This is a genomic window from Mycobacterium palustre (assembly GCF_002101785.1).
In the GTDB taxonomy this organism is placed as follows: domain Bacteria; phylum Actinomycetota; class Actinomycetes; order Mycobacteriales; family Mycobacteriaceae; genus Mycobacterium; species Mycobacterium palustre.
This window is the reverse complement of sequence record NZ_LQPJ01000021.1, coordinates 54987-140531: the sequence shown is the minus strand read 5'-3', so window position 1 is coordinate 140531 and position 85545 is coordinate 54987. Positions and strand designations below refer to the sequence as shown.

Genomic DNA, 85545 nt, shown 5'->3' with positions numbered 1-85545 from the left:
TGATCCGCTCACCGGCATCGGCGGTGCGCAGTGCGTCGAGCACCTCCAGCAAGGCAGACTGGTCCAGGGCCATCGCGATGTTCCTCTCGGTAGTGATTCTTGGTCGTTTCACCACAGAGACTCACGCGATGGCCCTCTTACGTCAGGGACCGACACGCCGCCATCACTTACACCACTCCCCGGGACGCTCCCAATGAGAACAAGACGAACCGCGCCCCTTCCCACCGCCCTGCGCCAGCGCAGGAACACATGCCAGACCTCATGACGGTGTTCCCCAACGTTGACAAGGACGTCCGCGCACTCGTGTACACGCTGGCGTCAGTGCTCGCCTCCCACTTCGACGAGGCGCGCCGGCTCGGGTGCACGGACCTGCTGCTGGTGACCACGAACGTCGTCACCCGCCGCGTGGGCAGGTAGCGCCGTCACACCCGCGACGACCAGTTTGGCGAGAACGGGAGCAGCTTCCGGGTGGACGTGCTGATGATCCGCTTGTCCTGCTGCCGTACCGGCAGAGCGATCTGGCGTGGCTGGGGGCCATCATCGTCGGCTCCAGAGCTCCATTCGCTTTCGTCTGGCAGGCCCGGTCCCGATAAGTGCATGTCGACACCGTTGAATCGGCCGTCGACGTCCTTCTTAACCAACTCGTGCGTCAGGGTCCGGACGTGGGCTCCCTTCGCTGCTATGGGGCCGTCGATGGCGTTGCGCACCGCCTGAGCCGGCACGAGCGAGACTTCGCCCGCCTGACCGGTGTAGCGCCGCCGGGCAACGTTCCAGAGCGACGACACAGCTTGCTGGATCAGAAACGCGGTCTCGATGTCCTGGTCTGGCAAGGTGTGCGTCAGCGACACCCACCACTCGGTCCCGCCCTTAACGTCGGGTTTCTGAGGTCTATGCAGGTACGCGAATTGCGAACCCGCCACAAGCAGCACTGGGTCGCCGCCCGGCGGCGTGAACGCCATCTGCGTGCTCTCGTCGGTGTGCACCACGGTGAGACCATGCTTGGCGGAGTTGTACAGAAATGACTCGGACAGGACCGTGTCGGCAGCGGTCTCCAGGAGCAGCTGCCACGCAGCGGTCGTGTCTTCGAACTCATCGGCCTCCACGTTGAGGCCCGCGTCGGCCGGGTTCGTGCCCCCGAGGAACACCTGGGCCACGTCATCGCGGTCGAACCCGGATCGCAGAGCTGTGCTGACCTTCGTCTTGAACTCGGCGAAGCTGACCGACGCCGCCATTCCCAGCCACGGGCAGTCCTGCTTGTCGACGTGCGCGAAGAACAGCCGCAGCAGCATCTCGCAGGCGTGGTGCAGGACCAGGACGCACTCGGTACGCATGTAGCGGTCGCGGGCCTCCTTCGATGGGACCGGCGCACCGGCGCGTCGAGAAACGCCGATAATCCGCTCCGACTCGTACGCGGGCGCCAGGGCATCGGCCGGCGCCAGCATCAAGGTGACGGCCTCGATCTTGGTCAGCAGGTATTCGCTCGGGTCGTCCTCGTAAAAGGTCGCGTTGAGTTCGGAGAATAGCTCGGGCGCCAGCCGCGGCCGGGCCGGCTTCGCCGGCTTCGGCTTGCGGGATGGGTTACGCCGGGTCATCGACAAAGCGTACGGCGGGCTACCGACAGAGCGACCTACTCGTCCACAAGCACTGGTTCCGGTTGTTCCTCGAACCGGCGGCGCCAGAGGTCGCCAACCTCGTCTGCGAACTGGATGTCTGCCCGTACCTCGCCGGGCTCGGCGAGGTATAGCACGCCCGCGAACTGGCCGGCGGGAATTACACGCGGAAACCGATCGATCATCTGCTGCTGCACATGTCGAAGAAGCGCCGACATCTGCGGTGAATCCACCAGGTAGTTGGACATCATGGGACCGTAGGAACCGAGTCGCCCAAGCTGTGGGATCTGGCCGCCGAACCCCATCCCCTGCGGGAGTCCCGAGTACATCCCCTGGGCGCGTTGCCCGATGGCGTCGAGTCCGCCGCTCAGGCTCTCGGTCAGAATCTCTCGGGCGAGTTCGCGGACAGAGATGCTGTCTTTCGCCGGCCCGCACCTGCCGGCGGAGCGCGCTCCGGTTTCGTCGACGAGGTACACGTCAGCCTCGAGATCAGTGATGGGTCCCGAGGTGCCGTTATGCACCGTGACCTTCCAGAGGTTCATCTTGACCGGCACCCTCTCGGCCGACACGGTGACCGCGCGGATCCGGCCGCCGCTGTTACCGGCCGCGGTTGTTGCCCCGATCGTGACGTTGGTGATGTTGTCGCGGCCGACGTTGACGTTTCGCTGGGTCGAGGTAAAGGTTTGCGCGGAAGCAAGCTCGCTTGCTACTGCTCCCGCGCCACCGGAGGGTGGGGCGGCTCCTGAGGGCTGCGCGCCGACACACCGCTGATTCGCAACGAGCCGTCCGCGACAATGTCCTCGGCGTCGACGCCGCTGCCGCCCTCGACTGCGACGTCCGTGACTTCGATGTCACCACCGATTGAGGCGCGGCGGAGACGCACGCCCACGGTGGCGGGAACGCCGGGTTCCTGCTCCTCGATCAAGGTCAGCAGGGTCTGAGCCAGCTGGCGCAGCTCCGAGTCATCGTTGGCGCCGGCCGCGGCGAGCTTCTTGGCCAGCAGGGCCCGCCGCAGTTCTTCCTCCGGTTCCTGTTCGAGGCAACTGACCTCGGCGGCCACGGAGCCGTACTTGCTCGTGAGCCAGTTCCGTAGTGCTGTGTATGCGTCGCCGATTGCCTTCTTGGTCGTCGCGCGGGCGCCTTCAGACGCTCCTATCGCGACCGCTGCAGCGATCAATGTGACGGGGTCCATCTGCAACCTCCGAACTTCATAGGCCCGCACTCTGCTGTGGACCCTGAGCTTGAATCTAGCCGGAGACACCGACAGGACTCGGCCAAGATTCCGGTCGCTCAGCAGTGGTCGCCCGAACGTCAGTGCTCCGGCCGATGATGCGCAACACGCTGCAAATGTCCGAGCTCCCGTCGCTCCGTTTCCTCCTGTGCGTTCAACGCCAGTTCCCGGGCCTGCTCCGCTGGTTAGCCCGGTCGCGCATCTCCCACCAGCAGCGGCAGCAGGATCTCGGCGACCTCGGCCATCTTGTGCCGTGTCACCAGCAGGTCGAGGATCTGTTCCACGGTCTGTGGCGGGTTGGTACGACGATTCGACATCTCTCGCAAGGCACGCACTCCTGCGTGCGGGTGCGCTGAGACGGTGTTGGCGGCGAACTGATGTGGATACACGGTCTCGATGCCGGCTTCCACGAGAACGCTCGCTGTCCTGAACCCTGCGCGTTGATCGTCGGTGACGATGGCGTCGGCCTTGCCGATGATCGCCGCGTGGGCGACGTGGCCGTCATCGGCGTCGTTGAGGCCGTAGCTGTACTCGCGGTCTTTGGGGGCCTGAACCTCTGAGCCCGGAAACGCCTGCTTCAGCTGGTCGAAAAGGTGCAGTCGGCGCGTGACGCTGTCAGCGATTCCGCGCTTGTCGTGCAGGCCGGCGAGTACGTAGTCCAGCTCGAAGAGAATCCCCGACCCCCACACGGGCGCGTACGCCTCCTCGGTGGCCAGCTGTAGCAGGAAGTCACGCTGAAGACTCGGCACGAGGGCGCAGGTGTCGAGGACAGCGCGATACACAGGGGCGAGTCTTTCAGACCCCGTCGGTAGGTCAACGCTTGCGTTTCGCCTCGGCGAGCAACTCGGCGACCTCGTCGGCGTCGGCATCCGCGAACTCCGCTGAGCTCTCGGTGATGAACCGGTTGCGCCGGGCGCGAAGCTCCTCGCGGTAGGCAAGGACATCGGCAAGCCGGAGCTTGCGCCGGACCGCGCCGGGCACATGCGCGTGCAACTCGCCGTCCTCGATGAGGCGAATCACCGTCGGGCGGCTCAGGCCGAGGAGCTCGGCGGCCTGCTGGGTGGAGATTTCCTGGTCGCGAGTCAGGATACTGATCGACTGGCCACGGCTGAGGGCGTGGACGACACGCTTGAGGATCTCGTGAAGCTGCTCGGTCAGTTCGACACGGTCGTGTTCGCCCGCGCCGGACAGGAAGAAGACACGCTCAGGAGAGGTCCCGTGACGAGCCTCGTGCGCCTCGATGAAGCTGAGAACATTGGCAAGCTCCTCGGCATCGGCCGGAATCGGGCTGACGACCTCCGCGGCAGCGCTGCCCATGGATCTCACTTCCTTTCATCCCACCTTCGTAGCTCGACCTAGCGTAGCATAGTTACGAAAGTTACGAAAGACTCGTGAGGCGTCGGCCTATGCGCCGTCGGCCAGCAACGCCGCGGCAACCTGAGATGCGAACGCTGGGCCGTCATTAACAAGGGCGTAGCCACCGGCGAATCCACCTTGGTCGCACAGCGATCTTCGGCGTCGGACATTTCGGTGGCGGACCTTGCCGGTCGTGCTGTCGAAGCGGACGGCGACGCGCTGGGCCGTCCGCGGCAGTACTGCGGTGGGAAATCGACCTGTGACGTCGCCATAGACGGCTTGCGACCGCGACCACCGCCGGATGACCCGGCGCGCTTTCAGGTACGCATCCTGGGCGATTTCCACGACAGCGGTAGCCCGTTGTAGTCCGTGGACACCCCAGAAGCGGCCGGGTCCGTGGCCCGGCTTGCGCCAGGCATCGGGAACGATGTGCTGATATTCCTTGTCGCCCTGCGTGTTTGGCGACGAGTGCTTAGTGAAGTAGATCGCCAGCCGTTTGGGATCACAGGCTCGTAATCCGTTGAGGACGTCGACTGCGGTGCCGGCCAGCAGGTGGCGAGCCCGCTGCACGGGATCTGGATGGGCAACGATGTCCGCCCATTCCTGTGACAGCCACTCCCAGAATCGGCGCCCCGATCGCCCGGATACTTGTGGCGGAGCCATCCATAGGTGGATATGCGGCGCACCGCGGCGTTGAAATTCTAGCTTCCAGATGTAGCGGGCGGGTTCGCCCCATTCGCGTTGGAATCGTTTGCGCCACAGCACCATGTGCCGTTTCACGCTCGCACCGTCGGGGGCGACGGATTCCCAGTCGCCCGGGTAGGTCAGGGTCACCATTGCTGGCACACGACCGCTCTCCACCAGTGGTGTGTAGTCGAGCTCGGCGAAGGTGCGGCACATCGCGGCACGCGACTTCCGGGACCATTCGGTAATCACCCGGCGGGGCGGCTCAACGTGATCAGGGTCCGATTTGATCCGGTCCTTCTCGATCGCCACGTCGAGCCGGTGCCGATCAACTGCCCGCTCGGCGCACTTTTCCGCGCGGACCGGATTCGTCCACGACAGCCGAACGACACCAGGTCCAATCGTGATCCGGAATCGGCCTGATTCCGGTTCCTCGCCAAGGCGCCCACGCCCGTGCGCCCACGGCGGGGCCTGCTCGAACAGTGATGCCGCCGAGGCGACCAGCTCCGGGCGCGGGAACCGCAGCCCGAGCGCATCACAGGCCCACCGCCACTCTTCGCCGTCAACGCCACCGGCGACCGGGCCGCGGACACTTTTGGCACATATAACAAGCCCGTTGATCCCAGCCGGAACACGGTCTACGCCGCTCCCGCCATCCGACCGACCGCTGCCGCTCTCGCGCCCTGCGGCCTTGGCGGCCTCGGGCGCTCGCGGTCTCCCGGCGTCCGCGGCTCCGGCCGTGTCCCGGCTGGCCGTTCGGGTTGAGTTGCGCCAAGGAGTGGGTCGCTCCGCGGTCGTGCTTTTCCGGTGCGAGGTCGAGCGTGCGATGCTGGGCATCGGGTACCTGCTCCCCGAGAGCCCACGGCGCGCATCACTGAGTGAACGGGCTGCCGTGGGTCCCCTGTCAGGAGTGCAAGTACCGTGTCCGGTTCATGTCCGATCGTCGGCGCAGCCGAATACGTCGGCCCTGCTCTATGCGTTGCATACAGCGCATAGAAGTACATAAACCGCAGGTCAGTGCCTATTCTGTCCGCCTGAAAAGCGGAAGGTCGGCGGTTCGATCCCGCCCCTGGCCACTGCGAGAACGATCAGAAACTCCCGTACGGCGTGCCCGTCAGGATCGAATAACCCGCCTCCCCGAGGACGGCGATCTCCAAACCGCCCACCAGCGGGAGCAACCCCGCGTCGGCGGCGACCGGGTACCCGAACGCGTCGACAAGCCCGGCCAAAGGCTGGCCGTTGACCATTTGGGTCACCCCGTTCAAGAACAGGTTGACGTCATACGACGGCAACGAGACGAGGACGGCCGTCGTGATATCTGCCGTGGGAAGCAGCGTCGAGTAGGCCGTCGAGAACGCCGTCGTCGCGGCGCCGACGATCTGGGTGTTGGCCGCCTGTAGGCCCGAAATCAGGTCGGTGATGGTGGGCGGCCCCGCCGGCAGCGCCGGTGTGCCGGGACCCGAGGACAGTGACGCAAGCGCCTGCCCGATGCCCTGCAGCGACGGCAGCTGCGGGGCTCCCTCGGCGGCGAAGTCGCCGATCGCCGCGCCGATTCCGTGCTGGACCCCGCTGACCAGGGCGGGCCCCAGGGCAATGGTGTCGCTCAGCGGCGGCAAGAACCCGAACGGGGTCGTCACGTTGGCCGGGCCGGTGGACCAGCCGAAGTCCGGGTTGCCGTAGCCCCAATTGACGAGCGGCGTCAAAACCGGCTGCACCAGGTCCGCGATCGGGTTGCCGACGTAGGGGACGAGGCGCAGCGGGTCCAACAACGGCAGGTTCGGGTTGGGAATCATGTAAAAGGTGGTCTGGGTGTGGTCCTGCGGCAAGACGATCGCCGAATTGATCTGCGTGGCGGTCAGAGTGTCGTAGCCCGTGTGCACGGTGACCATGCCCGCCAGGGCATTCAGGTCGGAAAAGATGTCGATCGGGTATTGCGGAAAGTCGGCCCACCCGTCGTACTCCAGGGTGTACACCTTGGTCAGGAAGTCATTGGTCGGCATCGGGCCGAGGGTCGAAAAGCCCAGCGTCGGCAGGTTCAGGCCCGGGAAGCGCGCGTCCCAGCCCCCGTTGGGGTTCATCGAATTGCCAAGCAGCACAAAGTTTATCGGGAGATTGCTGGGCGTGCCGCCGGGGTCCAGCAACTTCATTTCCAGGGCGGCGATGTTGGCGCCCTGGGAGTAGCCCAGCACGTTGACGGCGTTCCCGGCGGCAAGTTGCTGCTGTATCGCGTTGTTCAGGGCGGTGACGCCCCGCGATATCGATATGTTCTGCATCAAGTCTTTGATCCCGCTGTCCGGGTATTCGCCGGCCGGCATCGCGAGGGCTTGGACCAGGCCGACGGGGAAATTGGGCGCGACGTATTTGGTGACGACGTTGCTCACGAAATCCGGCGGGGGTATCGGCATCCCGCTGCCGCCCAGCACGAACGTGACGGGCGAATTCGCCGCGCCGGTCGAGAGGCTGCCGGTCGCGGCCAGTGCGGCCCGGCCAGCGGCCTCGGTGTCGGCGTAGGCGCTGCCGGCCGCCGCCAGCGCCTGGGCGAACTCATTGTGAAGGGCCGTCGCTCGCCCGATCAGCGCACGCCAATGTTGGCCGAAAGCGCTGAACAGTCTCGCCACCGCGGCGGACACCTCGTCGGCGGCGGCCGCCGCCATACCGGTCGTCCTGCCCGCCGCGGCCGCGCCGGCCTCGTCGATCATCGAGCCGATCGCCGCCACATCCGCGGCCGTCGTCACCATCGCCTGCGGCTGCGCCTGCACGTCCACCATCGGTCCCTCCCTCGCACGCCAGCATAGGGCGGTCTTCGGCCACAAGGCTTTTCGCCCGCCGATACCGGATGACCTGGCCGCCGGCCCCAACGTGCGGCGCTCCACGGCGACATCGCCCGAATTGAGCGGGATCCGACGCGGCGAACCGCGACAATTGGCCCATGTTTGAGGCCCGGCGGTTGCTTGTGGTCGTGGTGGCCACCGAACTGATCACGCTCGGCGGTGGTGCCACCAGCGCGCAGGCCGGTCCCGACGTGCCGCCGGTCAGCGACGCGGCGCGCGCGGCCGGATTCGTCGACGTGCGCGCCGTCGTCCCCGACGCGATCATCGACCTGCGCTACGCGACGACCAACAACTTCACCCGCACCCAGCTCTATCCCTCCGACGCCCGATGCCTGGTGCACCAATCGATGGCCCCGGGCCTGGCCACGGCGGCCACGGCCCTCCGCCCGCAGGGCCACGTTCTGGTGTTCTGGGACTGCTACCGCCCGCACGACGTCCAGGTCAAGCTGTTCCGCGTCACGCCGAACCCGGCGTGGGTGGCGCGACCCGGTCCGTACGCGCACAGCTACGAGTCGGGCCGGTCGGTTGACGTCACCTTCACCAGCGTGCAGGAGCAGTGCCCGAGCGAGAGGCAAGTCGCCGGGCTGTGTCTGGCCGACATGGGCACCGACTTCGACGACTTCTCTTCGCGCGCAACGGCATACGCGACCCAGGGCGTCAGCGCCGACGAGCAGGCCAACCGCGCCAGGCTGCGCGACGCGATGACCTACGGCGGGCTGACGCCGTACTCGGGGGAGTGGTGGCATTTCGACGGCCCGGGCGCCGGCGCGGACCGGCCGATCCTCGACGTTCCCGTGGACTGATGATTCATATGCTGAGATATCAGTCTCGGATTATGAGTTGACCGGCTAGGCTCCCGGCATGGCCAAATACACCCACGGGCACCACGAGTCGGTGCTGCGCGGCCACGCGCGGCGCACCGCCGAGGACTCCGCGGCATACCTGCTGCCCCACCTCGAGCCCGGGGCCTCGATCCTCGACATCGGCTGCGGCCCGGGCACCATCACCGCCGACCTCGCCGAGCGGGTGGCACCCGGACCGGTGCTGGCCGTCGACCAATCCGCCGACGTCCTGGGCGTGGCACGCGCCGAGGGCCAGCGGCGCGGCCTGTCGAACGTGTCCTTCGCGACCGCCGACGTGCACAGCCTCGACTTCCCCGACCACTCCTTCGACGTCGTCCACGCCCACCAGGTGCTGCAGCACGTGGCCGATCCGGTGCGGGCCCTGCGGGAGATGCGGCGGGTGTGCCGGCCCGGCGGGCTCGTCGCCGCCCGCGACGCGGACTACGCGGGCTTCATCTGGTTTCCGCGCCTGCCGGCCCTCGACCTGTGGCTGGACCTCTACCAGAGGGCGGCCCGGGCCAACCACGGCGAACCCGACGCCGGCCGGCGGCTGCTGTCGTGGGCGCTGGAGGCCGGCTTCGACGACGTCGCGCCGACGGGCAGCCTGTGGTGCTACGCGACGCCCGAGACCCGCGACTGGTGGGGCGGCATGTGGGCCGACCGGATCCTGCACTCCAGTGTCGCGCGCCAACTGCTGGAGTCGGGCCTGGCCTCCGCTGCGCAGCTCGAAGAAATCTCCGCGGCATGGCGGGCCTGGGCCGCCGCGCCGGACGGCTGGCTGTCGGTGCCGCACGGTGAGATCCTGTGCCGGGCGTAGGGTCGCCACGTTAACGCCGCTGGTCAACACCGGCGGTATTGGCATTCTCTTTTTTTGCAAGTACGTTATTCACCGATGGATAACGCTGCTCAGACACCGTCGGGCATCCCGCTGCAGCCCGTCTATGGACCGGCGGACAGAACCGCCGAACCGCCGCCGCCGGGGGAGTTTCCCTTCACCCGGGGCAACTTCGCGTCCGGTTACCGCGGCAAGCTGTGGACGTTTCGCCAATACTCCGGCTTCGGCACCGCCGAGGAATCCAACCGCCGCTACCGCTACCTCTTGGAGCAAGGAGGAACGGGGCTCTCGGTCGCGCTCGACCTCCCCACCCAGTGCGGCTACGACTCCGACGATCCCGAGTTCGGTGAGGAGGTGGGCCGGGTCGGCGTCGCGGTCGACACCCTGGCCGACTTCGAGATCCTGTTCGACGGGATCCCGTTGGACAAGCTCAGCACGTCCATGACGATCAACGGGACGGCGGCCATCCTGCTGGCGTTCTACGTCGCGGCCGCCGAACGCAAAGGGATCCCGCGCGCCAAGCTGACCGGCACCATCCAAAACGACATCCTCAAGGAGTACGCCTCCCGGGGCACCTGGATCTGGCCGCCGGAGCCGTCGCTGCGCCTGATCGCCGACACCATCGAGTTCTGCGCCGCCGAGGTGCCCCGGTTCAACGCGATCTCGGTGGCGGGGGCGCACTTCCGCGACGCCGGGGCGAACGCGGTGCAGGAGATGGCCTTCACCCTCGCCGACGGCGTCACCTATTGCGACACCGTGGTGGAACGCGGCCGGATGACCATCGACCAGTTCGCGCCGCAGATCTCGTTTTTCTTCTACACCCACGGCGACTTCTTCGAAGAGATCGCCAAATACCGTGCGGGCCGGCGCCGTTGGGCGACGATCGTGCGGGAACGCTACGGCGCGACGACGGCCAAGGCGTCGATGTTCCGCTTTGGCTGCGTGTGCGGTGGAGCGTCGCTGTACGCCCCGCAGGCGCAAAACAACCTGGTGCGGGTGGCCTACGAGGCGATGGCGGCGGTGTTGGGCGGGGTCCAGTCGATGTTCACCGCGGCCTGGGACGAGCCGTTCGCGCTGCCGACCGAGGAATCCACCACGCTGGCGCTGCGCACCCAGCAGATCCTGGCCTACGAGACCGGCGTGGCCAGCGTGGCCGACCCGCTCGGCGGCTCCTACTTCATCGAGGCCCTCACCGACGCCACCGAGGCCCGCATCGTCGAGATCATGGACGACCTCGAGCGGCACGGCGGCATGGTCAGCGCCATCGAGGACGGCTACCTGCAGGGCTTGATCGCCGACGAGGCGTTCCGCACGCACCAGGACATCGAGGCGGGCACCCGGCCCGTCGTCGGCGTCAACCGATTCGTGTCTGAGGAACCCGAGCCCGAGGTGGTCACCTACGAGCTGGACGCCGAAGGACGCGATTTGCAGCTCAAGCGGCTCTCCAAGGTGAAGGCCGAAAGGGACTCGGCCGCAGTGAAATCTACGCTCGCCGCCCTGTCGCGCGGCGCCGAGGGCACCGACAATCTGATGCACCGCCTCATCGACTGCGCCAACGCCTACTGCACGGTGGGCGAAATGGTGTCCGCGCTGAAATCGGTGTGGGGCGAATTCCAGCAGCCGGTGGTCTTCTGATGGCCGCGCGGATTCTGGTCGCCAAGCCCGGCCTCGACGGACACGACCGGGGCGCCAAGATCGTCGCCCGCACCCTGCGCGACGCCGGCTTCGAAGTGATCTACACGGGCATCCGGCAGCGCATCGAAGACATCGCGTCGATCGCCGTGCAAGAGGACGTGGCGGTCGTCGGGCTGAGCATCCTGTCCGGTGCGCACCTGGCGCTCACCACGCGCACCATCGAGGCGCTGCGCGCGGCCGACGCCGCCGACATCGCCGTCGTGGTCGGCGGCACCATCCCGCACGCCGACGTGCCCAAGCTGCTTTCCGCCGGCGCCGCCGCGGTGTTTCCCACCGGAACCCCGCTCGACGTTTTGGTGCGTGACATCCGCGCGCTGACCGGCAGTCGTGAACCCGTCCCACACGAAACCGAGGAACCGTGCGCATCGGAGTGATGATCGGACCCGAGCGCGGCGACTCCGCGCGCAAGGTCACCCGGATGCTGGCCGACATCGACTGGGCCGAGACCGCCGGCCTGGACAGCGCTTGGATCCCCCAGATTCCCAACGAATTCGACGCGCTGGTGGCCGTCGCCCTGATGGCCGCCCGCACCAGCCGGATCGAACTGGGCACGGCCGTCGTGCCCCTGCAGGCCCAGCACCCGATCGCGCTGGCGCGCCAGGCCTTGAGCGTGCAGGCCGCCACCGGCGGGCGCCTGGTGCTCGGTGTCGGGCCGTCACACCACTGGATCGTCGACGACATGCTGGGCATCCCCTACGAACGGCCCGCGGCCTACACCCGCGACTACCTTAAGGTGCTCGAGGCGGCGTTCGCCAACCCCGGCCCCGTCGACGTGGAGAACGACACGTTCCGGGTGCACAACCCGCTCGACCTGGCGCCGGTCGCGCCGTTGCCGGTGCTGGTGGCCGCCCTCGGGCCGGTGATGCTGACGATCGCCGGCGAGCGGGCCGACGGCACCGTGCTGTGGATGGCCGACGAGCGCGCCGTCGCCGAGCACGTCGTCCCGCGGATTACCAAGGCCGCCGACAACGCCGGTCGCCCGGCGCCGCGGATCGTCGCAGGCATCCCGGTATGCCTCTGCGCGCCAAGGGAAGTCGACGTCGCGCGGGAGCGGGCGAACCGGATCCTGGGTGAGGCCGAGGTCTCCCCCAACTATCAGCGACTGCTCGGATACGGTGACGCCAAGGATGTCGGCGACATCTGCGCGGCCGGCGACGAGGACGCGATCCTGGCCCGATTCCGCCGATTCGCCGACGCCGGGGTGACCGACCTGTCGGTGCGGCTGCTGCCTATCGGCGACAACCGAGACGAACTCGTCGCCTCCAAGCGCCGGACGCGCGAGGTGATCGCCGCGCTCGCGACGGAGTTGCGTTGACGACCGAAAACCCCGGACCGCTGGCGGGGATACGCATCCTCGAGGTCGGCACCATGCTGGCCGGCCCCTATGCCACCATGCTGCTGGCCGACCTGGGCGCCGAGGTGACCAAGATCGAACCCGCGGGCGGGGAGATCTCCCGCGGGGTCGGCCCCAGCTACTTCGCCAGCCTCAACCGCAACAAGTCCAGCGTCTGCCTGGACCTGAATTCCGAAGCGGGACAACGCCGTTTGGGTGAGCTGGTCGCGGACTCCCACGCGCTGCTGGTCAACCTCAAACCGTCGGCCATCCGCCGGCTCGGGCTCACCTACGACCGGCTGCGGCGGCACAACGAAAAGATCGTCTGCGTCGCGATCACCGGCTTCGGGCTGAACGGCGGCGACGATCCGGCGTTCGACTACGTGGTCCAGGCGTCGACCGGGATCGCCGCGATGACCGGCGATCCGGACGGGCCGCCGACGCTGCCCGGCTACTCCTCGGCCGACAATTCCACCGGGATGTGCGCCGCACTGGGGCTTTTGGCCAAGATCGTCTCCGGCACCGGCGGGCAGGTGGACGTGTCGCTGCGCGACGTCATGCTCTCGCAGCTCAACTATCACGCGTCGGCCTACCTCAACAGCGGGGTGGAGCCGCAGCGCCGGCCGAACGGCGCGCACTCGTACTACGTTCCGGCCCAACTATTTCCGACCGCGGACGGCTACCTCGCCCTCTTCATCACGCACGACGGATTCTGGAAATCGTTTGCCGCCGAGGCGGGTATCGGCGGGTTCGAGACGATGGCCGAACGGGTGGCCCGCCGCGATGACGTGCTCGCCGTCGTCACCGCGATGCTGGCAACGGACAGCGCGGTGGGGTGGGAACGGCGACTGCGTCCGCTCGGCGTGCCCGCGGCGGCCGTGCGGACGCTGCCCGAGGCGCTCAAGGCGACGCCCGAAGTGGTTGTCACGGCAGGCGATTTCCGCCTCGTCGGCAATCCCATCCACGTCTCCGGCTACCGGCCGCAGTACCGCCCCCCGCCGGAACTGCCCGAGCGCCAAAGCGTTTAGGGCCCGCCGGGACCCGTCAAATGGGCCTCGGCGAGCTTGCGGAAGGCCGCGACCAGCCTGCTGCGGTCCCCGGCGCGCGTCGCCAGCACGACGTGGCTGGGCTCGACGCCGTCCAGCGGGACCGTGGTGATGTCGGGCCGAAGGCTGCTGACGTTGAAGCCGGCGATGATGGCCACCGCCTGCCCGGAGGCGATGAGCTCGAACTTGTCCTCGAGCGCGTCGATGAACGGGCCGTCGGGGGCCCGGCGCCCGTCGGGGCGAGGATCGATGCGCCAGAAGGCGCTCCAGGCCGGATCGGAGTGCCGCACCCGCGGCATCGGCTCGTCGGCGATGTCGTCGAGCGTGACCGATTCCCGGCCGGCCAGGCGATGATCGACGGGGACCGCCAGCACCCGGGGCTCGTCGTAGAGGACCGTCACGTGTAGCTGGTCGGTGGGGAACGGCAGCCGGGTCACGACCGCATCCACCCGATGGTCCACCAGCGCCGTGCGCGCCTGGTCGAAATCCAGATGCATGACTTGGACGTCGGCGTCCGGGTGCTCGCGGCGCAACTCCCGCACCGCCGGCGTGACGATCATGCCCGACGTGTAGCCGATCACGACGCGGCTGGGCTGGGCTGCGGCCCGGGCCTGTGCCACGGCTTGGACGGCCGAGCGCAGCAGCGCCTTGGCTCGCGGCAAAAACACCTCCCCGGCCTCGGTCAGCCGGGTGCCCTGCGGGGTGCGATCGAGGAGCCGGACGCCCAGCTGCTGTTCCAGCCGGCGGATCTGCCGGCTCAGCGACGGCTGCGCGACATGCAAGGCGCTGGCCGCCCGGCCGAAGTGCCGGTGCTCGGCCACCACGACGAAGTACCCGACCAGCCGCAGATCGAGGTCCACCTCGCGAGAACCCGCCATGCACGCATGCTAACCCCCGCCGTTGCGACCGCGACGGCTCAGCGCGGCACAGCCTGCGGTGATGCGCGATTCGCATCGCGCCATCCGAAATAGGACTTGGACGCCGGGCCCGCCGCGGTCATTGACTGGTGGCATCGACACGAAGGGAGATCCACCTCATGCACGTCTTTGTCACCGGCGCGACCGGACACATCGGGTCCGCCGTCGTCGATGAACTCCTCGAAGCCGGCCACCAGGTCACCGGCTTGGCCCGGTCGGACGAGGGCGCGGCCGCGCTGACGGCCAAGGGTGCCACCGCGCACCGCGGCGACCTCGATGACCTCGACAACCTGCGCGCCGCCGCCGCCGACTCCGATGGCGTCATCCACCTCGCGTTCAAGCACGACTTCGACGACTTCGCGGGCGCCGCGCAGACCGATCTGCGGGCCGTCGAGGCGATCGGGGAGACGCTCGCCGGTTCCGAGCGGCCGTTTGTCATCACCTCGGGAACGCTCATCTTCCCGATGGTCGGGCTCGGCCGGATGGGAACCGAAAACGACGCCCTGCCCGGCGGGCCGCGGATCGACTCGGAGAACGCGGCGATCGCGCTGGCCGAGCGCGGGGTGCGGTCGTCGGTCATCCGGCTCGCGCCACTGGTGCACAGCCACCTCGATCACCATGGCTTTGCCCACCATCTGATCAACGTTGCGCGCGAGACCGGCAAGTCGGCGTACATCGGCGACGGCTCCAACCGCTGGCCCGCTGTCCACACCCTCGACGCGGTTCGCCTGTACCGGCTGGCCCTCGAAAAGGCGCCCGCCGGAACACGATTGCACGGGGTCGCCGACGAAGGAGTGCCGTTCCGCGAGATCGCGGGCGTCATCGGCCGGCACCTCGATGTGCCCGCGGTCGGCATCCCCGTCGAGCAGGCGGGCCACTTCGGCTTCCTGTCGTTTTTCGCGTCCCTGGACAACCCGACCTCTAGCGCCCTGACCCAAAAGACGCTGGACTGGCACCCCGAGGGGCCGGGGCTGATCGAGGACCTCGACGCGGGTCACTACTTCGGCGAGTGACGGGAAAAGTCATGGCCAGCAACGTGATCGACGCGGCGCGGCGGGCGCTGGGGCCGGTGGGGTGTGCCTGCCGGTCTCCTTCACCAGCACCCCGCACGCCGATCTGCAACGAAAGGCGGTGGGGCGGCTAGAAAGCGCCGGACTACCCGCACCGGATGGACGCCCCCACCTGGCCGCCGCCCCCCGACGCGCCCTATCCGCGGATCGTCGCGGCCAACGGCCCGAAAATGCTTGCGCTGTCGGCTGATATCGCCGACGGGGCACTGCCGGCCATGCGGCCGCCGGAGTTCACCGGGCAGGCGCGCCGGGTGCTCGGGCCGGACAAGCTCTTGGTTGTCGCGGTGTCCTTCGACGCCGATAGCTCGAAGGCGACCGTGCGGCAAGCGGTGCGAGAGCACCTAGCCGCCGGCGCCGATCACGTGACGCTTCTAGGACCCATCGGTATCGAGTTCGCCACTGGCGTAGGCAAACTCGAGGAGCTCGCCTCGAGTTTCGCCGGCTAGCGGCCGCGCTCGGCCGTCGTCTCGAACAGCCGAGGGACGGGCGGGGGATCCATCAGCAGCGCGTCGGACATGTGCAGCTGACCGGCGTTGGCGATCATGTTGTCGAGGATGGCCTGCAGGTCGTCGCCCTCGAGTTCGTAGATGGCGACATACGGGCCCTGCCCGTCGAGCGGCCGCAGGCGGCGGGCCGCGACGATCCCGTCCAGCGCCAGCAGTTCGGGTATGTGCACCTCGTCGTACCAGGTGTTGTACTCCTGTTCGCGATCGGGCGAGCTGGGCCGACTCTCGACATACATGATTCCCTTGGCCATCGTCGCAACCTCTCTGTCGCTACTCGTAGCGCACTACGACCGAATCGGTGTCCGGCACGCCCTGGCACGTCAGAATGTAACCCTCGGCCACCTCGTCGTCTTCGAGAGCATCGTTGACCCGCATCGTCGCGTGGCCTTCGAGCAGCCTGGCCATGCAGGTGCCGCAGTTGCCGGCCTCGCAGTTGAACGGCGGATCCAGGCCGGCCCGTCGCGCGCTCTCCAGAAGGGTCTCGCCGGGAACCAACGACACCGACACCGTCTTGCGGTCGAGGTGGATCGTCACCGTGCCCGCCTGGGCGCCGTTTGATGCGGGATCTGTCACCCGTTGGCTCTCCTCGATGGTCCGGGTGACCGTCGCCATGACCGCCCCCTCCCGTACTTGCGTTCTTCAGTATAGAGAATACTATTCTCGCTAGGCGATAGGATCTTCTCAAACACCCGGACTGCTGGGAGGGACCGACGTGGCCGAGCCGCCGGCGCTCGTCTTCGAGGACCGGCGATTCGGCGCGCCCGAGCTCGACGCGCTGGCCGACGGCCTGGCGGCCGCGCTGACCAAGCGAGGTGTCGGCGCGGGGCAGCGGGTCGCGGTCATGGCGTCCAATCGGCCGGAGTTCGTGGCCGTGGTGCTGGCGATCTGGCGGCTGGGCGCCACCGCGGTGCTCGTCAGCCCCGCGTGGAAGCGCGACGAGGTCGAGCAGGCGCTCGCAATCACGAACCCCGCGCACGCCGTCGGCGACCACCCCGTGCTGGCCGGGCTGATGCCGATGCTGCACCTCGACGAGCCGATCGGACCCGGCGAGCCGGTGGTTTCGGGGCGCCCGCCGTGCACGTGCGACGCCGTGCTGGTCTTCAGTTCCGGCACCACCGGCCTGCCCAAGGCGGTCCGGCATACCCACGCGTCGTTGGCAGAGGCCGTGGGGCACTGGCGCGATGCGCTGGGACTGACGCGGCGCGACCGCATCCAAATCGCCACGCCCCCGTCCCACATCCTCGGCCTGCTCAACACCCTCACCGCGCTACGGACCGGCGCCTGGCTGCGGCTGCATCCTCGTTTCGACATCGACCGGATGCTGCATCACATCGAAAACGACCGCATCACAGTCGAAATGGCGGTTGCGCCCATCGCGCTGGCCATGGCCTCGCACCCCGCGCTCGAGTCCTACGACCTGTCGTCGCTGCGGTTCATCATGTGGGGGGCCACGCCGGTCAGTCCCGGCGTCGCCGAGACGGTCACCCGGCGGACCGGCGTCGGATGGCTCCCCGCTTACGGCACAACGGAATTGCCCGTCATCGCGTGCAACCCGCTCGATAAGGCCCGGCTGGACTCCGTGGGGCGCCCGGTGCCGGGCGTGGATTTGCGGGTGGTCTCGCTGGACACCGGCGAGCCGGTCGGCCCGGGGGAGGTCGGCGAGATCCAGGCGCGGTCGTTGTCGCTTATGGCCGGCTACCTTCCGTCCGAGACGACCGCCGAGGCGCTGCGCGACGGCTGGTATCGCACCGGTGACATCGGTTGGCTGGACCGGGACGGGTGGCTGCGAATCACCGACCGCCTCAAGGAGATGATCAAGGTGCGCGGCTTCCAGGTCGCGCCGGCCGAAATCGAGGCGGTGTTGCAGGCGCACCCGGCGGTCAATGACTGCGCGGTGTTCGGTGTTCCCGACGCCGTCAACGGCGAGGCGATCGTCGCCGCCGTCGCCGCGCGCGTGCCGGTGGACGCCGCCGAGCTCACCGCCCTGGTGCAGGCGCGGCTCGCGTCCTACAAGCGCCTGAGCCGCGTCGTGTTCGTGGACGATATACCGCGCCTGCCCTCGGGCAAGGTGCTGCGCCGAGCGCTCAAGGAGAGGTATGGATGTACGTCTGACGTCTGAACAGCAGCAACTGCGGGACGCCGCGGCCAAGCTGGCCGACGACCTCGGACCGGGGGCGGTGCAGGACCTCGACGACGCGAGCCGAACCGCGCGGCTGGACAGGCAGATCGAGACGACGGGCTGGCGTTCGCTGCGTTCCGACGGGGCTTCCGGCGTCGAAGTGGCCATCGTCGCCGAGGAGTTCGGGCGGCGGCTGGTCGACGCGCCGTTTCTCGGGCCGGTGCTGGCCGACGACCTGGCGCGTCACGTCGCTACCGACGCCCGGACGGCGACCATCGCGGTCGACGGCCGGGTGATCGACGCCCGGGGCGCCAACAGGGCGTTATCGCTTTGCGACGCCACGGTTTTGGCGACGGGAGTGGGGCCGGGCAACGGCGGCGCGGACCTGACCCGGACCGAGGCGCAGCCGGCGGGCTCGCCGCAACCGCTCGGTCAGGTGGGCCCCGACGCGTCGGCGCGATGGCTGGCCCTCGCGCTTGTCACCACCTCCGCGGACCTGGTCGGTATCGCCCGCGGCGCGCACGCCGTCGCCTGCGACTACGCGAAAATCCGCGAGCAATACGGCAAGACGATCGGCTCCTATCAGGCCGTCGCCCACCTGTTGGCGGAAAGCCTTGCCCTGATTGAGGGTTCGGTCAGCGTGCTGCGCCACGCCGCCTGGGCCGTCGACGAGCTGGCGCCCGCCGAGGCCATTCGGGCCGCTCAGGTCGCCAAGGTCTACTGCGCGCGCGCCACCCGCACCGTCTGCGAGACCGCCGTGCAGGTGCACGGCGGCATCGGCAACACCTGGGACTGCCTGATCCACGTCTACCTGCGGCGCGCGCTCACATCGACCGAGTTGTGGCCGGTCACATGTAAGGAGATCGACTTTGGACTTTCGTGATTCGCCCGACGAGGCCGCCTTCAGGGAGCGGCTGCGCCGTTGGCTTTCAAAGAACGCCAAGCGATACTCCGGGTCGGGAGACGAATACTGGCAGCGCATGGCCGACTGGCATCGCGCCTTGTACGACAACGGCTTCTTCGGCCTGTCCTGGCCTCGCGACTACGGCGGCCAAGACCTGCCGCCCGTCTACGACGTCATCGTCGACGAAGAACTGGTGCGCGCCGGCGCCCCGCCGCGCCCCAGCGTCGGCTACCTCGTCTACGGCATCGGTCGCCATGCCGGCGAGGAATTGCGCAAGCGGTTCCTGCCCGGCATCATCAACGGCACCGAGCGATGGTGCCAGGGCTTCAGCGAACCCGGCGCCGGCTCGGATCTGGCGTCGCTGACCACCACCGCCACCCTCGAGGGCGACACGTATGTAGTCCACGGGCACAAGATTTGGACCAGCTACTCCGACGTCGCCGACTGGTGCCTGCTGTTGGCCCGCACCGACCCCGAGGCCAAGCGTCACCGCGGGCTGTCGGCGTTCGTCCTCGAGATGAAACAGCCCGGGGTGCAACAGCGCCCGCTGCGCATGATGAACGGGGTCACCAACGAGTTCGGTCAGGTGTTTTTAGACGGCGCCAGAGTGCCGGCGGATCGGATGGTCGGCGCGCCCGGCGAAGGGTGGGCCGTCGCCATGACCGTCGTCGGACACGAGCGCGAACCCGCCACCCTCGGTTACGCGGCCCGGTACGGCAAGCTGGTCCGAGACCTGTTCGCGCGCTGGGATGATCGCGACGGCCCGGTGCCCGAGGAGCTGGCCTGGGCCGCGGTGGAGTCCGAGATGCTGACCCACCACGTCCGGCGGCGCCTTTCCGAACAGCTGGACGGCGTGTCGCACGGGCCCGAGGGATCGCTCGACAAGCTGCTGATGACCTGGGTCGAACAATCCGTCGGGCACGCCGCGCTGGCGGTCGCGGGCACCCGCGACCCGGACCTGTTGAGCGCCTACCTGTACAGCCGCGCGCAGAGCGTGATGGGTGGAACCTCGCAGATACAGAAGAACATCATCGCGTCGCGAATCTTGGGACTGTTGGAGTGATCGCGAACGCGGGCGAAGCTCGGGTGAAGCGGGTCACGACCATAGAAGGAGTCTGACATGTACGACATGCCAACCGAAATCGACGTCCGCGCCGACGGGCCGCTGCGGATCATCACCCTGAACCGCCCGGATTCGCTCAACTCGGTCAACGACGACCTGCACGTCGGGCTCGCGCGCTTGTGGCAGCGTTTGACCGACGACCCCACGGCCCGCGCCGCGGTGATCACCGGGGCCGGCAGGGCGTTTTCGGCCGGCGGCGACTTCGCGTACCTGCAGGAGCTGGCGAACGACGCGGACCTGCGCGCCAAGACCATCCGCGACGGGCGGGAGATCGTGCTGGGCATGGCGCGCTGCCGAATCCCGGTGGTGGCCGCGGTGAACGGGCCGGCCGTCGGGCTGGGCTGCAGCCTGGTGGCGCTGAGCGACATTGTCTACATCGCCGAGGACGCGTACCTCGCCGATCCGCACGTGCAGGTGGGGCTCGTCGCCGCCGACGGCGGGCCGTTGACCTGGCCGCTGCACATCAGCCTGCTGCTCGCCAAGGAGTACGCGCTGACCGGCGCGCGGATCAGCGCCCAACGCGCCGTCGAAGTGGGGTTGGCCAATCATGTCGTCGCCGACCCGCTGGCCGAGGCCATCGCCTGCGCCAAGAAGATTCTGGAGCTGCCCCAGCAGGCGGTCGAGAGCACCAAGCGGGTGCTCAACATTCATCTCGAGCGCGCGGTGCTGGCCAGCCTGGACTATGCGCTTTCGGCCGAGCACCAGTCCTTCACGACCGAAGACTTCCGCTCGATCATTGCCAAGCTCAACGCCGGCAAGAACTGACGCGCTGGTGGCCTGCCCGTCGCGGGCGCGACGCCACTGCGATTTTCCGCGTGACTTTTCGCAGCACCGTTACGCCCGCGCCGCGTCGTGCGCGGCCAAAAAGTCCCGCATCACGCGATCGAACTTCTCCGGCTCCTCGATGAACGGCATGTGGGCGGTGGACTCGAACAGCTCGAATCGCGAATCCGGTATGCGCGTGTGCATTTCCCACATGTGCTCGGGAACGCATTCGTCATACCGGGCCGCCAGGATCAGCGTCGGCACGGCGATTTTGACCAGCCGGTCGAGCACGTCCCAGCCGCGGATGGTGCCCACGATGCGAAAGTTGCTCGGCCCGAACATGGTCCGGTAGAGCTCGTTGTTCATGGTCCGGAACGCGCCCTCGAGCTCGGGCGGCCACGGACGAACGCGGCACAGATGAGTTTCGTTCCAGGTGCGGATCGCGGCCCGGTATTCCGGCGCGTAGAGGGTGCCCGCCGCTTCATGGCGGTCAATGGCTGATTGAGTCGCCGGGTCGAGCTCGGACTTCAAGCGGGCCACCGTCTTCGAGAACTCGGGAATCGATGCAAAGCTGTTGGAGATGGTCAGGCTGGCCGCGCCCGAGGGCACATCCAAGGCGTACTGCTGGGCCAGCATCCCGCCCCACGAATTGCCGAAGATGTGGAACCGGTTCAGGCCCAGGGCCTTCACCACGGCGTCCATTTCGGCGACCGCGCGTTCCATCGTCCACAGTTGGGTAGCAGACGGCCGTTCGGACCTCCCGCACCCCAGCTGATCCCAGAAGATGACCTCCCGCTCGTCGGCCAAGCGCCGCAGGGAAATCATGTAGTCGTGTGGTAATCCGGGGCCGCCGTGTACCGCCAGCAGGGGAAGGCCGGTTCCGCCCCCGACCCGCGCGAACCAGACGTTTCCGCCCGGGACCGCGATCATCCCCTGAGTCATCCACCCACCATCGCAAACCCGTGACGCCGCCGCGCGCCGGCGCGCCCGGGAGCCGGTCTCCTTGCAACTCGTACTCTCGAAATGAGAGAATAATGTTCTCGCAATGCCCCGCAATATGCTCGCCGAACTGGAGAAACCCGTGCCCGAAGCCCTCATCGTGTCCGCCCTGCGCACCCCCATCGGCACCGCCAAGAAGGGGACGCTGCGCGATACCAGCGCGTTCGACCTAGCCAACCATGTGGTCAGCGAGGCGGCGAAGGAGCTGGACCCGACCCAGGTCGACGACGTGGTCCTGGGCGAGGGCCTCTACGGGGGCGGCGTGGTCGCCCGCCACGCGGCCATCACGGCGGGCCTGCCGCAGGTGCCGGGGCTGGCCAACAACCGGCATTGCGCGGCCGGCCAGGCCGCCGTGCAAAGCGCGGCCGCCAGTGTCCGCGCCGGCATGGACCAACTGGTGATCGCCGGCGGGGTGAACTCGGCGTCGACGTCGCCACGGTCGCGGATGCAGGTCGACGGCGAGTGGGTGGACTGGTTCCCCCCGACGCACCCCGACCGGCCGGACGCGCCGAACCTCGACATGTCGATCACCGTGGGCTGGAACGCCGCGGTCAAGGCGGGGGTGAGCCGCGAGGAGATGGACGCGTGGGCGCTGCGGTCGCACCGCAACGCGATCGCGGCCATCGACGAGGGCCGCTTCAAGGAAGAGATCGTTCCCATCGAGACGCCGCACGGGTTGTTCGCGGTCGACGAGCATCCGCGCCGTGACACCAGCATGGAGAAGCTGGCCGCGCTCAAGCCGCTGCATCCGGAGATCGAGGGCTTCTCGATCACCGCGGGCAACGCCTGTGGCGCCAACGACGGCGCCGCGGTGCTCACCATCGCCAGTGACGCGCTGGGGCTGCCCGCGCTGGCCACGGTGCGGTCCTGGGCGTCGGTCGGGGTCGACCCCGCGATCACCGGCCTGGCGCCCGTGGAGGCCATCCCGAAAGCCCTTGCCCGAGGCGGCCTTTCGATCGCCGACGTGGACCTGTTCGAAATCAACGAGGCGTTCGCGGCGATGTGCGTGGCCACCATCAAGCTGCTCGACTTGGACCCCGACAAGGTCAACGTCAGCGGCAGCGGCTGCTCGCTGGGACATCCCGTGGCGGCGACCGGCGCGCGGATGTTGGTTACGCTGGTGCACGAATTGCGCCGCCGCGGAGGCGGAATCGGTGTCGCCGCCATGTGCGCGGGCGGCGGAATGGGTTCGGCCACCGTCATCGAGGTTCCGGCCCCGTAGCGCATGACCATCGCCGACCTGATCGCCAGCGCGCGCAACGGATCCCAGCGCGCGGCGGGTCGGCTACTCAGCCTCGTCGAGAGCGAGCGGCGCGACGAGGTGCTCGCCGTTGTCGAGCCCGCACCGATCGACGTGATAGGCCTCACCGGACCGCCGGGCGCGGGCAAGTCGACGACGATCGCCGCCCTGGTGGGCGCGTACCGGGCGCGCGGGTCCCGCGTGGCCGTGCTCGCGGTGGACCCGTCGTCGCCGTTCAGCGGTGGCGCGCTGCTCGGTGATCGCATCCGAATGACCGCGCACATCAACGACTCTGACGTCCTGATCCGCTCGGTGGCGACCCGCGGCCACCTCGGGGGCCTGGCCGCCGCGGTCCCGGCGGCGATCCGGCTGCTCGGCGCGATCGGTTACGGCGTCGTCTTGCTGGAGACCGTCGGCGTGGGCCAGTCGGAGGTCGAAATCGCCGCGGTCGCCGACCCGACCATCGTCATCCTCAATCCCGGCGCGGGCGACGCCGTGCAAGCCGCCAAGGCCGGCGTCCTGGAAGTGGCCGACATCGTCGCGGTCAACAAGGCCGACCGGGAGGGCGCCGAACAGACGGTCCGGGATTTGCGCGCCGAAACCAAGGCCCCGATCGTCAGCCTGGTCGCCGCGCGCGGCGAGGGCGTCGCCGAGCTGATGGCCGCCATCGACGATCATCGACGAACCGACAGCCGGGAACGGCGGTTGGCGCGCGCCCGAGCGCAGATCCTGTCGCTGGCGCAAACCCGCCTGCGCACCGAGCCGGATTTGGATCGGCTGGCCGAGGCGGTGGTCGACGGCCACGACGATCCCTACACCGCCGCCGAAAAGCTGTTGGCGCCAAGGCAGCCGGAATGACGGCTAGACGCCGAGGCCGCCCACCTTTTCGATGCGAATCCTGGTCAGCAGCCCTGGCGGCGAATTGCGCGGGGGAAAGTGCTCGCTGGAACCGAGCATCACCTCCGCCAGTTCGGTCAGCAGTTCGGGGGCCCCGCCCTCGACGATCCGTGCCGACCCGGTGATCGAGAGATATGGGGTCTGCTGCCCCGGGTGGTCCTTGGACAGGATGGTGACGGCCACGCGCGGGTCCCGGCGGATGTTGCGCGTCTTCTGATATTCGCTTAGGTGCGCACTGACCAATTCGTCGCCTTCGGGAGTCGACTGCAGGGCAACCCACACGACCGACACCTGCGGGCTGCCGTCCGGGTTGATCGTGACCAGTGTGGCGTCGGCTCCGCGGCCGATGAAACTGCGCGCGTTGTCGTCGAGCTTCATTGCGTTCCCTTCACTTGGGCGGCGTTGGATCGTGATCGGCGGGTTACTGGCGCGTGCGTGGCGCGTCGGCGCTCCGGCAGATCGATCCACTTCAGCGCCCATCGATTGACGTCGAGCAGGATGTCACCGAGCTCGACGCCCTTTTCTGTCAACCGGTACTCGACCCGCGGCGGCCGACCGCTGCCGAGGGACCGCTCGACCAAGCCCTGCTCTTCAAAATCCTTGAGCCGCTGAGACAGCAGCTTGTCGGTCATATCCGGTATCGCCGCGGCGATCTCGCCGAACCGCTTGGGGCCGGTGACCAAGGCGCGCAGCACCGCGGGCGCCCAGCGGCGGGACAGCATCTCGCCGGCCACCGCGTAGTAGGGGCAGTACGGTAACCAGGTCCCGGGGTCACGGTCCATGCCGAAACGATTTATCAAATAGATAGTAAACTATCGTCAAGATAGTATCACACCCGAGCTTGTCTTCCGGCACGCCGGCGGGTTTCATGTCAGCATGACGCGTTCTGCTGACGAGCTGGTGACGGAATTCTGCCGACGCTGGGCCGCGCCCGACCCGGACGAGCTGGCGGGCTATTTCACCGAAGATGCCGTCTACCACAACATCCCGATGGATCCGGTGCAGGGCCGGGATGCGATCAGGGAGTTCATCGCAGGGTTTGTCGCCGCGTTTGACGGTATCGACTTCAACGTGCATCGGCAGGTCGGCGATGGGCGGGTGGTGATGAACGAACGCACCGACGTAATGCGGCGCAAGGGCGGCGGCGAGATCCCGTTGCCGGTGATGGGCGTGTTCGAGGTGCGGGACGGCAAGATCGCGGCGTGGCGCGACTACTTCGACATGGCGGCCATCACCGGCGCTTTCAGCTAACCGTTCCGGTCGAGCTCCAGGCCTGCTGGGCCACCCGACGGAAATTCCCGCCCAGCACCGCTTCGATCTCGGTGTCGCTCCACCCGCGCCGACACAGATGCTCCTCGAGCCCCAGGAAGGTCTCTGGCGGCATCCACTGGATCGGCCCCCAACGGGTGTAGCTCTCGTCGAACAAGTGCGGATTGCGCGCCGCCTCGTCGACGAAGTCGGCGGAGTCGAACGAGAAGTCGGTGCTGACGCCCACGTGCTCAATGCCAACGACATCGACGGCGTGCTCGAGGTGTCGGGTCATCGCCCCGAGGGTGGGGGTGTTGGGCCCGAGGAAGATGCCGACACCGGTGATTCCGACGACGCCGCCGGTGGCCGCACACGCCCGGGCCTGCTCGTCGGTGATGTTGCGTGGATGATCCCAGACGCTGCGCATGCAGGAGTGGCTGTAAATGACTGGGCCGCTGGATATCTCGCACATGTCCAGGCCGGTGCGGGCGCTGCAATGAGACCCGTCCGGCACGATGCCCACCGCGTTCATCGCGGCGACCAGCGCGCGTCCCCAGCCGGTCAGGCCGCCGTCGGTGGCGTCCAGGCAGCCGCTGCCGGCGCGGTTCGCGTGGTTGTAGGTGGGAAGCAGCGTGCGAACGCCGAGGGCCCGCAACGGCCCCAGGTTGTCGAGATCACCGTCGAGCGGGGCGGAATCTTCCAAATCGAAAACCACCGCGATCCGATCCGCGCGGGTGATCGCATCGACGTCGTCGAGGCTGGCCGCCAGCTCCAGCTGCGGGTGGTCATCGACCGCGGCGCGGTAGTGCCGTAGCAGCGTTACAGCGTCGCCGAAGGCGTGGGGCGCATACCCGGCGTTGATTGACACCAACGCGCCGCCGTCGCGCCGGTAGCGGGTCAACGGCTCGACGGCGGCGCCGGCCTGCAACGGCAGACACGTGTGTTGATCCCACAGGAGCAACGCCATACGGCCCATTCTCCCACGCGGCGAGGTGAAAATGGGAAGGTCTCGGGCCGCTTCGGCAAATTACAGTGCCGGCGCTACTGAAGGTCGATCGACTTCCCGGTGGCGGCGGCGTGGCCCGCGCGGTATCCGAAAACCATTGCGGGCCCGATGGTTCCACCGGCGCCGCCGTAGGCCCGTCCGGTGACGCCGCCCATGGCGTTGCCCGCCGCGAACAAACCCGGTATCGGCTCGCCGCTGACGTGCAGGACGCGGCCGTCGTCGTCGGTGCGCGGCCCGCCCTTGGTGCCCATCGCACCGATGCGCACCGGCACCGCGTAAAAGGGCGCGGTGTCGATCGGCCCCAGAGTCTTTCCCGCGAGCGTCGGCGCGCTCTGATCGCCCCAATACCCGTCGTAGGCACTGGAACCGCGGCCGAAGTCGGGATCGGCGCCCGAGGCCACATGCCGATTCCATTCCTCGATGGTTCGGCTGAGGCCGTCGGCGTCGATGCCGGTCTTGGCCGCCAACTCCGCGAGATCCGCCGACTCGCAATACCAGTCAGGAGCCGGCTGTCCGGGTTCGACACCGAGAAATCCGTAGCGCTGCAAGTGAACCGAGTCGAACACCATCCAGGCGCGGTCGTTGACATAGCCGCCGCGCGGATCGAGATACTGGAACGCGCCGGCCATCGAGTTGTAGTCGCAGGCCTCGTTGACGAACCGCCGCCCCGCCGAATTGACGATGATGCTCCTTGGCCGGGTGCGTTCCAACCGGACGCTGCGGCTGCGCGGCTTGCCGTCGATGGTGTCGCCCGGGATCTGCACGATCGGCACCCACCAGGCCTCGCCCATGTTGGCCAGGTCCGCCCCGTGGGCCATCGCCATCCGCAGCCCGTCGCCGGTGTTGTTCGGCGGGGACACCGCTCCGTGCATCGGGCCGCGCAAAAACGCCTGCGCCAGAACAGGATCCCACTCGAAGCCACCGGTGGCCAGGATAACCCCGCGGCGCGCGCGCACGTCCACGCCGCGGCCTTTCAGCGCGACGCGGACCCCGGTGATCTCGCCGCCTTCGGCGATGAGCTGTTCGGCCCTGGCATTCACCCGCACCGTCACGCCGGCATCCAACACGCCCCGGAGCAGCCCCGCGACCAGGGCGGTGCCGGCGACGCACAGGTCGCTGGTTTTCTCGTCGATCGCCGCGTGCAGCCGCGCGCGGGTTTCGGCGTCGAATCCGACGTTGGACCAATCGGCGGGAAACGACGTGATGCGCGCGCCCCACTCGCCGAGCTCGTTCAGATCGAAAGCGGCGGGGCTGTGCGACCGCCCCCCGGTCGGCCGCCCGCCCGGCAGCTCCGGCCGGTAGTCGGGGAAGCCCTCGGCGATCTCGAAGCGCACGCCGCTGTGGGCCTCGACGAAGTCGAGCATCGCCGCGCCGCTTCGCACGAACGTCTCGACCAGCGCGTCGTCCATCGAGCCCAACGACTGCGCGCGCAGGTAGCGCAGGGCGTCTGACACCGTCAATTCCCCGTCGGGAGAACGGTTGTGGGCGGGAATCCACGCAATGCCGCCCGACACCGCGGTGGTGCCGCCGACGGTGGGCGCCTTTTCGAAAACATCCACCGAGGCGCCGGCGACCGCCGCCGCCAGGGCGGCCGTGAGCCCGGCGCCGCCGCTCCCGAGCACGACTACATCGACTTCGTGGTCCCAAGGCATTTACTGCTATCCCTCCAGCGCTGTGGTTAGTTCAGTAGCTCGGACAACTGCTTGGCGGCGGTGACGACCGCGTCCTTGCCGCGCATCACCACGTCTTCGCGGTGGGAGATGAGGTTGATGCACGTCGGCGGGGAGGGTGCCTGACGGTGGACGGGCACGGCCAGACCGTAGGTGTTCGGTTCGATCTCCCCGTACGTCGTCACCCAGCCGCGCTCGCGGGCCTCGGTGACCAGATCCCGTTCTCCCGGGCGCGGCGGCATGCTCGCCAACAGGGCGATGCCCGCGGCGCCGCGGTCGAGCGGATAGCGGCTGCCCTCGTGGAAGGAGAGTTGGTAGGCGACGTGGCTGGGCACGATGACCGCGATCGCCACCTGCTGGTCGCCCTCGGCGACCAGCAGCGACACGGTGGTGCCGAGATCGTCGGCCAGCGCGCGCAGCGTCGGCAGGCTGAGTTGGCGCACGTTGCGGTCGAAGGACGCGCCGAGCACGGCCAGGCCGGCCCCGGGCCGGTAGCGCCCGTCCATTCCCTTTGTCACCAAACGGAATTCGGCCAACGTCGCTAGCAGCCGGTGGGCGATGGTGCGATGCACCCCGAGTTGGTCGGCGAGCTGCTGCACCGTGAGCCCGGCCGGTGACTCGGACACCATCTGCAGCGCGGAAAGACCCCGCGCCAGCGTCTGCGAACCGGTCCCGGAGCCCGTCATGGCCTTGACATACCACCGGGCGAGAGCCAAGCTCTATATATATCGCACATCAGTGAGCGATATTAGCACACATAGTGGGTCGAATACGAGAACCAGATTTCCCACGCCAGAGAGGAACCGTGGCGGAGTTCGAGAGCATATGGAGCGATCTCCAGGGCGTCGCATTCGAGCAGGGCTACCTCGAAGCGGGCGGAGTGCGCACGCGGTACCTGCGCTCCGGTGATCCCGGCAAGCCGGTGCTGATCCTGTTGCACGGGTCCGGAGGTCACGCCGAGGCCTACGTCCGCAACCTGGCCGCGCACGGCGAGCACTTCTGGACCTGGTCGATCGACATGCTGGGCCACGGCTACACCGACAAGCCGGGCCACCCGCTAGAGGTCCGCCACTACGTCGAGCACCTGATGGCCGTGCTGCGCGCCATCGGCGTCAACCGGGCCTGCCTGAGCGGCGAATCGCTCGGCGGCTGGGTGGCCGCCCGCGCCGCCGTCGACCATCCGGACGTGGTGGACCGGCTGGTCCTCAACACCGCCGGCGGCTCCCAGGCCGATCCGGTGGTGATGCAGCGGATCATCACGCTGTCCATGGCGGCCGCCGAGGACCCGACCTGGGAGACGGTGCAGGCGCGGATCAAGTGGCTGATGGCCGACAAGTCCAAGGACTACGACGACCTGGTCGCCAGCCGCCAAAGGGTATATCGCCAACCGGGATTCGTCGCCGCCATGCGCGACATCATGGCGTTGCAGGACCCCGAGATTCGGGCGCGTAACCTGCTCGGGCCGGACGAGTACGGCGCGATCGTCGCCCCGACGCTGGTGCTGTGGACGAGCGACGACCCGACCGCGGACGTGACGGAGGGCCGGCGGATCGCGTCGATGATCCCCGGGGCGCGCTTCGAGGTGATGCCCGGCTGCGGCCATTGGCCGCAGTACGAGGACGCCAAGACGTTCAATCGCCTGCATCTCGAGTTCCTGCTGGGCCGGTGATGGAGCCCCCCGAGCAAGACACCTCGGTCGACGTCCTGGTGGTCGGCGCGGGGCCGGTCGGGCTGACGCTGGCCAATATCCTTGGCCGGCAAGGGGTCCGGACGCTGGTGGTCGACGAGCGCGACTCGCTCATCGACTATCCGCGCGGGGTCGGGCTCGACGACGAGGCGCTGCGCACCTTCCAGTCGATCGGCCTGGTCGACCGCATCCTTCCCCACACCGTGCCCAACCAGATCCTGCGCTTCGTCGACGCCAAGCGCCGCGTCCTGGCCGAAATGGCGCCGCCCGACGCGCGTTTCGGCTGGCCCAAGCGCAACGGCTTCGTTCAGCCGCTCGTCGACGCCGAGTTGCTGCGAGGGCTGGACAGATTCGATCACGTCGACGTGTGGTGGAACCGCCCCATGACCTCGTGCGTGCAGGCCGCCGACGCCGTGACCGTCGAGTGCGGCACCGATGACGGCGTCGCCGTCGTCCGGGCGCGCTACGTCGTCGGCTGCGACGGCGGGCGCAGCGCCACCCGCCGCATGATGGGGGTGTCCTTCGACGGGACGACGTCTTCGACGCGGTGGCTGGTCGTCGACGTCGCCAACGATCCGCTGGGCCACCCCAACAGCGAGGTAGGCGCCGACCCGGAACGCCCGTACGCGTCCATCTCGATCGCGCACGGAATCCGCCGGTTCGAGTTCATGATTCGCGCCGACGAGACCGACGAGCAGGCCGAGGACCCGGCGTTTTTGACGCAGATGCTGGGGCGGATGGTGCCGCACCCCGACCGCGTCGACGTGATCCGCCGGCGGGTCTACACCCATCATTCCCGCATCGCCGGCGCGTTCCGCAGTGGCCGGCTGCTGCTGGCCGGGGACGCGGCGCACCTGATGCCGGTATGGCAGGGGCAGGGCTACAACAGCGGCATCCGCGACGCCGCCAACCTTGGCTGGAAGCTCGCCGCGGTGGTGACGGGCCGCGCCGACGACCGGCTGTTGGACACCTACGACGTCGAACGGCGCAAGCACGCCCGGGCGATGATCGACCTGTCGACCATGGTGGGCCGGGTCATCTCGCCGACCGACCGCCGGATCGCGGCGGCGCGAGACCTGCTGGTGCGGTCGGCGTCGATCGTGCCCTCGCTCAAGCGATACGTGCTCGAGATGCGCTTCAAGCCGATGCCGCGCTACGAGCAGGGCGCGGTCGTGCACTCGTCTCCGCGCCGCGCCGATTCGCCGGTCGGCACCCTGTTCATCCAGCCCCGGGTCGACACCCGCAACCAGCAAGATGTGCTGTTGGACGACGTGCTCGGCGATTGGCTCGCCGTGCTGTGCTGGAACAACAACCCGCGCCAGATCCTCGGCGAGGAGGCGTTCGCCAGCTGGAAAGCCTTGGGCGCCCGCTTCTTTGCGCTGCGGCCCTCGACTCAGCTGCACTGGGCCGGCCACGACGACCCCGACGTCGCGGTCGTGGGCGACCGCGACGGCGGTCTCAAGTCCTGGTTCGACACCCACTCCGAATCGGTGTTGTTCTTGCGGCCCGACCGGTGCATCGCGGGCGCTTGCATCGCCCAGCTCGCCCCCGAGCTGAGCGCGTCGCTGCTCGACGCCCTCGCACTCACGCCGGGAGGGGGTGATCCGACCGATGACACTGGCTCTGTGCTGTATGTCGCACAGCCCGCTCCTCAATCTCCCCGGGCCGTCGCGGGGCCTGCTTGACGAGATCGAGGGCGCCATCGCCGACGCGCGAAAGTTCGTCGAAGGTTACGACCCCGAGCTCGTCGTCATCTTCTCGCCGGACCACTACAACGGGTTCTTCTACAGGGCGATGCCGCCGTTCTGTATCGGCACGCGCGCCACCGGGGTCGGCGACTACGGCACCCACGCGGGCCCGCTGAACGTGCCCGAAGACCTGGCGACCGACTGCGCGACCGCGGTTCTCGCCGCCGGAGTCGATGTCGCGGTATCGGCGAGCATGGACGTCGACCACGGCACGGTCCAGCCGCTGGAAAAACTCTTCGGGAACGCCACCGCGCACCCGGTGATACCGATCTTCGTCAACGCCATCGCCGTGCCGCTGGGGCCATTGCATCGGTGCCGGGCGCTGGGCGCCGCGGTCGGCGCCTTTCTCGCCGGCCTCGACAAGCGGGTGCTCGTGGTGGGATCCGGCGGGCTTTCCCACAGCCCGCCGGTGCCGACGCTGGCGACCGCGGCGCCGGCGGTGCGGGAACGCATCGTGGACGGTCGGCCGATGACCGCCGAGCAACGGCAGGCCCGGCAGGCGGCCGTGATCGAGGCGGCCAAAAGCTTCGCCGAAGGTGAGAGCGAACTGCAACCCCTCAACCCGGTGTGGGACCACCGCTTTCTCGAAATCGTCGACGAGGGCCGCCTTTCCGAGGTCGACCAGTGGTCGAACTCGTTCGTCGTCTACGAGGGGGGCAGCTCGGCGCAGGAGATCCGAACCTGGGTCGCGGCGTTCGCGGCGCTGGAAACCGCGGGGCCCTACCAGACCACGGTGCGCTTCTACAAGCCGGCCGCGGAGCTGATCGCCGGCTTCGCCATCCGGACGGCCGTGTCGAAATGACCTCTTCATCCGCTACGGCACCGGACGGCTTCGACCACGTCGTCGACGTGCTGATCGTCGGGTCCGGCGGCGGCGGAATGGCCGCCGCGCTGACGGCCCACTCCTCCGGGCTGGACGCGTTGGTGGTGGAAAAGTCTTCCTATTTCGGCGGTTCGACCGCGCTTTCCGGTGGCGGGATCTGGGTTCCCGGGGCGCCCGCGCAGCGCAGGGAGGGCTACGCCCCCGACCCCGAGGGCGTCGTCGAGTACCTGCTGAAGATCACCGAGGGTTTGGTCAGCGAGGCGCGCATCCGGCAATACGTCGAGTCGGCGCCGCGGCTGCTCGAATTTCTCGAGCAGCAGTCGGGATGGCTCGAGTTCGTCTGGAAGCCGGGCTATGCCGACTACTACCCCGAACTCCCCGGCGGCTCCGAGCTCGGCAGCACCATCAATGTGCCGCCCATCGACCTGCGGCGGCTGGGGCCCGACGAGCAGAAGCTGCTGAAACCGCTGGCGCTTGCCCCCAGGGGAATCTGGTTGGGACCCAAAGAGCTTCGCACGTTCTACCGGATCAGGCAGTCGTGGGCCGGCAAAGGCGTGCTGCTGAAGCTGGTGGCGCGCATGGTGCGGGCCAGGGTGTTCGGCGAGCGGATGGCGGCGATCGGGCAGTCGCTGGCCGCCCGGCTGCGCCTGGCGATGCGCGAACGCGGCATCCCGCTGTGGCTGGACGCGCCGATGACCGAACTGCTCACCGACCCCGACAGAGCCGTGACCGGCGCGCTGGTGCAACGGGACGGTGGGACGCTGCGGATCGGCGCGCGCCGGGGCGTGATCCTGGCGTCTGGAGGCTTCGACCACGACCTCGCCTGGCGCAAAGAGCACCTGCCGGTGCTGGACCAGGACTGGAGCTTCGGCAACCCCGCGGCGATGGGAGACGGCATCCGCGCGGGCCAAAGCCTGGGCGCCGCATCGGACTTGCTCGACGAGGCCTGGTGGTTCCCGGCCATCCAATGGCCGGACGGCCGGCTGCAGTTCATGCTCAACGAACGGATGATGCCGGCGCAGTTCATCGTCAACGGGGACGGCAAGAGGTTCATCAACGAGGCCGCGCCCTACATGGACTTCGGCCACGCCATGATCGAGGGCCAGAAATCCGGGGTCACCCACATCCCGTGCTGGCTCATCACCGACCACCGCTCCTGGAATCGCTACGTCATCGCCGGCCACCTGCCGATCCCGAAGATCCCCGGAGCGCCGGTGCCCACCGGGCGCAAAATGCCGCGGGCGTGGCTCGAGTCGGGCGTGGTCAAGTCGGCGACGAGCTGGGACGACATGGCCGCCAAGATCGGCGTGCCGGCGCGCCAGCTTGCCGAAACCGCAGCCCGCTTCAACGAACTGGCCCGCAAGGGCCACGACGACGACTTCAACCGCGGCGACAGCGTCTACGACAACTACTACGGCGACCCCACGTTGCCCAACCCCAACCTGTACCCGCTGGGCAACCCGCCGTACTACGCCTTCCGGGTCATCCTCGGCGACCTCGGCACATCGGGAGGGCTGCGGACCGACGAATACGCACGGGTGCTGCGCCCGGACGACACCGTCATTCACGGGCTGTACGCCGTCGGCAACACCGCGGCGCCCGTGATGGGGCGCAGCTACGCCGGCGCCGGGGCGACCATCGGCCCGGCCATGACGTTTGGCTTCGTCGCCGCGAAACACCTTGCGGGCCGGACCCTTAATTCTCCTAGGAGGTAGCACATGAAGATCTCGCTGTTCTACGAATTCGCCCTGCCGCGCCCGTGGGCCCCCGACGACGAGCGGGTTCTGCTGCAGGAGTGCCTGGACGAGGTCGAGGCGGCGGACAAGGCGGGGTTCTCCACCGTGTGGCTCACCGAGCACCACTTCCTCGAGGAGTACTGCCATTCCACGGCGCCGGAAATCTTCCTGGCGGCCGCCAGCCAGCGGACCAAGAATATCCGGCTCGGATTCGGCATCATGCATTTGCCGCCCGCGGTCAATCATCCCGCCCGGGTCGCCGAGCGCATCGCCACCCTCGACCTGCTCTCCAACGGACGCGTCGAGTTCGGCACCGGCGAGTCCTCGTCCGTGGGCGAACTCGGCGGGTTCAACATCGATCCGGCCGACAAGCGCGCGCAGTGGGAGGAGGCGCTCGAGGTCGCGATCCGCTGCATGATCGAAGAGCCCTTCGCCGGATTCGAGGGCGAGCACATCCAGATGCCGGCCCGCAACGTCATCCCCAAGCCGATGCAAAAGCCGCACCCGCCGGTCTGGGTCGCCTGCACGCGGCCGGCCAGCGTGCAGATGGCGGCCCAAAAGGCCATCGGCGCTTTGAGTTTCGCCTACACCGGTCCCGGGCCGCTGGCCGAGCGGGTCAACGGCTACTACAAGGAGTTCGAGGAGAACGGCGTCCCGGTCGCGCCGCGTATCAACCCCAACATCCTGGCCATCGGAGGCGACCTGTCGATGATGGTGGCCAAGACCGACGAGCAGGCGTTGCAGCGGCTCGGACAGGGCGGCGGTTTCTTCTCGTTCGGGATCATGCACTACTACATGACCGGCGTGCACACCCCCGGGCGCACGGGAGTGTGGAAGCGCTACCTCGAAGAGGTGGACAAGGACCCGACGCTGGCCTACGGTCCCGGGCGCGGCGCGATCGGATCGCCTGCCACCGTGCGCGAATTCCTGCGCGGCTACGAGGAAAGCGGCGTCGACGAGATCATCCTGCTGCTCAATCCGCGCAGCCACGAGGGCACCATGGAGTCCATCGAGCTGATGGGCAAAGAGGTGCTGCCTGAGTTCATCGAGCGCGACGAAAAGGCCGTCGCCGACAAGGCCGCCCGGCTGGCTCCCGTCATCGAGAAGGTCGAGGCTCGCCGGCCGGAGTCGACCGCGCCGCAATTCGACGAGAACTATTCCTTCGGCGGCCTTCCCACCGGCCGCGGCGGTAAGTTCACCGCCAGCGAGATCCCCGAGGCCATGGCGGAGATCAACGAGGGGCGCGTGCAGGCGGCCCAGCGCGCCAAGGAGCAGGAGCAGCAACGCAAGTGATACCGGAAGCTGGGTGAGTCTTGGGGCGCATCGACGAGCTGTGGCGCTACGACGGCCGCCGCGCGGTGGTGACCGGCTGTGCGTCGGGCATCGGAGCACACGTGGTGCGGCAGCTCAGCGAGCTCGGGGCGCACGTCGTCGGGCTGGATAAGCGCCGAGCGGACCTGGCTATCAACGAGTTTCACGAGGTCGACCTCGCCGATCCGGCGTCGATCGACCGGGTGGTGGCCGCCGTCGGCGGGCCGGTGGATGCCCTGTTCAACGTCGCCGGGGTCTCCTCCGGCATCGGCGACCCCGCGCTGGTCGTCACCGTCAACTTCCTGGGCCTGCGCCAGGTGACCGAGGCGCTGCTTTCAAAGATGGGCCCGGGGGCTTCGATCGTCAGCGTCTCGTCTCTTGCGGCGGCCGCCTACCGCGAGCACCTGCGGTCGGTGGCGCCGCTGCTGAATACCGCGACGATGCAAGAGGGTATCGACTGGTGCCGTCGTCATCCGGACGTGCTCGGCAACGGCTACCAGCTGTCCAAGGAAGCCATCATCCTGTACACCATGCGCAGCGCGACGCCCCTTGGCACGCGGGGCATCCGCATCAACTGCACCGGCCCGGGGGTGACCGAGACCCCGATCCTCGACCAGCTGCGGACCGCCTACGGGCAGGGCTACCTCGACGCCATACCCAAGCCGCTGGGCCGCGCTGCCGTGCCCGCCGAGCAGGCGTCGGTCCTGCTCTTCCTGAATAGCCCTGCGGCCAGCTACATTACGGGCCAGGTGTTGTGGGTCGACGGCGGGAACGTGGGTGCCGCGATCGCCCGTGAGCTCGAGGAGGAAGCACCGTGGCCGGCGTAACCGACTTCCGTCGCGTCGCTCGCGACGTGTCCAACTGGGGACGCTGGGGAGCCGACGACGAGCTGGGCACGCTGAACTTCATCACCCCCGAAAAGGTCGCCCAGGCGGCGGGCCTGGTCCGGCACGGCAAGGTGTTTCCGCTCGGCGTGGACTTTGGTGCGGCGGGGCCGCAGGGCGCCTTCGAGTTTCGGCACAACCCGGTGCATCTGATGACCGTGGACGGTGGCGACGCGAACACGCTGACCAAGTACGGCCCCGAGTGGGCCCGAAACCCGTTGGCCAAGCAGCTAAGCGGCTACATGACCGCCGACGACCCGTTTCGCTTTAACGACGACATGATCATCATGCCGTTGCAGGCGGCCAGCCAATGGGATGCGCTCTCGCACGTCTATTACGACGATCAGCTCTACAACGGCTTCCCGGCGGATTCGGTCACCAGCATGGGGGCCTACCACTGCGGCATCGACAAGGTCGACGTCAAGGGCGTCACGTCGCGCGGGGTGCTGCTCGACCTGGTTCGGCATCGCGGCGCGGAGGTCTTCCTCGAGGCCGGAAACCCGATCACGCCCGAGGAACTGGATGACGTCGTTCGCGCCCAAAAGGTGAGCGTCGGGCGCGGTGACATCGTGTTGATCCGGACCGGCTGGTGGGCAAGGTTTTTGCTGACCGGCAACAAGACCGAAGGCTATTCCGGGCTGGACTGGCGATGCGCCTCGTGGCTGCACGATCACGAGATCGCGGCGGTCGCTGCCGACAACCTACAGGTCGAGGACCTGGTGTCCGGCGTCGAGGGGATCACCTTTCCCCTGCATCTGCTTTGCCTGCGTGACATGGGGATGATCTTCGGCGAGTACTGGGACCTCACCGCGCTGGCCGACGACTGCGCCGCCGACGGCGTCTACGAGTTCCAGCTCGTCGCCCCGCCCCTGAGTGTCGTTGGCGCCGTGGGCTCTCCGGTGAACCCGATCGCGATCAAATGATTCACCGCAAGACCATCGTGGTCGACGGCCTGGTCACCAGCTACCTGGAGGCCGGCGACGGCGACCCGGTGGTGCTTTTGCACGGCGGCGAGTTCGGTGCCAGCGCCGAACTCGGCTGGGAACGCAACATCGCGGCCCTCGCCGCGCGCCACCGAGTGCTGGCGCCGGACCAGCTGGGGTTCGGGCAGTCGGCGAAGGTGATCGACTTCGTCGACGGGCGGGGCATGCGGATCCGGCACGTGGCCCGCTTCTGCGCGGCGCTCGGTGTCGATTCGGCGCACTTCGTCGGCAACTCGATGGGCGCCATCAACCTGCTCACCGACGCCACGTCGGAGAGGCCGCTGCTGCCGATGCGCTCGTTGGTGGCGATCTGCGGGGGCGGGGAGATCCGGAAGGGACCGCGCTTCGACGCGCTGCAGCAATACGACGCGACCCTGCCGGCGATGCGGCGCATCGTCGAGGCGCTCTTTTTCGACCCCGCCTACCCCGCGAACGAGGACTACGTGCGGCGCCGCTATGAGTCCAGCGTGGCGCCCGGCGCCTGGGAAGCCGTGGCGGCGGCGCGATTTCGGCGCCCGGATGCCGCGCCGGCCGCCACGCCGTCCAGCGCGCGCGCCTACGAGCGCATCGCCGTGCCCGCGCTGATCGTGGAGGGCGGCGACGACAAGCTCCTGCCGTCCGGATGGGCGGCCCAGATCGCGAAACAGATCGACGGCGCTCGCTCGGCCGTGGTCGAGCGAGCCGGCCACTGCCCGCAGATCGAGCAGCCCGCGGCCGTCAACGAGTTGCTGCTGGACTTCTTCGCAACCGCCTCGCGTCAGAAGGTGTAGTCCGGCCGGGTCTGCATCCCGGCCTCTTGGTGACAGCTGTTGTGGCAGTGCAGCATCCACAGACCGGGGTTGTCGGCGACCAGCACGGCGGCGATCTTCCGCTTGGGCAGCACGATGACCGTGTCCTTAGCCCTCCTGATCGGCGACATAGGCGATCAATTCTTCGTGAATGCCGCGCGTTCGGACCCGCTCCGGCGTGAGCTGCTCGGTCACCATGGTCCCGCCGACGGTCGCCGGCGCGACGAGGTTGGCGGTGACCCCGTGCGGCGCCAGCTCCAGCGCGACGTACCGGACGAACTGGCCCAGAGCGGCCCCTGCCGTGCCGAGCGCGATCATCCCGTCGCGAAGACGGCGCGACAGTCCGGTGCTGAGATAGACCACCCGGCCGTACCCGCGCGAAACCCTCCCCGGCACAACGGCCTTCGTCACCAGGTACGCGGCATGCCGCTCCGCGTTCACCTTGCCGCCCAGCTGCTCCCAACTGAGGTCGGCGAACGAGGTGACGACGAACGGGATCAATGCGTTGCGCACCAGCGCGTCGACACCGCCCCAGCGCCGCGCGATGGCGTCGGCCATCGCGGAGATGTCCTCGGGCACGGTGACATCGGCCCGAATCGCGACGGCCTCGCCGCCGGCCGCGGTGACGCCGGCGACCACCTCCTCCGCCTGCTGGGCGCTGAAGCGATGGTTGACCACCACCCGAAATCCGCGTCCAGCGAGTACCCGTGCCGTGGCCGCGCCGATTCCGCGGCTGCCGCCGGTGATCAGTGCGACCCGAGGCATCGGTGGTTGCCCCTCGGGCCCGCCGACGCCTACTGCGTCCGGGTGCCTGCCTGCGAGGCCAGCCAGTCGCTGAAGCGGGTGGGGTAGATCGTCGGGTTCTCGCTGTCGAGGGGAACGATGGTGTGCTCGTCGAGGGTCGTGCCGAAATAGCGGGCCGTATTGTCGCCCACCACCTGACGTGGATCGCCGGCCTCGGCCAGCGCGGTCCGGACGAAGTCGGCCATGCCGCGCTTCTCGGGGCCGGCGATGTTGGTGATGCCGTTGGTCGGATCGCTGATCGTTGCGCCGCTGACGGCGGTGGCGACGTCCTTGGCGGCGATGGGCTGGAACGCCCCGACGGGCAGCCGCACCGTGTCGCCGTCGGTCGCGGAATCGGCGATGGCGCCGACGAATTCGAAGAACTGGGTGGCCCGCACGATGGAGTACCGGTTTCCCGACTCCTCGATCAGCTTCTCCTGCGCGACCTTGGCCCGCATGTAGCCACTGTCCAGGGCGCGGTCGGCTCCCACGATCGAGAGCGCGACATGGTGCTGGACGCCGGCCTCGCGTTCGGCGGCGAGAAGGTTTCTGGTCGAGGCGGTGAAGAACTGCATGACGGGGTCGTCGTCGAAGGACGGCGAGTTCGACACATCGACTACCGTATGCGCGCCCGCCACGGCCTCGGCGAGACCTTCACCGGTGACACTGTTGACGCCCGAGCGCGGCGAGGCCGAGATCGCCTCGTGCCCCAGCTGGGTCAGATTGGCGATGACCTGTGAGCCGATGAGGCCGGTGCCCCCGATAACCAGAATCTTCACGATCGAGCCTTCCCGAAGTAGCCGATGAAGCGGTGACCACAGCATTCCATCAATGCTCCGAGAGAGCGATCGGGTGTGAGGCAGCGCCGGAGCTCGCACACTCGGCCCGCACTCGGCCAAACAAGCGCGGCGGCGGCGCTAAATCAACTGCTTGACTTAACACGCGCGGCGCCGATTAACTCGTCGTGTGGCCGACGAACTCGCGGGCAAGGTAGCCGTCGTCACCGGCGGTGCGTCCGGTCTGGGCCGCGGCATGGTCGAAAGATTCGTAGCCGAGGGCGCGCGCGTCGTCATCGCGGATGTCGAGACCGACAACGGCGAGCAGCTGGCGGCGGCGCTGGGACCCGACGCTTTCTTCCAGCGGACGGACGTCTCAAATACCGACGAGGTCGGCGCGCTGGTGTCGGCGGCCGTCGAGAAGTTCGGCGGTTTGCACGTGATGGTCAACAACGCCGGGATCTCGAGCAAGATGCATCGCCGGTTCTTCGACGACGACCTGGCCGATTTTCACCGCGTCATGGCGGTCAACGTCCTGGGCGTGATGGCGGGCACCCGAGAGGCCGGTAGGTACATGGCCGAACGCGGCGGGGGATCGATCATCAACGTGACCTCGATCGGCGGGATCCAGGCCGGCGCCGGTGTGATGACCTACCGCGCGTCCAAAGCCGCCGTTATCCAGTTCACCAAGTGTGCGGCAATCGAGTTCGCGCACTACGAAATTCGGGTCAACGCGATCGCACCGGGCAACATCCCCACGCCGATCGTGTCCAAGTCGGCAGTGAATCTGGACGCCGAGCAGCTCGTGCGGTTCGAGGCGTCCATTCGCCAGACGATGCGCGAAGACCGCCCGCTGAAGCGCGAAGGCACGCCCGACGACATCGCCGAGGCGGCGCTGTACTTCGCCACCGACCGGTCGCGCTACGTCACCGGGACGGTGCTGCCGGTGGACGGCGGGACGGTCGCCGGCAAGCCGATCCGGTCGAGGAAGCGCGAGGGTTGACGTCCGGCGGTCGCGTCGCCCTGCGCTTCAGACGTTGCGTCGGTCCACCCGCAGCTGATGCGGCCGGTGCGCTGATCGTCGATGCCGAAGCTGACGATGCGCCGAGGGTGGCCCCGGCCGATTAAATCAAGCGCTTGACTTAAAGCGCGGGCACCGGTTGACTGGTCCCCATGACCACTGCGGGCAGGGCGGTGCGCACCGAGCGGGCCAGCTCCACCCAGGAGGCGATCCTGGCGGCGGCCGAACGGCTGTACGCCGAGCACGGGATGTTCGCCGTGTCTAACCGGCAGGTCAGCGAGGCCGCCGGGCAGGGCAACAACGCCGCGGTCGGTTACCACTTCGGCACCAAGGCCGACCTGGTGCGTGCCATCGAGCAGAAGCACCGCGGACCCGTCGAGAAGCTTCGCGAACACATGGTCGCCGAACTGCTGGCCGCGCCGGGCTCCGCCCACATGCGTGACTGGGTGGCCTGCCTGGTGCGGCCCCTCACCGACCACCTGGCCGAGCTCGGCCGTGATGGGGCGCCCACCTGGTACGCGCGGTTTGCGGCCCAGGCGATGACCGATCCGGCCTACTACAACATCATCGTCAAGGGGGCGCTCAGCTCCCCGTCGCTGGTTCAAGTCGTCGACGGCATCAACAGCTGCTTGCCCGACCTGCCGGCCGAGGTGCGTTTCGAACGCAACATCATGGCCCGCAACCTGCTGATGCACACCTGTGCGGACCGGGAACGCGCGCTGGCGGCCGGTTCCACAATGCACCAAACCTCTTGGCGCGCAGCGGCATCGGGACTCATCGACGCCATCGTCGGCCTGTGGCTGGCGCCCGTGACGCCGTACGAGTAAGGACCACATAAATGAAAGTAACTGTAGACCAAAACATTTGCGCATCTTCGGGGAACTGCGTGATGAACGCGCCCGAAATCTTCGACCAGCGCGACGACGACGGCGTGGTCGTCCTGCTCGATCCCCACCCCTCGGGCGAGCAAACCGAGGGTGCCCGCCGCGCGGCCGCCGCCTGCCCCGCACTGGCCATCCACATCGAGGAATGAAATGTCGGACACTTTGACGGGCTCCGCCACCGAGGCCGAGATTCCCGAGTATCCGATGCCCAGGCAACCGAGCTGTCCGTTCGCCCCACCCCCGGACGTCATGGCGCTCGCCGAGGCCAAGCCGCTCACCCGCGTCCGAATCTGGGACGGCAGTACCCCATGGCTAATCACCGGCTACGAGCAAGTGCGGGAACTGTTTTCGGACTCCCGAGTCAGCGTCGACGACCGGGCGCCGGGGTTCCCGCACTGGAACGCCGGCATGTTGTCCACCGTGCACAAGCGTCCCCGATCCGTCTTCACCGCCGACGGCGAAGAACACACCCGGTTCCGGCGGATGCTGTCGAAACCCTTCACCTTCAAACGGGTCGAGGGGCTGCGCCCGACGATCCAGCAGATCACCGACGACCACATCGACGCGATGCTGGCCGGTCCGAAGCCCGCCGACATCGTCACCGCCCTGGCCCTGCCGGTCCCCTCGCTGGTGATCAGCCAGCTGCTCGGGGTGCCCTACGAAGACGCCGACATGTTCCAGCACCACGCCAACGTCGGGCTAGCCCGGTACGCGACCGGTGAGGACACCGCCAAGGGCGCGATGAGCCTGAACAAATACCTCGCCCAACTGGTCGAGGCGAAGATGGAAAACCCGAGCGAGGACGCGGTTTCCGACCTGGCCGAGCGGGTCAAGGCCGGCGAGCTCAGCGTCAAAGAGGCCGCGCAATTGGGCACCGGGCTGTTGATCGCCGGGCACGAAACCACCTCGAACATGATCGGTCTCGGTGTGCTGGCGCTCCTGGAAAACCCTGACCAGCTGGCGGTCATCCGCGACGCCGAGGACCCCAAGGTCGTGGCGAACGCGGTCGAGGAGCTGCTGCGCTACCTCAGCATCATCCAAAACGGCCAGCGGCGGGTGGCCCTCGAGGACATCGCCGTCGCGGGCGAGGTCATCCGCGCCGGCGAAGGCATCATCATCGACCTCGCGCCGGCCAACTGGGACCGGCAAGTGTTCACCGAGCCGGACCGGTTGTATTTGCACCGGTCGGGGGCGGACCGCAACGTCGCCTTCGGTTATGGCCGGCACCAGTGCGTCGGCCAGCAGCTCGCCCGCGCCGAGCTGCAGATCGTCTACCGGACGTTGTTCCGCCGCATCCCCACGCTCGCGCTGGCCGTCGGAATCGACGACATCCCGTTCAAACACGACCGGCTCGCCTACGGCGTCTACGAACTTCCCGTGACCTGGTAATCCCAGCTGGCTACGCTCAAGAAATCGATCCGAATGGAGGGTCAACGATGACGACTCAAACCAGCACCGTTTCGCTCTACCCGCCGGGAGGCTTCGGCGCACCGAAGGATCGCCGGGGGCACGCCGGCGGGGCCGACGTGGGGCTGCCGGAGGGGACGGTGGTCTTCTCCGCCGACAACCACATCTCCCTGGCCGCCGACATCTTCTACGAGCGCTTCCCGGAAGACCTGAAGGAAAAGGCGCCCCGGATCTGGTACGAGGACGGCGCCTACCAGGTCGGGCGCAAAGGACAGTCCTTCCTGCCCGGCGACTTCAGCGCGGTGCTGATGCAATACGACGACCTGCCCGGCGCCGCGAGCACCAACATCGAGGCCCGCATCCAGGAGCTGCACGACGATGGCGTTGACAAGGAACTGGCGTTCCCCAACGCGGTGCTGGCCCTGTTCCACTACCCGGACAAGAGGCTTCGCGAACTGGCGTTCCGCATCTACAACGAGTACATCGCCGAGCTGCAGGAGCGCTCCGGCGGCCACTTCTACGGCGCCGGGCTGATCAACTGGTGGGACCCGCAGGGCACCCGGCGAACGCTGGACGAGCTGAAATCGTTGGGGCTCAAGACGTTCCTGATGCCGCTGAACCCCGGCAAGGACGACGACGGCAACCCGATCGACTACGCCAGCACCTCGATGAGCGCCGTCTGGGACGAGATCGAGGCCTCCGGCCTGCCGGTCACCCACCACATCGGAGAAACCCCGCCCAAGAGCCCAACCGAGTTCAACAGCGTCGTCGTCGGGATGATGATCAACATCGACGGATTCCGGGAGACGTTCTCCAAGTACATCTTTGGCGGCATCCTCGACGAGCACCCGCGCCTGCGGATCGGTTGGTTCGAGGGCGGCATCGCATGGGTCCCGTGGGCGCTGCAAGACGCCGAGCACCTGGTGGCCTCGTACCAGCACATGTTCAACCGGCCGCTACAGCACGACGTGCGCCACTACTGGGACACCCACATGAGCGCGTCGTTCATGGTCGACCCCCTGGGCCTGCAGCTGATCGACAGAATCGGGGTGGACAAGGTGATGTGGTCCAGCGACTACCCGCACAACGAAAGCACCTACGGCTATTCGGAGAAGTCGCTGGCCGCCGTGGTCGAGGCCGTCGGGCCGGAGAACGCGGCGCGCATCGTCAGCGGCAACGTGACGAAGTTCTTGGGCCTGCAGTGACGACGTTCGCGCAAGCGGGCGCCGGCACCGGTCACGGGCTGGTTATTCCCGAAACGCCCGACCTGCCGCGCATGCGTCGCGAAACCGGCGCCCGGCTGCGCTCGGCGATGGCCGAACGCGGTGTCGACGCGCTGATCCTGCTGGGCAACAACGCGGTGGTCTACGCCACCGGCACCAGCTGGCCGCTGGGCGACGCCGGGCTGTCCTACGTCGAGCGACCGGTCGCCGTGGTGCTCGCCGACGACGAGTGGCCACACCTGTTCCTGCCGTTCCGCGAAGGCGCCGCCCACGAATCGGACCTGCCCGCCGACCACCTGCACGGCCCGGTGTACCTCGAATTCGACGAGGGTGTCCAGCATTTCGCGCGCGTGCTAAACGATTTGATCCCGGCCGGCGCCGTGATCGGCGTCGACGAATGCACCGGCGCGATGTCGCGCGCGGCAAAGACGCTGTTCCCGGCCGGGGCTCCCGCCGACGCCGCCGCCATCGTGAGCGCCGCCAAGGCGGTCAAGACGCCGGACGAGCTGTCGTGCATGCGCACCGCCATCCGCATCACCGACGAGGCGATGGTCGACGTGCACAAGGCCCTCGCCCCCGGCGTCCGCCAGATCGACCTGTCCGCAAGCTTTTTGCGGCGCGCGTTCGAGCTCGGTGCCACCGCCAGCATGCTGGAGCCGATCTGGCAGGTGATGCCGCCGAGTAAGGCCGAGGGGGTGTGGACCACGCACGGCGACCTGGCGCTGCCCCTGCTGTCGACCGAACGTGAACTGGCCGAGGGCGATGTGCTGTGGACCGACGTCAGCATCACCTACCACGGCTATTGCTCGGACTTCGGGCGCACCTGGATCGTCGGGCGCGAGCCGTCGCCGCGCCAGCGGGCGCAGTTCGACAAGTGGTTCGAGATCATGACGGCCGTCCTGGACGTGGCCCGCGCCGGCGTCACCGCCGCCGACCTCGGACGGGCCGCGACCAAGGCCAACGGCGGACGCCGGCCCTGGCTGCCGCACTTCTACCTCGGCCACGGCATCGGCGTCAACGCCGCCGAGATGCCCATGATCGGAACGGATCTCGGTGACGAGTTCGACGAGAACTTCGTGCTGCAACAGGGCATGGTCCTGGTCTTGGAGCCGGTGGTCTGGGAGGACGGCACCGGCGGCTACCGCAGCGAAGAGGTGCTGGTGATCACCGACGACGGCTGGATCAAATTGACCGACTACCCCTATTACCCCTATGGCAACTGAAGTCTTGCCCGACGCTGCGGCGCTGCGGCTGGGGCGCCGGCAGCGGGCGCTGGAGCAGATGGCCGCGCACGACCTCGACGTCTTGGTGCTGGGCCGCCAGGCCAACGTCCGCTACGTGTCCGGTGCGCCGCAGCTGTGGGTCGCCGGCACCCGCCCGTTCGGGCCCACCTGCGTCCTGATGCGCGAGACCGGCGCCGTTCATCTGCTCAGCACCTGGGACGAGGGCGTACCCGACGACATCCCCCACGAAAACCTTTACGGCATTTCGTGGAATCCGATGAACACCATCGCGGCGTTGCAGCGCATCGACGGCGCGGCCACCGCGCGCCGCGTCGGAACGGACGCGCTGTCACCGGCCTTCGCGAAGCTGCTGCCCGTCGCGTTTCCCAACGCGACGCTGGTCGACGGGGAGCTCGCGATGCGCGCCGCCCGGCGAATCAAGACGGCAGAGGAGGTCGATTCTCTGCGGCGGGCGATCGCGGTGGCCGAATCCGGCCTGGCCGCAGCGGTTTCCGAGCTGCGCCCCGGGGTCAGCGAACACCTGCTGGCCGCCGTGCTGGTGGAGGCGCTGGCCGCCGGCGGGGTAAGCACGCCGTCGAATCAGGATGTCGCGTGGGTGACCTCACGCGATCACCCATGGCGGCGCGTCGACGGCGACCGTCGTGTTCGCGACGGTGACCTGGTGGCGTTTTCCGCCGGGGTGCTGGCCGGCGGCTACATCGGCGAGGTGGGACGGACCTGGCCCGCGGGCGGGCCCAACGGCGCGGCCGGCCCCTTCCGACGTTGGGACAACCTGTGGGCCAAGCTGTTAGCCGCGTGCCAACCGGGCGCCGCGGCCGACGGGCTGCTGACCGCCTACCAAGACGCGGGGGAGCCCGCACCACCGATGCCGGTGGCGCGGGGACTGGGCATGGGCTTCGACCCGCCCGTCGTCTCCCAACACCTGCCGCGCAGCGCCGCCGCCGAAAGGCTCGAGCCCGGGATGGTGCTGGCCGTCACCGGCTACGTCTGGGAGCCGGGAGTCGGAGCCGTGTTCGGGCGGGAGGCGGTGCTGATCACCGCCGACGGTCCCGAGGTGCTGACCTCGAGCCCGTCATGGCGGGGATGAGTGCGGAACCTCAGGCCGAAGCGCCGCTGACCGGCTACACGGTCGTCGACCTGTCGACCGGAATAGCGGGCGCCTACTGCACGAAGCTGCTCGCTGACGGCGGGGCCACCGTCGTCAAAGTCGAACCGCCAGAAGGTGATCCGCTGCGGCGATGGTCGGCCTCCGGCGCGGCCATCCCGCCCGGCAGCGACGGCGCGCTGTTCGGCTATCTGGCCGGCTCCAAACACAGCGTCGTGGCCGACCCGGAATCCGGCGAAGACGCGGCGATGGTCCACCGGCTGCTGGCCGGCGCCGACGCGGTGGTCTGGTCGGGCGGCTCACCGGTCGCCGAACACCCAGCCTTCACGCCCGCGGCCATCCGCGCGGCACACCCCCACCTGGTCGTCACCGCCATCACGCCCTTCGGGCTCGACGGCCCCTGGAAACACCGCCCCGCAACCGAATTCACGCTGCAGGCCTGGTCGGGCGGCATCGTCGGGCTGGGGCGCGGGCTGCCGGAACGCGCGCCGGTGTTCGTCGGCGGCCGGGTCGGTGAATACATGGCCGGCGCCTACGCCAGCGCCGCCACCATGACGTCGTGGTTGGGCCGCGCCGGCGGCGGTGCCGGCCAATCCGGTGAACTCGTCGACCTGTCCATGCTGGAAACCCAGATTCAGTGCCTGACCTATTACCCGGTCACCTACTTCGAGATGCTCGGGCGGCCGTGGCGAGACGCCCGCCGGCTCACGGTGCCGGGCGTGGCCCAGGCGAAGGACGGCCTGGTGGACCTCGGGTGCGGCACCGCCCAGCAGTGGTTCGACCTGTGCGCGATGGTCGGCCACCCCGAATGGATCGACGAAGAATCCCCTTTGACCATCACCGAGCAGGCCAACGTTCACGCCGACGACATCTACGCCTGGGTCGAGGTCAACGTGGTCGACGAGATCCGCGAACTGGCGACGGCCTTCCGGATCCCCAACGCGCCGGTCGCCAACGGCGCCAACATCACAGCGCTGGACCACTTCCGAAAGCGGGGCTCGTTCGTTCGCAACCCGCGCGATGGCTTTCGACAGCCGGGCCACCCCTACCGGATGCGGCCCGCACGGCTTCGGCGGCCCGGCCCCGCGCCGCGGCTGGGCGAGCACACCGCGCGCTACCGGTCCGCCGCCGCGGCGCCAACCCCCACGCCGACGATCCCCAGGGCGGCAAACCGCCTGCCGTTCAACGGCCTCCGCGTCCTCGACATGACCAGCTTTTGGGCGGGCCCGTGCTGCACCCACTTCCTGGCCATGCTCGGCGCGGACGTCATCCACGTCGAATCGGCCCGCCGCCCGGACGGCACCAGGATGATCGCCGGCATCCCGGTCACCGAGGACCGCTGGTGGGAGAAATCACCGATCTTCGCGGCGCTGAACACCAACAAGAAGGGCCTCGCGCTTGATCTGCAGAGCCCGCGCGGGCGGGACATCCTGCGCCGGCTCATCGCGACCTGCGACGTGCTGGTGGAAAACTTCACGCCCCGGGTGCTGGACCAGATCGGCCTCGATTTCGCGGCGGTGCAAGAGGTTCGGCCCGACGCGGTGATGCTGCGGATGCCCGGGTTCGGCCTCGACGGGCCGTGGCGGGACAACCCCGCGTTCGCGTACGCCATCGAGTCGGCGTCGGGCCTGAGCTGGCTGACCGGCTATCCCGACATCCCGCCCTACGAGCCGTATTCGATCGGCGATCCCAACGCGGGCGTGCACGCGCTGAACGCCCTGCTGCTGGCGCTGGAGCACCGCCGGCGCACCGGGCAGGGCGTGCTGGTCGAGGCGGCGATGGTGGACGCGGCGCTGGCCATCTCCGCCGAGCAGGTCATCGAGTACTCCGCTTACGGCGCGCTGCTGCAGCGCGCCGGCAACCGCGGACCGACCGCGGCACCGCAAAACCTGTACCGCACCGCCGACATCGACGAATTCGGCCGGCTCGACAGTTGGGTCGCCATCGCGGTCGAGACCGACGACCAGTGGGAGCGCTTGCGCGGCGCCCTCGGATCCCCCTCGTGGGCAACCGATCCCGCGCTGGCGACCGCGGCCGGCCGGCGCGCGCACCACGACGTGATCGACCGGCGCCTGGCCGAGTGGTGCGAGCGCCGCGGCAGCGACGACGTCGTGTCAACGCTGTGGGACGCCGGCGTCCCGGTGGCCAAGGTCATGCAGCCCCACCGTCAAACCGAGCTGCAGCAGCTGGCGTTTCGCGGCTTCTTCGAAGAAGTCGAACACCCCGTGAACGGGCGGGCTAAGCTCAGCACCGTGCCGATGCGGTTCTCCACTGCTCCCGGGCCGTTGCACAGGACCCCCGCGCCCACGCTCGGGCAGCACAACCACCAGCTGTTGGCCGAGTTGGGCCTGACCGACGCCGAGATCGCGCAGTTGCACGCCGACGGGGTCATCGGTCAGACGCTCGCGACGCGCGTGTCGACCTGACCGCAGATGGCGATCGACCCCTCGAACATCTTGCTCACCGATCGCGTCGCGGTGGTGACCGGAGCCGGCGCCGGCATCGGCCGCGGCATCGCGGCCGGCATGGCCGCCTTCGGCGCCCGGGTCGCGGTCTGGGAGCGTGACCCGGAAACCTGCGCGGAGGCCGCGAAATCGATCGGCGCACTGGGCATCGTCACCGACGTCCGCGACAGCGGCCAGGTGGACGCGGCGCTGCAGCGCACCACCGCGGAACTCGGGCCGGCGACCATCCTGGTCAACAACGCCGGCGGCGTGTTCCCCTCGTCGCTGCTCGAGACCAGCGAAAACGGTTGGGACGTTTTGTACAAAGCCAACCTCCGCCACGTGCTGCTGTGCACCCAGCGGGTCGCCCGGCAATTGGTGACGGCGGGCCTTGGTGGCAGCGTCATTTCCGTGACATCGATCGAAGGCGTGCGCGCGGCACCCGGCTACGCCGCCTATGCGGCGGCCAAGGCCGGTGTCATCAACTACACCAAGACCGCGGCGCTCGAGCTGGCTCCGCACGGCATTCGCGTCAACGCCATCGCGCCCGACATCACGCTCACCGAAGGGCTGGCGCGGCTCGGCGGCGAGGCGGCGACGACCGCCACGGGCCACATCGTGCCGCTGGGCCGGCCCGGCCACGTCGACGAGATCGCCAGTGCCGCAGTATTTCTCGCGTCCGATATGTCGGCTTACCTGACCGGGCAGACGCTGCACGTCGACGGCGGCACACACGCCGCCGGCGGCTGGTACCACGACCCGCAGACGGGCGACTACCGGCTCGGACCCAGCTGACACTCGACGGTGGGGCCGAACACCTCGAACGCCTCCCTGGCGGTTCGCGCCGCGATGGGGTGCAGAACTTCGCCGGCGGTCGCTTCAGAACTCATCGGTACCGAGCCTTCCGGGGCGTTCGCGCGACGCACCCGGTATTCGATAACGAGACCGCATAGCGAATAGTTGGGGGCGAACGGGCGGCTCAGTGCGCCCAGCCGGCGGCCGCCTGTTCGTCGAAGGTGCGGTCGATGCGCTCGAACCTGCGGCGGATCGAGTGCCGGGCGGCCTCGTGCGGCAAGACGTAGAGGCGGTTGGCCAGAATCGCATCGGCGGTCAGCCGGGCGACGTCGTCCACTCCCAGCGTGTCGTCCTGGGCCGGCAGCCCACCCATCGATCCCGTCACGTCCGGCGTCGCCGCGAGCCCGTAATCGGCGCCGCGGATGCGTTCCGAGTTGGACACGAGCTTGGTTTCCACGACCATCGGGCACAGCACCGACACGCCGATGCCGTTGTCCCTGACCTCGCGGGCCAGCGTCTCCGCCAGCCCCACGACGCCGTATTTGGCGACGCCGTAGGTCCCCAGACCGGCGTTGGGCACCAGCCCGGCGAAGGAGGCGGTGAAGGCGATGTGCCCGCCCTTGCCCTGCTCGAGCAACCGCGGCAGGAACGCTTCGACGGCGTGGATCGATCCCCACAGGTCGATGTCGATCACCCAGCGCCAGTCGTCGTGGGTCATCTGTGCGATCGGCCCGGCGATGACGATGCCCGCGTTGCTGAAGACGACGTCGACCTGGCCGAGGAGGCGGAAGGCCTCGTCCGCGAGGTGCACCATCTCGTCGAGGTGCCGGACATCGCACGTCACGCCGTGCGCTTTGAACCCGTCGTGGCGCAGCCCGGCAACGGCCTGCTCCAGCGCGGGCTGATCGACGTCGGCGAGCACGACCCGCGCTCCGCGACGGGCGAACTCGGCGGCGGTGGCCAAGCCGATGCCGCTGGCTCCGCCGGTGATCACGGCCCCGCGCCCCTCGAATCCGTCCATGGGACGGAACCCTATTTCAGGCAGCTACCCGCGTCGACGGGCAGGGTCACGCCCGTGATGTACCGGGCCTCGTCCGAGGCCAAAAACAGCACCGCGTTGCTGATGTCGATGGGATCCACCCACGGAATCGGCAGCGTGTGGAACATCTGGCAGATCGGCGCCATGTCATCGGGCCCAGGGCTTTTTAGGTCGGGGCGGAACATCTTGAACGTTCCCTCGTTGTGCAGCATCGGCGTGCTGACATGCGTGGGGTGCACGGAGTTGACGCGAATCATGTGCTGTCCCAACTCGACTGCGAAGGAACGCATGATGCCCACCACACCGTGCTTGGCGGCGACGTAGCTGCCGCAGTGCGGGTAGGCCTTCAGCCCGCCCACCGAGCTCGTCAAGACGATGGACCCGCCGTTACCACCCGCGATCAGGTGCGGCACACCGGCTTTCACCGACTTCCAGACGCTCGACAGGTTGACGTCAATCATTTCCTGCCAGTCGTATTCGCTGGTCTTGTCCAGGGTGTCGCCGCCGTTGCCGATGCCGGCGTTGGCCACGATGATGTCCAACCGGCCGAGTTGTTCCACACCGCTGTCGACCGCGGCCTTCAGCGCGTCGTAGTCGCGCACGTCGACCTCGGCCGTGACGATCCTGCGGTTGTGGCCCTTGACCAGGTCGGCCGTCTCCGCCAAGTCCTCGGGCGTCGACGCCGGAATGGTGGTGTTCCGCACGATCGGCTTGCAGACGTCGACGGCGATGATGTCGGCGCCCTCCTGCGCCAACCGCACCGCGTGGCTGCGGCCCTGACCGCGCGCGGCCCCGGTGATGAAAGCGACCTTGCCTTCAACGCGTCCGGTCATAATAACCTCATTTCTCAACTGGCTCAGCCGATTACGGCTGGCATAATCTCCCATCCCCGCACCGTCGACGTCGGAGATAGCGGGGCTTGGCAAAGGTCGACGTCCCACTCGGGGAAGCGTTGGACAGCACGCCGGGTGGGATGTCGCCGAACCGGCTCAGGGCGTAAAAACCGTGCTGCCCGTTGTAGTGGAGCGTGCAGCCCGACGTCGTACGGATCGAAGTAGATCTCGCTGGCCGCGCTGAGTGTCACGGGTATCAAATCGCCTCTCGCCGGAACCGCGTCCCCCGGATCGCGGATTCGTGCCGCTTTTGAACTCTGTCATCAGCGACCGACGGGTGTCAACGGCGAATCCGTTTCTGCTATCTCTAGTTCTGAAAATTAGAGAACCATGTTCTCGCCAGCCCGGCGGGCGCGTTGTTTGCTTACTTCCCGGGTGGGGGTGCGGCGAGGGTCAGCGGACGAATCCGCGTGAGCAGAAATCCCATACCTCGTCGGCGGTGATGGGGTGGACGGTGGCGTCGTCGGAGCCGCCGCTGGATTGCGCGATGAACATCACCGTCTGCATCGTCATGGCGGCCACCCGCTTCGGATTGATCCCGGCGCGCAGCTTGCCGGCGTCGCAGGCGGCTTCCATGAGCTCGGTCAGCAACGCCAATAGCGGGGCGTGGGCGACCTTGACTTCGGCCGGATGGGTCACCAGCAACCGCGGCGCGAAGTCGGTGAACAGCGGCCGCTTGGCCGTCGGGTCCGGGCGCGATGCCTCGTAGAGCAGTTCGACGGCGACCTTCAGCCGCTCCAGCGGATCGGTGTGGCTTTCGGTGGCGGCGCGGATCTGGTCGGCGGACCGGCTCAACGCGTCTTCGAACAGCGCCAGCAGCAGCTCGTGCTTGCCGTCGAACTGCAGGTAGAAGCTCCGCAGCGACTGGCGGGACCGGTCCACGACCTCTTGGACGGTAAAGTCGGTGCTGCCCTTTTCGATGATGATCGCCTGTGCGGCGTCGAGGAAGCGCTGAACGCGCTGGGCGGCCCGCAGTTTCGCGGTCTTGATGGACCGCTCGACGGCGCGCTGCTTCCAGGCCGGCTCTTCGCTCGGGTTCGTCACGGGCGGCTCAGGTGATTGCCGTGTGGGGAGAACATGATTGGACTCTACCGGAGAACGCCGTGCCATCGCTGCGCTCGACCCCCTCACGGAAGCTGTTTTTGAGATTGTAACTTTCTCACGACGAGAATACTATTCTCTTAGACATGTGTTTGGAAGTTTAATCGCAAGAGCGAATCGCGCCGCAACCGAGAATCCGCAAACCACCCGGCAGGGAGTGCTGTGCAGCTGACCTTTGACCGCGACGTCGAGGCGTTCCGCGCCGAATTCGTAGCGTTTCTCGACGAGCATTTGCCGCCCGACGCGGCGGCGGGGGAGCGGCCGCGGTCCAGCTCGCACGTCCCGGAATGGGCGCGTCGCTGGCAGCGGCTGCTGTTCGACCACGGCTGGCTGCTGCCCGGCAACCCGCCCGAGTTCGGTGGGCGCAACGCCACGCTGCTGCAGCAATACGTGTATCTGGAGGAGTTGGGGCGCCGGCGGATCTGCCAAAGCTTCAACCCGCAGGGGGTGGGCATCGTCGCGGCGTCGCTGCTGGCGTTCGGAACCCCCGAGCAAAAACGGCGGTGGGCGGTGCCGATCCTGCGCGCCGAGATCACCGCGTCACTAGGGATGAGCGAGCCCGGCGCGGGCTCGGACTTGGCTTCGCTGAAAACGCGGGCGGTGCTCGACGGCGACCACTTCGTCGTCAACGGGCAGAAGGTGTGGACCTCGGGCGCCCACGACGCCGACGTGTTGTTGGCGTTCGTGCGCACCGACCCCGAGAAGCCAAAACACAAGGGCATCAGCGCATTACTGATCCCGACCGACACACCCGGCGTGGTGTGCCGCCCGTTCGCGTCGATGTGCGGCAGCGACGACGTCGACTTCAACGAGGTGTTCTTCACCGACGCCCGGGTGCCCGCCGAGAATCTGGTCGGTCAGCTCAACGGGGGCTGGCGGGTGGCGACCGGTTCGCTCGGGCACGAGCGCATCATGTTGTGGACGGGGTACGTCGACCTGTTGCACGCGCTGACCGCCGATTTCGAGCCGTCGGGAACGCTCGAGCGGGATCGCTACGCCACTTTGGTGATGGACGCCCAAGCGCTGCGGCTGCTGGGGTCGGCCGCCCTGGCGCGCGCGGCTCGCGGCGAGGAGGACGTCCCCGCCCAATCGGTGCTCAAGCTCCTAGGTTCGGAGGCCCTGCAGCGCGCTTCCGAGGACGCGCTGAACGCCGCGGGCGCCGACGGTTTGGTGGCCCGCGCGGTCAGCGCCCCGGTCGCGCCGTTCGATCTGGACAGCCACTACCGGAGCTGGTTCGACCGATACGCGCGGACCTTCGCCGCGACGATCGCCGGCGGCACGTCCGAAATCCAGCGAAACATCATCGCCGAGCGGGTGTTGGGCCTGCCGCGCAACTAGCGGGCGTCCAACCAGGCGTAGTAGGCGATCGCCGCCAGGCCCGCGGCGATCGACGTCGCGCCTAACGCCATGCCCGCCAGCGCGATTCGGGGATTGTCCGCCTCGCCCCGCTGCACTCTCCGGCGGCCGACGTCGCCGGTGATCACCGCCGCGATCCCGAACGGGACCCCGATCAATAGCCAACACGTGCCGAGGGCGACCAGTCCCACCAACAGCGAGGCGACGCCGACCTCGTTGCGGGGTGCGTCGGGGTGGCTCATCGGGTCCTATCCTTCGAAGACCAGACGAGTCTACGCGGGGCCCGCGGCGGAGTCCCCGCGCGCGGCGCCCGGCCACCGCGGCGTCGTCAGAGCTGGGCCAGCCGCGGTGCGAATCCCTTGGCGCGCAACACCGCTCCGGCCTCGCGGGTCAGTTCCCGGGCGCTGCCGAGCAGGCCGTCGAGGACCAACGACCGCTTGACGAGGTGATGCAGGCGGTGCTCGGCGGTAAAGCCGATGCCGCCCAGCACCTGCTGGCAGTGCCGCGCGGCGGTCAGCGCCGCCTGTCCCGCCGCGGCCTTGGCCAGCAGGGCGGCCAGGCCGTCGGGGTCGTCGGATTGCGCGCCGGCGGCGTCCAGCGCCGCTTCGGCTCCCTCGATAGCGACGAGCGTCTCGGCCAGCCGGTGCCGGATCGCCTGGAACGAGCTGACGTGGCGGCCGAATTGGACCCGGTCGACCGCGTGCTGACGCGCCAGCGACAGCATGGCCCGCCCGGTGCCGACCAGCCACCAGGACACTGCCACCCGCCCGGCGGCCAGCGCGGCCGGCGAGAGCGAACCGCCTTGCGCCCAGCGGGCCAAGGGCAGCTCGTCGAGGGCGGAGCCCGGGGTGTCGCCGCGCTCCCACACCACCCACGCGCCACCCGCGAACGGCAGCGGCAGGGTGCCGCCGGGCGCGGCGCCGGCGGCGCGCAGCATGACGTCGTTGAGCGCCGGCGCGTGCGCCCCGGTCTCGCCCAGCAGGCCGAACACCAAAGGGATTGCGGCGTCTGGTATTTCGTCGAGCATGTCGAGCCAGCCCAGGTCGATCAATGCCGCGTCGAGCTTGGCGCCCGAGGCCGCGACCATGGTTGTGCGCATCGAATCGGCCAGCAGGCGCAGCGATTCGGGGTCCGTCGAGGGGTCCACGATTCACTCCTTCCCGAGGTCGAGCAGCCGGCGGGCGATGATGTTGCGCTGGATCTCGGCGGTGCCGCCGTAAATGGTCGCCGCGCGCGAGTACAGGTACTCCGATCGCCACGGGGTGTCGTCCAGCTCGACCGTCCCTGGCAGCAGGTCGCGGACGGTGTCGTACAGGCGTTGCTCGGCGGTGGCGAGCAGCACCTTGTCCACCGAGGTGTCGGGGCCCAGCCGGGCGCCGTCGCGCAGCCGGTGCTGGGTGCGGCGGGATCGACAGCGCAGCGTGTGCAGGGCCAGATAGGCCGAACCCAGCTCGTATTCGTCGGGGTCCTTCGCCTCCTCGATCAGCGAGTCGAACCGCGAATACAGGTAGGCGATCCGCTGCCAGAAGCAGGTTGAGCGTTCGTAGGGCAGCAGGTCCATCGCCAGCCGCCAGCCGTCGCCGGGCCGGCCGAGCATCCGGCTCGACGGGATCACGACGTCGTCGTAGTAGACCTCGCAGAACTCGTCGACCCCGTGCATGGTGCGCAGCGGCCGAATGGTGATCCCCGGGGAGTCCAGATCGACGAAGAACGCGGTGATGCCGTCGTGGCCCGGGGCGGTCCGGGTGAGCAGGATGCATCGGGTCGAAAACTGCGCGAAGCTGGTCCAGACCTTCTGCCCGTTGACGATCCAGTTGTCCCCGTCGGGTGTCGCGCGGGTGGACAGCGAGGCCAAGTCGCTGCCGGAGCCCGGTTCGGAAAAGCCTTGGCACCATTGCTCTTCGCCGCTGAGCAGCCGCGGCACCATTTCCGCCGCGAGTTCGGCCGGTGCGTATTCGATCATCGTGGGCGCGAGCACTTCGGCCATCGAGTAGGGGCCCGGCTCGGCGAGCCGACGGCCCACCACCTCCTCGCCGACGATCGCGCGCAGCAGCGCGGGACCGCCCAACCCGCCGACCTCGACCGGCCAGCCGTACCGCATCCAGCCGGCGTCGTAGAGGGCCCGGTGCACCCGGGCGAGCTGGCGCATCTGGGCCTGCAGGGAATGCTCCGGCCCGGGAGTCAGGTCGTTGTCGTCGAGCCAGGAACGCAGGTCGGCTCGGAACTTTTCGACATTCACGGCGCGGGGCGGCCCACGGCGTGCGGGCGCCCTGAGTCGTGCGCGCCGCTGCGCCGGATGAAGGTCATGGCGCGGGTTTTCAGCCGCCAGCCATCGGCGGTGCGGGCGTAGGTGTCGCGGTAGTAGCCGATGCGCATGTCGTGGGTGGCGTGGTCGATGAAGCACAGCGGCTGGGTGCCGCTCGCCGAGTCCCCGTCGAGGTCGACCACCGCCGTTCCGGTGAGGAACAAGCCCTTTGGTGCGGCGGCCACCAGCTCCGGGAACCGGTCCAGGCGGTAGGTGTCGCCGAAGGCGCTGTAGGTGCCGTCGGGCGTGAACACGGCGATCAGGCCGTCGATGTCTTCCTGGGTGATGGTGACCGCGTAACGGGCCAGCAGTTGCTGGATCTCGACCAGGTCATCAGTTCTGGTTGGCATAGACCCTGCCGCCTTTCATGACAAAGCTGACGTTGCGAGTAACGGTGATGTCTTGCAAGGGGTTTCCCGGCACCGCGATGATGTCGGCGAGCTGGCCCGGCGCGAGTCGACCGCGGTCGCCCGCGTTGATCAGCTCGGCGGCGGTCACGGTGGCCGCCCGCAGCACCGCCAGCGGGGGCAGGCCCCATTCGACCAGGGTGACCAGTTCATCGGCGTTGCGGCCGTGCGGGATTGCGGGAGCGTCGGTGCCCACCGCGATCTTCACGCCGGCTTTGTGCGCGGCCAGGATCGAGGCGCGCGACTTGGGGAACATCTCGGCGGCCTTGGCCTGGAGTTCGGGCGGGGCGTGCGACACGTCCATGCCCTCGGCCAGGCGCCGGGTGGAAACCAGAAACGTGCCGTGCTCGACCATCATCGCGATCGCGTCGTCGTCGACGAGGAAGCCGTGCTCGATGCAGTCGATGCCGGCCGCGACGGCGTGCTTGACCGCGTCGGCCCCGTGCGTGTGCGCGGCGACGCGCAGCCCCCGCCGATGTGCCTCGTCGACGATCGCCCGCAGCTCGTCGTCCGAATAGTGTTGCGCCCCAGGCGGTCCCGTCAGCGACATCACGCCACCCGAGCAGCAGACCTTGATCAGCTCGGCGCCGTGCTTGATCTGGTATCGCACCGCCCGGCGGATCTCGTCGATCCCGTTGGCGATGCCCTCCTCGACCGTCAGGTCCAGCACGTGCGGCGCGAAAGCGGCGAACATCGTCGGATCCAGATGGCCGCCGGTGGGTGTGATGGCGTGACCGGCCGGCACCACCCGCGGGCCCTCGATCCAGCCCGCGTCGATGGCCTTGCCGAGCGCGACGTCCAGCAGGTAGCCACCGGTCTTGACGAACAGCCCCAGGTTTCGCACCGTGGTGAACCCGGCGCGCAGCGTGCGGCGGGCATTGCCGACCGCGCGCAGCACCCGCGTCGGCGGGTCGTCCTGGACCTGGGACAGGCCGGGTTTCTCCCCGCGCCCGCCCATGAGCAAATTGACCTCCATGTCCATCAGGCCCGGCAACAGGATCGCCTCGCCGAGGTCGATCAGCTCGCCCTGGATGTCACCGCCCACTTCGACGATCCGGTCACCGTCGATGTGCAGGACGCCGGGCCGGCGGATCTCACCGGCGTCGACGTCGAGCAGCCCGGCGGCCTTGAGCGTCAGCACCGTTTAGATCACCGGCTCGCGGATCAGTTCCACCCACGCCGCCCCGCTGTCGGGCACCCGGGGCTGCTTCCAGGCCTCAACGGGAAACGACACCATGACCAGCGACTGCATCAGGTGCATGAGGGTACGCGCATCGTCGGGCAGGTCGTCCAGCGGGAACTTGTCGCAGTAGGCGATGACGTCGTTCAGACGGGGGAACGCGGCGTCGTAGAACTCCTGCATCTCGATCATCGTCGAGGCCAGGCGCTTGGCGTAGCGCTCGGGCTCGGTGGCGAGGTCCCACTCCAGATATGGCTCCAGGTCGGCAAATTCAGCGGGCAGCGACGTGGCCATTGTTCTGGTACTCCTTCACGTAGTCGGCGGTCGTCTTGTGCAGGTGACGGATGAGGACCTCCTGATCGCACAGCAGGAACTCCTTGACCGCCCGGGTGCCGATCATGGTCTGGGTCGCCTCGAGCGTGTTGGCGTCCTGAAGCGCGTATTCCTTGAACGTCACCGCGGCCAACTCCTGGGCCAACCGCTCCCGCGCGTTTCTCGGCGGGACGAAATGCAGCGTGCACTCGAAGATGTGCTTGTCCACGGCCGTCGGCCAGTAGTGGTAGGTCAGGAACCAGCCCGGCTCCCAGATCAACAACATGAAGTTCGGGTAGAACAGCCACGAGTCGATGCCCCACTGCGGGGCCCTCGTCACGTTGACACCCGGTGGCAGCTCGAGGTTCTCGATGATCTCCGGCTTGTCCCACGGACCGAACAACCCGCTGCGCAACACCTGGTCCATCGGCTTGACCATCGACATGTCCGCGGGCGGCGCCTGACCGCCCCAGGTCGACTGCAGGTTGTGCGGGCCGGCCAGTTCGTAGTGCAGCGCCTCGTAGCCGTACTTCTGGATCTTGGCGGCCTCCTCCTTGGTGTACTGCCCCTGGTGCAGGATCGGCGCGTGATAGAACTCGACGAACGCGTCGATGAACAGCTTCCAGTTGCTGCCGATCTCGGCCCGGTAGGAGTAGGTCTCGGTCATCGCGCCGAACGGGTAGCCCTCGATGCTCTTGGCCAGCGGCCCAAGGTAGTCGGTGAGCGGCGCCGCGTTGTCGTCAAAGTTGACGAAGATAAAGCCTTCCCACAGCTCGCAGCGCACCGGCGCCAGGCCGTACTGGCTTTTGTCGACGTCGAAGAACTCACCTTCCTGCTGGATGAATGTCAACTCGCCGTCGAGGTTGTAGCGCCACGCGTGGTACTTGCAGGTGAACTGCCGGCACGTGCCCGAGGTCTCCTGATGCGGAAAGTTGTTCCACACCAGCTTGTTTCCGCGGTGGCGGCAGATGTTGTGGAACGCCTTGACCGACCCGTCCTTGGTCTTGACGATGATCACCGACGTGCCGGGGCCCGCCGACGGCAGTTCCTTGGTGAAGTAGCTTCCGGTGCGGGGTAGGCGCTCGACCCGGCCCACGTTGAGCCAGGTCTTCTTGAAGATTGCCTCGCGCTCGGCCTCGAAGAACGCAGGATCGATCGAATCGGTGTAGTCGACCGGCGCGGTCCCCAGTTCGGGGTAGTTTTGCGTCCAGCTTCCCGCGGCCGGCTTCGCGAAGTGAGCCAATGTTCCTACCTCTCGTTTTCCAGCTCGACGCCAAAAGTGTTGATGGCCATCGCGAGTGCGATGTAGCCGCCGACGGTGAAGACCAGGTCCATCCGCTGGCGTTCGTCAAGCCGTTCGCCGAGGGCGGCCCACGTCCGGTCGGAAAGCTCTGACGTTTCGTCCAGCTCGTCGACGGCGGCGAACACGGCGCGGTCGAAGTCGTCGTCCGGCTCGCCGGTTTGGGCGGCGGCGACGTCGGCCTCCGACAGTCCCGCCCGCGCCCCGATCTTCACGTGGTGTGACCACTCGTAGGCGCAGTTGCGCCGATGGGCGACCCGCAGGATCGCCTGCTCGCGCACGCGCGCCGGCAGGGTCGAGCCGTACAGCAGGTACCCGCTGAACCGCAAGAACGCGCGCGCCAGCTTCGGGTGGCGCGCGAGGGTCGACATGAGCGTGCCGGCGGCCTCGGGATTGCGCCGTTCCGGGGGCAGCATGCCGGACAGGGCCTGGTCGACCGACTCGTCCCACTCGTCGGCCGGCAGCGGCTGCAGGCGCATCCCGTAAGCTCCTCTCGGCGTCCGTTCGCTCACCTCTCGGTGAAAGAGAATCAGATTCTCATTTCCAACCAATAGAGTTGCATGATTCGCCCTGGCGGTCAATGCCGGAGCGTGCGCACGCCGACGTCATCCGGTGGCGGGCCGGGCCGCGCCGGCCCGGTCCCGGTTGACGTTCCGGCGGCGGCGAAACCACGCCTTTTGCGTCCGTTAAACGCCCCGGTCGCGGCGCCGGACTGGGCGGCCGGCTAGCGGGGACGGTTACGCTGAATGTTGATTCTCGCTTCGGGAGAAGATAGTTTTCAAAAGTGATCTTGACGCCAGCGACCGATGGATCCGACGAGAGGGAACGGCCATGAACAAAGAAGACATGATCCTGATCAGCGTCGATGACCACACCGTCGAGCCGCCGGACATGTTCAAGGACCACCTGCCGAAGAAGTACCTCGACGACGCGCCCCGGCTGGTGCACAACCCCGACGGCTCGGACATGTGGAAGTTCCGTGACACCGTCATCCCCAACGTGGCGCTCAACGCGGTGGCCGGCCGGCCGAAAGAGGAGTACGGGCTGGAGCCGCAGGGTCTCGACGAGATCCGACCGGGTTGCTACAACGTCGACGAGCGCATCAAGGACATGAACGCCGGCGGCATCCTGGCCTCGATTTGCTTTCCCTCGTTCCCCGGCTTCGCCGGGCGCCTGTTCGCCACCGAGGACCCCGAGTTCTCGGTGGCTTTGGTGCAGGCCTACAACGACTGGCACATCGACGAGTGGTGCGGCGCGTACCCCGCGCGGTTCATCCCGATGGCGTTGCCGGTGATCTGGGACGCCGAGGCCTGCGCCGCCGAGGTGCGGCGCGTCTCGAAGAAGGGCGTCCACGCGCTCACATTCACCGAGAACCCCGCCGCGATGGGCTACCCCAGTTTCCACGACCCATACTGGAACCCGCTCTGGGAAGCGTTGTGCGACACCAACACCGTGATGAACGTGCACATCGGATCCTCCGGCCGGCTCGCGATCACGGCGCCCGACGCGCCGATGGACGTGATGATCACGCTGCAGCCGATGAACATCGTTCAGGCGGCCGCGGATCTGCTGTGGTCCAGGCCGATCAAGGAGTACCCGGACCTCAAGATCGCGCTCTCCGAGGGCGGTACCGGGTGGATCCCCTACTTTCTCGAGCGGGCCGACCGCACGTTCGAGATGCATTCGACGTGGACGCACCAGAACTTTGGCGGCAAGTTGCCCAGCGAGGTCTTCCGTGAGCATTTTTTGACATGCTTCATCAGCGACAAGGTGGGCGTGCAGCTGCGTAACATGATCGGCATCGACAACATCGCCTGGGAAGCCGACTACCCGCACAGCGACTCGATGTGGCCGGGAGCGCCCGAAGAGCTGTGGGACGTCCTCAGCCTGAACAACGTGCCCGACGACGAGATCACGAAGATCACGTACGAGAACGCGATGCGCTGGTACTCGTTCGACCCGTTCACCCACATCACGCGGGAGCAGGCGACCGTCGGCGCGCTGCGCAAGGCCGCCGAGGGACACGACGTCTCCATCCGCGCGCTCAGCCACCACAAGGAAACCCGGTCGGGTTCGTCGTTCCAGGACTTCGCGGCCAACGCCAAAGAGCTCACCGGCAACAGGGACTGAGGCGCTAGCGGATCGCAAGCGCGCCGGTGCATTCGAACCCATAAGGAGATCCAGCAGTGCCCGGCGGTGGAATGAATTTCGAGCTGACCGATGACCAGGAGCTGATTCGCCGGTCGGTCGCCGAGCTGGCGCGCAAGTTCGACGACCAGTACTGGATGGAAAAAGACCAGGCGCACGAGTTTCCCACCGAGTTCTACAAGGCCATCGCCGACGGCGGTTGGCTGGGCATGACGATTCCCCCCGAATACGGCGGCCACGGCCTCGGCATCACCGAGGCGACGCTGTTGCTCGAGGAGGTCGCCAAGTCCGGCGGCGGCATGAACGCCGCCAGCTCAATTCACTTGTCCATCTTCGGAATGCAACCCGTCGTGGTGCACGGCTCTGATGAGCTCAAGGCGCGCACGCTGCCCTCCGTCGCGACCGGCGAGGTGCACGTGTGCTTCGGGGTGACCGAACCCGGCGCCGGGCTCGACACGTCGCGCATCACCACCTTCGCCAAGCGCGACGGCGATCGCTACGTCGTCAACGGTCGCAAGGTGTGGATCTCCAAAGCCATGGAGTCGGACAAGATCCTGCTGCTGACCCGCACCCAAAGCTACGACGAGGTCACCAAGAAGACCGACGGGATGACGCTGTTCCTCACCGACCTCGACCGCAGCAGGGTCGACATTCGTCCGATCCGCAAGATGGGCCGAAACGCCGTCAGCTCCAACGAATTGTTCATCGACAACCTCGAGGTTCCCGTCGAGGACCGAATCGGCGAGGAGGGCAAGGGCTTTCAGTACATCCTCGACGGGCTGAACCCCGAGCGGATGCTGATCGCCGCGGAGGCGCTGGGCATCGGGCGGGTCGCGCTGCAAAAAGCGGTGCGCTACGGCAACGAGCGTGAGGTGTTCGGCCGGCCCATCGGCATGAACCAGGGCCTGCAATTCCCGTTGGCCGACTCGCTGGCCCGGCTGGACGCGGCCGAGCTGATGCTGCGCAAGGCCACCTGGCTGTACGACAACGGCAAACCGTGTGGGCGCGAGGCCAATACGGCGAAATACCTGTGCGCCGACGCCGGGTTCACCGCCGCCGACCGCGCGTTGCAAACCCACGGCGGCATGGGCTACTCGGAGGAATACCACGTGGCGCGCTACTTCCGCGAGGCCCGGTTGATGAAGATCGCGCCGGTCAGCCAGGAGATGATTTTGAACTTTTTGGGATCGCACGTCCTGAAACTGCCGAGGAGCTATTGATGACCGATCCGGTGTTCGACCAAACGGAGTAGACGCATGCGTGAGACAGTCATCGTCGAGGCGGTACGCACGGCCGTGGGGAAGCGCAATGGCGGGTTGTCGGGCATGCACGCCGCCGACCTGTCCGCCGTCGTGCTCAACGAACTGCTGAACCGCACCGGTATCGGTCCGGAGATCATCGACGACGTGATTTGGGGTTGTGTGTCCCAGGTCGGCGACCAGTCGAGCAACATCGGGCGCTACGCGGTTTTGGCCGCCGGCTGGCCGGAGAGCATTCCCGGAACCACCGTGAATCGGGCATGTGGTTCCAGCCAGCAGGCGCTCGACTTCGCAGTGCAGGCCGTGATGTCGGGTCAGCAGGACGTCGTCGTCGCCGGCGGGGTGGAGGTGATGAGCCGCGTTCCGCTGGGAGCGGCCCGGGCAACGGGGATGCCGTATGGACCCAAAGTCCTTGCCCGCTATGACGATTTCTCGTTCAACCAGGGCCTGTCGGCGGAGATGATCGCCAAGAAGTGGGGATTCTCCCGCACCCAGCTCGACGAATACTCCGTCCGATCCCACGAACTGGCCGCCGCGGCCCAAGACGGCGGCGCCTTCACCGAGCAGATCGTGCCCGTCTTCACCGGCGATGCCGCGGTCCCCGACGTCATCGCGGCCGACGAGGGCGTGCGGCGCGGCACCACCGTCGATAAGTTGGCCGGGCTCAAGCCCGCCTTCGTCGACGACGGCGTCATCCACGCGGGCAATTCCTCGCAGATTTCCGACGGGGCGGCCGCGCTGCTGGTGACCACCTCGGCGATGGCGGTCGAGTTGGGCCTCACGCCGCTGGTGCGCTATCGGGCCGGCGCCGTAACCGGGGCGGACCCGGTGCTCATGCTCACCGGCCCCATTCCGGCAACCGAAAAGGTGCTCGCCAAGGCCGGCGTCGCGCTGTCCGAGGTCGGCGTCTTCGAGGTGAACGAGGCGTTCGCGCCGGTCCCGCTGGCGTGGCTCGCGGAAACGGGAGCGGACCCGACGCGCCTCAATCCGCTGGGCGGCGCCATCGCCCTGGGCCACCCGCTGGGCGCCTCGGGGGCCGTGCTGATGACCCGGATGGCCCACCACATGCGCGACAACGGCATCCGCTACGGCCTGCAGACCATGTGTGAGGGCGGCGGAACGGCCAACGCCACCCTCGTCGAGCTCGTTTCGTAAAGCCGTCCCGCTGAGACGCTTGTCACACCGGCCAAACCAACCTACTGTGTGTTCAGTAGGTTGGTGTTCGATCGGGAGGCCGGTTGCCCGTCGCAAGGCGATACGACACGCTTCTCGCCAAGGGCGAGGACCGCAAGCAGCGGATCCTCGACGTCGCCCAGCGGCTGCTCACCCGCAACGGCTGGCGCAACACCACGCTGGCCCAGATCGCCGGCGCGGCCGGAGTCACCCCGGCGGGCCTGCTGCATCACTTCGAATCCAAGGACCAGCTGCTGCACGCGGTCCTGGACGCCCGTGACGCCGACGACGATTCGCACGCCGACCGGGCCGGTGACCTCCTCGTCGAGATCGCCCGCGTCGCCGACCGCTTCACCCGCGCGCCGGAGCTGGTGGGCACGTTCACCGTGCTGCTGGTGGAGAACATCCTTCCCGATGCCCCGCTGCACGACAGGATGCTGTCCCGCCAGCGGGAAGCGATCGACATCGTCGCCGAGTTGATCCGCCGAGGTCAGGCGGACGGCCGGTATCGCGCGGACATCGACCCCGCCGTCAAGGCGATCGAAATTCTCGCCTTCGTCCATGGAATGGAAACGATATGGTTGCTCGACCCTTCGATACCGCTGACCGACGCGTTCAAGGAGTACGCGGAGGCGCTGTCACGGGACTTCGCGCCGCCGACGACGAACGAGAAGACATGAGGTACCGGCTCGACGTCGTCGCCGCCGACGTCGTCGACGTGGTGCGGTTCGCCGGCGGCTGGCTCTTCGACCGGGCGATGGCCGGATGGGACGTCACCGTGCTGCTGCCCGACCTTGCCGAGCAACCCGACCGGCGGCCGCTGCAGATCCTCGGGGCCCGGGTGCTCGACCTCGAGGCCGCGTTGGCCTCGGTGGGATCCCGGCCCCGGCCGCAGGCCCTGGCGGCCGCGGCGGACCTCGTGGGCTGCGACTCGCGGGTGCGCCTGGGCGTGCTGCAGGCCCTCGATCACGGCGTCACCGAGGTGACGCTGTGGGGAGAAACCTGGCCGGTCGAGCTCGACGACAGCGTCGGCCTCGTCCAGCACCCGCTGAGCATTGCCGCGACGATCTTCAAGGGCAAGGCGTTAGCGGCCGCTTTGGAGGTCCGGGCGGTGCCGCACGATTCGATCGGCTCCCTCGAAACCTTCTGCAGCGGGCTGCTGGCGTGCGCCTCGGTCGCCGCGGATCTGGTTCCGGCCGGCTGAAGCCGCGCCGCCGCGTCGTAGCGCCGGCCGCGCCGTGGGCGCGGGTGCGTCTCGTTGACGCCGACCGGACCGTGTGGAAATGTAATGCTCATCTCTGAGAGGATGATTCTCACTAAGCGAGATTCGAACGGAGCAAGCAATGGTGAACGACGTCACCGAGATGGACTTCTTTCGCGACAGTCGGCTCATCGAGAATCCGTACCCGTACTACGAGGCGCTCCGTGCGCAGTGCCCGGTCACCCGGGAGAACCACCACGGGGTCACCATGGTGACCGGCTGGGACGAGGCCTGTGCGGTGCTGAACGACGCCGAGACGTTCTCGTCCTGCATCTCGGTGACCGGCCCGTTTCCCGGCTTCCCGGTGCCGCTCGAGGGTGACGACGTTAGTGAGCTGATCGAGCGGCACCGCGACGAGCTGCCGTTCAGCGACCAGCTGCCCACCCTCGACCCGCCGACCCATACCAACCATCGCGCCCTCCTGATGCGGCTGATCACCCCGAAGCGCCTCAAGGAGAACGAGGACGCGATGTGGATGCTCGCCGACCGGGCGCTCGACCCGTTCCTGGCTCCGGGGCACGGTGAGTTCATCAAGGGCTTCGCCGGCCCCTTCACGCTGCTGGTCATCGCCGACCTGCTGGGTGTGCCCGAGGAGGATCGCGACACGTTCGTCAAAGGCATCCGCCAGCACTCCGGTGGCGGCGTCGGTGGTACCGGCGAGGAAGCGCTGGCGCACAGCCCGCTGGAATTCCTCTACGGCCTGTTCTCGGACTACGTGCGGGACCGCCGCCGCGAGCCCCGCGACGACGTGCTGACCGGCCTGGCGACCGCCACCTACCCGGACGGCTCCATCCCCGACGTCGAAGACGTGGCCCGCGTCGCCAGCAACGTCTTCTCGGCGGGCCAGGAGACCACCGTGCGGCTGCTCGGCGCCGCACTGCAGACCCTCGGCGAGCGCCCCGACATCCAGGCGCAGTTGCGCAAGGACCGCAGCCTGATCCCGAACTTCATCGAGGAGGCGCTGCGCATCGAAAGCCCGGTCAAGGGCGACTTCCGGCTCAACCGGGTGCCCGTCAAAGTCGGCGGGGTCGACCTGCCCGCGGGCACCACCGTGATGGTCGTGCAGGCCGCCGCCAACCGCGACCCGCGCCGGTTCACCGACCCGGCCACATTCGACCCGGCCCGCAAGAACGCCCGCCAGCACATCTCGTTCGGGAGGGGCATCCACAGCTGCCCCGGCGCGCCGCTGGCGCGAGCCGAGACCCGCGTCGCGATCGAGCGGATGCTCGACCGAACGGCGGAGATCAGAATCGACGAACGCGTTCACGGTCCGGCGAATGACCGCCGCTACCAATATGTTCCGACCTACATCCTGCGGGGCTTGACCGAGCTGCATCTGGAGTTCACACCGGCATGAGGGTCTCGGTCGACGACCAGCGCTGCCGCGGGCACGGCGTCTGCGTCACGCTGTGCCCGGAGGTGTTCACCCTGACCGACGACGGATACGCCGTGGCGATAAGCTCCGACGTACCAGCCGAATTCGAGGCAGCCACCCAGGAGGCCATCGAATGCTGCCCCGAACAAGCCATCAGCGAAGCCAAAGACCAACCACACTAAGGAGATTCGAGTGGCAAACGGGCCGAAAGGGTACGTCATCCTCACCGAGGCCATCAAGGATCCGGAGGGCATGAAGGCCTACGCCCAGGCCGCCGGCGCCACGATGGGCGGTGTCAACATCCTCGCGGTGGACACCGCCCCGAAGGTCGTCGAAGGCACGTGGCACGGCGACCAGACCGTCGTGCTGGAATTCGAGTCGGTGGACGCCGCCCGCGCGTGGTACGAGTCCGACGCCTACCAAAAGGCCGCGAAACTGCGGCAGGCGGCCGCCGACTGCAACGCGGTCATCCTCTCCGGCTTCCAAGTGCCTTCGGCCGCGGGCTGATCGCTACTCGACGATGGAGATCGCCTGCCGGGGGCATTGACGAACCGCTTCCCGCACGTCCGCCTCGATCTCCGGGGTGACCTCGGGTTGCAACACCGTCAGCATGTCGTCGTCACCGAGGTGAAAAACCTCGGGATTGATGCCCATGCAGACCCCGTTGCTTTCGCACAGGTCCCAATCGACTTCGATTCTCATTTCAGCACCTTCACCGGTACGTGCTTCCACCCCATGACGTTCTGCATGTGGACGCGCTCGCAGCCGTCCCAGTCCACCTCGTAGCGGGGCATGAAGTCGAGCAGCTTCTCCAGCGCGAGCGCGCTCTCCATGCGCGCCAGCGCCGCCCCCAGGCAGCTGTGAATCCCATACCCGAATCCCATGTTCTGCGCTTCGGTCCGGTCACGGTCGATGTCGAACTTGTCCGGATCGGTCCACGCCTCGGGGTCGCGGTTGGCCGCCCCGTTGATGAGGAAGATCGGCTTCCCGGCCGGAATCGTGACGCCATGCAGGTGAACGTCTTTCATCGAGCGACGGACCTGGTATTGCGACGGCGCCTCGTAGCGCAATAGCTCTTCGACCGCGGCGGGGATCTTGCTGCGGTCCTCCAGCAACTTCTGCCATTGGTCGGGAAAGCGTGCGAACACCACCGGCGCATTGCCCACCAGCTTGGTGACGGTCTCGGCCCCCGCGCCGCCCAACAGCGTTGCGAAACCGGCGATCTCGAGGTCGTCGAGCTTGCGCTTCTCCCCGTTCTCGCATTCCAGCTCCGCCTCGATGAGCTTGGTGAACAGGTCGTCACGCGGCCGGTCGCGGTGTTGCTTGACCAGGTCGAAGTAGAGCATCGCGGTATCGATGCTGGCCTGCATGCCCGCCTCGCCGACTTCGACCTGCCCGGGTTCGCGGGTCAGCGACTCGTCGATCCAATGGCGGATCTGCTGGGCGTGCTCCTCCGGAACCCCCAGCATCGTCGTGATCACCTCGACCGGGAAGGGGCCGGAGAAGTCCTGCACGGCGTCGAACCGCTCCGGGTCGACCGCGCCGAGATACTTGTCGATCTTCTCGGCGACCATCTGCTTCTGCGACTGAATGGCCCGAGGGGTGAAGACCTTGTTGAGCAGGCTGCGCATGTGCCGGTGGTCCGGCGGATCCATGAAGATGATCGCCTGCGGCGGCTGTTGGCCGGATCGCACCATCGACAGGTCGATGCCGTAGGCCGACGAATACGTTTCGTAATCCTTCAGGCCCGCGGCGACATCCGCGTGCCGGGTCAGCGCGTAGAAGTCGTACTTCTCGCTGTAATAGACCGGTGCTTCTTCCTGCATTCGCCGGTACGTTTCCCAAGCGCCGTTGAAGAATTCCTCGGAGAACGGATCGAAGACCAGCTTCGATGTGGTCATTGGTACTCCTGGCTGGCGGGTTGCGGGCTGACCGTTACAGCTGATTGCCTGACTGTAACGCTAACGGTAGCGGTTTCGTGACGCGGCGAAAAGACCAAAACGGTGCCATTTCATGCCTTCCCGGCCTTGTCTGCGACGGGCTCGATGGCGTCGATGACGTCGTCCAGCGCGCCCAGGCCGCTGCCGCATTCCTCGGCGATGCCGCGGACGACGGCGACGTCCTTGCCGACGAATTCGCCGGTGAGTTGAAGGAACGACGCGACCGAACCCCGCGCGGCCACGATGTCGAGCACCCGGCTGGCCGCGCTGCCATGGCGGAGCGCGGCCAGCAGGGTCGGCTCCGGCACGCCCAGCCGCTCGCCGAGCCGGATGGACTCGGCAAGCAGGCCCACGTGGCCCGCGAACAGCGCGTTGTTGACCAGCTTGACCCTCTGACCGGAGCCGATCGGCCCGACGTGCAGGACCGGGTCGCCGTAGCAGCCCAGCACCGGGCGCGCCCGGGCCACGCCGTCCTCGGCGCCCCCGACGAACAGCGTCAGCTTGCCGGCCGCCACGTCGTGCGGCCCGCCGCTGACCGGCGCGTCGATGACGTCAACGTGCCCGCCACGTCCAGCGGCGGCCTCGATGGCTTCCATGGTTTTCGGGCTCGCGGTGGTGTGCACCACCAACGACGAACCGGGCGGCATCGCGGGCAGCAGGGCACCGTCCAGGCACACCTGCCGGACCTGCCGGTCGGTGAACACGCAGACCACGACGACATCGGCGCCGGCGCCGGCGCCGGCGACGTCGCCCACCGCCCGGGCGCCCAGCTTTTCGAGTTGCCGCCGGGTCTCGGCGGTGCGACCCAGGGCCCGCACGTCGTGCCCGGCCTCGACGAGGCGGGCCACCATCGGGCGTCCCATCCGGCCGGCGCCGACGAACCCGACCCTCATCGGGCCGTCACCGCGGATGACCCATCAAGCTCAACGTGGCATCGGCCGCCTCCAGCACGGCCCCACCTGTCGTCCCGGCCTGCTCGGCGAGTTCGACGATCAAGCGGACGTCCTTTTGCAGCAGTGTGCCCGCTAGACCGGCCAACCGTTGCAGGCCGCCGATCCCGCCAAGGGCGTTGAGCGCGAAGCTGTTCGCGCTGCCGCGCGAGGCGACTTCGGTGAATCGGTCCGGGGCTATCCCCAGCGCGTCGGCCAACGACAACGCCGTGGCCGCGGTGCCCAGGTTGGCGGTGAACAGCAGGTTGTTGAGCAGCTTGGTGGTTTGTCCCGAGCCGAGGTCGCCGAGGTGAACGACGGGATCGCCGTAGGTTGCGAACACCGGGCGGCACCGTTCGACGACGTCGGCGTCGCCGCCGACCATCACCAGCAGGCGCCCTTCCGACGCCGCCGGTCCGCCGCCGCTCACCGGGGCGTCGATTACCGAAATGCCTTGGGCGCCAGCCGTTTCGGCTAGCCTCCTGCAGGTGTTGGGGTGCACGGTGCTGTGGACCGCGATGACGCCGCCCGGTGGCATCGACGCCAGCAGCCCGCGCTCGCCTCCGGTGATCTCCTCGATGTCGGCGTCGCCGACGACGCACAGGCAGACCAAATCGCAGCCCGCGGCCAGCGCGGCCGGTGACTCGGCCAGGATCGCCGGGGTGTCGGCGAACGGCTCGAGCGTGGCGGGTCTGCGCGCCCACAGCGTCGTCTCGTAGCCGGCCTCGACGATCCGCCGGGCCATCGGGCCGCCCTGGCTGCCCAGCCCGATGAAACCGACCCTCACCCCGCCTCCAAATCGTCTTCCGGTTCAGCAGTTCGCGCAGCGACGCATTCGTCCACGAACGCAAGGACTTTCGCGTGGTACTCGGCGGCGGCGTGGCCCAGGCTGATGTTGTGCCCGGCTCCCGGTTGCCGATGAACGACGAACCGAGTCGCGCTGGAGAACAGGGCGGTGATTTCGGCTACCGCCGAATCATCGGCCTGCCAGACCTTTTCGTGCTCGGCGACGCTGAAGTGCACCGGGACGCGAACGGCGGGCGCGAGCTCCGGGAAGGTTTGGCGGGCCCAGTTCGACACCATCTGGTCCTCGTAGGCCGGCGCCGACGGGGAGACCGTCGCACCGCCGAGGACCTCGGGCGGGTACAGCTCCTCCGGGCTCCATAGCAGGCCGCGCATGCCCGGCGGTCGGTTTTCGCGGGTCGCCGTTTTCAGTATTTCCCGAGCCGCGGGGTGATAATGCCGGCCGGTGCCCGCGAGCTCGATGCCGAGCAGCCCCGCGCCGCGCTCGGCGGCGGCCATTCGCAGCACCAGTTCACACCCGCCCGAGTGGCCCCACACGAACAATCCGGCGCCGCTTGGTCGTTCGCCGAGAATGCGGTCGATCGCCCCGTAAGCCAGCTTGACACGCTGCTCGCCCTCGACCATCGCCTCCGGGTAGGGAGCCGAGCTGCCGTAGCCCGGTCGGTCGAGGGCCACCACGGTGAATCCCGCTGCGGCGCCGGAGCGTAACAACGAATACGAAGGGTGGCCCGGGCAGTCGAAGTAGATGGCGGTGGTGCCTCCGCCATGGATGGCCACGATCACGGCCTTGGGCTCGGGTGCCTCGGCGACCAACGCCGACATCGGGACGCCGTCGACGATCACCACCCGCGGGCGCACCGTCATGCGCGCGGTCATGCATCCGCCCGCAGCAGGAGCACCCCGCTCGGGGTGAGGCCGCCGCTGCTGACCACGCCGACGCGGGCGCCCGGGACCTGGCGGTCGCCGGCCTCCCCGCGCAGCTGGCTGATCGCCTCGTGCAGCAGGCCCATGCCGTGGGTGCGGCCGTGCGACAGCTGGCCGCCGTGGGTGTTCAGCGGCAGCTGGCCGTCGCGCGCGATGTTCTTGCCGCCGTCGAGGAAATCCTTGGCTTCACCGATTCCGCAGAAGCCCAGCGCCTCGATCCAGGACAGGCAGTTCATCGTGAAGCCGTCGTAGAGTTCGGCGACGTCGACGTCGGCGGGCCGCAGTGAGGTGCGCGTCCAGACGTGCGCCGCCTGACCCAGCACCTGGGGCTCGTGGGTGAGAGTGCTTTGGTCCCAGTCGATTCGCTCGACGATCTGGGTGCCCACCGCCTCCACCAGCACGGGCGGCTTGGCGAGGTCGCGGGCGGCGTCGGCGGCGGAGACGACGACGGCGATGGCGCCGTCGCACGGCACGTCGCAGTCGTAGAGGCCGAAGGGTGTGGTGATGGGCCGCGCATTGAGATAGTCGTCCATCGTCATCGGGCTGCGGTAGACGGCGGTGGGGTTGAGTTCGGCGTTGGCGCGCTGGTTCAGCGCGATCCAGCCCAGCGTCTCTTTGGTTGTGCCGTAACGATGGAAGTGCCGTTGCGCGTTCATCGCCAGCGTGTGGGCCGCCGACGTGGCGCCGAACGGGAACTGCCAGCCGGCCGTGCGTCCCATGGACGGGGTGATCTTGCCCTGCTTCATCAGCTCGTTGAAGGTGGCCTCCCACAGCGTCCGGAAGCACAGCACGTGACGGGCCAGCCCGCCGGCGACGGCGAGCATCGCGGCGATCACCGAGCCACCGGGCCCGAACGTTTCGATGCCGCCGTTGTGCCAGGTCGGCCGGATGCCCAGCGCCGCCTCCAGCGCCGTGACCCCACCCTCGCCGAACCCGCCGAGGTTGCCCCCGCCGGGGTACGTCGACAGGCCGTCGATGTCGGCGAACGTCAGCCCCGCATCCGCGATCGCGGCCTCGCAGGCCTGCACGGTCAGCGCGAGCGGCGGCTGCATCAGCCGGCGCCCGATCGGCGACATCCCGATCCCGGTGAGCGCGACCTTGTCCTCGAACTTTTCGGCCGTCAGCATCGGGCGGACATGCTCGCCGAATCGCTCGGGCGCGATCTCGTCGTCGGGCAGCGCGGCGGGCTCCGCGTCCGCGACAGGGCGAAACAGCGGCAGCCAGACGTCCTCGATGTGCTCGAAGACGACCTCCACCACTTGGCCGAGCTTGAGCCGATCCGGTTCGCACTCAACGATATTGGTGGTCAGCCGAACCCGCGGGTCTTCCTCGATCGCCACCTGCGCGATGACGTAGGGTGCGGGCATTCCGGGCACGCTGAACCGATGGTTGACGGTGAATCCGGCCAACGTCGCCCGGCCGGAGACGGCCCGCACCCCCATATCGCGGGATCGGCAGTACCGGCACACCGGGGCCGGGGGATGGATCAACGACTGGCAGGCCCGGCACTCCTGCAGTCGCAGGGTGCCGTCGGCACCGGACGTCCAGAAAAACTCGTTGTCGAGAGTGACCAGGGGCAGCGGGCGTCCCGGTGCAGCTGACACGTCACCTCCACGAGTAGGTGTCGGGCGGTAGGCCCGTTATACTAATCGGAGAATTACGTTATCACCTCCGAACAGGCACGATCTAGGCGCGCCGCGCCATGTGCGGGGCCGTCAGAGCGGCACCCACACCCCGCCGACGTAAACGCCCCATTGGTGAAAGCCGTTGCTCCACATCGGGGCGTGCGGGGCCCACTGCGGCCACGGGGGAGGTGGTGGGGCATCCGGCGGCGCGAACGAGGGCGCGTACGGCGGGGGAGCCCTATACCAGTCAGGCGGCGGAGGTGGCATGGTGCACGCACCTGTCACGGGATCGTTCGACATATTGGACCCGCATTCCGCCGAGCTCAGCGCCGGCGTCGCGATTCCCGCGACCGCCATCGACACGAACACGGCCGCGCCGGCGGCGGCCGAACGTACCAACAATCTCATGGTGGGCCTCCCGGAGGGACCATCCCGACCTTGATCGCTTCAGCTTATGCCTTCGGCACCGGGCCAACCAGGCGTCGGTCAGCGGGTGAAACCCCACTCCGCTTCGTTCGACTCGACCTTGAGGCGCGCGGCGGGATCGTCGGCGCCGTCTGGGGGACGCGCCACGTCATCGGGTCGGCGTTCGTCCAACTCCATGATGGCGTGCGCCGGGCAATCCATCAGCGCGCGCATGACGGCGTCTCGGTCGGCCTCGGGCACGGTGCCGTCCCCGATCAAAGAGGCGTAGCCCCAGTCGTCGAGCGAGAAATACTCGGGAGCGTGCTTGGCGCAGATGCCGAAGCCGTCGCACAGTGTGCGGTCGAGGTGGACTTTCATGCCGTCGGTCACGCGTACACCACCGCCTCCGCCTCGAAAGGCCGTTCGGCGCTGAACATCTGGTTACGGCAGGGCCCGCAGCCGTCGCCCAGGTGCCCGGCCACCGCTTGCGGGAACTGGTCGAGCAGCGTTGCCGCCACGTTGGTCGCGGCGTCCAGCGTGGCGCAGGCGCCGCGGCCGCGCAGCGTCACCGACCAGCGCCGCAGCCGCTCCAGGTCCTCCGACGTGGCGGTGCCGTCGCGCAGCGCGGCGGCGCCGGCGGCCATCGCCGCGGTGCCGTTGAAACACGAACCGCACTGCCCGGCGTTTTCGCGGTCGAAGTACGCCAGCACCGACGCGGCGACCGCGACGGGACACTCGTCGGCCAGCACCGCGATCGCACCGCAGCCCAGGCCGCTGCCGAGGCTCCGCAGCGTCTCGTGGTCCAGGGTGGCGTCCAGCACGGCCCGGTTGAGCAGTCCGGCGAAATAGCCGCCCAGCAGCGCGCCTTGGACGCGATCGGGCGAAATACCATGGTGGGCAACCAATTCGCGGAACGGCAGGCCGTGGGGAATCTCGTAAAGCCCCGGCGGCCGGCCGGCACCGGTCAGGGTGACCAACAAGGTGCCGGGCGAGGACGCGGTGCCCTGCGCGCGGAACGCCGCGGCGCCGCGCTCCTGCACGAAGGGCAGGTTGGCCAACGTCTCCACGTTGCTGACCAGGGTGGGCCGCCCGCCGACGCCCTTCTGGAAGGGCCGCGGCGGCTTGTCCGTCGGCTTGACCGGGCCGCCGTTGATCGCGCGGGTGACCGCGGTCTCCTCGCCGGCGATGTACCCCGGGGCGACGGTGAACACCTCAATCGCGATGTCGTCGAACGCATGTTCCGTCAGCGCGGCTTCGACGCTTCGGGCGGCCTCGGGGTCCGAGACGTAGACGTAGGCCCGGCGGGCCGCCACCGTCGCCGCCGCCAGGCGCAGCCCGTCGAGAACCAGGTGGGGCCGGTTCCGCAGCAACCAGCGGTCCTTGATCGACGCGGGCTCCCCCTCCTCGCCGTTCGCAACGACGACCGGGTCACCGGCGAGGCGGCCGTTGTCGCGCACGGCCCGCAGCTTTACCGCGAGAGGGAAGGCCGCGCCGCCGCGCCCTTGCAGCCCGCTGCGTTCCACCTCGCCGAGCAGTTCGTCGGCGTCGGCGAGGGGACGGTAGCCGCCGAGGTTGCGGTAAGCCTGGTAGCTCTCCCGCCCGCGCCCGGATTGGTCGCCGAGCAGGCGCGACGGACACCCGGGCCAGGTGGTGACTGTGATGCCCGGCGCGGTGCTGGTGTCCATCAGCTTCCCTCCCGGGTGGCGAGGCGGGTTAGCCTTGCGCACATGCGAACTGCCGTGGTGCGAATCAACGTCGACCCGTCGGGCGCGCTCACGGCCGCGCAGCTAGACCACGGCATGACCGCGCTCCTCGCGCTGGCCCGCGAGCATGGTGCGGACGTGGTCGAAAACAATCTCGCGGCCATGCCCCCGAGCCGCCGCGCGGTGGAGGTGTTGATCGCCGGGGATGACGCCGACGCGGTCAAGCAAGTCGGAATTACCTTGTGCGCCCAGGCGTTTGGCACCGCGCCGGTGGCCGGTGTCGTCACCTTCGTCAGTCGGGGGACCGACGACGACGCGCGCGGGGTGCTGGCCGGCTTCGGCCTCACCGGCGAGATCGTGCGGACGCCCGGCGACGACGGCTACGACATCGTCGAGGTGACGCTGCGCGAAGCCGACCTCGAGCGGATACCGGAAAGCCGGGTGCACACCGCCCTCGAGGCCTCGCTGAACTGCGAGGTGCACATTCGCGTCGTGTAACCGCATCAGCTGTCCAAAAATTCGAGGATCGAAGGCGCGGCGAGCACCCAGGTGTCGAACATGTTGAAGTGCTGCACCCGGCCCGCGGCGCGGTCTTCGGAGGCGCGTTCCCAGGCATCCTCCGGCCACGGCGGATCGATCAGTTTCGATCCCTTGATCAGGCAGCTGACCTCCAGCGACGTTCGCTTGGGATGATCCCAGTCGTTCTCGCCGCCGCGGATGATCAGCGTGGGAACCTTGATGCGGTCGAACATTTCGTCGTCGACGCCGGGAATGGTCTGCCCGGGCTTGGATACGAACGCATTGAGCCAGCGCAGCATCACCTTGAGGAACGCGTCCTTGTCGAAGTCGAGGAACCGCTGCTTGTTGTTCGGGTTCTCCTCGATGCGCTCGCGCCACTCGGGCACCTTGACCACGCCGTCCATGCCGGTCCCGCGCGCGGCCAGAATGCTCGGCACCACGTAGTACGAACCCAGCACGAAGGTGCCGTAAATGCCGCCGACGATGTTCCATACCACCAGCTTCTCGACCAGCTCGGGATAGAGCATCGTGGTGAGCAGGGAATCCCTTGCCCCACCGGATCCCCCGGCCAGGATGCACCGCTCCACACCCAGCGCGCCCAGCATGCCGTGCAGCGTCTCGGCGCGCATGTGCGACTCGCTTTGCCCGTAGAACTGCACATCGGAGGCACCGCAGTTGGGCCGGTCCCACAGCAGCACCCGATAGCCACCGGCCACAAGCGCCTCGGCCAGTGGACGCAAACCGGGGATTTCCTTGCTGAACCGGCCTCCCGGTGTCAGAACAATGAGATCGCCTGTGTCGCCGAGGATTTCGTAGACGACGTTGCCACCATTCACCTCGATAGAAGACACCGGCTCTCCGATCGCCTCACGCCATCACCAGAACGTCGTTTCCGACGACCCGCACGGGGTAGGTGCGGATGCTCCACTCCGGCTTGACCGCGGTCGTGCCGGTCGCCAGCTCGAAACCCCACTGATGCCAGGGGCAGTAGATGTACTCCATGTCGCGCACCATGACCGCGTCCCCGGCGGCGGTCTCGTCAACGATGGTGCGTCCGCGCGGACGCCCGGAGCACAGCGGACCGCCTTGGTGTGGGCAATAGTTCGCGATCGCATAAAAGGTGCCGTCCACGTTGTAGACACCGACGCCGTGGCGACCGATCGGCACCAGCTTGTGGCTGCCCGGCGGGATCTCGTCCACGGTGGCGACGACATGCTCGCGGCCCTGGGCCAGCCGGGGCTGGGGCCGCTTCGGGGTTTCTTGCGTCAACTCAGAGCACCCGGACCTGACCCTCGAGGACCGGAACGGTCTCCGGGAGCTTGTAAGTCGCGATCCCGTTTTTGTACATCACCGCTTCCCGGGCCGCCTTGGGTAAGTGCTTGACCAGCCAGCGCGGGTCGTCGAACGTCCAGTGCGGGTAGTCGGAGGAGAACAGCAGAATCTTTTCGCACTCCATCCACTCCAAAGCGCGGGTCAGCTCCGTCTTGTCCTCCGGGTAGTCCAGCGGCTGGGTGGTGAATTTGAGGTGCTCCTTGACGTACTCCGACGGCTTGCGCTTGATGTCCATCTCGGACTTGCGCGCCTCGTAGATCGCGTCCATACGCCACATCAGCGGCAGGATCCACGAGAACGCGTGCTCGACAAACACGATCCGCAGCGTCGGGAACCGGTCGAAGACGCCATCGAAGATCAAACTCATCACCTGGTTGGCGGCCAGCAGCGAGTAGGTCACCATGAAGTCGTGGTTGTAGCTGGGGAAACCCACCGGCGGGGTCGGCAACAACTCGTAGTTGCTGCGCGATAGGTGACAACTCACCGTGATGTCGTGCTTGGTCGCCGCCGCCCAGATCGGGTCGTACTTCGGGTGGCCCCATGACGGCCGCGGCTCGGCCTTGATCAGGATCTGCGCCATGTACGGGTGCCCGGCCCATTTCTCGATCTGGCGGACCGCACCGTCGGGATCCTCGATCGCCACACAGATCGAACCACGCCAGCGCTCGTGCCAGTTGTTGTGGCTGTCGAGCCAGTGGTTGGCCTGCCAGTCGTTGAGCGCGCTGGAGAACGCCTGGTGGGCTTCGGGCTGGCGCGGCGACCGGCCCGCGGGCTCCAGGATCGCGATGTCGGAGCCGGCCTCCATGATCAGCTGGCGAAACGCCATGTCCGGGTCGCTGCCGGGAAACTCGCCGTCCGGCGGGAAGGTGTCCGTCCGCATCGCGAACGCGTGCGCGTAGTCGGGGGCGTCGTAGTAGATGAGCTCGCCCACCTTGTGTCTCAGGAAGAACTTGCTGCGCCAGGGCTCGGGGATGTACGCGGTGATCTCCCCGCGCTTGGGCACCGGGTGCACGTCAGAGTCGACGCACCGGACGGCTATGCGCTCGGCGGCGGGAACACGTTCCTGCGTGTATGTCAGCGTCATCGTGATCTCCCTTGTTCATTCCTCATTCTGCGGCTAGCCGGCGGCCAGGTCGACAGAAACGTCGATCCCGTACAGGTTGGCCGCGTTGCGCCAGCACAGCTTGTCGCGCTGTTCGACCGACAGCGATCCGGGCAGCCTGCGAACGTCGTTGTGCTGCCAGTGCGGATAGCTCGATCCGAACATCACCATGTCGTCCTTGCCGGTGAAGCCGAACCACTCGCCGGCGAACTCCGCGTCGGGCGGACCGTCGAAGCTGCCCTGCACGAAATAGACGTGGCCCGGAAGGTAGTCGCTCGGGATCCGCGGCGCCCAAGGCGTCTGTTCCAGGTGCGGCCGGCCGAATGTGTCCATTCGCCAGATGAACGGCGTGACGAAATCCGCGGCGCCGTCGGCCCAGACGAACTTCACCCCCGAAAAGCGCTCGAACACGCCCTCGGCGATCATGTTCATCAGGTGATAGAGGTAGTTCAGCGCCATGAAGCTGACGTATTGCTCGTAGGTCTGCGTGTGCCCGGACGGCGTCGGGGGAAAGCCGATGCCCTCGCCCGATTCGATGTGCACCGCTACCGGAAGGTTCGCGTCGGCGGCGGCCTCCCACAGCGGCCAGAACTGCGGCTTGCCATAGAGCTCGCGGGATTGCAGCGGCACACCGATCTGGACCACGCGCGGGTGCGCCCGCCACTTGTCGACCTCGCGCAGGGCGCCGGCGATGTCGTCGGGGTTGACCCGGATGGTGCCGCGGAACCGGTCGCCGAACTGCTCGTGCTCCAGCCAGCGCGACACCATCATCTCGTTGTGCGCCGCGTGCAGCGCGGTGCCCAGGTGCCGGTCGGGCATGATGCCGCGGCCCATCGGGTGCAGCACCGCCACGTCGACGCCGCGCTTCGAAAACAACTCGTTGGCAACGAAATCGGGATCCGACCCCGGGTACTGGCCGTCGGGTCCCTCGGTGTTCGGCGCGTACTCGCCACCCGGTGCGCCGTACCAGTCCATTTCGTAGTCGGGGAAACCGCGGCTCTTGAACGGCTCGCGCAAAAACGAGCGCAGGTCCTTGTTCGACGGGAAGAAGATGTGCACGCTGGCGTCGATCAGCGGCGTGCGCGCCCCGTCAGCGTGTTCGATCACGAGAGCCGTCCCTCAACGCGGTCAGCCAAAATAAACCCGGCCGGGCCATATGATAGATAACCTAACATTCTCACAGGGGTCATTCAATGGGGCATCGGTAAGCGTTTCGATTAGCAACTGCGCTGGTAGTCATGGGTATTGCCGACTGATGGGTGAGTATCGTTCTTTAATGAGGATAATACCATTCTCGCGCTGCCGGTAAGCGCCCTCCGCGTTCGAGCGCGGCCAGGCGATGCGGAAGCTGTCGACGGCGGTGGGCATGCCCGCGTAGCTGGCCAGCTGGAGCGAGATTTCGCGGATTTCGTCGCGGCCGACGCCATTGGTCAGCGCCGCTTTGACGTGAGTGCGCAATTCGTTGGGCCGGTTGAGGACCGAGATCATGGACGGAGAGAAGCATGACGGGACCAAGCAACGACATCTGGGAGGTCATGTCGACGGCCAGGACGATCCGCCGGTTCACCGACCGGCCGGTTGACGACGCGACGCTGGCCCGGTGCCTGGAGGCGGCCAGGTGGGCACCGTCGGGCGCCAACGCGCAGGGATGGCGGTTCGTCGTGCTGCGCTCGCCCGAGCAGCGGGCCGTCGTGGCCAAGGCCGCCGCGCACGCGTTGGAAGTGATCGAGCCGGTGTACGGGATGAGCCGGCCCGCCGACGGCGATACCAGCCGGCGGGCCCGCACCTACCGCGCGACCTACGAATTGCACGACCGCGCCGGCGAATTCACGTCGGTGCTGTTTGCCCAGCAGCACTATCCGACCGCATCCGAGCTGTTGCTCGGCGGTTCGATCTTCCCGGCCATGCAGAACTTCCTGCTCGCCGCCCGCGCCCAGGGCCTCGGCGCCTGCATGACCAGCTGGGCGTCGTATGGGGGCGAGCGGCTGCTGCGCGACGCCGTCGGGGTGCCCGACGACTGGATGATCGCGGGCCACATCGTGGTCGGCTGGCCAAAGGGCCGGCACGGGCCGCTGCGCCGCCGCCCGCTGGCCGAGTTCGCCAACCTCGACAGGTGGGACCGGCCGGCCGGTGACCTGCTGGGCGCCCCTAGGCGGACCGTCCGCGCGTCTTGCACCTCATAGCCGAATTTTGAGATTACCGATTCCGCGAGCGAGAATGTTATTCTCGCTCCGGTGGTGACGACGGGAGGCGGCCCTCATGCTGTTGGAGTTCGACGCTGATCAGCGGCTGTGGCAGAAGACGGTCCGCGATGCCGTCGCCAAGCAGTGCCCACCGTCGCTGGTACGCAGCGTGGCCGAAGACGGCGTCGATCCGAGCCCGCTGTGGAAGTCCTATGTGGACCAGGGCTGGACCGAGCTGAACGACCCGGCCAGCGCCGTGGAACTGGCGATCGTGCTCGAAGAGCTCGGCCGAGCCACCGATCCCACCCCGTTCCTGGCGACGATGAGCCAGTTTGCGCCGCTCGCCGGCGAGCAGTTCGACCCGCACGAGTCGGGGACGGCCGTGCGCGGCGGGGTTTCGGCGCACCGGGACGCCGACGGCTGGGTGCTGGACGGGACGGCACGGCACGTCCTCGACGGCGACCGGGTCGACCGGTTGGCGGTGGTGACGGACGCCGGGGTGTTCGTCGTCGCGGCCAGTCAGGTCTCGGCCCGCCGCTCTGCGGTGTTCGATCCCGTCCTTCACGTGGCCGACCTGTCGTTCGCCGAGGTTCGAGTGCCCGACACCGCCCGGCTGGCCGTCGACCCCGAGCGCGCGCACCACAGCGCGTTGACGGGCATGGCGATCACCATGGTCGGTGCCTGCCAACGGATCCTCGACCTGGTGCTCGAGCACGTCCGCACCCGCCACCAATTCGGCGTACCGATCGGGTCCTTTCAGGCCGTCCAACACAAGGCCGCCGACATGCACGTGGCGGTGGAAAGGGCCCGGGCGCTGTCCTACTTCGCGGCGCTGACGATCGCGGCCGACGACCCGCGGCGGCGGCTGGCCGCCGCGATGGCCAAGGCGTCGGCGGGCGAGTGCCAGTCGCTGGTATTCCGGCACGGCCTACAGCTTTTCGGCGCGATGGGCTTCACGTGGGAGAACGACCTGCAGTTCGCGCTCAAGCGGGCCAAGGCGGGCGAGCACCTGCTTGGCGGCGCGGCTCACCATCGCGCGCGCATCGCGGAGGAGTACCGTGCAGCTGACTTTTGATCCCGACGTCGAGGCGTTCCGGGCCGAGTTCGCGGCCTTCCTCGACGAAAACCTGCCTGCCGCAAGCGAAACGCTGGAGCGCCCGAAATCCGTCTCCCACATGCCACAGTGGGCGCGGCGCTGGCAGCGGCTGCTGTTCGACAACGGCTGGCTGTTGCCCTCTCAGCCGCCGGAGTTCGGTGGTCGCAACGCGACGGTGCTGCAGCAGTTCGTCTACCTGGAGGAACTCAGCCGCCGCCGCATCTACCACAGCTTCAACCCGCAAGGCGTGAACATCGTTGGTGCATCGCTGTTGTCGTTCGGCAGCGACGAACAAAAGCAACGTTGGGCGGTGCCGATCCTGCGCGCGGAGATCACGGCCTCGCTCGGCATGAGCGAGCCCAGCGCCGGCTCGGATCTGGCGTCGCTGCGCACCCGTGCGGTGCTGGACGGCGACCACTTCGTGGTCAACGGGCAGAAGGTGTGGACGTCCGGGGCCCACGACGCCGACGTCCTGCTGACCTTCGTGCGAACCGACCCCGACGCGCCAAAACACAAGGGCATCAGCGCATTGCTGATCCCGACCGACACTCCCGGCGTCGTGCGCCGACCCTTCGCGTCGATCTGCTCGATCGACGACTTGGACTTCAACGAGGTTTTCTTCACCGACGTTCGGGTGCCGGTGGAGAACCTGGTCGGTGAACTCAACCAGGGCTGGTCGGTCGCCAACGGGTCGCTGGGCCACGAGCGCACCATGATGTGGCTGGGTTTCGCGGATCGGCTGGAAAACATGATCGACGATTTCCATCCCAACACCGCGGTCGAGCGTGACGCGTACGCCTCGACGATCATGGACAGACAGGCGCTTCGCCTGTTGGGTTCGGCGGCGCTGGCCCGCGCCGCCCGCGGCGAAGACGACGTGGCCGCTATCTCGGTGCTCAAGTTGCTCGGTTCCGAGGCCGAGCTGCGCGGGATGGAACTCGCGTTGACGTCGGCGGGTGCCGACGGGCTCCTGCAGCCGGGGCAGACCGCACCGTACGCCCACATGAACCTGGACCATTACTTCTCGAGCTGGTTCGAGCGCTACGCCCGCAGCTTTTCCGGCACGATCGCCGGGGGAACCTCGGAGATCCAGCGCAACATCATCGCCCAGCGGGTGCTCGGGCTGCCGCGCGGCTAGGTTGGGCGAAGGGGCTACACAGCGGGCGCAGACGGGTCTGCCGGGCAAGGGAATCCGCGGCGCCTCGGGAGCGCCCAGCCGGCCGGCCAGGGCAGCGCGGTCGCGAAGGCCGTTCCGGCGGTCGGCCAGTCGCGCTCACCGGACTTCGGCGGGGGTGATGGTGGGTTGCCAGCTCGGCCGAAGTCGGCCGATCGCTTAGATGGGGTCGAACTTCGTGATCAACCAGTTGCCGTTGACGCGGGTCATGCTCACCAGCACGGTGCTGGCCGACAGCGCGGGATCGGGTTTGTCCTTGCTCGTCGTGGCCTGGTCCACGTACACCAGCACCACGGCCGAATCGGGATGTAACTCCTGCACCCCTGCCCCGACAACGTGCGCGGTCGTCTTGAGCGACTTCTGTTTGGCCGCCGGAGCCACGATCTGATCGGTGAACTGGGTGTAGTACGAGAGGAAATCGCCGGATAGGTGGGACTTGGCGGTGGCGAAGTCCTTGTCGAGCGACTCCGGCGAATAAGAGAGCAACGCAACGGTTCCGTCGGTCGCCGCGTTGACCACCGCCCGGGCCACGGCGGGGTCGGTGCGTTGATTCGGCTGGTACCGCGTGAAGTACATCCACGCCGCCGCACCGGCGGATGCCAGCAGCAGGAGGACCAGGATGACGGGAACGAGTGGGACATTGCGCAGTACGCGGGACCGGGCCCGTGGCTGGCGTGTCTCCCGTTTGGGGGAGTCCTCGACCGAGGCGTCGGCGGCGTCGGCGTCCTTTGCTTCTTCGGCGGTCTCGTCGATTTCGGTGTCGTTATCGGTCACGCTACGAAATCCACCTTCGACATCTTGTACTGGCCGCCGTCTTCGGTCACGGTCACCCTCAACCGAAACACGCGCGGTTCGTCCTTGGCGCCTGCGGCATTGGTGATCTTGGACGTCGCCAAGACCAGTACCGATGCGGAATTCCCGTTCATGGACTCGAGCGCCGCCGCGTTGACCGTCCCTTGGGTAGTCACCTTGGATTGCTCGACTACGGTCGTGAAATCCTTTGCGCGCTGCTGAAAGTCGTCCCTGAACTGGCCGGTGGAGCTGTCGAGCACTCGCTGGACGTCCTCCTTGGCCCGTTTGAAGTCCAGGGAGGTCATGTTGACGATGCCCTGCCTGGCCCCGGCCACGAAGTTGGCGGCGCGGTTTGTGCGGTCGGCGGCCTCGTGGTCTTGCCACGCCATGTATCCGGTGACGCCGGCAAAGACACAGATGAGGACGATGGCCACGCATTTAAGGGCCGTGGACGGCGACGGCAACCGCCGTCGCAACGTCGCCAGTCTCGATCGCTGTCCTGCGGCGGCGACGGGCGCTTCTGCATCGCTTTCCGCGCCGGAATCTTCGACGGTGTCGTCGACGTCCGAGGGTGGCTCTTCGGCTTCGGTCGTCTCGGTCGTCTCGGCGGCCAGAGTGGTCTCGGCGGCCTGCGTGGTCTCGGCGGCATCGGTGCGCTCTCCGGCATCGGCGGGCGCTTCGGCATCGGCGGCCTGCTCTTTGGCTTCGGCTGCCTCGGCCAGCGCTTCACGCCGGAGCCGGGCGGCGCGCGCCCGGGCGCGCGCCGCGGCGGCCAGTGCCTCGGCTTCGGCGGCTTCTGCCTCAGCTTCTTCGAGCAACGCCTTCACGTCGGCTGGTGATTTGGCCGAATCGTCCGGCGGTTTTTGCGCCTCAGCCACCCCGATTACCACCCGTCACCATCGTCATCGACCGAATTCCGGTATCTCGCACTGTACTGACCATTCCTGATAGCAAAGCGGTCGGCGAATCGATGCGCGTCGAAGACGCGGTTTCCGAAGGGCAGGGCGGCCGTCGCTACCATCGCACAAGCGAGAACGGGTAAGTGTCGGTGCCGCCGGGCCCGCCGCCGCATCCCGTGTCGAACGTGGAGACCACCTGACCGGTCAGTGAGACCGCATCCCACGAGTAGACGTCATGGGAGGGAAAGAACTGCACCACGCAACGAACACCATCGGGGACGTCGACGGCCATGGTGTAGCGGCCGTTGGACAGATGTGCATCCGCCTTATAGGGCGCCGCTTGACCGTTGGGCTGCGGAATCGCTTGGATGGTCAAACATCCCGGCCCTGGAGGAGCGCACGGGTTGATCGCCCAAAGCCAGCTGTGGCCGGGATCCCGGTTCGTGTCCAACCTGTAGTTCCCGAGCACCATGTCTGCGTGGGCGGTCGGCGTAACAGTCAGCGCGGCCGTGGCAAGCGCAAGGCTGATCGCGAAAATCCTCACCGCTGCGTCTCCCGTCTCTGTGCGCGTTAGCCTCGAATATAAGGCGCGGCCACGCTGAACAGGCCTACTCGGGAATATCGGGGCAGTCAACGGGCTCGAGAACTCCTAGTCGATGACTGCGGCTTCCTTGCGTTCCGTGATCGGTCTGGCGAGTTCCTGCTCGTCGCAGATGCGTTGCAGCTTGTCCAGCGTCTCGTCGAGGCCCGCGCCGAGCCTGGGCCCGGGCGTGAAGGTGGCCGGCAGCTTGCGCATGCCCTGAATGACGCCGATGGTCTCGTAGTGCACCGCGCCCTCCGGGTCGCAGCGGTAGTCGGGCATCCGGTCGAGGACCGCGGTCAGCATGGACTTGAACACCGTCCGCGCCACGTTCGAGCCGATGCACCGATGCACCCCCAGACCGAAGCTAAAGTGCCGGTTGCCTTTACGGTCGAGGATGATCTTGTCTGGATCGTGGAAGACCGAGGGATCGCGATTGGCCATGGCCCACGAGATCCACAGGCGCTCACCCTCTTTGAAGCGCGTCCCGTCGAGCTCGACGTCGTCGGAGAAGGTTCGGCCGTCGCCGGGCGCCGGGGTGAAGTAACGCAGGAACTCCTCGGTGGCTGGGTCGAGCAGCGTGTCGCGGTGCTTGCTGAGGAGCTCGCGCTGATCGGGGTTTTCCGAAAGCCATTCGAGCGAATGCGCTGTCAGGGCCGTCGTGGTGTCGAAGCCGCCGCCGATGAGTAGGCCGAGGTTGCCCAGGATCTCCAAGTCGGGGGCCGGCTCGCCGTCGATCCGCATCTCCAGCAGGGCGTTGACCACCCCCGGGCGCGGATGCTCGCGGATCTCGATCATGTTGTTGACCAGGTCGAGACCCATCTGGCGGTGCATCTCGGTGACCCGCTGAATGTCGGGCG

Annotated in this window: 92 protein-coding genes, 1 tRNA gene and 3 pseudogenes (1 of these 96 cut by a window edge); 48 read left to right on the top strand and 48 right to left on the bottom strand. The window is 68.0% G+C overall.

Translation table 11 applies throughout. The features are described from left to right. Window positions 1-249: 249 nt before the first annotated feature. Window positions 250-417 carry a hypothetical protein gene (locus AWC19_RS29545; RefSeq protein WP_157123578.1) on the top strand — a complete coding sequence of 56 codons (168 nt, stop codon included), beginning with the start codon at window positions 250-252 and terminating at the stop codon, window positions 415-417. A gap of 5 nt (window positions 418-422) precedes the next feature. Here the strand turns inward: AWC19_RS29545 and AWC19_RS02335 are convergent, their stop codons facing one another. From AWC19_RS02335 to AWC19_RS02310, 6 genes are all read right to left on the bottom strand, one after another. After that, window positions 423-1592, bottom strand: coding sequence for a hypothetical protein (locus AWC19_RS02335; RefSeq protein ID WP_069395828.1), 1170 nt, complete (start codon window positions 1590-1592; stop codon window positions 423-425). Between the two features lie 35 nt (window positions 1593-1627). Continuing rightward, window positions 1628-2152 carry a hypothetical protein gene (locus tag AWC19_RS02330; RefSeq protein WP_232321006.1) on the bottom strand — a complete coding sequence of 175 codons (525 nt, stop codon included), beginning with the start codon at window positions 2150-2152 and terminating at the stop codon, window positions 1628-1630. A gap of 164 nt (window positions 2153-2316) precedes the next feature. Next, the gene (locus AWC19_RS02325) at window positions 2317-2802 is read right to left on the bottom strand and encodes a hypothetical protein (protein ID WP_069395829.1); all 486 of its coding nucleotides are present in this window, start codon (window positions 2800-2802) and stop codon (window positions 2317-2319) included. A 224-nt stretch (window positions 2803-3026) separates the two neighbouring features. Further along, the gene (locus AWC19_RS02320) at window positions 3027-3623 is read right to left on the bottom strand and encodes a PIN domain-containing protein (protein ID WP_069395830.1); all 597 of its coding nucleotides are present in this window, start codon (window positions 3621-3623) and stop codon (window positions 3027-3029) included. A gap of 31 nt (window positions 3624-3654) precedes the next feature. After that, window positions 3655-4158, bottom strand: a complete 504-nt coding sequence (locus AWC19_RS02315; protein WP_069395831.1) for a helix-turn-helix domain-containing protein — start codon at window positions 4156-4158, stop codon at window positions 3655-3657. Between the two features lie 87 nt (window positions 4159-4245). Continuing rightward, window positions 4246-5718 (bottom strand): rolling circle replication-associated protein, encoded by a 1473-nt coding sequence (locus AWC19_RS02310; protein WP_085076478.1) that lies wholly within the window; start codon window positions 5716-5718, stop codon window positions 4246-4248. A gap of 174 nt (window positions 5719-5892) precedes the next feature. On the opposite strand from AWC19_RS02310, the gene AWC19_RS29540 reads away from it, so the two are divergent. Continuing rightward, window positions 5893-5957 (top strand) — tRNA-Phe (locus AWC19_RS29540). Window positions 5958-5969: 12 nt separating this feature from the next. Here the strand turns inward: AWC19_RS29540 and AWC19_RS02305 are convergent. Further along, window positions 5970-7649 (bottom strand): PE family protein, encoded by a 1680-nt coding sequence (locus AWC19_RS02305; RefSeq protein WP_085076477.1) that lies wholly within the window; start codon window positions 7647-7649, stop codon window positions 5970-5972. A 161-nt stretch (window positions 7650-7810) separates the two neighbouring features. On the opposite strand from AWC19_RS02305, the gene AWC19_RS02300 reads away from it, so the two are divergent. From AWC19_RS02300 to AWC19_RS02275, 6 genes are all read left to right on the top strand, one after another. Continuing rightward, on the top strand, window positions 7811-8515 hold the full coding sequence (locus tag AWC19_RS02300; RefSeq protein WP_085076476.1) for a M15 family metallopeptidase: 705 nt from the start codon (window positions 7811-7813) through the stop codon (window positions 8513-8515). A gap of 58 nt (window positions 8516-8573) precedes the next feature. After that, window positions 8574-9371 (top strand): methyltransferase domain-containing protein, encoded by a 798-nt coding sequence (locus tag AWC19_RS02295; RefSeq protein WP_085076475.1) that lies wholly within the window; start codon window positions 8574-8576, stop codon window positions 9369-9371. A gap of 75 nt (window positions 9372-9446) precedes the next feature. After that, window positions 9447-11024: a methylmalonyl-CoA mutase family protein gene (locus AWC19_RS02290; RefSeq protein ID WP_085076474.1), complete on the top strand. Its 1578-nt coding sequence runs from the start codon at window positions 9447-9449 to the stop codon at window positions 11022-11024. Continuing rightward, window positions 11024-11458 (top strand): cobalamin-dependent protein, encoded by a 435-nt coding sequence (locus AWC19_RS02285; RefSeq protein WP_085076473.1) that lies wholly within the window; start codon window positions 11024-11026, stop codon window positions 11456-11458. The genes AWC19_RS02290 and AWC19_RS02285 overlap by 1 nt, the downstream gene beginning before the upstream one ends. After that, entirely contained in the window at window positions 11443-12399 is a 957-nt protein-coding gene (locus AWC19_RS02280) for a TIGR03564 family F420-dependent LLM class oxidoreductase (RefSeq protein WP_085076472.1), read from the top strand. Before AWC19_RS02285 ends, AWC19_RS02280 begins: the two co-directional genes overlap by 16 nt. 53 nt (window positions 12400-12452) lie before the next feature. Next, window positions 12453-13445 carry a CaiB/BaiF CoA transferase family protein gene (locus tag AWC19_RS02275; RefSeq protein ID WP_425436865.1) on the top strand — a complete coding sequence of 331 codons (993 nt, stop codon included), beginning with the start codon at window positions 12453-12455 and terminating at the stop codon, window positions 13443-13445. Here the strand turns inward: AWC19_RS02275 and AWC19_RS02270 are convergent. Further along, a complete protein-coding gene (locus AWC19_RS02270; protein ID WP_085076470.1) occupies window positions 13442-14341 on the bottom strand; it encodes a LysR family transcriptional regulator in 900 nt (299 codons plus the stop codon). The two genes, AWC19_RS02275 and AWC19_RS02270, sit on opposite strands and share 4 nt — an antisense overlap. A 158-nt stretch (window positions 14342-14499) precedes the next feature. Here AWC19_RS02270 and AWC19_RS02265 point away from each other — a divergent pair, with 158 nt between their 5' ends. Continuing rightward, window positions 14500-15393, top strand: coding sequence for an SDR family oxidoreductase (locus AWC19_RS02265; RefSeq protein ID WP_085076469.1), 894 nt, complete (start codon window positions 14500-14502; stop codon window positions 15391-15393). A gap of 155 nt (window positions 15394-15548) precedes the next feature. After that, window positions 15549-15896, top strand: coding sequence for an LLM class oxidoreductase (locus tag AWC19_RS02260; RefSeq protein ID WP_085076468.1), 348 nt, complete (start codon window positions 15549-15551; stop codon window positions 15894-15896). On the opposite strand, the gene AWC19_RS02255 is transcribed toward AWC19_RS02260, so the two are convergent. Then, complete coding sequence (locus AWC19_RS02255; protein WP_085076467.1) at window positions 15893-16207, bottom strand: DUF4286 family protein; 315 nt, start codon at window positions 16205-16207, stop codon at window positions 15893-15895. The genes AWC19_RS02260 and AWC19_RS02255 overlap by 4 nt on opposite strands. A 19-nt stretch (window positions 16208-16226) precedes the next feature. Next, entirely contained in the window at window positions 16227-16568 is a 342-nt protein-coding gene (locus tag AWC19_RS02250) for a 2Fe-2S iron-sulfur cluster-binding protein (RefSeq protein WP_085076466.1), read from the bottom strand. A 100-nt stretch (window positions 16569-16668) separates the two neighbouring features. Between AWC19_RS02250 and AWC19_RS02245 the strand changes: the two genes are divergently transcribed. The 4 genes from AWC19_RS02245 to AWC19_RS02230 are packed head-to-tail and all read left to right on the top strand — an operon-like array spanning window position 16669 to window position 20867. Continuing rightward, window positions 16669-18075 carry a class I adenylate-forming enzyme family protein gene (locus tag AWC19_RS02245; protein ID WP_085076465.1) on the top strand — a complete coding sequence of 469 codons (1407 nt, stop codon included), beginning with the start codon at window positions 16669-16671 and terminating at the stop codon, window positions 18073-18075. Beyond that, window positions 18053-18958, top strand: a complete 906-nt coding sequence (locus AWC19_RS02240; protein ID WP_085076464.1) for an acyl-CoA dehydrogenase family protein — start codon at window positions 18053-18055, stop codon at window positions 18956-18958. Before AWC19_RS02245 ends, AWC19_RS02240 begins: the two co-directional genes overlap by 23 nt. Next, window positions 18945-20042 (top strand): acyl-CoA dehydrogenase family protein, encoded by a 1098-nt coding sequence (locus AWC19_RS02235; protein WP_085076463.1) that lies wholly within the window; start codon window positions 18945-18947, stop codon window positions 20040-20042. Before AWC19_RS02240 ends, AWC19_RS02235 begins: the two co-directional genes overlap by 14 nt. A gap of 57 nt (window positions 20043-20099) precedes the next feature. Next, complete coding sequence (locus AWC19_RS02230) at window positions 20100-20867, top strand: enoyl-CoA hydratase/isomerase family protein (protein WP_085076462.1); 768 nt, start codon at window positions 20100-20102, stop codon at window positions 20865-20867. A gap of 69 nt (window positions 20868-20936) precedes the next feature. Here AWC19_RS02230 and AWC19_RS02225 read toward each other — a convergent pair whose 3' ends face one another. Next, window positions 20937-21797, bottom strand: coding sequence for a proline iminopeptidase-family hydrolase (locus tag AWC19_RS02225; protein WP_085076461.1), 861 nt, complete (start codon window positions 21795-21797; stop codon window positions 20937-20939). Window positions 21798-21948: 151 nt separating this feature from the next. Between AWC19_RS02225 and AWC19_RS02220 the strand changes: the two genes are divergently transcribed. Continuing rightward, a complete protein-coding gene (locus AWC19_RS02220; RefSeq protein WP_085076496.1) occupies window positions 21949-23088 on the top strand; it encodes a thiolase family protein in 1140 nt (379 codons plus the stop codon). Between the two features lie 3 nt (window positions 23089-23091). Continuing rightward, window positions 23092-23964 (top strand): methylmalonyl Co-A mutase-associated GTPase MeaB, encoded by an 873-nt coding sequence (gene meaB / locus AWC19_RS02215; protein ID WP_085076460.1) that lies wholly within the window; start codon window positions 23092-23094, stop codon window positions 23962-23964. Window positions 23965-23967: 3 nt separating this feature from the next. Here meaB and AWC19_RS02210 read toward each other — a convergent pair whose 3' ends face one another. After that, on the bottom strand, window positions 23968-24381 hold the full coding sequence (locus AWC19_RS02210) for a PPOX class F420-dependent oxidoreductase (protein WP_085076459.1): 414 nt from the start codon (window positions 24379-24381) through the stop codon (window positions 23968-23970). Then, window positions 24378-24785: a winged helix-turn-helix transcriptional regulator gene (locus AWC19_RS02205; RefSeq protein ID WP_085076458.1), complete on the bottom strand. Its 408-nt coding sequence runs from the start codon at window positions 24783-24785 to the stop codon at window positions 24378-24380. The genes AWC19_RS02210 and AWC19_RS02205 overlap by 4 nt, the downstream gene beginning before the upstream one ends. A 94-nt stretch (window positions 24786-24879) precedes the next feature. On the opposite strand from AWC19_RS02205, the gene AWC19_RS02200 reads away from it, so the two are divergent. Next, window positions 24880-25254, top strand: a complete 375-nt coding sequence (locus tag AWC19_RS02200) for an SgcJ/EcaC family oxidoreductase (RefSeq protein ID WP_085076457.1) — start codon at window positions 24880-24882, stop codon at window positions 25252-25254. Here the strand turns inward: AWC19_RS02200 and AWC19_RS02195 are convergent. From AWC19_RS02195 to AWC19_RS02185, 3 genes are all read right to left on the bottom strand, one after another. After that, complete coding sequence (locus AWC19_RS02195; protein WP_085076456.1) at window positions 25247-26218, bottom strand: dipeptidase; 972 nt, start codon at window positions 26216-26218, stop codon at window positions 25247-25249. The two genes, AWC19_RS02200 and AWC19_RS02195, sit on opposite strands and share 8 nt — an antisense overlap. Window positions 26219-26292: 74 nt before the next feature. Then, a complete protein-coding gene (locus tag AWC19_RS02190) occupies window positions 26293-27909 on the bottom strand; it encodes an FAD-dependent oxidoreductase (RefSeq protein ID WP_085076455.1) in 1617 nt (538 codons plus the stop codon). Between the two features lie 26 nt (window positions 27910-27935). After that, window positions 27936-28613 (bottom strand): IclR family transcriptional regulator, encoded by a 678-nt coding sequence (locus AWC19_RS02185; RefSeq protein WP_085076454.1) that lies wholly within the window; start codon window positions 28611-28613, stop codon window positions 27936-27938. Window positions 28614-28732: 119 nt separating this feature from the next. Between AWC19_RS02185 and AWC19_RS02180 the strand changes: the two genes are divergently transcribed. From AWC19_RS02180 to AWC19_RS02145, 8 genes are read left to right on the top strand one after another with little or no spacing between them, the layout of a single operon-like run. After that, a complete protein-coding gene (locus tag AWC19_RS02180) occupies window positions 28733-29596 on the top strand; it encodes an alpha/beta fold hydrolase (RefSeq protein ID WP_085076453.1) in 864 nt (287 codons plus the stop codon). Next, window positions 29596-31299 (top strand): bifunctional 3-(3-hydroxy-phenyl)propionate/3-hydroxycinnamic acid hydroxylase, encoded by a 1704-nt coding sequence (locus AWC19_RS02175; protein ID WP_085076452.1) that lies wholly within the window; start codon window positions 29596-29598, stop codon window positions 31297-31299. Before AWC19_RS02180 ends, AWC19_RS02175 begins: the two co-directional genes overlap by 1 nt. Next, window positions 31247-32164, top strand: a complete 918-nt coding sequence (locus AWC19_RS02170; protein WP_245848641.1) for a 3-carboxyethylcatechol 2,3-dioxygenase — start codon at window positions 31247-31249, stop codon at window positions 32162-32164. Before AWC19_RS02175 ends, AWC19_RS02170 begins: the two co-directional genes overlap by 53 nt. Further along, complete coding sequence (locus AWC19_RS02165) at window positions 32161-33900, top strand: FAD-binding protein (RefSeq protein WP_085076450.1); 1740 nt, start codon at window positions 32161-32163, stop codon at window positions 33898-33900. The genes AWC19_RS02170 and AWC19_RS02165 overlap by 4 nt, the downstream gene beginning before the upstream one ends. A gap of 3 nt (window positions 33901-33903) precedes the next feature. After that, window positions 33904-35214, top strand: a complete 1311-nt coding sequence (locus AWC19_RS02160; protein WP_085076449.1) for an LLM class flavin-dependent oxidoreductase — start codon at window positions 33904-33906, stop codon at window positions 35212-35214. Between the two features lie 20 nt (window positions 35215-35234). Next, on the top strand, window positions 35235-36059 hold the full coding sequence (locus tag AWC19_RS02155) for a coniferyl-alcohol dehydrogenase (RefSeq protein ID WP_085076448.1): 825 nt from the start codon (window positions 35235-35237) through the stop codon (window positions 36057-36059). Further along, window positions 36047-37039 carry a cyclase family protein gene (locus AWC19_RS02150; RefSeq protein WP_085076447.1) on the top strand — a complete coding sequence of 331 codons (993 nt, stop codon included), beginning with the start codon at window positions 36047-36049 and terminating at the stop codon, window positions 37037-37039. Before AWC19_RS02155 ends, AWC19_RS02150 begins: the two co-directional genes overlap by 13 nt. Beyond that, window positions 37036-37869: an alpha/beta fold hydrolase gene (locus AWC19_RS02145; protein WP_085076446.1), complete on the top strand. Its 834-nt coding sequence runs from the start codon at window positions 37036-37038 to the stop codon at window positions 37867-37869. Before AWC19_RS02150 ends, AWC19_RS02145 begins: the two co-directional genes overlap by 4 nt. Here AWC19_RS02145 and AWC19_RS02140 read toward each other — a convergent pair. The 3 genes and pseudogenes from AWC19_RS02140 to AWC19_RS02130 all read right to left on the bottom strand — a co-directional run. Then, a pseudogene (locus tag AWC19_RS02140) lies at window positions 37857-37997 on the bottom strand (multicopper oxidase domain-containing protein); the annotation flags it as partial. The gene AWC19_RS02145 and the pseudogene AWC19_RS02140 overlap by 13 nt on opposite strands. Then, window positions 37996-38652 carry an SDR family NAD(P)-dependent oxidoreductase gene (locus AWC19_RS02135; protein WP_085076444.1) on the bottom strand — a complete coding sequence of 219 codons (657 nt, stop codon included), beginning with the start codon at window positions 38650-38652 and terminating at the stop codon, window positions 37996-37998. The gene AWC19_RS02135 and the pseudogene AWC19_RS02140, both read right to left, overlap by 2 nt. Before the next feature lie 29 nt (window positions 38653-38681). Continuing rightward, a complete protein-coding gene (locus AWC19_RS02130; RefSeq protein ID WP_085076495.1) occupies window positions 38682-39449 on the bottom strand; it encodes an SDR family oxidoreductase in 768 nt (255 codons plus the stop codon). 187 nt (window positions 39450-39636) lie between these two features. On the opposite strand from AWC19_RS02130, the gene AWC19_RS02125 reads away from it, so the two are divergent. The 9 genes from AWC19_RS02125 to AWC19_RS02085 all read left to right on the top strand — a co-directional run bounded on the left by AWC19_RS02125 (window position 39637) and on the right by AWC19_RS02085 (window position 49569). Beyond that, window positions 39637-40449 (top strand): SDR family NAD(P)-dependent oxidoreductase, encoded by an 813-nt coding sequence (locus AWC19_RS02125; RefSeq protein WP_085076443.1) that lies wholly within the window; start codon window positions 39637-39639, stop codon window positions 40447-40449. A gap of 170 nt (window positions 40450-40619) precedes the next feature. Continuing rightward, window positions 40620-41294 (top strand): TetR/AcrR family transcriptional regulator, encoded by a 675-nt coding sequence (locus AWC19_RS02120; protein ID WP_085076442.1) that lies wholly within the window; start codon window positions 40620-40622, stop codon window positions 41292-41294. An 11-nt stretch (window positions 41295-41305) separates the two neighbouring features. Further along, window positions 41306-41500, top strand: coding sequence for a ferredoxin (locus AWC19_RS02115; RefSeq protein ID WP_085076441.1), 195 nt, complete (start codon window positions 41306-41308; stop codon window positions 41498-41500). A gap of 1 nt (window position 41501) precedes the next feature. Continuing rightward, complete coding sequence (locus tag AWC19_RS02110) at window positions 41502-42740, top strand: cytochrome P450 (RefSeq protein WP_085076440.1); 1239 nt, start codon at window positions 41502-41504, stop codon at window positions 42738-42740. A 158-nt stretch (window positions 42741-42898) separates the two neighbouring features. Continuing rightward, window positions 42899-43963 carry an amidohydrolase family protein gene (locus tag AWC19_RS02105; protein ID WP_211284822.1) on the top strand — a complete coding sequence of 355 codons (1065 nt, stop codon included), beginning with the start codon at window positions 42899-42901 and terminating at the stop codon, window positions 43961-43963. A 71-nt stretch (window positions 43964-44034) separates the two neighbouring features. Next, the gene (locus AWC19_RS02100; RefSeq protein ID WP_245848651.1) at window positions 44035-45204 is read left to right on the top strand and encodes a M24 family metallopeptidase; all 1170 of its coding nucleotides are present in this window, start codon (window positions 44035-44037) and stop codon (window positions 45202-45204) included. Continuing rightward, window positions 45194-46312, top strand: a complete 1119-nt coding sequence (locus tag AWC19_RS02095; RefSeq protein WP_085076437.1) for a M24 family metallopeptidase — start codon at window positions 45194-45196, stop codon at window positions 46310-46312. The genes AWC19_RS02100 and AWC19_RS02095 overlap by 11 nt, the downstream gene beginning before the upstream one ends. Further along, window positions 46309-48756: a CaiB/BaiF CoA transferase family protein gene (locus AWC19_RS02090; protein WP_085076494.1), complete on the top strand. Its 2448-nt coding sequence runs from the start codon at window positions 46309-46311 to the stop codon at window positions 48754-48756. The genes AWC19_RS02095 and AWC19_RS02090 overlap by 4 nt, the downstream gene beginning before the upstream one ends. A gap of 6 nt (window positions 48757-48762) precedes the next feature. Next, entirely contained in the window at window positions 48763-49569 is an 807-nt protein-coding gene (locus AWC19_RS02085) for an SDR family NAD(P)-dependent oxidoreductase (RefSeq protein WP_085076436.1), read from the top strand. Between the two features lie 184 nt (window positions 49570-49753). On the opposite strand, the gene AWC19_RS02080 is transcribed toward AWC19_RS02085, so the two are convergent. The 3 genes from AWC19_RS02080 to AWC19_RS02065 all read right to left on the bottom strand — a co-directional run bounded on the left by AWC19_RS02080 (window position 49754) and on the right by AWC19_RS02065 (window position 52545). Beyond that, window positions 49754-50590: an SDR family NAD(P)-dependent oxidoreductase gene (locus AWC19_RS02080; RefSeq protein WP_085076435.1), complete on the bottom strand. Its 837-nt coding sequence runs from the start codon at window positions 50588-50590 to the stop codon at window positions 49754-49756. An 11-nt stretch (window positions 50591-50601) separates the two neighbouring features. Then, window positions 50602-51441, bottom strand: a complete 840-nt coding sequence (locus AWC19_RS02075; RefSeq protein ID WP_085076434.1) for a mycofactocin-coupled SDR family oxidoreductase — start codon at window positions 51439-51441, stop codon at window positions 50602-50604. A 453-nt stretch (window positions 51442-51894) separates the two neighbouring features. Continuing rightward, the gene (locus tag AWC19_RS02065) at window positions 51895-52545 is read right to left on the bottom strand and encodes a TetR/AcrR family transcriptional regulator (RefSeq protein ID WP_085076432.1); all 651 of its coding nucleotides are present in this window, start codon (window positions 52543-52545) and stop codon (window positions 51895-51897) included. A 219-nt stretch (window positions 52546-52764) separates the two neighbouring features. Here AWC19_RS02065 and AWC19_RS31490 point away from each other — a divergent pair. Together AWC19_RS31490 and AWC19_RS31485 are read left to right on the top strand one after the other, a co-directional pair. Continuing rightward, window positions 52765-53418: pseudogene (locus AWC19_RS31490) on the top strand (acyl-CoA dehydrogenase family protein); the annotation flags it as partial. Further along, on the top strand, window positions 53416-53940 hold the full coding sequence (locus tag AWC19_RS31485) for an acyl-CoA dehydrogenase family protein (protein ID WP_483869928.1): 525 nt from the start codon (window positions 53416-53418) through the stop codon (window positions 53938-53940). The pseudogene AWC19_RS31490 and the gene AWC19_RS31485, both read left to right, overlap by 3 nt. On the opposite strand, the gene AWC19_RS02055 is transcribed toward AWC19_RS31485, so the two are convergent. The 8 genes from AWC19_RS02055 to AWC19_RS02020 form a co-directional block, all read right to left on the bottom strand. Beyond that, complete coding sequence (locus AWC19_RS02055) at window positions 53937-54200, bottom strand: DUF4190 domain-containing protein (protein WP_085076430.1); 264 nt, start codon at window positions 54198-54200, stop codon at window positions 53937-53939. The genes AWC19_RS31485 and AWC19_RS02055 overlap by 4 nt on opposite strands. An 86-nt stretch (window positions 54201-54286) precedes the next feature. Continuing rightward, window positions 54287-55105: an acyl-CoA dehydrogenase family protein gene (locus AWC19_RS02050; protein ID WP_211284821.1), complete on the bottom strand. Its 819-nt coding sequence runs from the start codon at window positions 55103-55105 to the stop codon at window positions 54287-54289. Between the two features lie 3 nt (window positions 55106-55108). Beyond that, a complete protein-coding gene (locus AWC19_RS02045; RefSeq protein WP_085076429.1) occupies window positions 55109-56197 on the bottom strand; it encodes an acyl-CoA dehydrogenase family protein in 1089 nt (362 codons plus the stop codon). After that, entirely contained in the window at window positions 56194-56613 is a 420-nt protein-coding gene (locus AWC19_RS02040) for a nuclear transport factor 2 family protein (RefSeq protein WP_085076428.1), read from the bottom strand. The genes AWC19_RS02045 and AWC19_RS02040 overlap by 4 nt, the downstream gene beginning before the upstream one ends. Continuing rightward, complete coding sequence (locus tag AWC19_RS02035) at window positions 56597-57811, bottom strand: metal-dependent hydrolase family protein (RefSeq protein ID WP_085076427.1); 1215 nt, start codon at window positions 57809-57811, stop codon at window positions 56597-56599. Before AWC19_RS02035 ends, AWC19_RS02040 begins: the two co-directional genes overlap by 17 nt. Before the next feature lie 3 nt (window positions 57812-57814). After that, window positions 57815-58144, bottom strand: coding sequence for a hypothetical protein (locus AWC19_RS02030; protein ID WP_085076426.1), 330 nt, complete (start codon window positions 58142-58144; stop codon window positions 57815-57817). After that, window positions 58122-59405 carry an aromatic ring-hydroxylating oxygenase subunit alpha gene (locus AWC19_RS02025; protein ID WP_085076425.1) on the bottom strand — a complete coding sequence of 428 codons (1284 nt, stop codon included), beginning with the start codon at window positions 59403-59405 and terminating at the stop codon, window positions 58122-58124. Before AWC19_RS02025 ends, AWC19_RS02030 begins: the two co-directional genes overlap by 23 nt. 5 nt (window positions 59406-59410) lie before the next feature. After that, window positions 59411-59941, bottom strand: coding sequence for a carboxymuconolactone decarboxylase family protein (locus AWC19_RS02020; protein ID WP_085076424.1), 531 nt, complete (start codon window positions 59939-59941; stop codon window positions 59411-59413). Window positions 59942-60293: 352 nt separating this feature from the next. Here AWC19_RS02020 and AWC19_RS02015 point away from each other — a divergent pair, with 352 nt between their 5' ends. From AWC19_RS02015 to AWC19_RS01980, 8 genes are all read left to right on the top strand, one after another. Beyond that, window positions 60294-61592, top strand: coding sequence for an amidohydrolase family protein (locus AWC19_RS02015; protein ID WP_085076423.1), 1299 nt, complete (start codon window positions 60294-60296; stop codon window positions 61590-61592). Window positions 61593-61663: 71 nt separating this feature from the next. Beyond that, window positions 61664-62830, top strand: coding sequence for an acyl-CoA dehydrogenase family protein (locus AWC19_RS02010; RefSeq protein ID WP_085076422.1), 1167 nt, complete (start codon window positions 61664-61666; stop codon window positions 62828-62830). A 36-nt stretch (window positions 62831-62866) separates the two neighbouring features. Further along, window positions 62867-64024 carry a thiolase family protein gene (locus AWC19_RS02005; RefSeq protein WP_085076421.1) on the top strand — a complete coding sequence of 386 codons (1158 nt, stop codon included), beginning with the start codon at window positions 62867-62869 and terminating at the stop codon, window positions 64022-64024. An 83-nt stretch (window positions 64025-64107) separates the two neighbouring features. Beyond that, on the top strand, window positions 64108-64722 hold the full coding sequence (locus tag AWC19_RS02000) for a TetR/AcrR family transcriptional regulator (protein WP_085076420.1): 615 nt from the start codon (window positions 64108-64110) through the stop codon (window positions 64720-64722). After that, window positions 64719-65246: a hypothetical protein gene (locus AWC19_RS01995; protein ID WP_085076419.1), complete on the top strand. Its 528-nt coding sequence runs from the start codon at window positions 64719-64721 to the stop codon at window positions 65244-65246. The genes AWC19_RS02000 and AWC19_RS01995 overlap by 4 nt, the downstream gene beginning before the upstream one ends. Window positions 65247-65385: 139 nt before the next feature. After that, the gene (locus tag AWC19_RS01990; protein ID WP_085076418.1) at window positions 65386-66660 is read left to right on the top strand and encodes a cytochrome P450; all 1275 of its coding nucleotides are present in this window, start codon (window positions 65386-65388) and stop codon (window positions 66658-66660) included. Continuing rightward, window positions 66657-66860, top strand: coding sequence for a ferredoxin (locus tag AWC19_RS01985; protein ID WP_085076417.1), 204 nt, complete (start codon window positions 66657-66659; stop codon window positions 66858-66860). The genes AWC19_RS01990 and AWC19_RS01985 overlap by 4 nt, the downstream gene beginning before the upstream one ends. A gap of 10 nt (window positions 66861-66870) precedes the next feature. Then, on the top strand, window positions 66871-67185 hold the full coding sequence (locus tag AWC19_RS01980) for a DUF1330 domain-containing protein (protein WP_085076416.1): 315 nt from the start codon (window positions 66871-66873) through the stop codon (window positions 67183-67185). Window positions 67186-67188: 3 nt separating this feature from the next. On the opposite strand, the gene AWC19_RS01975 is transcribed toward AWC19_RS01980, so the two are convergent. The 9 genes from AWC19_RS01975 to AWC19_RS01935 form a co-directional block, all read right to left on the bottom strand. Continuing rightward, window positions 67189-67380, bottom strand: coding sequence for a ferredoxin (locus AWC19_RS01975; RefSeq protein WP_085076415.1), 192 nt, complete (start codon window positions 67378-67380; stop codon window positions 67189-67191). Continuing rightward, on the bottom strand, window positions 67377-68579 hold the full coding sequence (locus AWC19_RS01970; protein ID WP_085076414.1) for a cytochrome P450: 1203 nt from the start codon (window positions 68577-68579) through the stop codon (window positions 67377-67379). The genes AWC19_RS01975 and AWC19_RS01970 overlap by 4 nt, the downstream gene beginning before the upstream one ends. Window positions 68580-68689: 110 nt before the next feature. Then, window positions 68690-69511: an NAD(P)-dependent oxidoreductase gene (locus AWC19_RS01965; RefSeq protein ID WP_085076413.1), complete on the bottom strand. Its 822-nt coding sequence runs from the start codon at window positions 69509-69511 to the stop codon at window positions 68690-68692. A 7-nt stretch (window positions 69512-69518) separates the two neighbouring features. Further along, complete coding sequence (locus tag AWC19_RS01960) at window positions 69519-70334, bottom strand: NAD(P)-dependent oxidoreductase (RefSeq protein ID WP_085076412.1); 816 nt, start codon at window positions 70332-70334, stop codon at window positions 69519-69521. Then, window positions 70331-71227: an alpha/beta hydrolase gene (locus AWC19_RS01955; RefSeq protein WP_085076411.1), complete on the bottom strand. Its 897-nt coding sequence runs from the start codon at window positions 71225-71227 to the stop codon at window positions 70331-70333. The genes AWC19_RS01960 and AWC19_RS01955 overlap by 4 nt, the downstream gene beginning before the upstream one ends. Beyond that, a complete protein-coding gene (locus tag AWC19_RS01950) occupies window positions 71224-72879 on the bottom strand; it encodes a thiolase C-terminal domain-containing protein (RefSeq protein WP_085076410.1) in 1656 nt (551 codons plus the stop codon). Before AWC19_RS01950 ends, AWC19_RS01955 begins: the two co-directional genes overlap by 4 nt. 111 nt (window positions 72880-72990) lie before the next feature. Beyond that, window positions 72991-73308 carry a hypothetical protein gene (locus AWC19_RS01945; protein WP_085076409.1) on the bottom strand — a complete coding sequence of 106 codons (318 nt, stop codon included), beginning with the start codon at window positions 73306-73308 and terminating at the stop codon, window positions 72991-72993. A gap of 78 nt (window positions 73309-73386) precedes the next feature. Then, on the bottom strand, window positions 73387-73683 hold the full coding sequence (locus AWC19_RS01940) for a ferredoxin (protein ID WP_085076492.1): 297 nt from the start codon (window positions 73681-73683) through the stop codon (window positions 73387-73389). An 8-nt stretch (window positions 73684-73691) separates the two neighbouring features. Next, window positions 73692-74990, bottom strand: a complete 1299-nt coding sequence (locus tag AWC19_RS01935; RefSeq protein WP_085076408.1) for an NADH-ubiquinone oxidoreductase-F iron-sulfur binding region domain-containing protein — start codon at window positions 74988-74990, stop codon at window positions 73692-73694. Between the two features lie 42 nt (window positions 74991-75032). On the opposite strand from AWC19_RS01935, the gene AWC19_RS01930 reads away from it, so the two are divergent. Beyond that, entirely contained in the window at window positions 75033-75506 is a 474-nt protein-coding gene (locus AWC19_RS01930; RefSeq protein WP_085076407.1) for a hypothetical protein, read from the top strand. A gap of 5 nt (window positions 75507-75511) precedes the next feature. Here the strand turns inward: AWC19_RS01930 and AWC19_RS01925 are convergent, their stop codons facing one another. The 5 genes and pseudogenes from AWC19_RS01925 to AWC19_RS01905 all read right to left on the bottom strand — a co-directional run. After that, window positions 75512-76378, bottom strand: a complete 867-nt coding sequence (locus AWC19_RS01925; protein ID WP_085076406.1) for an alpha/beta fold hydrolase — start codon at window positions 76376-76378, stop codon at window positions 75512-75514. Between the two features lie 16 nt (window positions 76379-76394). After that, window positions 76395-76796, bottom strand: a complete 402-nt coding sequence (locus AWC19_RS01920; RefSeq protein ID WP_085076405.1) for a Rieske (2Fe-2S) protein — start codon at window positions 76794-76796, stop codon at window positions 76395-76397. Between the two features lies 1 nt (window position 76797). Continuing rightward, window positions 76798-77943, bottom strand: coding sequence for an amidohydrolase family protein (locus tag AWC19_RS01915; protein WP_085076404.1), 1146 nt, complete (start codon window positions 77941-77943; stop codon window positions 76798-76800). Window positions 77944-77976: 33 nt separating this feature from the next. Next, window positions 77977-79068, bottom strand: a complete 1092-nt coding sequence (locus tag AWC19_RS01910) for an amidohydrolase family protein (RefSeq protein ID WP_085076403.1) — start codon at window positions 79066-79068, stop codon at window positions 77977-77979. A 129-nt stretch (window positions 79069-79197) separates the two neighbouring features. Next, window positions 79198-79449: pseudogene (locus AWC19_RS01905) on the bottom strand (carboxymuconolactone decarboxylase family protein); the annotation flags it as partial. A gap of 14 nt (window positions 79450-79463) precedes the next feature. Between AWC19_RS01905 and AWC19_RS01900 the strand changes: the two are divergent. The 3 genes from AWC19_RS01900 to AWC19_RS01890 all read left to right on the top strand — a co-directional run bounded on the left by AWC19_RS01900 (window position 79464) and on the right by AWC19_RS01890 (window position 82378). Further along, window positions 79464-80144 carry a nitroreductase family protein gene (locus AWC19_RS01900; RefSeq protein ID WP_085076401.1) on the top strand — a complete coding sequence of 227 codons (681 nt, stop codon included), beginning with the start codon at window positions 79464-79466 and terminating at the stop codon, window positions 80142-80144. Window positions 80145-80220: 76 nt separating this feature from the next. After that, window positions 80221-81219 (top strand): acyl-CoA dehydrogenase family protein, encoded by a 999-nt coding sequence (locus AWC19_RS01895; RefSeq protein WP_085076400.1) that lies wholly within the window; start codon window positions 80221-80223, stop codon window positions 81217-81219. Next, a complete protein-coding gene (locus AWC19_RS01890) occupies window positions 81203-82378 on the top strand; it encodes an acyl-CoA dehydrogenase family protein (protein WP_085076399.1) in 1176 nt (391 codons plus the stop codon). The genes AWC19_RS01895 and AWC19_RS01890 overlap by 17 nt, the downstream gene beginning before the upstream one ends. A 195-nt stretch (window positions 82379-82573) precedes the next feature. Here AWC19_RS01890 and AWC19_RS01885 read toward each other — a convergent pair whose 3' ends face one another. The 4 genes from AWC19_RS01885 to AWC19_RS01870 form a co-directional block, all read right to left on the bottom strand. Beyond that, window positions 82574-83188 (bottom strand): hypothetical protein, encoded by a 615-nt coding sequence (locus tag AWC19_RS01885; RefSeq protein ID WP_142280923.1) that lies wholly within the window; start codon window positions 83186-83188, stop codon window positions 82574-82576. After that, entirely contained in the window at window positions 83185-84084 is a 900-nt protein-coding gene (locus tag AWC19_RS01880) for a hypothetical protein (RefSeq protein WP_085076491.1), read from the bottom strand. The genes AWC19_RS01885 and AWC19_RS01880 overlap by 4 nt, the downstream gene beginning before the upstream one ends. A gap of 136 nt (window positions 84085-84220) precedes the next feature. Beyond that, a complete protein-coding gene (locus AWC19_RS01875) occupies window positions 84221-84634 on the bottom strand; it encodes a hypothetical protein (RefSeq protein WP_085076489.1) in 414 nt (137 codons plus the stop codon). Between the two features lie 120 nt (window positions 84635-84754). Beyond that, window positions 84755-85545, bottom strand: the 3' portion of a protein-coding gene (locus tag AWC19_RS01870) for a cytochrome P450 (protein WP_085076398.1). The gene runs 586 nt beyond the window's last position; only the last 791 of its 1377 coding nucleotides appear in the window; its start codon lies off the right edge, out of view; it ends in the stop codon at window positions 84755-84757.

Bases quoted from the DNA above. Each gene is read 5' to 3' on its own strand.
- AWC19_RS29545 (WP_157123578.1), top strand. From the start codon at position 250: ATGCCAGACCTCATGACGGTGTTCCCCAACGTTGACAAGGACGTCCGC.
- AWC19_RS02335 (WP_069395828.1), bottom strand. From the start codon at position 1,592: ATGACCCGGCGTAACCCATCCCGCAAGCCGAAGCCGGCGAAGCCGGCC.
- AWC19_RS02330 (WP_232321006.1), bottom strand. From the start codon at position 2,152: ATGAACCTCTGGAAGGTCACGGTGCATAACGGCACCTCGGGACCCATC.
- AWC19_RS02325 (WP_069395829.1), bottom strand. From the start codon at position 2,802: ATGGACCCCGTCACATTGATCGCTGCAGCGGTCGCGATAGGAGCGTCT.
- AWC19_RS02315 (WP_069395831.1), bottom strand. From the start codon at position 4,158: ATGGGCAGCGCTGCCGCGGAGGTCGTCAGCCCGATTCCGGCCGATGCC.
- AWC19_RS02310 (WP_085076478.1), bottom strand. From the start codon at position 5,718: ATGCCCAGCATCGCACGCTCGACCTCGCACCGGAAAAGCACGACCGCG.
- AWC19_RS02305 (WP_085076477.1), bottom strand. From the start codon at position 7,649: ATGGTGGACGTGCAGGCGCAGCCGCAGGCGATGGTGACGACGGCCGCG.
- AWC19_RS02300 (WP_085076476.1), top strand. From the start codon at position 7,811: ATGTTTGAGGCCCGGCGGTTGCTTGTGGTCGTGGTGGCCACCGAACTG.
- AWC19_RS02295 (WP_085076475.1), top strand. From the start codon at position 8,574: ATGGCCAAATACACCCACGGGCACCACGAGTCGGTGCTGCGCGGCCAC.
- AWC19_RS02290 (WP_085076474.1), top strand. From the start codon at position 9,447: ATGGATAACGCTGCTCAGACACCGTCGGGCATCCCGCTGCAGCCCGTC.
- AWC19_RS02285 (WP_085076473.1), top strand. From the start codon at position 11,024: ATGGCCGCGCGGATTCTGGTCGCCAAGCCCGGCCTCGACGGACACGAC.
- AWC19_RS02275 (WP_425436865.1), top strand. From the start codon at position 12,453: ATGCTGGCCGGCCCCTATGCCACCATGCTGCTGGCCGACCTGGGCGCC.
- AWC19_RS02270 (WP_085076470.1), bottom strand. From the start codon at position 14,341: ATGGCGGGTTCTCGCGAGGTGGACCTCGATCTGCGGCTGGTCGGGTAC.
- AWC19_RS02265 (WP_085076469.1), top strand. From the start codon at position 14,500: ATGCACGTCTTTGTCACCGGCGCGACCGGACACATCGGGTCCGCCGTC.
- AWC19_RS02260 (WP_085076468.1), top strand. From the start codon at position 15,549: ATGGACGCCCCCACCTGGCCGCCGCCCCCCGACGCGCCCTATCCGCGG.
- AWC19_RS02255 (WP_085076467.1), bottom strand. From the start codon at position 16,207: ATGGCCAAGGGAATCATGTATGTCGAGAGTCGGCCCAGCTCGCCCGAT.
- AWC19_RS02250 (WP_085076466.1), bottom strand. From the start codon at position 16,568: ATGGCGACGGTCACCCGGACCATCGAGGAGAGCCAACGGGTGACAGAT.
- AWC19_RS02240 (WP_085076464.1), top strand. From the start codon at position 18,053: ATGGATGTACGTCTGACGTCTGAACAGCAGCAACTGCGGGACGCCGCG.
- AWC19_RS02230 (WP_085076462.1), top strand. From the start codon at position 20,100: ATGTACGACATGCCAACCGAAATCGACGTCCGCGCCGACGGGCCGCTG.
- AWC19_RS02225 (WP_085076461.1), bottom strand. From the start codon at position 21,797: ATGATCGCGGTCCCGGGCGGAAACGTCTGGTTCGCGCGGGTCGGGGGC.
- meaB (WP_085076460.1), top strand. From the start codon at position 23,092: ATGACCATCGCCGACCTGATCGCCAGCGCGCGCAACGGATCCCAGCGC.
- AWC19_RS02210 (WP_085076459.1), bottom strand. From the start codon at position 24,381: ATGAAGCTCGACGACAACGCGCGCAGTTTCATCGGCCGCGGAGCCGAC.
- AWC19_RS02205 (WP_085076458.1), bottom strand. From the start codon at position 24,785: ATGGACCGTGACCCCGGGACCTGGTTACCGTACTGCCCCTACTACGCG.
- AWC19_RS02200 (WP_085076457.1), top strand. From the start codon at position 24,880: ATGACGCGTTCTGCTGACGAGCTGGTGACGGAATTCTGCCGACGCTGG.
- AWC19_RS02195 (WP_085076456.1), bottom strand. From the start codon at position 26,218: ATGGCGTTGCTCCTGTGGGATCAACACACGTGTCTGCCGTTGCAGGCC.
- AWC19_RS02190 (WP_085076455.1), bottom strand. From the start codon at position 27,909: ATGCCTTGGGACCACGAAGTCGATGTAGTCGTGCTCGGGAGCGGCGGC.
- AWC19_RS02185 (WP_085076454.1), bottom strand. From the start codon at position 28,613: ATGACGGGCTCCGGGACCGGTTCGCAGACGCTGGCGCGGGGTCTTTCC.
- AWC19_RS02175 (WP_085076452.1), top strand. From the start codon at position 29,596: ATGGAGCCCCCCGAGCAAGACACCTCGGTCGACGTCCTGGTGGTCGGC.
- AWC19_RS02170 (WP_245848641.1), top strand. From the start codon at position 31,247: ATGTCGCACAGCCCGCTCCTCAATCTCCCCGGGCCGTCGCGGGGCCTG.
- AWC19_RS02165 (WP_085076450.1), top strand. From the start codon at position 32,161: ATGACCTCTTCATCCGCTACGGCACCGGACGGCTTCGACCACGTCGTC.
- AWC19_RS02160 (WP_085076449.1), top strand. From the start codon at position 33,904: ATGAAGATCTCGCTGTTCTACGAATTCGCCCTGCCGCGCCCGTGGGCC.
- AWC19_RS02145 (WP_085076446.1), top strand. From the start codon at position 37,036: ATGATTCACCGCAAGACCATCGTGGTCGACGGCCTGGTCACCAGCTAC.
- AWC19_RS02135 (WP_085076444.1), bottom strand. From the start codon at position 38,652: ATGCCTCGGGTCGCACTGATCACCGGCGGCAGCCGCGGAATCGGCGCG.
- AWC19_RS02120 (WP_085076442.1), top strand. From the start codon at position 40,620: ATGACCACTGCGGGCAGGGCGGTGCGCACCGAGCGGGCCAGCTCCACC.
- AWC19_RS02115 (WP_085076441.1), top strand. From the start codon at position 41,306: ATGAAAGTAACTGTAGACCAAAACATTTGCGCATCTTCGGGGAACTGC.
- AWC19_RS02110 (WP_085076440.1), top strand. From the start codon at position 41,502: ATGTCGGACACTTTGACGGGCTCCGCCACCGAGGCCGAGATTCCCGAG.
- AWC19_RS02100 (WP_245848651.1), top strand. From the start codon at position 44,035: ATGCGTCGCGAAACCGGCGCCCGGCTGCGCTCGGCGATGGCCGAACGC.
- AWC19_RS02095 (WP_085076437.1), top strand. From the start codon at position 45,194: ATGGCAACTGAAGTCTTGCCCGACGCTGCGGCGCTGCGGCTGGGGCGC.
- AWC19_RS02090 (WP_085076494.1), top strand. From the start codon at position 46,309: ATGAGTGCGGAACCTCAGGCCGAAGCGCCGCTGACCGGCTACACGGTC.
- AWC19_RS02085 (WP_085076436.1), top strand. From the start codon at position 48,763: ATGGCGATCGACCCCTCGAACATCTTGCTCACCGATCGCGTCGCGGTG.
- AWC19_RS02080 (WP_085076435.1), bottom strand. From the start codon at position 50,590: ATGGACGGATTCGAGGGGCGCGGGGCCGTGATCACCGGCGGAGCCAGC.
- AWC19_RS02075 (WP_085076434.1), bottom strand. From the start codon at position 51,441: ATGACCGGACGCGTTGAAGGCAAGGTCGCTTTCATCACCGGGGCCGCG.
- AWC19_RS02055 (WP_085076430.1), bottom strand. From the start codon at position 54,200: ATGAGCCACCCCGACGCACCCCGCAACGAGGTCGGCGTCGCCTCGCTG.
- AWC19_RS02040 (WP_085076428.1), bottom strand. From the start codon at position 56,613: ATGCCAACCAGAACTGATGACCTGGTCGAGATCCAGCAACTGCTGGCC.
- AWC19_RS02030 (WP_085076426.1), bottom strand. From the start codon at position 58,144: ATGGCCACGTCGCTGCCCGCTGAATTTGCCGACCTGGAGCCATATCTG.
- AWC19_RS02020 (WP_085076424.1), bottom strand. From the start codon at position 59,941: ATGCGCCTGCAGCCGCTGCCGGCCGACGAGTGGGACGAGTCGGTCGAC.
- AWC19_RS02015 (WP_085076423.1), top strand. From the start codon at position 60,294: ATGAACAAAGAAGACATGATCCTGATCAGCGTCGATGACCACACCGTC.
- AWC19_RS02010 (WP_085076422.1), top strand. From the start codon at position 61,664: ATGAATTTCGAGCTGACCGATGACCAGGAGCTGATTCGCCGGTCGGTC.
- AWC19_RS02005 (WP_085076421.1), top strand. From the start codon at position 62,867: ATGCGTGAGACAGTCATCGTCGAGGCGGTACGCACGGCCGTGGGGAAG.
- AWC19_RS01995 (WP_085076419.1), top strand. From the start codon at position 64,719: ATGAGGTACCGGCTCGACGTCGTCGCCGCCGACGTCGTCGACGTGGTG.
- AWC19_RS01990 (WP_085076418.1), top strand. From the start codon at position 65,386: ATGGTGAACGACGTCACCGAGATGGACTTCTTTCGCGACAGTCGGCTC.
- AWC19_RS01985 (WP_085076417.1), top strand. From the start codon at position 66,657: ATGAGGGTCTCGGTCGACGACCAGCGCTGCCGCGGGCACGGCGTCTGC.
- AWC19_RS01975 (WP_085076415.1), bottom strand. From the start codon at position 67,380: ATGAGAATCGAAGTCGATTGGGACCTGTGCGAAAGCAACGGGGTCTGC.
- AWC19_RS01970 (WP_085076414.1), bottom strand. From the start codon at position 68,579: ATGACCACATCGAAGCTGGTCTTCGATCCGTTCTCCGAGGAATTCTTC.
- AWC19_RS01965 (WP_085076413.1), bottom strand. From the start codon at position 69,511: ATGAGGGTCGGGTTCGTCGGCGCCGGCCGGATGGGACGCCCGATGGTG.
- AWC19_RS01955 (WP_085076411.1), bottom strand. From the start codon at position 71,227: ATGACCGCGCGCATGACGGTGCGCCCGCGGGTGGTGATCGTCGACGGC.
- AWC19_RS01945 (WP_085076409.1), bottom strand. From the start codon at position 73,308: ATGAGATTGTTGGTACGTTCGGCCGCCGCCGGCGCGGCCGTGTTCGTG.
- AWC19_RS01940 (WP_085076492.1), bottom strand. From the start codon at position 73,683: ATGAAAGTCCACCTCGACCGCACACTGTGCGACGGCTTCGGCATCTGC.
- AWC19_RS01935 (WP_085076408.1), bottom strand. From the start codon at position 74,990: ATGGACACCAGCACCGCGCCGGGCATCACAGTCACCACCTGGCCCGGG.
- AWC19_RS01930 (WP_085076407.1), top strand. From the start codon at position 75,033: ATGCGAACTGCCGTGGTGCGAATCAACGTCGACCCGTCGGGCGCGCTC.
- AWC19_RS01915 (WP_085076404.1), bottom strand. From the start codon at position 77,943: ATGACGCTGACATACACGCAGGAACGTGTTCCCGCCGCCGAGCGCATA.
- AWC19_RS01900 (WP_085076401.1), top strand. From the start codon at position 79,464: ATGACGGGACCAAGCAACGACATCTGGGAGGTCATGTCGACGGCCAGG.
- AWC19_RS01895 (WP_085076400.1), top strand. From the start codon at position 80,221: ATGCTGTTGGAGTTCGACGCTGATCAGCGGCTGTGGCAGAAGACGGTC.